The organism is Kushneria sp. Sum13 (assembly GCF_052692355.1).
This window is the reverse complement of sequence record NZ_CP199847.1, coordinates 3153668-3267493: the sequence shown is the minus strand read 5'-3', so window position 1 is coordinate 3267493 and position 113826 is coordinate 3153668. Positions and strand designations below refer to the sequence as shown.

The 113826-nt window shown below is 61.2% G+C and carries 103 protein-coding genes (2 of these 103 only partly in view); 52 read left to right on the top strand and 51 right to left on the bottom strand.

All coding sequences use genetic code 11. The features are described 5' to 3' along the window. The 12 genes from ACUN8C_RS15120 to nuoN form a co-directional block, all read left to right on the top strand. Positions 1–529, top strand: partial view of a NuoB/complex I 20 kDa subunit family protein gene (locus tag ACUN8C_RS15120; RefSeq protein ID WP_108841551.1) — the 3' portion only. It extends 149 nt beyond the left edge of the window; 529 of the gene's 678 nt are visible here — the last part of the coding sequence; its start codon lies beyond the left edge, outside the window; its stop codon occupies positions 527–529. Between the two features lie 63 nt (positions 530–592). After that, positions 593–2362, top strand: coding sequence for an NADH-quinone oxidoreductase subunit C/D (gene nuoC / locus ACUN8C_RS15115; protein WP_445619987.1), 1770 nt, complete (start codon positions 593–595; stop codon positions 2360–2362). A gap of 2 nt (positions 2363–2364) precedes the next feature. Continuing rightward, positions 2365–2922 carry an NADH-quinone oxidoreductase subunit NuoE gene (gene nuoE, locus ACUN8C_RS15110; RefSeq protein WP_108841553.1) on the top strand — a complete coding sequence of 186 codons (558 nt, stop codon included), beginning with the start codon at positions 2365–2367 and terminating at the stop codon, positions 2920–2922. Then, the gene (gene nuoF / locus ACUN8C_RS15105) at positions 2919–4256 is read left to right on the top strand and encodes an NADH-quinone oxidoreductase subunit NuoF (protein ID WP_445619986.1); all 1338 of its coding nucleotides are present in this window, start codon (positions 2919–2921) and stop codon (positions 4254–4256) included. Before nuoE ends, nuoF begins: the two co-directional genes overlap by 4 nt. 82 nt (positions 4257–4338) lie before the next feature. Further along, on the top strand, positions 4339–7080 hold the full coding sequence (nuoG, locus tag ACUN8C_RS15100; RefSeq protein ID WP_445619985.1) for an NADH-quinone oxidoreductase subunit NuoG: 2742 nt from the start codon (positions 4339–4341) through the stop codon (positions 7078–7080). Next, positions 7077–8054, top strand: coding sequence for an NADH-quinone oxidoreductase subunit NuoH (nuoH, locus tag ACUN8C_RS15095; protein WP_445619984.1), 978 nt, complete (start codon positions 7077–7079; stop codon positions 8052–8054). The genes nuoG and nuoH overlap by 4 nt, the downstream gene beginning before the upstream one ends. Before the next feature lie 34 nt (positions 8055–8088). Beyond that, positions 8089–8637: an NADH-quinone oxidoreductase subunit NuoI gene (nuoI, locus tag ACUN8C_RS15090; RefSeq protein WP_086621482.1), complete on the top strand. Its 549-nt coding sequence runs from the start codon at positions 8089–8091 to the stop codon at positions 8635–8637. 27 nt (positions 8638–8664) lie between these two features. Beyond that, the gene (nuoJ, locus tag ACUN8C_RS15085) at positions 8665–9231 is read left to right on the top strand and encodes an NADH-quinone oxidoreductase subunit J (RefSeq protein WP_445619983.1); all 567 of its coding nucleotides are present in this window, start codon (positions 8665–8667) and stop codon (positions 9229–9231) included. Then, complete coding sequence (nuoK, locus tag ACUN8C_RS15080) at positions 9228–9536, top strand: NADH-quinone oxidoreductase subunit NuoK (RefSeq protein ID WP_108841558.1); 309 nt, start codon at positions 9228–9230, stop codon at positions 9534–9536. The genes nuoJ and nuoK overlap by 4 nt, the downstream gene beginning before the upstream one ends. Then, positions 9533–11386, top strand: a complete 1854-nt coding sequence (gene nuoL / locus ACUN8C_RS15075) for an NADH-quinone oxidoreductase subunit L (RefSeq protein WP_445619982.1) — start codon at positions 9533–9535, stop codon at positions 11384–11386. The genes nuoK and nuoL overlap by 4 nt, the downstream gene beginning before the upstream one ends. A 121-nt stretch (positions 11387–11507) precedes the next feature. Further along, a complete protein-coding gene (nuoM, locus tag ACUN8C_RS15070) occupies positions 11508–13031 on the top strand; it encodes an NADH-quinone oxidoreductase subunit M (protein WP_445619981.1) in 1524 nt (507 codons plus the stop codon). A 6-nt stretch (positions 13032–13037) separates the two neighbouring features. Further along, the gene (nuoN, locus tag ACUN8C_RS15065; protein ID WP_445619980.1) at positions 13038–14486 is read left to right on the top strand and encodes an NADH-quinone oxidoreductase subunit NuoN; all 1449 of its coding nucleotides are present in this window, start codon (positions 13038–13040) and stop codon (positions 14484–14486) included. A gap of 102 nt (positions 14487–14588) precedes the next feature. On the opposite strand, the gene ACUN8C_RS15060 is transcribed toward nuoN, so the two are convergent. Together ACUN8C_RS15060 and ACUN8C_RS15055 are read right to left on the bottom strand one after the other, a co-directional pair. Beyond that, positions 14589–15413 (bottom strand): endonuclease/exonuclease/phosphatase family protein, encoded by an 825-nt coding sequence (locus tag ACUN8C_RS15060; protein ID WP_445619979.1) that lies wholly within the window; start codon positions 15411–15413, stop codon positions 14589–14591. A 77-nt stretch (positions 15414–15490) separates the two neighbouring features. Then, positions 15491–16123: a thiol:disulfide interchange protein DsbA/DsbL gene (locus ACUN8C_RS15055; RefSeq protein WP_445621872.1), complete on the bottom strand. Its 633-nt coding sequence runs from the start codon at positions 16121–16123 to the stop codon at positions 15491–15493. A 251-nt stretch (positions 16124–16374) separates the two neighbouring features. On the opposite strand from ACUN8C_RS15055, the gene yihA reads away from it, so the two are divergent. Further along, positions 16375–17016 carry a ribosome biogenesis GTP-binding protein YihA/YsxC gene (yihA, locus tag ACUN8C_RS15050; protein WP_445619978.1) on the top strand — a complete coding sequence of 214 codons (642 nt, stop codon included), beginning with the start codon at positions 16375–16377 and terminating at the stop codon, positions 17014–17016. A 59-nt stretch (positions 17017–17075) separates the two neighbouring features. On the opposite strand, the gene ACUN8C_RS15045 is transcribed toward yihA, so the two are convergent. From ACUN8C_RS15045 to argH, 8 genes are all read right to left on the bottom strand, one after another. Continuing rightward, entirely contained in the window at positions 17076–17411 is a 336-nt protein-coding gene (locus ACUN8C_RS15045) for a hypothetical protein (protein ID WP_445619977.1), read from the bottom strand. Between the two features lie 202 nt (positions 17412–17613). After that, positions 17614–18315 (bottom strand): HAD family hydrolase, encoded by a 702-nt coding sequence (locus ACUN8C_RS15040; RefSeq protein WP_445619976.1) that lies wholly within the window; start codon positions 18313–18315, stop codon positions 17614–17616. Next, positions 18308–19273 (bottom strand): tyrosine recombinase XerC, encoded by a 966-nt coding sequence (locus tag ACUN8C_RS15035; RefSeq protein ID WP_445619975.1) that lies wholly within the window; start codon positions 19271–19273, stop codon positions 18308–18310. The genes ACUN8C_RS15040 and ACUN8C_RS15035 overlap by 8 nt, the downstream gene beginning before the upstream one ends. Next, a complete protein-coding gene (locus tag ACUN8C_RS15030) occupies positions 19270–19971 on the bottom strand; it encodes a DUF484 family protein (RefSeq protein WP_445619974.1) in 702 nt (233 codons plus the stop codon). Before ACUN8C_RS15030 ends, ACUN8C_RS15035 begins: the two co-directional genes overlap by 4 nt. Before the next feature lie 21 nt (positions 19972–19992). Next, positions 19993–20823, bottom strand: coding sequence for a diaminopimelate epimerase (gene dapF, locus ACUN8C_RS15025; RefSeq protein WP_445619973.1), 831 nt, complete (start codon positions 20821–20823; stop codon positions 19993–19995). Then, on the bottom strand, positions 20820–22106 hold the full coding sequence (lysA, locus tag ACUN8C_RS15020; RefSeq protein ID WP_445619972.1) for a diaminopimelate decarboxylase: 1287 nt from the start codon (positions 22104–22106) through the stop codon (positions 20820–20822). The genes dapF and lysA overlap by 4 nt, the downstream gene beginning before the upstream one ends. Beyond that, positions 22103–22435 carry an LPS translocon maturation chaperone LptM gene (lptM, locus tag ACUN8C_RS15015; protein ID WP_445619971.1) on the bottom strand — a complete coding sequence of 111 codons (333 nt, stop codon included), beginning with the start codon at positions 22433–22435 and terminating at the stop codon, positions 22103–22105. Before lptM ends, lysA begins: the two co-directional genes overlap by 4 nt. Then, a complete protein-coding gene (gene argH / locus ACUN8C_RS15010) occupies positions 22432–23859 on the bottom strand; it encodes an argininosuccinate lyase (protein ID WP_445619970.1) in 1428 nt (475 codons plus the stop codon). Before argH ends, lptM begins: the two co-directional genes overlap by 4 nt. Before the next feature lie 195 nt (positions 23860–24054). Here argH and hemC point away from each other — a divergent pair, with 195 nt between their 5' ends. The 5 genes from hemC to ACUN8C_RS14985 all read left to right on the top strand — a co-directional run bounded on the left by hemC (position 24055) and on the right by ACUN8C_RS14985 (position 31161). Continuing rightward, positions 24055–25008 (top strand): hydroxymethylbilane synthase, encoded by a 954-nt coding sequence (gene hemC, locus ACUN8C_RS15005; RefSeq protein ID WP_445619969.1) that lies wholly within the window; start codon positions 24055–24057, stop codon positions 25006–25008. A 60-nt stretch (positions 25009–25068) separates the two neighbouring features. Further along, a complete protein-coding gene (locus ACUN8C_RS15000) occupies positions 25069–25818 on the top strand; it encodes a uroporphyrinogen-III synthase (protein WP_445619968.1) in 750 nt (249 codons plus the stop codon). A 17-nt stretch (positions 25819–25835) separates the two neighbouring features. Continuing rightward, positions 25836–27089, top strand: coding sequence for a uroporphyrinogen-III C-methyltransferase (locus tag ACUN8C_RS14995; protein WP_445619967.1), 1254 nt, complete (start codon positions 25836–25838; stop codon positions 27087–27089). Further along, positions 27086–28306, top strand: a complete 1221-nt coding sequence (locus ACUN8C_RS14990) for a heme biosynthesis protein HemY (RefSeq protein ID WP_445619966.1) — start codon at positions 27086–27088, stop codon at positions 28304–28306. The genes ACUN8C_RS14995 and ACUN8C_RS14990 overlap by 4 nt, the downstream gene beginning before the upstream one ends. Before the next feature lie 143 nt (positions 28307–28449). After that, a complete protein-coding gene (locus ACUN8C_RS14985) occupies positions 28450–31161 on the top strand; it encodes a M16 family metallopeptidase (protein WP_445619965.1) in 2712 nt (903 codons plus the stop codon). Between the two features lie 66 nt (positions 31162–31227). On the opposite strand, the gene ACUN8C_RS14980 is transcribed toward ACUN8C_RS14985, so the two are convergent. Genes ACUN8C_RS14980 through ACUN8C_RS14970 form a run of 3 tightly spaced genes read right to left on the bottom strand, consistent with a single transcriptional unit; the run spans position 31228 to position 35941 of the window. Next, positions 31228–32145: a histone deacetylase family protein gene (locus ACUN8C_RS14980; RefSeq protein ID WP_445619964.1), complete on the bottom strand. Its 918-nt coding sequence runs from the start codon at positions 32143–32145 to the stop codon at positions 31228–31230. Position 32146: 1 nt separating this feature from the next. Beyond that, complete coding sequence (locus ACUN8C_RS14975; protein ID WP_445619963.1) at positions 32147–34144, bottom strand: RecQ family ATP-dependent DNA helicase; 1998 nt, start codon at positions 34142–34144, stop codon at positions 32147–32149. 36 nt (positions 34145–34180) lie between these two features. After that, positions 34181–35941, bottom strand: a complete 1761-nt coding sequence (locus ACUN8C_RS14970; protein WP_445619962.1) for an MFS transporter — start codon at positions 35939–35941, stop codon at positions 34181–34183. Between the two features lie 226 nt (positions 35942–36167). On the opposite strand from ACUN8C_RS14970, the gene ACUN8C_RS14965 reads away from it, so the two are divergent. Next, positions 36168–37178, top strand: a complete 1011-nt coding sequence (locus ACUN8C_RS14965; RefSeq protein ID WP_445619961.1) for a 2-hydroxyacid dehydrogenase — start codon at positions 36168–36170, stop codon at positions 37176–37178. A gap of 26 nt (positions 37179–37204) precedes the next feature. Continuing rightward, entirely contained in the window at positions 37205–38824 is a 1620-nt protein-coding gene (locus ACUN8C_RS14960) for an L-lactate permease (protein ID WP_445619960.1), read from the top strand. Between the two features lie 10 nt (positions 38825–38834). On the opposite strand, the gene ACUN8C_RS14955 is transcribed toward ACUN8C_RS14960, so the two are convergent. From ACUN8C_RS14955 to ACUN8C_RS14935, 5 genes are all read right to left on the bottom strand, one after another. Further along, complete coding sequence (locus ACUN8C_RS14955; RefSeq protein WP_445619959.1) at positions 38835–40037, bottom strand: MFS transporter; 1203 nt, start codon at positions 40035–40037, stop codon at positions 38835–38837. 96 nt (positions 40038–40133) lie between these two features. Continuing rightward, a complete protein-coding gene (locus tag ACUN8C_RS14950) occupies positions 40134–40310 on the bottom strand; it encodes a hypothetical protein (RefSeq protein WP_165814140.1) in 177 nt (58 codons plus the stop codon). Between the two features lie 77 nt (positions 40311–40387). Then, positions 40388–41791, bottom strand: a complete 1404-nt coding sequence (locus ACUN8C_RS14945; RefSeq protein ID WP_445619958.1) for a sodium:solute symporter family protein — start codon at positions 41789–41791, stop codon at positions 40388–40390. Positions 41792–41883: 92 nt separating this feature from the next. Beyond that, complete coding sequence (locus ACUN8C_RS14940; protein ID WP_445619957.1) at positions 41884–43128, bottom strand: amidohydrolase family protein; 1245 nt, start codon at positions 43126–43128, stop codon at positions 41884–41886. A 97-nt stretch (positions 43129–43225) separates the two neighbouring features. After that, the gene (locus ACUN8C_RS14935) at positions 43226–44170 is read right to left on the bottom strand and encodes a LysR substrate-binding domain-containing protein (protein WP_445619956.1); all 945 of its coding nucleotides are present in this window, start codon (positions 44168–44170) and stop codon (positions 43226–43228) included. Between the two features lie 171 nt (positions 44171–44341). On the opposite strand from ACUN8C_RS14935, the gene ACUN8C_RS14930 reads away from it, so the two are divergent. Continuing rightward, positions 44342–44998 (top strand): DUF2780 domain-containing protein, encoded by a 657-nt coding sequence (locus ACUN8C_RS14930; RefSeq protein WP_445619955.1) that lies wholly within the window; start codon positions 44342–44344, stop codon positions 44996–44998. A gap of 90 nt (positions 44999–45088) precedes the next feature. Here the strand turns inward: ACUN8C_RS14930 and ACUN8C_RS14925 are convergent, their stop codons facing one another. Beyond that, entirely contained in the window at positions 45089–45943 is an 855-nt protein-coding gene (locus ACUN8C_RS14925; RefSeq protein ID WP_445619954.1) for a ParA family protein, read from the bottom strand. A 48-nt stretch (positions 45944–45991) separates the two neighbouring features. Between ACUN8C_RS14925 and ACUN8C_RS14920 the strand changes: the two genes are divergently transcribed. Next, positions 45992–46885 carry an alpha/beta fold hydrolase gene (locus tag ACUN8C_RS14920; RefSeq protein ID WP_445619953.1) on the top strand — a complete coding sequence of 298 codons (894 nt, stop codon included), beginning with the start codon at positions 45992–45994 and terminating at the stop codon, positions 46883–46885. A 188-nt stretch (positions 46886–47073) separates the two neighbouring features. Further along, a complete protein-coding gene (locus tag ACUN8C_RS14915; protein WP_445619952.1) occupies positions 47074–47559 on the top strand; it encodes a DUF488 domain-containing protein in 486 nt (161 codons plus the stop codon). A gap of 85 nt (positions 47560–47644) precedes the next feature. On the opposite strand, the gene fnr is transcribed toward ACUN8C_RS14915, so the two are convergent. The 5 genes from fnr to ACUN8C_RS14890 form a co-directional block, all read right to left on the bottom strand. Further along, on the bottom strand, positions 47645–48388 hold the full coding sequence (fnr, locus tag ACUN8C_RS14910; protein ID WP_445619951.1) for a fumarate/nitrate reduction transcriptional regulator Fnr: 744 nt from the start codon (positions 48386–48388) through the stop codon (positions 47645–47647). A 116-nt stretch (positions 48389–48504) separates the two neighbouring features. Then, on the bottom strand, positions 48505–49917 hold the full coding sequence (gene hemN, locus ACUN8C_RS14905; RefSeq protein ID WP_445619950.1) for an oxygen-independent coproporphyrinogen III oxidase: 1413 nt from the start codon (positions 49915–49917) through the stop codon (positions 48505–48507). Positions 49918–50022: 105 nt separating this feature from the next. Next, positions 50023–50451: a carboxymuconolactone decarboxylase family protein gene (locus ACUN8C_RS14900; protein ID WP_108841596.1), complete on the bottom strand. Its 429-nt coding sequence runs from the start codon at positions 50449–50451 to the stop codon at positions 50023–50025. A gap of 176 nt (positions 50452–50627) precedes the next feature. Beyond that, positions 50628–53234 carry a TRAP transporter permease gene (locus tag ACUN8C_RS14895; protein ID WP_445619949.1) on the bottom strand — a complete coding sequence of 869 codons (2607 nt, stop codon included), beginning with the start codon at positions 53232–53234 and terminating at the stop codon, positions 50628–50630. Positions 53235–53370: 136 nt separating this feature from the next. After that, positions 53371–54357 carry a TAXI family TRAP transporter solute-binding subunit gene (locus tag ACUN8C_RS14890; protein ID WP_445619948.1) on the bottom strand — a complete coding sequence of 329 codons (987 nt, stop codon included), beginning with the start codon at positions 54355–54357 and terminating at the stop codon, positions 53371–53373. A gap of 256 nt (positions 54358–54613) precedes the next feature. On the opposite strand from ACUN8C_RS14890, the gene ACUN8C_RS14885 reads away from it, so the two are divergent. The 5 genes from ACUN8C_RS14885 to ACUN8C_RS14865 all read left to right on the top strand — a co-directional run bounded on the left by ACUN8C_RS14885 (position 54614) and on the right by ACUN8C_RS14865 (position 60464). Next, positions 54614–55879 (top strand): pyridoxal-phosphate-dependent aminotransferase family protein, encoded by a 1266-nt coding sequence (locus ACUN8C_RS14885; protein WP_445619947.1) that lies wholly within the window; start codon positions 54614–54616, stop codon positions 55877–55879. After that, the gene (locus ACUN8C_RS14880; protein ID WP_445619946.1) at positions 55872–57101 is read left to right on the top strand and encodes an allantoate amidohydrolase; all 1230 of its coding nucleotides are present in this window, start codon (positions 55872–55874) and stop codon (positions 57099–57101) included. Before ACUN8C_RS14885 ends, ACUN8C_RS14880 begins: the two co-directional genes overlap by 8 nt. Before the next feature lie 110 nt (positions 57102–57211). After that, positions 57212–58051 (top strand): MurR/RpiR family transcriptional regulator, encoded by an 840-nt coding sequence (locus ACUN8C_RS14875; protein ID WP_445619945.1) that lies wholly within the window; start codon positions 57212–57214, stop codon positions 58049–58051. Between the two features lie 235 nt (positions 58052–58286). Then, entirely contained in the window at positions 58287–59471 is a 1185-nt protein-coding gene (locus ACUN8C_RS14870; RefSeq protein ID WP_445619944.1) for an amidase, read from the top strand. 90 nt (positions 59472–59561) lie between these two features. After that, positions 59562–60464 (top strand): AEC family transporter, encoded by a 903-nt coding sequence (locus ACUN8C_RS14865; RefSeq protein ID WP_445619943.1) that lies wholly within the window; start codon positions 59562–59564, stop codon positions 60462–60464. A 38-nt stretch (positions 60465–60502) separates the two neighbouring features. On the opposite strand, the gene puuE is transcribed toward ACUN8C_RS14865, so the two are convergent. Genes puuE through ACUN8C_RS14850 form a run of 3 tightly spaced genes read right to left on the bottom strand, consistent with a single transcriptional unit; the run spans position 60503 to position 62915 of the window. Continuing rightward, complete coding sequence (gene puuE / locus ACUN8C_RS14860; protein ID WP_445619942.1) at positions 60503–61444, bottom strand: allantoinase PuuE; 942 nt, start codon at positions 61442–61444, stop codon at positions 60503–60505. Continuing rightward, a complete protein-coding gene (locus ACUN8C_RS14855) occupies positions 61441–62196 on the bottom strand; it encodes an aspartate/glutamate racemase family protein (protein WP_445619941.1) in 756 nt (251 codons plus the stop codon). The genes puuE and ACUN8C_RS14855 overlap by 4 nt, the downstream gene beginning before the upstream one ends. Next, positions 62193–62915 (bottom strand): GntR family transcriptional regulator, encoded by a 723-nt coding sequence (locus ACUN8C_RS14850; protein ID WP_445619940.1) that lies wholly within the window; start codon positions 62913–62915, stop codon positions 62193–62195. The genes ACUN8C_RS14855 and ACUN8C_RS14850 overlap by 4 nt, the downstream gene beginning before the upstream one ends. Positions 62916–63359: 444 nt before the next feature. Between ACUN8C_RS14850 and ACUN8C_RS14845 the strand changes: the two genes are divergently transcribed. Then, positions 63360–64820, top strand: coding sequence for an NCS1 family nucleobase:cation symporter-1 (locus ACUN8C_RS14845; RefSeq protein WP_445619939.1), 1461 nt, complete (start codon positions 63360–63362; stop codon positions 64818–64820). Between the two features lie 134 nt (positions 64821–64954). Here the strand turns inward: ACUN8C_RS14845 and ACUN8C_RS14840 are convergent, their stop codons facing one another. The 6 genes from ACUN8C_RS14840 to ACUN8C_RS14815 form a co-directional block, all read right to left on the bottom strand. Then, positions 64955–66262, bottom strand: coding sequence for a TRAP transporter large permease (locus ACUN8C_RS14840; RefSeq protein WP_445619938.1), 1308 nt, complete (start codon positions 66260–66262; stop codon positions 64955–64957). After that, entirely contained in the window at positions 66259–66852 is a 594-nt protein-coding gene (locus tag ACUN8C_RS14835) for a TRAP transporter small permease (protein ID WP_445619937.1), read from the bottom strand. Before ACUN8C_RS14835 ends, ACUN8C_RS14840 begins: the two co-directional genes overlap by 4 nt. Before the next feature lie 11 nt (positions 66853–66863). Beyond that, positions 66864–67865, bottom strand: a complete 1002-nt coding sequence (locus tag ACUN8C_RS14830) for a TRAP transporter substrate-binding protein (protein WP_445619936.1) — start codon at positions 67863–67865, stop codon at positions 66864–66866. Beyond that, positions 67862–68905: a LacI family DNA-binding transcriptional regulator gene (locus tag ACUN8C_RS14825; protein ID WP_445619935.1), complete on the bottom strand. Its 1044-nt coding sequence runs from the start codon at positions 68903–68905 to the stop codon at positions 67862–67864. The genes ACUN8C_RS14830 and ACUN8C_RS14825 overlap by 4 nt, the downstream gene beginning before the upstream one ends. Before the next feature lie 98 nt (positions 68906–69003). Next, positions 69004–70443, bottom strand: coding sequence for a sensor histidine kinase (locus ACUN8C_RS14820; RefSeq protein WP_445619934.1), 1440 nt, complete (start codon positions 70441–70443; stop codon positions 69004–69006). Continuing rightward, positions 70440–71132 carry a response regulator gene (locus ACUN8C_RS14815; protein WP_445619933.1) on the bottom strand — a complete coding sequence of 231 codons (693 nt, stop codon included), beginning with the start codon at positions 71130–71132 and terminating at the stop codon, positions 70440–70442. Before ACUN8C_RS14815 ends, ACUN8C_RS14820 begins: the two co-directional genes overlap by 4 nt. Positions 71133–71358: 226 nt before the next feature. Here ACUN8C_RS14815 and ACUN8C_RS14810 point away from each other — a divergent pair, with 226 nt between their 5' ends. The 3 genes from ACUN8C_RS14810 (at position 71359) to ACUN8C_RS14800 (ending at position 74412) form a co-directional block, all read left to right on the top strand. Beyond that, positions 71359–72369 (top strand): Bug family tripartite tricarboxylate transporter substrate binding protein, encoded by a 1011-nt coding sequence (locus ACUN8C_RS14810; RefSeq protein ID WP_445619932.1) that lies wholly within the window; start codon positions 71359–71361, stop codon positions 72367–72369. Between the two features lie 72 nt (positions 72370–72441). Beyond that, on the top strand, positions 72442–72900 hold the full coding sequence (locus ACUN8C_RS14805; protein WP_445619931.1) for a tripartite tricarboxylate transporter TctB family protein: 459 nt from the start codon (positions 72442–72444) through the stop codon (positions 72898–72900). A 3-nt stretch (positions 72901–72903) separates the two neighbouring features. Continuing rightward, a complete protein-coding gene (locus ACUN8C_RS14800; RefSeq protein ID WP_445619930.1) occupies positions 72904–74412 on the top strand; it encodes a tripartite tricarboxylate transporter permease in 1509 nt (502 codons plus the stop codon). A gap of 77 nt (positions 74413–74489) precedes the next feature. Here ACUN8C_RS14800 and ACUN8C_RS14795 read toward each other — a convergent pair whose 3' ends face one another. Beyond that, positions 74490–75776: an exopolysaccharide biosynthesis polyprenyl glycosylphosphotransferase gene (locus ACUN8C_RS14795; RefSeq protein ID WP_445619929.1), complete on the bottom strand. Its 1287-nt coding sequence runs from the start codon at positions 75774–75776 to the stop codon at positions 74490–74492. 648 nt (positions 75777–76424) lie between these two features. Here ACUN8C_RS14795 and ACUN8C_RS14790 point away from each other — a divergent pair. Continuing rightward, complete coding sequence (locus ACUN8C_RS14790; RefSeq protein WP_445619928.1) at positions 76425–76580, top strand: hypothetical protein; 156 nt, start codon at positions 76425–76427, stop codon at positions 76578–76580. 67 nt (positions 76581–76647) lie between these two features. On the opposite strand, the gene ACUN8C_RS14785 is transcribed toward ACUN8C_RS14790, so the two are convergent. Beyond that, positions 76648–77394 carry an alpha/beta hydrolase gene (locus ACUN8C_RS14785; RefSeq protein WP_445619927.1) on the bottom strand — a complete coding sequence of 249 codons (747 nt, stop codon included), beginning with the start codon at positions 77392–77394 and terminating at the stop codon, positions 76648–76650. Positions 77395–77572: 178 nt separating this feature from the next. Between ACUN8C_RS14785 and ACUN8C_RS14780 the strand changes: the two genes are divergently transcribed. Then, positions 77573–78595, top strand: coding sequence for a LacI family DNA-binding transcriptional regulator (locus tag ACUN8C_RS14780; protein WP_445619926.1), 1023 nt, complete (start codon positions 77573–77575; stop codon positions 78593–78595). 92 nt (positions 78596–78687) lie between these two features. Here the strand turns inward: ACUN8C_RS14780 and ACUN8C_RS14775 are convergent, their stop codons facing one another. Further along, complete coding sequence (locus tag ACUN8C_RS14775) at positions 78688–80103, bottom strand: hypothetical protein (protein WP_445619925.1); 1416 nt, start codon at positions 80101–80103, stop codon at positions 78688–78690. A 452-nt stretch (positions 80104–80555) separates the two neighbouring features. Here ACUN8C_RS14775 and hemB point away from each other — a divergent pair, with 452 nt between their 5' ends. The 7 genes from hemB (at position 80556) to ACUN8C_RS14740 (ending at position 87992) form a co-directional block, all read left to right on the top strand. Next, positions 80556–81530, top strand: a complete 975-nt coding sequence (gene hemB, locus ACUN8C_RS14770; RefSeq protein ID WP_445619924.1) for a porphobilinogen synthase — start codon at positions 80556–80558, stop codon at positions 81528–81530. 112 nt (positions 81531–81642) lie between these two features. Then, the gene (locus tag ACUN8C_RS14765; protein WP_445619923.1) at positions 81643–82299 is read left to right on the top strand and encodes a DsbA family oxidoreductase; all 657 of its coding nucleotides are present in this window, start codon (positions 81643–81645) and stop codon (positions 82297–82299) included. Next, a complete protein-coding gene (locus ACUN8C_RS14760; protein ID WP_445619922.1) occupies positions 82244–82507 on the top strand; it encodes a hypothetical protein in 264 nt (87 codons plus the stop codon). Before ACUN8C_RS14765 ends, ACUN8C_RS14760 begins: the two co-directional genes overlap by 56 nt. 145 nt (positions 82508–82652) lie before the next feature. Beyond that, positions 82653–83156, top strand: coding sequence for a hypothetical protein (locus ACUN8C_RS14755; RefSeq protein ID WP_445619921.1), 504 nt, complete (start codon positions 82653–82655; stop codon positions 83154–83156). Positions 83157–83509: 353 nt separating this feature from the next. Further along, positions 83510–83944, top strand: a complete 435-nt coding sequence (locus ACUN8C_RS14750) for a hypothetical protein (RefSeq protein WP_445619920.1) — start codon at positions 83510–83512, stop codon at positions 83942–83944. Positions 83945–84063: 119 nt separating this feature from the next. After that, complete coding sequence (locus tag ACUN8C_RS14745; RefSeq protein ID WP_445619919.1) at positions 84064–86265, top strand: OsmC domain/YcaO domain-containing protein; 2202 nt, start codon at positions 84064–84066, stop codon at positions 86263–86265. 173 nt (positions 86266–86438) lie between these two features. After that, entirely contained in the window at positions 86439–87992 is a 1554-nt protein-coding gene (locus ACUN8C_RS14740; protein ID WP_445619918.1) for an alkaline phosphatase D family protein, read from the top strand. On the opposite strand, the gene ACUN8C_RS14735 is transcribed toward ACUN8C_RS14740, so the two are convergent. Both ACUN8C_RS14735 and ACUN8C_RS14730 read right to left on the bottom strand, forming a co-directional pair. Beyond that, the gene (locus tag ACUN8C_RS14735; protein ID WP_445619917.1) at positions 87970–88389 is read right to left on the bottom strand and encodes a helix-turn-helix domain-containing protein; all 420 of its coding nucleotides are present in this window, start codon (positions 88387–88389) and stop codon (positions 87970–87972) included. The two genes, ACUN8C_RS14740 and ACUN8C_RS14735, sit on opposite strands and share 23 nt — an antisense overlap. Then, positions 88386–88856, bottom strand: coding sequence for a DUF6932 family protein (locus ACUN8C_RS14730; RefSeq protein ID WP_445619916.1), 471 nt, complete (start codon positions 88854–88856; stop codon positions 88386–88388). The genes ACUN8C_RS14735 and ACUN8C_RS14730 overlap by 4 nt, the downstream gene beginning before the upstream one ends. A 166-nt stretch (positions 88857–89022) precedes the next feature. On the opposite strand from ACUN8C_RS14730, the gene ACUN8C_RS14725 reads away from it, so the two are divergent. Then, complete coding sequence (locus tag ACUN8C_RS14725; protein ID WP_445619915.1) at positions 89023–89424, top strand: hypothetical protein; 402 nt, start codon at positions 89023–89025, stop codon at positions 89422–89424. Positions 89425–89758: 334 nt separating this feature from the next. Here ACUN8C_RS14725 and ACUN8C_RS14720 read toward each other — a convergent pair whose 3' ends face one another. From ACUN8C_RS14720 to ACUN8C_RS14700, 5 genes are all read right to left on the bottom strand, one after another. Next, the gene (locus ACUN8C_RS14720) at positions 89759–90511 is read right to left on the bottom strand and encodes an SDR family oxidoreductase (protein WP_445619914.1); all 753 of its coding nucleotides are present in this window, start codon (positions 90509–90511) and stop codon (positions 89759–89761) included. A gap of 11 nt (positions 90512–90522) precedes the next feature. Beyond that, positions 90523–91611 (bottom strand): zinc-binding dehydrogenase, encoded by a 1089-nt coding sequence (locus ACUN8C_RS14715; protein ID WP_445619913.1) that lies wholly within the window; start codon positions 91609–91611, stop codon positions 90523–90525. A 31-nt stretch (positions 91612–91642) separates the two neighbouring features. Beyond that, entirely contained in the window at positions 91643–92632 is a 990-nt protein-coding gene (locus ACUN8C_RS14710) for an ABC transporter permease (protein ID WP_445619912.1), read from the bottom strand. Then, on the bottom strand, positions 92629–94179 hold the full coding sequence (locus tag ACUN8C_RS14705) for a sugar ABC transporter ATP-binding protein (protein ID WP_445619911.1): 1551 nt from the start codon (positions 94177–94179) through the stop codon (positions 92629–92631). Before ACUN8C_RS14705 ends, ACUN8C_RS14710 begins: the two co-directional genes overlap by 4 nt. Before the next feature lie 77 nt (positions 94180–94256). After that, positions 94257–95216, bottom strand: coding sequence for an ABC transporter substrate-binding protein (locus tag ACUN8C_RS14700; RefSeq protein WP_445619910.1), 960 nt, complete (start codon positions 95214–95216; stop codon positions 94257–94259). A gap of 240 nt (positions 95217–95456) precedes the next feature. On the opposite strand from ACUN8C_RS14700, the gene ACUN8C_RS14695 reads away from it, so the two are divergent. After that, entirely contained in the window at positions 95457–97094 is a 1638-nt protein-coding gene (locus ACUN8C_RS14695) for an FGGY-family carbohydrate kinase (RefSeq protein WP_445619909.1), read from the top strand. Positions 97095–97113: 19 nt separating this feature from the next. On the opposite strand, the gene ACUN8C_RS14690 is transcribed toward ACUN8C_RS14695, so the two are convergent. The 5 genes from ACUN8C_RS14690 to ACUN8C_RS14670 form a co-directional block, all read right to left on the bottom strand. Next, the gene (locus ACUN8C_RS14690) at positions 97114–97869 is read right to left on the bottom strand and encodes an amino acid ABC transporter ATP-binding protein (protein WP_445619908.1); all 756 of its coding nucleotides are present in this window, start codon (positions 97867–97869) and stop codon (positions 97114–97116) included. Continuing rightward, positions 97866–98540, bottom strand: coding sequence for an amino acid ABC transporter permease (locus ACUN8C_RS14685; protein WP_445619907.1), 675 nt, complete (start codon positions 98538–98540; stop codon positions 97866–97868). The genes ACUN8C_RS14690 and ACUN8C_RS14685 overlap by 4 nt, the downstream gene beginning before the upstream one ends. A 111-nt stretch (positions 98541–98651) precedes the next feature. Beyond that, positions 98652–99464: an amino acid ABC transporter substrate-binding protein gene (locus tag ACUN8C_RS14680; protein WP_445619906.1), complete on the bottom strand. Its 813-nt coding sequence runs from the start codon at positions 99462–99464 to the stop codon at positions 98652–98654. Between the two features lie 186 nt (positions 99465–99650). Further along, a complete protein-coding gene (locus ACUN8C_RS14675) occupies positions 99651–100175 on the bottom strand; it encodes a hypothetical protein (RefSeq protein ID WP_445619905.1) in 525 nt (174 codons plus the stop codon). Positions 100176–100520: 345 nt separating this feature from the next. After that, positions 100521–101306 carry a FadR/GntR family transcriptional regulator gene (locus tag ACUN8C_RS14670; RefSeq protein ID WP_445619904.1) on the bottom strand — a complete coding sequence of 262 codons (786 nt, stop codon included), beginning with the start codon at positions 101304–101306 and terminating at the stop codon, positions 100521–100523. Between the two features lie 159 nt (positions 101307–101465). Here ACUN8C_RS14670 and ACUN8C_RS14665 point away from each other — a divergent pair, with 159 nt between their 5' ends. The 8 genes from ACUN8C_RS14665 (at position 101466) to ACUN8C_RS14630 (ending at position 110086) form a co-directional block, all read left to right on the top strand. After that, positions 101466–102233 (top strand): SDR family oxidoreductase, encoded by a 768-nt coding sequence (locus ACUN8C_RS14665; protein ID WP_445619903.1) that lies wholly within the window; start codon positions 101466–101468, stop codon positions 102231–102233. A gap of 44 nt (positions 102234–102277) precedes the next feature. Beyond that, positions 102278–103120: a fumarylacetoacetate hydrolase family protein gene (locus ACUN8C_RS14660; RefSeq protein WP_445619902.1), complete on the top strand. Its 843-nt coding sequence runs from the start codon at positions 102278–102280 to the stop codon at positions 103118–103120. A gap of 258 nt (positions 103121–103378) precedes the next feature. Then, on the top strand, positions 103379–104443 hold the full coding sequence (locus ACUN8C_RS14655) for a zinc-binding alcohol dehydrogenase family protein (protein WP_445619901.1): 1065 nt from the start codon (positions 103379–103381) through the stop codon (positions 104441–104443). Further along, positions 104436–106079: a UxaA family hydrolase gene (locus ACUN8C_RS14650; protein WP_445619900.1), complete on the top strand. Its 1644-nt coding sequence runs from the start codon at positions 104436–104438 to the stop codon at positions 106077–106079. The genes ACUN8C_RS14655 and ACUN8C_RS14650 overlap by 8 nt, the downstream gene beginning before the upstream one ends. Further along, the gene (locus tag ACUN8C_RS14645; protein ID WP_445619899.1) at positions 106076–107212 is read left to right on the top strand and encodes a mannitol dehydrogenase; all 1137 of its coding nucleotides are present in this window, start codon (positions 106076–106078) and stop codon (positions 107210–107212) included. Before ACUN8C_RS14650 ends, ACUN8C_RS14645 begins: the two co-directional genes overlap by 4 nt. A gap of 34 nt (positions 107213–107246) precedes the next feature. Further along, the gene (locus ACUN8C_RS14640; protein WP_445619898.1) at positions 107247–108221 is read left to right on the top strand and encodes a C4-dicarboxylate TRAP transporter substrate-binding protein; all 975 of its coding nucleotides are present in this window, start codon (positions 107247–107249) and stop codon (positions 108219–108221) included. A gap of 100 nt (positions 108222–108321) precedes the next feature. Beyond that, positions 108322–108789, top strand: coding sequence for a TRAP transporter small permease (locus ACUN8C_RS14635; protein WP_445619897.1), 468 nt, complete (start codon positions 108322–108324; stop codon positions 108787–108789). A gap of 13 nt (positions 108790–108802) precedes the next feature. Further along, positions 108803–110086, top strand: coding sequence for a TRAP transporter large permease (locus ACUN8C_RS14630; RefSeq protein WP_445619896.1), 1284 nt, complete (start codon positions 108803–108805; stop codon positions 110084–110086). Between the two features lie 83 nt (positions 110087–110169). On the opposite strand, the gene ACUN8C_RS14625 is transcribed toward ACUN8C_RS14630, so the two are convergent. Further along, positions 110170–111045 carry a transporter substrate-binding domain-containing protein gene (locus ACUN8C_RS14625; RefSeq protein WP_445619895.1) on the bottom strand — a complete coding sequence of 292 codons (876 nt, stop codon included), beginning with the start codon at positions 111043–111045 and terminating at the stop codon, positions 110170–110172. A gap of 295 nt (positions 111046–111340) precedes the next feature. On the opposite strand from ACUN8C_RS14625, the gene ACUN8C_RS14620 reads away from it, so the two are divergent. Next, the gene (locus ACUN8C_RS14620) at positions 111341–112519 is read left to right on the top strand and encodes a fumarylacetoacetate hydrolase family protein (protein WP_445621871.1); all 1179 of its coding nucleotides are present in this window, start codon (positions 111341–111343) and stop codon (positions 112517–112519) included. Between the two features lie 96 nt (positions 112520–112615). Here ACUN8C_RS14620 and ACUN8C_RS14615 read toward each other — a convergent pair whose 3' ends face one another. Both ACUN8C_RS14615 and ACUN8C_RS14610 read right to left on the bottom strand, forming a co-directional pair. Then, positions 112616–113452 carry a hypothetical protein gene (locus tag ACUN8C_RS14615; RefSeq protein WP_445619894.1) on the bottom strand — a complete coding sequence of 279 codons (837 nt, stop codon included), beginning with the start codon at positions 113450–113452 and terminating at the stop codon, positions 112616–112618. Beyond that, positions 113449–113826, bottom strand: partial view of a hypothetical protein gene (locus tag ACUN8C_RS14610; protein ID WP_445619893.1) — the 3' portion only. The gene runs 1200 nt beyond the window's last position; 378 of the gene's 1578 nt are visible here — the last part of the coding sequence; its start codon lies off the right edge, out of view — the gene reads right to left on this strand; its stop codon occupies positions 113449–113451. Before ACUN8C_RS14610 ends, ACUN8C_RS14615 begins: the two co-directional genes overlap by 4 nt.

Genomic DNA, 113826 nt, shown 5'->3' with positions numbered 1-113826 from the left:
CGTCAACTGGGGACGCAAGAACTCCCTGTGGCCCTATAACTTCGGGCTGTCCTGCTGCTACGTCGAAATGACCACGGCCTTTACCGCGCCACACGACATTGCACGCTTTGGCTCCGAGGTGCTGCGTGCCTCGCCCCGTCAGGCCGACGTGATGGTGATTTCAGGCACCTGCTTCGTCAAGATGGCGCCCATCATCCAGCAGCTCTACGACCAGATGCTGGAACCCAAATGGGTCATCTCGATGGGCTCGTGTGCCAACTCCGGCGGCATGTATGACATCTATTCGGTGGTCCAGGGTGTCGACAAGTTCCTGCCCATCGACGTTTATATCCCGGGTTGCCCGCCGCGACCTGAAGCCTTCCTTCAGGGGCTGCAGCTATTGCAGGACTCTATCCAGCAGGAGCGTCGTCCGTTGACCTGGGTAGTCGGGGATCAGGGCGTTTACAAGGCGGAAATGCCCTCCCAGCGTGAAAAAAGACGCGATGAGCGTATTGCGGTTACCGAACTGCGTTCACCTGATGAAGTGTAATTACCGGCACGTGGGTCACCGCAAGGCGAGCGGGTCCGGTTCACTGGCGATGGAAAATAACGGATGACGACCGAGATTTCACAGGCAGACGCTACAACCTTCGCCATTGTCGATGAGCTGAAGGCCCGCTTTGGCGAGGCGAACCTGGTGGTGCAGCCCACGCTGACCGGCATGCCGGTGGTATGGGTAGCGCGTGAGCAGCTCATCGAGGTCATGCGCTTCGTGCAGCAGGTCAACAAGCCCTTTGTCATGCTCTATGACCTGCACGGCGTGGATGAGCGTCTGCGCATGCACCGTCGGGGCCTGCCACCGGCGGACTTCACGGTGTTTTATCAGCTGATGTCGCTTGAGCGTAACAGTGAGCTGATGATCAAGGTGGCGCTGCATGAAGATGATCTGCGCGTCCCGACCCTGTGTAACGTCTATCTCAATGCCAACTGGTATGAGCGTGAAGTCTTTGACATGTTCGGCATTGATTTCGCAGGGCATCCGCACCTGAGCCGCATGCTGATGCCGCCGACCTGGCATGGGCATCCGCTGCGCAAGGACTATCCGGCGCGTGCGACCGAATTTGATCCCTATACGCTGACGATGGAAGGCCAGGACCGCGAGCAGGAAGCCCTGCGCTTCGATCCTGAAGACTGGGGCATGAAGCGCCAGAGTGGTGATACCGACTACATGTTCCTGAACCTGGGCCCCAATCACCCCTCGGTGCACGGCGTGTTTCGTATTGCCCTGCAGCTGGACGGCGAAGAAGTGGTCGACTGCGTCCCGGACATCGGCTACCACCATCGCGGCGCCGAGAAGATGGCCGAGCGTCAGTCCTGGCACAGCTATATCCCCTACACCGACCGGATCGATTACACCGGCGGGGTCATGAACAACCTGCCCTATATCCTGGCGGTCGAAAAACTGGCCGGGATTACCGTCACGTCGCGCGCTGAAACCATCCGCGTGATGATGGCCGAGATGTTTCGCATCAACTCTCACCTGCTGTTTCTGGGCACCTTCCTGCAGGATCTGGGGGCGATGTCGCCGGTCTTTTATACCTTCAGCGACCGTCAGCGCGCCTATCGTGTGATCGAGGCCATTACCGGATTTCGCATGCACCCGGCGTGGTTTCGTATTGGCGGCGTGGCGCATGATCTGCCGCGCGGTTGGGACCGGCTGGTGCGCGAGTTTCTGGACTGGATGCCGCCACGGCTGGACGAATACGAGCGCGCCATGATGGACAATTCGATCGTGCGCGAGCGTACGGTCGGCATTGCCACGCATACCACCGCCGAGGCGCTGACCTGGGGGGTAACCGGCCCCAACCTTCGCGCCACCGGCCTGAAATATGACCTGCGCAAGGCCAAGCCCTATTCAGGCTATGAGCGTTTTGATTTCGATATCCCGGTGGGCACCAACGGCGATGTTTTTGATCGCGGCATGATGCGCATCGAGGAGATGCGCCAGAGTCTTCGCATCATCGAGCAGTGTCTGAAAAACATGCCCGAGGGCGACTACAAGGCCGATCACCCGCTGACCACACCGCCGCCCCGCGACAAGATGCTTCAGCATATCGAAACGCTGATCACGCACTTTTTGCAGGTCTCCTGGGGGCCGGTACTCAAGGCCAACGAGTCGTTTCAGATGATCGAGGCGACCAAGGGGCTTAACAGCTACTACCTGACCAGCGATGGCAACACCATGAGCTATCGCACCCGAATTCGTACGCCCAGCTTTGCCCATCTGCAGCACATTCCGGCCGTCATCAACGGCGGGTTCGTGCCCGATTTGATCGCGCATCTGGGCAGCATCGACTTTGTAATGGCCGACGTGGATCGATAACCATGACCATGGATACTCCCGCAACCGGCAATACCCGCGCCAGCAAGGCCAGTCAGGGCAACCTGATTGCCAGTGTCGGGCGCACCGACGACTTCGAGCTCACCGATGAAGAGCGTCATGAGATCGAGCACGAGATGGGGCACTACGAAAACCCGCGTGCTGCGTCCATTGGCGCGCTCAAGATCGTGCAGAAACGTCGTGGCTGGGTCTCGGATGGCGCCGTGATCGCCATCAGCGACGTGCTGGGCATTCCCTCCAGTGACATTGAGGGGGTGGCCACCTTTTATAGCCTGATCTTTCGTCAGCCGGTCGGGCGCCACGTCATCCTGGTCTGTGACAGCAGCTCCTGCTTTCTGACCGGTCATGATGAACTTCGCGATGCCATTTCCAGCGAGCTGGGCATCGGGCTGGGCCAGACCACCGGTGATGACCGCTTCACGATGCTGCCGGTGTGCTGTCTGGGGGCCTGTGATCGTGGTCCGGCGCTGATGATCAATGAGGACCTGCATGGCCCGGTGGACCCCGGCGACGTGTCGGCACTTCTGGAGCGCTATTCATGACCAGTCATCTCTTTTCTACCAGCACCAACGGCGAAACCCATCCGCTGACCTATCGTCTGCGCGAGGATCGCGGCTACGTGGATCTGGCCGAATTTCAGCAAAAGGACGGTTACGAGGCGCTGCGCACCACGCTGCGTGATCTGTCGCCGGATGATCTGATCGAAAACATGAAGACTGCCAATCTGCGCGGTCGTGGCGGCGGCGGTTTCTCGGCCGGGGTCAAGTGGAGCCTGACGGCGCGTGGCGATGACCATCCGCGCGGCTATATCGTCTGTAACGCCGACGAGATGGAGCCGGGCACCTTCAAGGACCGCATGTTGATGGAGGAGATTCCCCATCTGTTGATCGAGGGGATGATCCTGGCCGGCTATGCCAACAACGCGCGCATGGGATACATCTTTCTGCGCGGCGAGTATGTGCTGGCCGCCGAGCGCATCGAGCAGGCGCTGAGCGAGGCCCGTGACGCCGGCATCCTGGGGCCAAAGGTGTGCGACAGCGATTTCGACTTCGATATCTTTTTGCACACCGGGGCCGGGCGTTACATCTGCGGTGAAGAAACCGCGCTGATCAATTCGCTTGAAGGCCGACGTGCCAACCCGCGCTCCAAGCCGCCCTTTCCAGGGCAGAGTGGCGCCTGGGGCAAGCCCACCGTGGTCAACAACGTCGAGACGCTGTGCAACGTGCCGTCCATCGCCCTGCACGGTGGCGAGTGGTATCAGAAGCTTTCCGGGGGGCGCAGCGAGGATGGTGGCACCAAGATCTTCGGCGTGTCCGGCCGCGTGAAAAGGCCCGGGCTGGTGGAGCTGCCGATGGGCGTGACCGGCGCCGAGCTTCTTGATATGGCCGGTGGCATGCGCGACGGGCTGGAGCTCAAGACCTGGCTGCCGGGCGGCGGCAGTACCGGCTTTTTGCTGCCAGAGCATCTCGAGCTGCCGCTGGAATTTGATGCCATCGGCAAGGCCGGCAGCCGTCTGGGTACCGGGCTGATGACCGTGGTGGCACACAATCAGAGCGTGGTATCGCTGACCCGCAACCTCGAGGAGTTTTTCGCTCGTGAGTCCTGCGGCTGGTGCACGCCGTGTCGTGACGGGCTGCCCTGGAGCGTAAAGCTGCTGCGCGCCATCGAACGCGGCGAAGGCGAAGAAGGCGATATCGACATGCTGGTCTCGCTGGCCCATGACATCGGCCCCGGCAAAACGTTTTGTGCGCATGCCCCGGGTGCGGCAATGCCGCTGGAAACCGCCATCAAGCATTTCAGACACGAGTTCGAAGCCGGCATTCGCCACCCGACGCGCGAGGCACATGCCGAGCCGATACCGGTGGGTTCGATATAGACGTCGGATGCGGCACAACGCGTGAGACAACGATCAAGGTGCCCGGTGACCGCCGGGCCGTGACAGGCAAAAGGCAAGCTTCATGGCAACCATTCATGTAGACGGAAAGGACTACGAGGTCGACGGCAGTGATAATCTGCTGCACGCCTGCCTGTCGCTGGGCCTCGACATTCCCTATTTCTGCTGGCACCCGGCGCTGGGCAGCGTTGGCGCCTGCCGCCAGTGCGCGGTCAAGCAGTACAAGGACGCCGACGACGAGCGTGGCATGCTGGTCATGTCCTGCATGGCGCCGATCAAGGATGACTCGTACATCTCGATCGATGACGAGGAAGCAAAGGCCTTCCGCGCCAGCGTCGTCGAGTGGCTGATGACCAACCACCCGCACGACTGCCCGGTCTGTGAAGAGGGTGGCCACTGCCACCTGCAGGACATGACGGTCATGACCGGTCACGACCGTCGTCGCTATCGATTCAAGAAGCGCACGCACAAGAATCAGTATCTCGGTCCCTTCATCGGCCACGAGATGAACCGCTGCATTACCTGCTATCGCTGCGTGCGTTTTTACAAGGACTACGCCGGCGGTGAAGACCTCGGCGCGTTCGGTGCCCACGAGAACATCTATTTCGGTCGCACGGTCGACGGTACGCTGGAAAACGAATTCTCCGGCAACCTGACCGAAGTCTGCCCGACCGGCGTCTTTACCGACCGCACCCACTCCGAGCACTACACGCGCAAGTGGGATATGCAGTTTGCGCCCAGCATCTGCCATCAGTGCTCCAGCGGCTGCAACACCAGCCCGGGTGAGCGCTATGGTGAGGTGCGCCGGATCGAGAATCGCTACAACGGCGATGTGAACCACTATTTCCTGTGTGACCGCGGCCGCTTCGGCTATGGCTACGTCAACCGCACTGATCGGCCGCAGCAGCCAGGTCTGCGCGTTGATGATCGCGAGCCCGAGCTTTTGACTGTCGATGGCGCGCTGGACCGCGCGGCCGAGCGCCTGAAAGGCAGTGCCCGGGTCATTGGCATCGGCTCGCCGCGCGCCAGTCTTGAAAGCAACCATCTGCTGCGTGAAATGGTGGGCGCTGACAACTTCTCGACCGGTATTCCCGGCCGTGAGCTTGAGTGCCTTGAACTGATCCAGACCCTTCAGCGCGAAGGACACTGGCACATTCCGTCCATGCGTGAGATCGAAGAACACGACGCCGTTGTCGTGCTGGGCGAGGATCTGATTCAGAGCGCGGCACGCGTGGCACTGGCCGTGCGCCAAGCCGCCAATGCTCGCGGTGAAGACATGGCCGAAGCCAACGGTATTCCGGCCTGGAATGCCAACGCGGTGAACACCCTGCGTCAGGGGCGCACCCGTCCGGTCTTCATTGCCTCCCTGACCGAGACGCGGCTGGACGACATCGCTCGCGACACCTGGCACGGCGCCCCGGAAGAGATTGCCCAACTGGGCATGGCGCTGGCGCATGCACTTGATGCTTCGGCGCCGGCGATCGAAGGGCTGAATGACACTACGCGGGCCCTGGTCGATACCATGGCCGAGGCGCTCAAGGGGGCCGAGCGGCCACTGATTATTTCCGGTACCAGCCTTGGCAGCACCGGCGTCCTCAAGGCCGCGGCCAATCTAGCCCGCGCGCTGAGCGCGACCGGCAAGACACCGTCCGTGTCGCTGATCAGCGGTGAGGCCAACAGTACCGGTTTGACCATGCTGGGCGGCCATTCGCTGGAATGGGCGCTGGAGGCCATGCAGGGCGGTGACACGCCCGCCGATGCCGCCGTCATTCTGGAAAACGATCTTTATCAGCGACTGGCCAGCAGCACGGTCGATCAGGCGCTGACCTCGCTTGAGACGCTGGTTGTGCTTGATCATCAGCGTACGCCCACGCTTGAGCGGGCTCATCTGTCCCTGCCGGCGGCGACCTTTGCCGAAGGTGACGGCACGCTGGTCAGCCATGAAGGGCGCGCCCAGCGCTTTTTCCAGGTCTACGACCCGAGCTACTACCGGCCCAACGACCTCACCCATGAAAGCTGGCGCTGGCTGCATGCGCTGCACACCACCATGGAAGGCCGCGGCGTTGACTGGACCCAGATTGATGAGGTCACCGCCGACTGCGCGCGCGTGCATCCGGAGCTTTCCGGCATTCGTGACGCCGCACCCAGCGCCTCGTTTCGTATTCGCGGCCAGAAGCTGGCTCGCTCGCCGCATCGCTCAAGCGGGCGCACGGCCATGCGCGCCAACCTGAGCGTGCACGAACCGCGTGCGCCGCAGGATGCCGACTCTGCCTTTGCCTTCTCGATGGAAGGCTACAGTGGCTATAGTGAGCCCCGGTCGCAGGTGGCCTTTGCCTGGGCGCCGGGCTGGAACTCGCCGCAGGCCTGGAACAAGTTTCAGGATGAGGTTGGTGGCCACCTCAGCGCCGGTGATCCGGGCGTTCGACTCTTTGATCAGCAGCGCAGTGACGCGCGCTCAAGCGACTGGTTTACCGACATTCCTCAGGAGTTTCAGCCGCGTGACGACTGCTGGTACGTAGTGAGTCTGCCGCAGCTTTTCGGTGGCGAGGAGATGTCGGCGCGCGCCGAGCCGATTCAGGAGCGCATGAGCGAGACCTTTGTGGTGCTGGGTCAGGAGGATGCCGACCGCCTGGGCGTCATGCCGGGCGAGACGGTTTATCTACAGACCTACGGGCATCAGCTGCATCTGCCGGTACGCATCAGCCGCGAGATGCGCCCGGGCCTGATCGGTCTGCCGCATCTGCCCGGCATTCCCCGAGGGCTTGCCGGTGAATGTGCCACCGTCACTCTGGAGGTCAGCGCATGAACTGGATGAGTACCGATGTGCTGCTTGCCATCGTGGCGGGCGTTTTGAAAGCGATCGTGATCCTGCTGGCCGCCGTACTGTCCGGTGCCTTTCTGACCGTCGTCGAGCGCCGGCTGCTGGGGCTGTGGCAGGACCGCTACGGTCCCAACCGGGTTGGTGTTTTCGGGTCGGCGCAGCTGATTGCGGACATGATCAAGATCTTTTTCAAGGAAGACTGGATCCCGCCCTTTGCCGACCGAAAGCTGTTTGTACTGGCGCCGGCGATCGCCTTTGCCTCGCTTTTGCTGTCGTTTCTGATCATCCCCATCACCCCGACATGGGGGGTGGCGGATCTCAATATCGGTATTTTGTTCTTTTTTGCCATGGCGGGGATCAACGTTTATGCGGTGCTCTTTGGCGGCTATGCCAGTGCCAACAAGTACGCGTTAATCGGCGCCATGCGTGCCTCTGCCCAGACGCTGTCCTATGAAGTCTTCATGGGACTTTCATTGATGGGCATCGTGGTCATGACGGGCTCGTTCAACATGCGCGATATCGTCAACGGTCAGGAAGGGCTCTGGTATATCGTGCCGCAGTTTTTCGGCTTTCTGACCTTTTTGATTGCAGGCGTTGCCGTCACGCACCGTGCGCCCTTTGACCAGCCCGAGGCGGAACAGGAAATTGCCGATGGGTATCACGTCGAATATTCGAGCATGAAGTTCGGCATGTTCTTTATCGGCGAGTATGTGGGGATCGTTCTGGTGTCGGCCCTTTTGACCACCCTGTTTTTGGGGGGCTGGCATGGGCCGCTGTTGCCACCGATTGTCTGGTTCCTGCTCAAGACCTCCTTTTTCGTCATGCTTTTCATCCTGACACGCGCCGCATTGCCCCGTCCGCGCTATGACCGGGTGATGCAGTTCGGCTGGAAGTTCTGTCTGCCGCTGACGCTTATCAATCTTCTGGTGACCGGAGTGGTCGTCCTGTTGACGGCCTGATCCCTGTCACCGAACAACGAACGAGGCAGAAAGCATGCTGCATTCGATCATCAAGGTAGTGACCGGCACCGGGACGCAGCTGCGTACCGGCTGGATGGTATTCAAGCATGCCTTCCACAAGCGCGAGACGCTCAACTACCCGGAAGAACAACCCTATCTGCCGCCGCGCTATCGTGGGCGCATTGTGCTGACACGCGACCCCGACGGGGAAGAGCGCTGCGTGGCCTGCAACCTGTGTGCGGTGGCCTGTCCGGTCGGCTGTATCTCGCTGCAGAAAGGGGAGAAGGAGGACGGGCGCTGGTATCCCGAATTCTTTCGCATCAATTTTTCCCGCTGCATCTTCTGCGGTCTGTGCGAAGAGGCCTGTCCGACGTCGGCCATTCAGCTGACGCCCGATTTCGAGCTTGGCGAATACAACCGTCAGGAGCTGGTCTTTGAAAAGCGGGACCTGTTGATTTCGGGTCCGGGCAAGGACCACAACTACAATTTCTATCGTGTCGCGGGACTGTCGGTGGCCGGCAAGCCCAAGGGCGCGGCGCAAAACGAGGCCGAGCCGGTCGACGTCAAAACGCTTCTGCCCTAGGGCGCAGGCAGCATCGGGGAGTTTGCCGTGGAAATTGCTTTTTATCTGGCCGCACTGGTCGCCATCATTGCCACCTTTCGCGTCATCACGCATACCAACGCCGTGCATGCGCTGCTGTATCTGATCATCTCGCTGATGGCGGTAGCAGTGGTGTTTTACAGCCTCGGGGCACCCTTTGCCGCCGCGCTGGAGGTGATCGTCTATGCCGGGGCCATCATGGTGCTGTTCGTCTTTGTGGTCATGATGCTCAACCTGGGCAGCCAGACGGCCCATCAGGAGCGCAGCTGGCTGGTACCGCGCATCTGGATCGGCCCGTCGATCATGGCGGCAATACTTCTGGCGGTGCTGGTGTTTTCCTTCTGGCATGGCGGCGGACTCGGCACGATCTCGGGCGAAGAGCTCAGCGCCAAAGAGGTCGGCACGCAGATGTTTGGCCCTTATCTTCTGGCAGTGGAACTTGCCGCGATGCTGCTTCTGGCGGCGCTGATTGCGGCGTCGCACATCGGGCGCAACGACGAGCCGCAGCTTGAGCGTGACATGAACGAAGCCGTGCAGCGTGCACCGGCAGGCAACGATGAAGGGGGGCAGGCATGAGTGGCATACCACTGGAGCATGGCATGGCGCTGGCCGCCATCCTGTTTGTACTGGGACTGGCGGGCCTTCTGGTCCGGCGCAATCTGCTGTTCATCCTGATGAGCCTTGAGATCATGATGAACTCGGCAGGGCTTGCCTTTGTTGTCGCCGGCATGCACTGGGGCCAGCCGGATGGGCAGGTCATGTTCATTGCGATCATTACGCTGGCAGCGGCCGAGGCCAGCATCGGACTGGGCTTTTTGATCCAGCTGCAGCGCCGGTTCAAAACGCTTGATATTGATGCCGCCAGCGAGATGAAAGGATGAATATACTTTTCCTGACACCCTTGTTTCCGCTGCTGGGCGCCATTGTCCTGGCCTTCAATCCGCGTCTGCCCACCCGGCTGGCCGGTCTGGTCGGCGTGGGCTCGGTCGGTCTGTCGGCGCTGGTCATGGTCTGGCTCAACGTGGCCTTCTACAGCGGCGCCGATGAAGGCGTCACCCAGACGCTCTGGCAGTGGGTCGCCGTGGAAGACTTCCGGATGGGCTTTTCGCTTTATCTGGACGGTCTGTCGCTGACCATGATCAGCATCATCACCGGCGTCGGTTTCCTGATCCATCTGTTCGCGGCCTGGTATATGCGCGAGGATCTCGAAGGCGGGCCGGGGTTTGCGCGCTTTTTTGCCTACATGAACCTTTTTGTGTTCAGCATGCTGCTGCTGGTGCTGGGCGATAACCTCTTTTTGCTCTACATGGGCTGGGAAGGCGTCGGGCTCTGCAGCTATCTGTTGATCGGCTACTACTTCGAGAGCGAACATAACGCCTGGTGTGCCTTCAAGGCCTTTATCGTTACCCGTATCGGGGACGTGTTTCTGGCCATCGGCATGTTTTTGCTGTTTGCCCAGTTCGGCACGCTCAACATCCAGGAGCTTTTGCGTCTGGCGCCCGAGGCGTGGGGGCGAGGCGATCTGATGGCAGAAGTGGCGGCGCTGATGCTGCTGGGTGGGGCCGTCGGCAAGTCGGCGCAGCTGCCGCTGCAGACATGGCTTGCCGATGCGATGGCCGGCCCCACGCCGGTATCGGCGCTGATTCACGCGGCCACCATGGTGACCGCGGGCGTGTATCTGATCGCCCGTACTCACGTCATCTTCGAACTGGCGCCCATGACGCTTGAGCTGGTTGGTCTGATCGGCATGGTGACGCTGTTGATTGCCGGGTTTGCGGCGCTGGCACAAACCGATATCAAGCGCGTGCTGGCCTATTCCACCATGAGTCAGATCGGCTACATGTTTCTGGCGCTTGGCGTTCAGGCCTGGGATGTGGCGATCTTCCATCTGATGACACATGCCTTTTTCAAGGCGCTGCTCTTTCTCACCTCGGGCTCGGTCATCATTGCGTGCCACCACGAGCAGAACATCTTCAAAATGGGGGGCCTGCGCAAGACGCTCAAGCTGCCCTACGCCTGCTTTTTGATCGGCGGTGCGGCGCTGTCGGCCCTGCCGCTGATTTCGGCCGGCTTCTACTCCAAGGACGAGATCCTGTGGCTGGCCTTTGATCACGGCCATACCTGGCTGTGGCTCGGGGCGCTGTTTGGGGCCTTCCTGACCTCGGTCTATACCTTCCGCATGATCTTTATCGTGTTCCACGGGCGCGAGCAGATCCATCCGCATGCCGGTCGTGGACTGGCGCACCATGTGCCGCTGATCGTGCTGGCGGTGCTGTCCACCTTTGTCGGGGCGATGATTCATCCGCCGCTGGAAAATGTCCTGCCGGCAGGCCCGGATGGGCAGTACGGTCACAACGTGCAGCTGATGCTCGAAGTGCTGGCCGCGATTGTGGCCGTCGTGGGCGTTGGCATCGCTGCCGGGCTTTTCCTTGGCCGTCGCCGTCTGGTGAGCTCGCTGACAAAAACGAAAGAGGGCGATCGTCTGTGGCGCTTTTTCAGCAGCGCCTTTGCCTTTGACTGGTTCTACGACAAGGTGGTGGTCAAGCCGTTTCTGTTCATCGCACGGCTGCATCGACGTGACTGGGTCAATAGCCTGATGAACCTCTGGCCAGGGCTGGCCATGATGTTCAACGGGATCCTGTCCGATACCCAGAACGGGCGGCTTCGCTGGTATGCCGCGGTCATGACCGGTGGCGTGATCGCCGTGCTGGTGCTTCTGCTACTGCTATGAAGGGAGGTGACATGACCGAGCCGTTTCAATGCAGGACAGTCGACCTGATGCGATCTGTGACAGATCACCGGGCTGACCAGCCGCTTGTGCCCACAATAACGATCAAGGATGCGATCACGCCATGATGCTGCCCTGGCTATTACTCATACCCTTTATCGGGGGGCTGCTGTGCTGGCAGTTCGAGCTGATCAGACCCAACACGGCCATGCCGCGCTGGATTGCGCTGATTTCCATGGTGGCGCTGCTGGTGATGGCGCTGGTCATGTGGGTAAGCGGCGATTACAGCCTGTCGCAGGTGGTCGGCAATACGCCCGAATGGCAAAGCGAGTTCCGGCTGCCCTGGATCGATGCCTTCGGCATTACCTTCCATCTGGCACTCGATGGCCTGTCACTGATCATGATCACCCTGACCGGCATTCTGGGGATCATGGCCGTGGTCTGTTCCTGGAAGGAGATCAATCGGCGTGTCGGCTTTTTCCACCTCAACCTGATGTGGGTCATCGGCGGTGTGGTCGGGGTTTTTCTGGCCATCGATCTTTTCCTGTTCTTTTTCTTCTGGGAAATGATGCTGGTGCCGATGTACTTCCTGATTGCCCTTTGGGGGCATGAGTCGGAAGGCAAGTCGCCGGTGTCGGCCGCCATCAAGTTCTTTATCTATACCCAGGCGTCCGGTCTTTTGATGCTGGTCTCCATTTTGGGCCTGGTGTTCATGCACTATACCCAGACCGGTGTGTTCTCCTTTGACTACAGCATCCTGCGTGAGACACCCATTACCGGCGTCATGTCATGGGTATTGATGCTCGGTTTCTTTATTGCCTTTGCCGTCAAGCTGCCGGTAGTGCCACTGCATGGCTGGCTGCCCGATGCGCATGCTCAGGCGCCGACGGCGGGCAGTGTGGATCTGGCCGGCATCCTGCTCAAGACGGCGGCCTATGGCCTTTTGCGCTTTGCGCTGCCGCTGTTTCCTGAAACCTCACAGGCCTTTGCGCCCATCGCGATGACGCTGGGGCTGGTCGGTATTTTCTACGGCGGCGTGCTGGCGTTTTCCCAGACTGACATCAAGCGGCTGATTGCCTGTTCCAGTATTTCCCACATGGGCTTTGTGCTGATCGGTATCTACTCCGGCACGCTGCTGGCGCTGCAGGGCGTCATTTTGCAGATGGTGGCGCACGCCTTCTCGGCGGCGGGGCTTTTCATGATCAGCGGCCAGCTCTACGAGCGTCTGCATACGCGTGACATGCGTCAGATGGGCGGGTTGTTCGGCCGTCTGGGGGCGCTGCCGGGATTTGCCCTGGTCTTTGTCATGGCGTCTCTTGGCATGCCGGGCACCGGTAACTTCATTGGCGAGTTTCTGATCCTGTTCGGGGCCTTTGATGTGGTGCCCTGGGTGGTGGTGATCGCCAGTGGTGGTCTTGTGCTGTCCGCGGTCTACTCGCTGATTCTGATGCATCGGGTCTACTGGGGCCCGCCGCGGGAGAAAAGCACCATTGCCCGTCTGGATGGCCGCGAGTATGCCATGCTGCTGAGCACGCTGGTGCTGACCATTGCGCTGGGCCTGTACCCTCAGGTGGTGCTCGATATTTCGCAGGGCGCGATGCATGAAGTGCGTCACTGGTTTGCTGTTTCACCTTCGTTTGCGGGCTGAGCCGACATGAATCTGACCCTGTCACATCTGATCGCCCTGTTACCGCTTCTGATCGTCTGCGCCACGGTCATCGTGGTGATGCTGGGCATTGCCTGGCGGCGCCACCATGTGGCGACCGCTACCCTGACCACAATCGGCCTCAACGCGGCGCTGTTCTCGCTGCTGGCGGTGCTGACGGTCACGCCGATTCGCGTGTCGCCGCTGCTTTTGATCGACAACTATGCCGTGCTCTACATGGCACTGATCCTGATTGCGGGACTGGCCTCCACGACGCTGGCGCATGCCTATCTGGAGGGCTTTAACGATCAGAAGGAAGAGTTCTACATGCTGCTGGGCTGCTCGGTACTGGGCGGTCTGACCATGGTGGCCAGCGACCATCTGCTGTCGCTGTTTTTCGGACTCGAGCTTTTGAGCGTGCCGCTCTACGGCATGGCGGCCTATGCCTTTCGCACTCGGCTGTCGCTGGAGTCAGGCATCAAGTACATGGTGCTGTCTGCAGCGGCCTCGGCCTTTTTGCTCTTTGGCATGGCGCTGTTGTATGCCGAGTCCGGTTCGCTGGCCTTCGCCGATCTGGGCGCGCGTCTGACCGAAGGCGGCGGCCATGCCAGCTGGCTGTTGATGGGCATTGGCATGACGGTGATCGCGATGGCCTTCAAGCTGTCGCTGGTGCCGTTTCATCTCTGGACGGCCGACGTCTATGAAGGTGCCCCGGCCCCTGTGACTGCCTTTCTGGCCACGGTCAGCAAGATTGCCGTCTTTGCGCTTTTGATGCGTCTATTCATGAGCGCGCCGGTCACCGACATGGCCAGTCTGCACACGACGGTGGCTTTCATCGCATTCCTGTCGATGGTGGTCGGCAATCTCATGGCGCTGCGTCAGGACAATATCAAACGTCTGATGGGGTATTCTTCCATCGGCCACATGGGCTATCTGTTGACCGTGGTGGTGGCCAGCGACGACATGGCGCTGTTGACCACCGGCATCTATCTGATCACCTATGTGGCCACGACGCTGGCGACCTTCGGGGTGATTGCGCTGGTATCGAGCCCCTGGCAGGGCAGCGATGTCGCCTCATTGAAGTTCTATCGTGGCCTGTTCTGGCGGCGCCCCTACCTGGCGGCTGTCATGACGGTGATGATGCTGTCGCTGGCCGGCATTCCGATGACGGCTGGTTTCATCGGCAAGTTCTACGTGCTGGCCACCGGCGTTGAAGCACAGCTCTGGTGGCTGGTGGCCGGTGTGATTCTCGGTAGCGCCATCAGCCTTTACTACTATCTGCGCGTCATGGTCATGCTCTATCTTCAACCCACCGAGACGGAAGAGTACGACGCTTCCAGCGACTGGGGGCAGCGTGCCGGCGGCATCATGGTGATCCTGCTGGCGCTGGCGGTACTGATTCTGGGGGTTTATCCGCAGCCGATGATCATACTGGTCAGTGGCGCTACGCTGGGCTAGGCGTCCAGGGGTTTGGTGGCCATGCGAAAGCGCCCCATCCGAAAGGATGGGGCGCTTTTTCGTGCTGTGCCTGGCTGTGCCTGAAAAGAGGGCCTGCAATCGTCAGCGCACGCTCTGCGGGGTCGTGCCCCCGAGCCCTGCAATGGAAATGCTGCGCGCACACGCCAGCGGCAGGGTGACCTCCACGGCCAGCGGCAGGTGATCGGAATAAAGCGGTGGCAGGGCACGCAGATGGTTCATCCGCAGTGAAGGAGACACCACGATGTGATCCAGTGCGCGGGTAGGCTGCCAGGCCGGATGGCTGGGGATGCCGTGACCCTGCTCAAGGGACAGCACGCGGGCAAAGCGCGCATGCGACTTGAGTTTGTCATGGGTGCAGTTCAGATCGCCCATGATGATCACATTTTTGAGCGGGGCCACCAGTTCGCTGATGTAGTCCAGCTGAAGATTCTGGGTGCGCGTGCCCAGCGCCAGGTGCAGCACAAAAAGATGCAGGGCTTCGGGACCTTCCCCGAAACGGATGTGCATGGCGCCGCGTCCCTTGGGGCCGGGCAGGCGATGATTGTTGGTGTGGCTGATCGCCAGACGGCTGAGCAGGCCGTTGCTGTGTTTGGCGAAGCGGCCGAAATCCCGGTTGAGCTGCTGCGAGGCGTAGGGAAAGCCGGCCTGCGCGGCCAGATATTCAACGTGATTGATATTGCTTGAGCGAAAGCTGCCGCCATCCACTTCCTGCAGCCCGACGAGGTCGAACTGCCGGAAGGTGTCACACATCACATCGAGGCGGCTGGCGCGGCCGCGATGGGGCAGGAAGTGCTGCCAGCTTCGTGTCACATAGTGATGGTAGGCATGTGTGTGAATGCCGACCTGCATGTTGAAGGTGAGCAGCTTCAGAGACGTGATGCGTTCGCTTTGACTGTCGTCCTGCATTCAATATCCCGGTTGGCAAGGCAGGAAGGCCCGATACGCGTGATATCGGGCCGCCGGCATGATGCATCAATTATGAATCAATTGGTGCCCTGTGCCTCTTTTTCCTGACGGGTCTTCTCGATCAGGGCTTCAGCGATTTTCGGCATGTTGTCCAGACCGTTGGCCGAGCGCGGCGTGATGACATACTGGCCGTTGACGACCAGTGCCGGTACGCCCATCAGCTTGTAGGCCTTCATGCGGGCATTGGCCTGGTTGAGCTGGCTCTTGACGCCAAAGGACTTGAGCGCCTTGAGGGCCTCATCCTTGCTGACGCCATAGTGGGTGAAGAACTCGGCGATGTCGTTGTCATCGGTCAGGCGCTGACCATCCTTCTGGATGGCGTCAAAAAATTCACGGTGAAATTTGGTGTCGAAAATATTCAGCTCACGGGCGGCGTAATAGGCTGTGGCATGGCGCATCCAGACCTTGCCCATGGTGGCCGGCAGACGGTCAAATGTGACGTCATCAGGCAAAGTGTCGACCCAGGTTTCAAGTGGTTCTTCCAGTGCGTAGCAGTGTGGGCAGCCGTACCAGAACACCTCGGTGACGCCGATCTTGCCATCCGGCAGTCCGCTGGAAACCGGTTCATCGAGAACCTCGTAATCCTGCCCGGCAACCGGCTCGGCTGCCATGGCCATGCTGGATAGACCACAAACGGCAATGGCGGCCATCAGCCAGCGGGCGCCTGGAAAATGCTTTGGCTTCACAATGTTACTCCCTGAATAGGAAATGATTTCAATATTACCTGAGCGCTGTTGTTATCAGCATGTTATGCATCGTTACTTTGAACCCCCGGCGCCCGAAGGGTTCCCTGCTATCCTGGCAGACACGAACACGACTGACGAGCGAGGCGTCAACCCGGGGTGTTACACTCACTTCATTATCTCATCTTTGCTCATTGTCTCATCGTTGGAAATACCTCATGTCGGATGTCATGTCTCATCATTTTCCGTCGGCCACGTTTTTGACCAGTGCTCCGAAACTGGCCGATTGTCCGGCAGATACCGGGCTGGAAGTCGCCTTTGCCGGGCGCTCCAATGCCGGCAAGTCCAGCGCCATCAATACGCTGACCCGGCAAAAGGCGCTGGCGCGCACGTCGAGAACGCCCGGGCGTACCCAGCTGATCAATTTTTTTACCGTGGGTGACCCACAGTATCGGCTGGTGGATCTTCCCGGTTATGGCTTTGCCAAGGTGCCGGAGGCCGTACGCCGTGAATGGCAAAAGCATCTGGCGCAGTATCTGCGCGAGCGTCGTTCTCTGCAGGGGACGGTGCTGGTCATGGATGTCCGCCATCCGCTGACCGAATTCGACCAGATGATGATGGGCTGGGCGGATGAAAATGACATGCCTTTGCATATCCTTTTGACCAAGGCCGACAAGCTCAAGCGCGGGGCGGCCATGGGCGTGCTGTCAAAGGTGCGTCATCAGCTCAAGGAGTGGGAGGATCTGGTCAGCGTGCAGCTGTTTTCCTCGCATGATCGTCAGGGGGTGGATGCGCTCAATGAACGTCTTTGTCAGTGGCTTACGCCTGGTCATGCGCCGTCTTCGAAAGATCAACCCTGATTTGAAACGCCTGACGACCTGGTGGCTGAAAGGAGGGCAGCCCCTGACGGCGCTATGGACTAGAAGCTATAGATCTGGCGGCCGGACGGGTAGCGCATGCTCATCGAAGGGGCAGGCGTTTGCGGGCCGAACAGTGTGCCGGTGGTCGGCATATTCTGCGCACCGCGCGTTGGCCGGTCCGGGTCAAACAGCATCGGCTGTGACTGACCCTGCTGGCCATCGAACTGCAACAGGGCCGTGGCCTCTCTCTGCTGGCCCGGATAGTGCAGGGTGGTGCCCTGCGTCAGGCTGGCCTCGCTCGACAACGTTGCCTCGTTGTCTGACATGGGCAGGGCAATCACCAGTGCCAAGGCACAAAGCACCAGCGTAATGCTGAGTATATCGAGAGGACGCATGATCCGAAGAGCCTATCAGGGTCGATGAAAAAGGATGAACACCCACGTCAGGCAGTCATTATTATCAAGCGGGGCATACCATGATGCCCCGTGAAGCGCTGAAAAAAGTGTGCTTATTATTTCATGTCCTAATAATAGGCGAGTGTTTTAAAAGGTAACTGAATTTTTCAGTCCTTCTACGGTCATCCTTCCCTCTTGCCCGTTACTCAAGCCCTGCCAGCATCGCTTCAAGCTCACGAATGTGAGTCAGACGATGAATGCCGGCCGGCGCCTGTTCAGGCAGCCCCGTGTTTTTGGCATCGATCCAGGCCACGTGCATGCCAAGACGCTGTGCCGGCAGGGCATCCTCGGCCCAGGAATCTCCCACATGGACCGCCTCGCGCGGGGACTGTGCGCCCAGACGCGCCATGGCCGACAGAAAACAGCGGGCATCGGGCTTGGGGGCCAGCGCCACACCGGCCTTGATGATGACATCAAAGTGCTCGGCGATGACCAGGCGCTCCAGGTCCACGTTGCCGTTGGTGATGGCGCCCAGACGAATGCCCCGCGCGCGCAGTCTTTCCAGCATGGCCGGCACCTCTTCAAAGATGGCGACATCGTGGCGCAGCGTCAGCATGTGCTCGATGGTGTCATCGGCCCAGCGTCGCGCTTCGTCCTCTGCCAGGCCGAACTCGACCAGCATCCCGGCCAGGGTCTGGTGACGCAGCCAGGTGAAATCCCCCCGACGCAGCGGATGCTGCTGCGCCAGTGCCATGCGTCGGCGCTGATACTCCTCCAGCGGGAAATGCGCCGCATGGCCGATCTGCTCATCAAGCCATTGATAGTGGCCGGGCTCGGTGGCGGCCATTACCGGGCCGTTGTCCCAGAAGGTGTCGTCGAGATCGAAAGTGATGGCCTTAATCATGGGGCGTGTCCTGATGGTCTGAAGTCCTGAAGGAAGAGGCTTCGCGGGAAGATGAGTAACGGTCGGCGTCAGGCTTTCGATGCGCGCGCGGATGGGCGCGGTCAAAGGTGTCAGCCAGATGCTGCCAGTCCAGTCGAGTGTAGACCTGGGTGGTGGAGAGATGGGCATGGCCCAGCAGTTCCTGCACCGCGCGCAGATCCTGGCTCGATTCCAGCAGATGGCTGGCAAAGCTGTGGCGCAGGCGATGCGGATGCAGATGTTCGGGCAGCCCGCGCTCACGGCCCAACTGCGCCATACGCAGTTGAATGGCGCGGTGGCCCAGACGCTGCCCTCGCGTGCCGACAAACAGCGCCGGCTCGTGAGGGCCTGCCAGCAGGCCACGCACCTTGAGCCACTCGGCCAGGGCGGCGGCGGCCCGGCGCCCGATCGGCACCTGGCGCGGCTTGTCTCCCTTGCCGCGCACCCGGGCGCGCTGGGTATCTATATCGCTCAGATCAATGCCGGCAAGCTCTGCCAGACGCAGTCCGCTGGAGTAGCAAAGCTCGAGCATGGCCTGATCACGCAGTGACAGTGGCGAACCATCGTGCGGCATATCCAGAAACTGGCCCAGCACATCGACATCGACCGGTCGCGGTAGATGGCGCGGCATTTTGGGCGTATCCAGCAGGCGAGCCGGGTTGTGGCCCAAAAGTCCCTGTTCAATCAGCAGGTCGCAGAAGCGCCGGATGGCCGCCTGCCGTCGCGCCAGACTGCGCGCCGCCAGCCCACGGGTGCGCTCACGGCCCAGAAAGCGGCGCAGACGGTGAATATCAAGCGCGTCCCATGAGGTGATCGCCTCGCGGTCCATAAATGCCATCAGCGCTGTCAGATCGCGACGATAGGCATCGACCGTGGCCGGACTATGCCGGTGGCGCAGGCGTTCAACAAAGGTGTCGACCAGCGGCTGCAGGGTACTCATGACGAGGTTCGCAGCAAAAGACGCGACATGACCTCGCCCAGCCAGGTCATGTTGTCCGGCGCCATCACCCATGGCAGCGCCGCTTTGTCAGGATGGGCCAGGACCAGATAGCCGTGACGATCCCCCAGCGCCAGTCGGATCACGGCGCAGCGGCCGTCGCTCAGGGACGCGCCCGGCAACAGACGCTCAGACGTCGCGCTGTCCAGCGTCAGCGTGTCATTGGCACAGCAGAGTGTCGAGGCGAGCCACTGATCAGTGTCATCATCAAGTTCATGGGTCGGCGGCTGTGGCCATTCGCCGTTTGAGAGCTGTCGCCACACGGTCAGATGCTGCACGCCAAAGCGCTCACCAAGCTCTGCCGTCAGCGTCTGTGCCAGAGCATCGGGGCTTTCAGCCTGCAGCAGTGACAGGACCAGCGCCCGCATGGCACTGGCCTGCTGATCATGATGTCGCGCCGCGTTCAGCAACGCCTGGTGCTGCCCTTCGGCCAGCTCGGTACGTGCGCGCAGGGTTGCAATCAGACGTTCGACCAGCGATACGGCACCGCCGGTCTGAGGGTGAGAGATCTGCATCGAGGCCAGCAGCGCCTCGCGTCCCTCGAAGAAGTCGGGGTGGCATGAAAGCCAGTCGCTGACCTGATCGGCCTTGAGCGCCTCAGGGCGCTGGCGATCGGGCGCACTACTGTCATCATCGGTCATGTCATCCCCCGGGGAGCAGTTCTATACAATGATACGGCCATCAAAGACACGCTCGGCCGGGCCGATCATGATGACCGAGTGCCCGGGTCCTGCCCATTCGATGCTCAGGTTCCCGCCGGGCAGGGTCACCTCTACGTGCTGATCCAGCAGGCCGCGACGAATGCCGCTGACCACGGCGGCGCAGGCGCCAGTACCGCAGGCCAGGGTTTCGCCCACGCCGCGCTCGAACACGCGCAGCCGCACGCGCTGACGTGACACGATCTCCAGAAAGCCCACGTTGACCCGCCTGGGAAAGCGCGGATGTGCCTCGATGCGCGGCCCCAGCGTGGTCACGGGCGCATGCTCGACGCTTTCAACGTCGATCACCGCATGCGGGTTGCCCATCGACAGGGCATCCAGCGAGATGGTCTCGCCATCGATGTCCAGCGCGTAATCGTGGCTTTCGGTCTCGGCGGTCAGCGGAATATCGCTGGGCGCGAAACGGGGGGCGCCCATGTCGACGCGTACCCGGCCGTCATCGGCCACCTTCAACAGCAGATTGCCGCCAGCGGTCTGGACTGCAATCTCGCGGCGGGCGGTGAGCTTCTGATCCAGCACAAAGCGGGCAAAGCAGCGGGCACCGTTGCCGCAGTTTTCCACTTCACTGCCATCGGCATTGAAGATGCGGTAGCGAAAGTCCATGTCCGGGCGCGATGGTGGCTCGACCAGCAACAGCTGGTCAAAGCCGATACCAAAGCGACGGTCGGCCAGGGCACGGATACGCTCGCTGTCCAGCCGCGCGCGCTGGGTGACCAGATCGACCACCATGAAGTCATTGCCCAGCCCGTGCATCTTGGTGAAGTGCAGCATCATGACGCGTGATGTCCCTGCGGCGTAAGGGCCGCCTCCGGTAGCAGTGCTTCGCCGGCCCAGAGGCTGGCCAGCGGTTCGCGCTCGCGCACCAGATGCATCTGATCACCGACCACCATGACCTCCGGCGGCCGCGAACGGGTGTTGTAGTTCGACGCCATTACGAAACCGTAGGCACCGGCGGAGTGCACGGCCAGCAGGTCTCCCTGCGCAATGGCCAGCTCGCGGTCCTTGCCCAGATAGTCGCCGGATTCGCAGACCGGCCCGACGATGTCCCAGTGCTTCGTGTCATGCGTCCCGCGCTGGTCCACCCGGGTGATGTTCTGCCAGGCCTGATAAAGCGTGGGCCGGATCAGGTCATTCATGGCGGCATCGACGATGGCAAAGTTTTTCGCCTCGCCGGGTTTGAGATATTCGATCCGGGTGAGCAAAACGCCGGCGTTGGCGGCAATCGAACGGCCGGGTTCGAAGATGAGCTCGACGTCTCGGTCCCCGATGCGCTGGCGCAGGGCGGCGATATAGTCCGCCACCGCCGGCGGCGTCTCGCCGGTGTAGTTCACGCCCAGACCGCCGCCCAGATCCAGATGCTCAATGTGGATGCCATGCTCTGCCAGCTGGTCATACAGGGTGAGCAGGCGATCCAGCGCATCCAGAAAGGGCGAGAGTTCGGTGAGCTGTGAGCCGATATGGCAGTCGATGCCGACCGGATTGACGTGCTCAAGCGCAAACGCGCGCTGATAGACGCGCTCGGCATCGGCAATGGCGATGCCGAACTTGTTGTCCTTGAGCCCGGTAGAAATGTAGGGATGGGTGCGGGCATCGACATCCGGGTTGACCCGGATGGAGATGGCCGCCACCTGCCCGAGCCGGCCGGCGACCTCATTGAGGCGCTCAAGCTCTGCCTTGGATTCCACGTTGAAACACTTGATGCCCACTTCCAGCGCCCGGGCCATCTCGTCCTCGCGCTTGCCGACGCCGGAAAAGACCACCCGGCCCGGGTCGCCGCCGGCGGCCAGTACGCGCTCGAGCTCGCCGAGCGAGACGATATCAAAGCCTGCGCCCAGGCGGGCCAGCAGGTTGAGAATGGCCAGGTTCGAGTTGGTCTTGAGGGCATAGCAGATCAGATGACGCGTGCCCTCGAGCGGCCGGGCGTAATCCAGAAAGTGCTGGCGAAAGGCCGCACTTGAATAGACATAGCAGGGCGTGCCAAAGCGCTCGGCCACGCTTGAAAGCGGCAGCTGCTCGACGTGAAGCTGCTCATCGTGCCAGACAAAATGGGTGCTCATGTGCCCCCCTGACCGACGGCAGCCGGTGCAGCAGGCGCGCCGGAGGAGGCGGCGCCGCCTACCGTGCCGGCCGTGGTGGTGGCAGGGCTGCTGTCGCCTTCGGGCACGCTGACGGCGCTCTGGCGCTCGGCATCGTCACCCTGTTGTGCATCATTCTGACCGGCGCTGTCCTGCTGCGCACTGTCTGCTTGGGCGTCGCCTGATTGATAATCGCCCTGCGGGTCGTAGCGGTCACGGGCCTGCTGGTTGTCAGGCATATAGAGCGGGCCGGTCTGGCCGCAGCCGGCCAGCACCAGAGTGGTCATCATGGCCAGTATCAGGCGGTTCATTGCGCACCATCCTTCTGATCAAGGGCATGGGCCGGAAGTTTGGCCAGCGCTTCACGAGCGCGCTGTGCGGCGGCGCGCACCTGGTCGGGGGCCGTGCCGCCAATATGGTTGCGCGCGGCGACCGAGCCTTCCAGCGTCAGATAGTCAAAGATGTCGTCGTTGATGCGGGTGGAGAAGCGCTTGAGCTCTTCAAGCGTCATTTCGGAAAGGTCACGACCTTCTTCGATACCGAAGGCGACCGCCTTGCCAACGATCTCGTGGGCATCGCGGAAGGCCACCCCCTGACGCACCAGGTAGTCGGCGAGATCCGTGGCCGTGGCAAAACCGCGTTTGGCAGCGGCATACATGTTGTCGCTTTTGGCCCGCACCGCCGGGATCATGTCGCCGAAGGCGCGCAGGGAGCCGAGCACGGTGTCGAGGGTGTCAAACAGCGGTTCCTTGTCTTCCTGATTGTCCTTGTTGTAGGCCAGCGGCTGGGATTTCATCAGGGTCAGCAGGCTCATCATGTGACCATAGACACGCCCGGTCTTGCCGCGCACCAGCTCGGGCACATCCGGGTTTTTCTTCTGGGGCATGATCGAGGAGCCGGTGCAGAAACGATCCGGCAGATCGATGAAGTCAAACTGGGCGCTGGTCCAGAGCACCAGCTCTTCACTCATGCGCGACAGGTGCATCATCAGCACACTGGCAAACGCCGTGAACTCGATGGCGAAGTCGCGATCGCTGACCGCATCCAGCGAGTTTTCCGCCGGGCGGTCAAAGCCCAGCAGCCCGGCGGTGACGTGACGATCGATCGGATAGGTCGTCCCGGCCAGCGCCGCGGCGCCCAGCGGCATGATGTTGACGCGCTTGCGCGCATCCAGCAGGCGCTCCTGGTCGCGGGCGATCATCTCCTGCCAGGCCAGCAGATGATGGCCAAAGGTGACCGGCTGGGCGCTTTGCAGATGGGTAAAGCCCGGCATGATGGTATCGGCCTCGGCTTCTGCCAGCTCGATCAGGCCCTGGCGCAGGCGGGCGAGCTCGCTGGCGACGGCATCGATGCCATCGCGCAGATAAAGGCGAATGTCTGTGGCGATCTGGTCGTTGCGTGAACGTCCGGTGTGCAGTTTCTTGCCGACAATCCCGATGCGGTCGGTCAGACGCGCCTCGATGTTCATGTGAATGTCTTCAAGGGCCACGGACCATTCGATCTCGCCGCGCTCGATCTCGGCCTCGATCTCCTTGAGACCATTCACGATGGCGTCGCGCTCGGCGTCGGTCAGAACGCCCACGTGCGCCAGCATGGTGGCATGGGCAATCGAGCCGCGAATGTCATGATGATAAAGGCGCTGGTCGAAACCGATGGAGGCGGTAAAGGCCGCCACGAAGGCGTCGGTGGGCTCGCTGAAGCGACCGCCCCAGGATTGATTGGTGGTTTGCGTCATCTGCTGGCGATCCTGCATCGAAAGGGTCGGGACCGGGAGGCCGGCCGGTTGCCGCCTCCATGGGCGGGTCAGTGTAACAAGAAGTCGATGCCCTGTCGGCACGCCACACGCGCCCTGACGCCTGCAATGACTGTTTTTTGCCGGGCGCCACTGCTTTATCATGGACGTCTCGTTTTGACCTCTACAGGAGCGCTCGTGTCCGACAGAGCCACGATCAGAATCGCCACCCGCAAAAGTCAGCTCGCCCTGTGGCAGGCGGAACACGTCAAGTCTCGTCTTGAGGCCCTGCATCCGGGCCTTGAGGTGGAACTTGTGGGTATGTCCACGCGCGGTGATCGCATCCTGGATACGCCGCTGGCCAAGATTGGCGGCAAGGGGCTGTTCGTCAAGGAACTCGAGGAGGCCATGCTGGCAGGCCTTGCCGACATCGCCGTGCACTCCATGAAGGATGTGCCGATGAGCTTCCCCGACGGTCTCGGCCTGCACGCCATTCTGGACCGAGGCGCGCCCACGGACGCCTTTGTCTCCAACGACTACCCCAATTTTGATGCCCTGCCGCAGGGCGCGAAAGTAGGCACCTCGAGCCTGCGTCGTGCCCTGCAGATTCGTGCGGCTCGCCCGGATCTGGTGGTGCTCAGCCTGCGCGGCAACGTGCAGACCCGGCTGGGCAAGCTCGATGCCGGCGAGTTCGACGCCATTGTGCTGGCCACCTCGGGGCTTGAACGCCTCGGGCTGGCGGCGCGTATTGCCGATCAGCTGGCGCCGGAAGCCATGCTGCCGGCCTGCGGTCAGGGCGCGCTCGGCATCGAGTGTCGCAGCGATGATGACACCCTGCGCGCGCTGATTGCGCCTCTGATCGATCATCCCTCCAGCCTGCGGGTACTGGCCGAGCGGGCCATGAACACCCGTCTTGAAGGCGGCTGTCAGGTGCCGATCGGTGGCTACGCGGTGCTGGAAGACAATGATCAGACGCTGTGGCTGCGTGCTCTGGTCGGTGCGCCCGATGGTTCTCAGGTCATTCATGCCGAGGCACGCGGGCCGGCCAACGATCCGGAAGCGCTGGGGGTTCAGGTGGCAGAAGAACTGCTCGCGCGCGGTGCCGGCGCCATTCTTGATGCCGTTTATGCCGATGAGCGCCCGCCGCGCTGAGGATCCGGGATGTCTTCTTCGTGTTCGAGCCATGGCTCGCATCATACAGCGACCGCTCTGATGGCCCGCCCGGGAGCCCGGGCACGGGCGCTTGAACAGGCGCTTGAGCGAGTCGGGCTGACGCCCCGCTCGCTGGATATCATGACTTTGGTCGCACGCGTGCCGACGCCTTTCGAGCACACGCTCCTGTATGATCTGGATAACTTTCGCCATGTGATCTGTACCAGTCCGTTTGCCGCGACCTGCCTGATCGAGGCCATTGAGGCGCGCTGGCCCCAGTTACCCATCGGCATCGACTTTCATGCTACCGGCGTCAGTACGGCCGAAGTATTGAGCACAGGCCTGGGCGTTGAGGTCAGTGCGCCAGGACCCGGCAGCGGCAGCGCCAGCGAGGCGCTGCTCGACATGCCGGGGCTACAGGCCGTCAGGGGCGCGCGCGTGGCGCTGGTCTCCGGGGAAGGCGGGCGTGAACTGATCGAGCAGACACTTTTGGCGCGTGGCGCCGAGGTGTCACGGCTGTCACTCTATGAGCGACGGCTGCAGCCACCCAGTGCGCCAATGCGTGAGCTTCTGGCACAGGGCGACTTTGCGATATTGATCGTGACCAGTCAGGAGCAGCTCGAGTACCTTGATCAATGGTGTACGCCGGCCACTCGCAAGCGTCCACTGGTCGTTTCCAGCCAGCGATTGGCTACAATGGCAGGCAGGGATCACTTCGAATGTGTTTTCATTGCCGGCGATGCCACGCCGCAGACATTGGCAGAGACCTCGGCAATGGCCTGGCACCAGGCGCCGGGCATACCCGATTAAAAAAAGGGCAGCGATAAATGAGCAAGCAGGAAAACGATAACGACGATCGCAGCAACGCTTCTTCCGGCAGCGCGTCCTCCGACAATGCGTCCACCAGCGTTCCGGCAGGGAGCAACGCCGGCACGACCGGTGCCGCTGAAAATGCCGCGGTGACCGGTGAAAGCACGCGCACCGGTCACATGAGCGGGCCTGATGCTTCGCAGCCGGGCGTCAGCAGCAGCGGTCGGGCGTTCGAGCCCGGTGACATGCGCCCGGAACATCGGCCGCGTCAGAAGGGCGGACGTCGTTCGGTTTTGCTGCCCATTCTGCTTGTCCTGTTGTTGCTGTCGCTGGCGGCCATTGGCTTTGGTGCCTGGTTGTTCGAGCAGCAGCGCAACGAGATGGATCAGCTGCGCCAGGACGTCAATCAGGTTCAGCAGAGCACCCGTCAGTCTACTGGTGAGGTCTCGGGCGCGCTTGAATCAAGTGATCAGCGTCTTGGCCAGCTGCAGTCAAGGCTGGAAGAAAACGATCAGGCGCTGTCGCGCGTGATGGAAGAGCTTACGCGCAGCCAGCAGACCGACGAGCGCCAGTGGCAAAATGCCGAGATCGAGTACCTGCTGCGCATGGCCAACCAGCGCCTGCAGCTCGAGCGTGACATCAGCGGCGCCCAGTCCCTGCTTGAGACCGCCGACCAGCGTCTGCGCCAGATTGATAATCCGGCCCAGCTGCCGGTGCGCCGCGCGATTGCCTCCGAGCTGTCACAGCTCAAAAGCCTGCCCGACGTCGATCAAAATGGCCTGTTTCTGACGCTGTCGGCCATGGCCGGCCAGGTGGATGACCTGCCGCTGTCTCAGGAAAGCGAAGCTCTGGCGGCGCAAAAGGATGACGGTTCGCTCTTTACCGGCGGCTGGCGCGAGCAGCTCTCGCGCATGGGCACTCAGCTCAAGGATCTGGTTACGGTCCGTCGTCACGATGAGCCGCTGGAGGCGCTGATCACGCCCACGCAGGAAGGCTATCTGCGCCAGAACGTGCGTCTGCTGCTCGAACAGGCCCAGCTGGGTGTCATGCGCAGCAATGGGGAGATCTATCGTGAAAGCCTTGAGCGCGCCGGCACGCTGATCACGACCTATTTCCGCACCGATGACAGCAATGTCCAGCGCCTGCAAAAGCAGCTCGAGTCGCTTTCACAGCGCAACATCAGCCCCGAGTTGCCTGACATCAGCGGTTCGGTTGATGCCATCAACAAGCTGCAAAACGCCCGTCGCAACGGTGAGGGGGCGTCCTCATGAGAAAGCTGATCCTGTTCATTGTCGTCGGGCTGGCCGCCGGGGCGCTGATCGGCCAGCTGATGATGTCCACGCCGGGCTATATTCTGATCCGGGTCGGTGACATCTCGCTGCAGACCTCGTTCTGGTTCGGCATGCTGCTGCTGTTTGCGCTCTTTCTGGTGCTGCACTTTGTCCTGCGCCTGCTCTGGCGTCTGCGTCGTCCGGTCAGCCGGATGAAGCTGTGGAACGCCCGTACCCGCAACCGTCAGGCCATGCATCGCACCGTCAAGGGGCTGGTGGCGCTGGCGGAAGGGCGCTGGAAGCGTGCCGAGCAGTCGCTGACCCGCTCGGCCGAGGACTCCTCCACGCCGTTGGTCAACTACCTCTCCGCGGCGCTGGCAGCCCACTACCAGGGGCGCCATGAGCAGGCCGACGAGCTTCTGAAAAAGGCACATCACAGCACCGAGGGCGCTGACAGTGCCGTCGGGCTGGTTCAGGCACAGCTGATGTTGGATCGTCAGCAGTCCGAACAGGCACTGGCGATTTTGACCCGGCTTCAGACGCAGATGCCGGAGCATCCGCAGGTGCTCAAGCTGCTCAAGCAGGCCTATCTCAACGTGGAAGACTGGGAAGGCATGCGCCAGTTGCTGCCGAAACTCGAGCGCCACGATCTGATCAGTGAAGAAGAGCGCAAAACGCTTGAGCGGCGCACGTACCAGGCGCTTCTGACCCAGGCCGATCAGCAAAAGGATTACGAGCGCGCCCGTACGCTCTGGGCCGGAATGCCGGAAACGCTCAAGGGTGACGTGGATCTGGTGTTGCTGCAGGCGGCCATTCTGGAACGGGGCAATGACGCCGGCGAAGCCGAAAGCATGATTCGCCAGTCGCTGCGCAACCGCTGGGATAGCCGGTTGGTGGCGCACTATGGCCTGCTGTCGGTCGAGCCCGAGCGTCAGCTGGTCACGGCCGAGAAGTGGCTGCAGGAGCGTCCCAATGACCCCGAGCTGTTGATGACGCTGGGCCGACTCTCGCTGCGCAATGCCTACTGGGGCAAGGCGCAGGAGTACTTCGAGGCCAGCCATCGCCAGCGCCCCAGCGGCGTGGCCTGTGCCGAGCTTGCCAGGCTCTATGCAAGCCTTGGCCAGCACAGCAAGAGTCAGCACTACTATCGCAAGAGCGTGGAGCTGCTGGACCGCTCGCTGCCGGCACTGCCGCAGCCCAGCGAACACACCAGCTAGTCTCGACACCTCACTGAAAGAGCGCCTGCGGGCGCTCTTTTTCATGGCACCATCATGACTTTTTGAGTTAACCCGTGCGGCTTGGAAAGTGGCTGCGCAGAGAATTAACGTCTCGAAGCGTAATGTTTTGGAGAGTAACGGGCATGCAGTCAACAGGCATCATGGGTAATGTCAGCCCCTTGTGGCGGACCAGGCTGTCACGGTCATGGCGTTGTTTTGCAGGGCTGTGTCTGGTCGTGGCCAGTATCGGGGGCGCTCAGGCCCAGGATCAGCAGGACGACGTGCTGCGCACTACGCTCGATAACGGTCTTGAGGTCGTGATCGTGCACAGTGACCTGGCGCCGGTGGTCACCACCCAGGTCAATTACCATGTGGGCTCCAGTGAAGCCTCCAGCGAATTCCCCGGCACCGCGCACGCCGTTGAGCACATGATGTTTCGCGGCGGCCCGGGACTTTCAAAGGATCAGCTTTCGGTCATCTCGGCCAACATGGGCGGCAACATGAACGCCTTCACCGAAAATGACCGCACCCAGTATCACTTCACCGTCCCGGCCGAGGATCTGGACGTGGCGCTTCATATCGAGGCCTCGCGCATGAAGGCCATCGACATGAGCAAGTCCGACTGGGCGCAGGAGCGGGGCGCCATCGAGCAGGAAGTGTCGGGCAATCTCTCCAATCCGGCCTTTCGCTTTTATACCCAGCTGGTTGAAGAGCTCTACCATGGCACGCCCTATGCCTGGACCCCGCTGGGCACGCGCGACTCCTTTGACACCACCACTGCGGCGCATCTCAAGGCCTTTCACGATCAGTGGTATGTCCCCAATAACGCCACGCTGGTGATTGCCGGCGATGTGGACCCACAGCAGGCCCTGTCCCGGGTGCAGACGCTTTTCGGTGACATTCCCGAAAAGGATTTGCCCAAACGCCCCGAATTTGATTTCAAACCGGTCACGGCGCGCACCATCGAGCTGCCCACCAACAGCCCCTATGGCTCGATCTATATGGGCTGGCGCACGCCCGGCCTGCAGGACGACGACTTCGCCACCACCCAGGTGCTGCTGGACGTACTGGGCTCCGAGCGCGGCGAGCTGGCCGCCATGGGCTATGACGGCACGGCACTGGCCGGCGGCATGGGCGGGCAGCTGCAGCCACACGCGGGTCTTGCCATGGCGGTAGGGGTCTTTCCCCAGGGCGGTGATCCCGCACCGATCAAGGCACGCATGACCCATATCATTGAAGGCGTGGTTCAAAACGGCGTGGACCCGTCGCTGGTCGCGGCGGCGAAGCGTCGGATCATTGCGGAAGTGGATGCCTCGCGCGAGTCGGTCTCGGGGCTGGCCAGCGCCTGGTCCGATGCGCTGATCAAGCGCGGTCTCGACTCCCCTCAGGACATGAAGGCGCAGTACGAGGCGGTTACCGTGGACCAGGTCAACGCACTCGCCAAAAGGCTTCTGAAACCCGAACACGCCATTACCGCCGTGCTGACGCCGGAGGCGTCCGGTGCGCCAACCAGCAGCGAGGGTTACGGCAAGCCGGAGGATCTGACCACCACGCCCAGCGGCCCGGTAGCGCTGCCGTCCTGGGCCGAGCATGCCTTTGACAACCTCGATATCCCGGTCTCGACGCTTGCGCCAAAGGACTATCAACTGGCCAACGGCCTGCGCCTGATCGTGCAGCCGGAAACCGCCAGCGATCGCATCATGGTGAGCGGGGCCATCCAGACCAATGACGATCTGCAAACGCCCCCGGGCAAGGAGGGCGTCGGTGACATTCTGGAGGGCATGTACGGCTACGGCAGCCAGTCGCTGGATCGCCAAGCGCTGCGCGCCAGGGTAGACGAGCTGGGCGCCGAAGAGAGTGCCGGCACCAGCTTCGGACTGGTGGTGCCAAAGGCCAATCTTGATGATGGACTGGCGCTGCTGGCCGAGCATCAGCTCAATCCGAACTTCTCGGAAGACGCCTTTGATACCCTCAAACAGCAGAGTGCCCAGGCGCTGCCCGGTCGTTTAAAAAGCCCGGGCTTTCAGAACGCCTATGCCATGCTTGGGGCGCTGCTGCCCGAGAATGATCCCATGCAGCGCCACATGACGCCCGAGTCGCTCAAGAGCCTCACGCTTGAAGACGTGAAGCAGTACTTTGCGCGAGTGTCACGTCCGGACATGACCACCATGGTGGTGGTGGGTGACGTCGACCCCGAGCAGGTGCGCGATCAGGTCGAGCGCTACTTCGGCGGCTGGCAGGCACAGGGTCCGAAGCCGGACGTGGACTATCCGGCGGTGGCGCTGAACAAGGCCGGTGCCTATCACACGCCTGACAGCGCGGCGAGCCAGTCGCAGGTGTCCATGTCACAGATGATCGATATCGACCGTGACAGTGATGATCGCTTTGCGCTGTTTCTGGGTAATCAGGTCCTCAGCGGCGACTTTGCCTCGCGGCTGCATCAGGCGCTACGTGAGCAGCGCGGGCTGGTCTACGGCGTGAGCTCGAACCTGAGCCTTGAGGCCCATCGCGGGCGCTTCAACGTCAGTTTCGGCAGCGACCCTGACAACGTGCAAAAGGCGCGCGAGCTGATCATCCATAACCTTGAGCGGATGCAAAACGAGCCGGTCAGCGACAGCGATCTGCATCGGGCCAAGAGCATTCTGCTACGGGCGATGCCGATGCAGGCCGCAAGCTACGGCGCCATCAGCGGATCGCTTTTGAGTCTGGCGCTCTCCGACAAGCCGCTGGATGCCACCACGAAGGCGGCGCAGCAGTTCATGGCCCTGACTCCGGAAGAAGTGCAAAAAGCCTTCAAGGCGCATATTCGCCCGGAGGGTTTTGTCACCGGCATTCGCGGGCCTGCGGCGCAGTAGGCCGTATTCGGCGTCGTGGGGATAACGCACGATGAAAAAGCGCCGGGGCCATGCCTTGGCGCTTTTTCATGTCTGACGTATAAGCGTTCGCGCCGCCAGAAACAGCTGTGCGTGGCGCTCGGCCAGTGCGGTGAGATCACGGTCGTAGCCGCCACCGATCACTGCAGCCACCGCAATATCACGCCGTCCGCACTGCTCAAGTACAAAAAAATCGCGTCGGTAGAGGCCCTCAAGGGTCAGTTCGAAGTGCCCCAGCCGGTCGCCGGCGTGGACGTCGGCGCCAGCGTCATACAACACCAGCTCCGGGCGCACCTGATCCAGCAGTGCCGGAATTTCCCTTTCGAGTACGTCCTGATAGGCCTTGTCATCGGTGCCGCGGGGCAGGGCGATGTCCCGGTCGCTGTGCCGCTTGGTAAAGGGAAAGTTATCCACACCGTGTATTGAGCAGGTGAACACGCGTGGATCGTTTTGAAAGGCGTAGGCCGTGCCATCGCCCTGATGCACGTCGCAATCGATGACCAGAATGTGTTTGATACCGTAAACGGCCATCGCCTCATGGGCGGCTACGACCAGGTCGTTGAGCAGGCAATAGCCGCTGGCGGCGTTCGGGTAGGCGTGGTGGGTGCCGCCGGCGGTATTGCAGGCCAGGCCCGTTTCAAGCGCTGAGCGCAGCGTGGACAGCGTCCCGCCCACCTCCAGCAGCGTGCGCTCGACCAGTTGAGGCGACCACGGAAAACCGCTGCGTTTTCTGGCCTTTGGGTCGCTGTCACCCAGATAAAAGGCCTGTAGCCAGCCTTCCGTATGGGCACGCAACAGCTGAGTGCTGGAAGGCGTCGTCGGCGTGATCCAGTCGATCAGCGGATCATCGTCAAAGCCCAGCGTTGATAGCTGCTGGCGCAGGGCGCGAAACTTGGCCATCGGGAAGGGGTGGCGCTCGGGCCAGTCAAACGTATAGCCCGGGTGATGAATGAGCGGCAGGCGCATGTCAGTTGTGGGCGCTCAGGTGCTGATCGACCCAGGCCCGCACCTGCGGATACGGATAGCCCTCCAGTGCGCCAAATGTCTTGAGCCCGCGGGCCTTGAGGGGCGTGAATACCGGCATGGCCAGCGCGCAGAGAAAATGCGTGACCCGCTCGGGCGTCGGGGCGTGCTGAAAGTGCGCCTGATGGCGCGCCATTAATGGCCCGGCCAGCTCGTCAAAGTCGAGTGCCTCAAGGGAGGTTGAGGCTGGCGGGGCAGGCAGCCGGGCCACATGGCCGTCGCACACCGAGCAGTGGCCGCAGTGCTCCGGCACGCGTGTATCGCCAAAGTGCAGCGCCAGACGTCGCGACAGGCAGGTCTCGGTTTCAAACAGCGCCAGCATCTGCGCCAGCCGTTCGATATCGGCCTGCTCGCGGCTGCAAAAGCCTTCGTGCAGCTCGCACGCCAGACTTATCGGATCGATCTCGGGGGTGCAGACCTCAAAGACATCCGTCATGCGCTTGCCCTCCAGCACCACCCAGCCCTTGTCCTGGAAGTACTCAAGCGCGGTGATCACGCGCGAGCGCGTGGCATCGATGCCGGCTTCCAGCCCGGCCTGGTGCAGGCGCTCGAAATCCACCGTGCCCCAGGTGCGGGCGATGGGGATATTGTCGATCACCAGCCGGATGAAATCGGCGCGCTCGCCCTCAAACCTTGCAGCCAGTTCAGAAGGCGCCATCTCGTAGCGCAGGCGATATTCGGCCAGGTAGGTAAAGCGCGGCGCGATCACGCCCTGCATTTCCAGGCGCACCAAAAGTGTTTTCAGCGGCAGTGCGCGGATGTTGCTGTCCCGCGAGAGCGTGTTCATCACCACCGGCCACTGGCGCTCCGGGGTCTGACCTGCGGCCTGAATCTCTTCCAGTACCCGCTGAATGCCTTCGCGCTCCGGCGTATCGCCGTGGGTGAAGTTCTCAAGCACGCCCAGCCCGTCTCGTCCGGCCAGCATCAGACAGGTCGAGGGTGCGCCGTCACGGCCGGCGCGGCCGATCTCCTGGCTGTAGTTCTCGATCGACTTGGGCAGGTCAAAATGCACCACGTTGCGAATGTCACGCTTGTCGATGCCCATGCCAAAGGCAATGGTGGCCACGATCACCGGCACCTCACCTTGCATGAACTGCTGCTGGATCTCGTCTCGCACTTCGGCCGCCAATCCTGCGTGATAGGCGCGCGCGCGAATGCCTTGTGCCGACAGCGCTTTGGCCAGCGTCTCGGCGCCCTGCTGCAGGGTGACGTAGATGATGGTCGGCGCTTCCTGGCCTGCCACCTGCTGCGGGGCCAGCCATGTGATCAGCGCCTCAACGCGCCGGGCCTGGGCCACCGGGCGTACCTGCAGGTTCAGATTGCGGCGATAAAAGCCGGTGGTGATCACATCGTCAGGGGCGATGGCAAAGCTTCGCTGCATGTCCTGAATGACGCCGGGCGTGGCCGTGGCGGTCAACAGCAGGACCTGGGGGATATTGAACTCACGCTGGTACTCGGGCAGGCGCAGATAGTCGGGGCGAAAGTTGTGACCCCACTCGGAGATACAGTGGGCCTCGTCGATCACCATCAGCGAGATCGGCACCTGGTGGAGAAAGTGTCGAAAGCGCTCGTTGCGCAGCCGCTCGACCGACACCATCAAAATCTTCAGCTCCCCCTGGCGCGCGCGCGTCATGACCTCGCGCACCGCGTCGCGGTCCATGGTCGAGTCGATGCTTTCAGCGGCGATGCCGCGCGATTTCAAAAAGGCGAGCTGATCCTGCATCAGGGCCAGCAGCGGCGAAATGACCAGCGTCAGGTTGGGCAGATGCAGTGCCGGCAGCTGATAGCACAGCGACTTGCCGGCGCCGGTGGCGAAAATGGCCGCCGTGGATTGACCCGCCAGCACCCGCTCGATGACCGGGCCCTGGCCGGCGCGAAAGTGTTCAAGGCCGAAGACCGTCTCAAGGGTATGGCGCGCAGCGTCGGTCGCGTCAGTGGGCATGCAGGGCTCCGGTCATCACAGAAAAGGGGCGACAGCCTAACGCCCGGGGCGCGGGCTGTCAGGGTTTGCGTGAGGATCCTCGCCGGCCCAGGGGGCCTGATCATCACGGGCCGTGGTCTGCACGGGTCTCAGGGTCGCGCCTTCCCCTTCATATCGGGCCGTGCGGTAGCTGACGCCGTGGCGAGTGCGCGGCGGCTCGGTGCCGATGTGCATGGCGGCCACCCGTTCGATGATCGCCCGGTCGGCCAGTGTCTGGCGGTCCTGCATGCGCAGGTGCTGCAGCCAGTTGGGTACCAGAAAGACTTCCTGCCACAGGTCACGCGTTTCGATGTCGCGATACAGCGACCAGCGTTTGGCCCCGTTGCGCAGTCGAAGTCGACGCAGCGGACGCACGGCGCGGGCGAAGTCGCGGACCTGGTCGGCATCAATGCGATATTCGATGGTCACCATGACCGAGCCGCGGGCCGGGTCAAAGTCAAAATCCGGTGCCTCGGTATGGGTCTCCGGGGCGCCCATGAGGCTGTCACTGTCCAGTTCCGGCAGGCGTGAGGGCAGCAGCACCAGCGATGAGACCAGCAGCAGGCTCCCGGCCATCAACAGTGCCGTCTGCGTGCCCAGGCTTTCTGCCATATGGCCCCACAGGAACGAGCCCATCGTGAGCCCGGCATAAAGTGCCGTCTGATAGAGTGCCAGGGCGCGGGCCTTGACCCAGTCCGGCACCAGAATCTGCACGGAGGAGTTATAGGAGGCCACCGCCGCAATCCAGCAGCTGCCGCCGATGATCAGGGCAGGAAACATGGCCCAGAGGGTGTTAGCGCCCCCCAGTACCAGCATCACGCCGCCCAGCGTCATGGCCGCGACGCTGATCAGCCGGCTGCTGCCCAGTCGCCGGCGGGCTCGGTTGACCAGCGTGCTGGCGGCAATCGCCCCGACGCCCAGCCCGCCCAGCATGTAGCCATAAAGCGAGGCGTTGCCGCCGGGATGGTCATGGGCCAGCAGGGGGAGCAGCGCCCAGATGGCACTGGCCGAGATGCCAAAGATGAACGAGCGCAGCATGATCAGCCGCGTCACGCTGGAATACTGGGTGAAGTGAATGGCGGCCTTGATGCCTTCCCACAGCCGCTCGGGCGGCAGGTGCTTTTCGGGCACCGCACGCCGCCAGCGCCACAGCGCCCAGATCAGGGTGCAAAAGCACAGGACATTGAGCAGAAATATCCACGCAGGCCCGAGCGCTGCCAGCAGCATGCCGCCGATCGCCGGGCCGATGGCGCGGGCAGCGTTGTAGTTGACGCTGTTGAGCAGCACGGCGCTGCTGACCAGATTGCGCGGCACCTGTTCGTTGACGGCCGCCTGCCAGGCCGGGGTGGTAATGGCACCACCCACGGACACACATAAAATCGAGGCAATCAGAAGGGTGGGTGTCAGCAGTCCCATGAAGGCGATGACGGTGATGAAGACCCCACCCAGCACCTCAATAAAAAGCCCGAACAGCATCACCCTGCGCCGATCATAGTTGTCGGCAATCACCCCGGTCACGATCGACATCAATACCAGTGGTGCCGCGGCGGCCACCTGAATCATGGCCACCATGACAGGGCTTGCCTGCGCCGAGGTCACCACCCAGGCGGCGGCCACTGACTGCGCCCAGACCCCAAGATTGGCAAAGAGGTTGGCCATCCAGATGATGCGAAAGGCAGGAATCGACAGCGGCGCCCAGGTGCTGACGTTGTCCGGGCGCGGCGGGACGGCGGTTTTCTCGAGCGTCAGATCACTCTGGCGGGATACGGGTTGCAGCATGAGGCACTCTTCAGGTCAGTAGCATCCGATCAAATCGATAGCGTCTAAAAGCGGGCCGTGCAGGGCTCCATGTTACGCCGTTTCATGGTCTCCGGCAGGCCGGGTCATGGCTTTTTTCGGCAATTTGCCCTGCATCAAAACCGCCAGCGCGCCCCCTGCTAAAGTCGCAGGCAATCGATCGTCAACGGCGGCTGCCCGTGAGCGCCACCCTCCTGCGGAGTGTTTCATGAAAGTCACCCTCTATAGTGCCCAGCCCTATGATGAACGTTTCTTTGAAGAGACCCGGCTTGAGGGCTTTGCCCATGCCTCGTTCGATCTGGTGTATCAAAAGGCCACGCTGACCCATCAGACCACGGCGCTGGCCGAGGGCAGTGACGCCGTGTGTGTGTTCGTCAATGACGTGCTGGACAAGACCGTGCTCGAGGCGCTGGCCGACATGGGCGTCAGGGCGATCGTGCTGCGCTGTGCCGGGTTCAACAACATCGATCTGGACGCCGCCGAGCGGCTGGGGTTTTTCGTCGCCCGGGTACCGGCCTATTCGCCCGAGGCCGTCGCCGAGCATGCGCTGGCACTGGTCATGACGCTCAATCGCCATACCCATCGCGCCTTCAACCGCGTGCGCGAGGGCAACTTCGCCCTCGATGGCCTGCTGGGCGTAACGATGCACGGCAAAACCGTCGGCATTGTCGGCACCGGACGTATCGGTCTGGCCACAGCGCGCATCTTCAAGGGGCTGGGGTGCCGGGTGCTGGGCAGTGATCCGTTTCCCGCGCCGGCCTTTGCCGACATCGGCGAGATCGTGGATGTGGACACGCTGCTGGCCCGCGCCGATATCGTGTCACTGCACTGCCCGCTGACGGATGCCACCCATCACCTGATCAATGAGGCGTCCCTTGCGCGCATGAAACCCGGCGCCATGCTGATCAACACCTCCCGCGGGGCGCTGATCGATACCTGCGCCGTGATCGAGGCGCTCAAGTCGCGCCAGCTCGGGGCGCTGGCCATCGATGTCTACGAGCAGGAGAGCGGACTGTTCTTTCAGGACCGATCTTCCGAAATCATTGACGACGATGTGTTCTCGCGGCTCATGACCTTTCCCAACGTGCTGGTGACCGGCCACCAGGGCTTTTTCACGGTCGAGGCCCTGCGCGAGATCGCTCAGGTCACCTTCCAGAACCTGCTCTGTCTGAAACGTGGCGGCCACTGTGACAATGCCCTGATGCAGGCCTCGTACTGATTACTGATCCCCGGGAGGGTCTGCTCATGTGGCAACAGCTCTACGATCCGCTCAACCAGCCGATATGGTCGGCACTGGCCGCGGCCATCCCCATGGTGTTCTTTTTGCTGGCGCTGACCGTGCTCCGGCTCAAGGCTTTGACGGCGGCGGCCATCACCCTGGGCCTGTCGCTGGTCATGGCGCTGTGGTTATTTCACATGCCCCTGTCAAAGGCGGTGATGGCGGCCCTTTATGGGGTGGCCAACGGGCTCTGGCCGATCGGCTATATCGTGTTGATGGCCGTGTGGCTGTACCGGGTGGCCGTCAAAAGCGGCAAGTTCGAGATCATCCGCGGCAGCATCGCGACTGTCTCTGAGGATCAGCGCATTCAGGTTCTGCTGATCGCCTTCTGCTTTGGGGCCTTTCTTGAAGGGGTGGCGGGCTTTGGCGTGCCGATCGCCATTTGTGCCGCGCTGCTGGTGGAGCTGGGGTTCAAGCCGATTCGGGCGGCCATGCTGTGTCTGGTCGCCAATGCTGCGGCCGGTGCCTACGGAGCAATCGGGATTCCCATCATTGTTGGCGCGCAGCAGGGCGGCGTGACCACAAGCGCGCTGGCGCCGATGCTGATGGCCATTTTGCAGCTTTCCACGCTGTTCATTCCGGCCCTTCTGGTGATGATCCTGGACGGCTGGCGCGGTTTGAGACAGACCTGGCCTGTGGTCGTGCTGATCGGCGTGCTGTTTTCGGGCAGTCAGGCGCTGGTGCTGTGGCTGCTGGGCCCTGAGCTGGTCGATGTCGTACCGCCGCTGCTTTCCATGGGCGCACTGGCGCTGTTCATGCGCTTGTGGCGGCCAGAGCATGTGTATCGGGAGCCCGATGCGCCGGCGGTCAGCGCCAAACGCTGGCCACTGAAGGCCGTACTGCTGGCCTGGTCGCCGTTTTACATTCTTACCGTGATCATCATGGTCTGGAGTCTGCCGGCCTTTCGGGCCCTGTTGGCGACCGACGGGCCCCTTGCGGCCACCGTACTGCAACTGCCGATTCCGGGACTTCACCTGCAGGTGCAGGAGCTGCCGCCCATTGCCATGGCCCCTCATGCCTTGCCGGCGCTGTGGAAGATAGAGCTGGTGGGGGCGGCAGGCACGGCCATTTTACTGTCTGTCATCGTGACCACGCTCACCTCGAAAACCCTGTCACTGCGACAGGGTGCCGGCCAGCTGGTGGTGGCGATGCGTGATCTGTGGCGGCCGCTGGCCACGATATGCCTGGTGATGGCGGTGGCTTATGTGGCCAACTTCTCGGGCACATCTTCAACGCTTGGGCTGGCGCTGGCCGAGGCCGGCCGGGCCTTTCCGCTGATCTCTCCGGTCATCGGCTGGCTGGGCGTGTTCATTACCGGCTCGGTCGTCAATAATAACGTCCTGTTTGCTCATCTGCAGGCCGTCACGGCCGGTCAGATCGGCACCAGTCAGCCCCTTCTGGTCGCGGCCAATACCATTGGCGGCGTCATGGCCAAGGTGATGTCACCCCAGTCGATTGCCATCGCGGCCGGTGCAGTGGGGCTGGTCGGTCAGGAGTCTGCCATCATGCGCGCGACACTGCGCTTTAGCCTGGCGCTGCTGGTTTATGCCTGCCTCTGGACCTTTGGGCTCTCCCTGCTGGTGTAGCACTGCTTACTCAGTTTTCGCGGCGCTGACGCCGGATCAAAAGCCCCATGGCGATCAGCGCCAGTGCCGCGACAATCACGGAAAAGGCGATGCCGGCAGCCACCAGGCTGGTCAATGCTGCCGTGACGCCCAGCCCGACGACGGGCAGAGAGATCGCCACGTAGATCACCACAAAGTAGGTCGAGGTCACCTCGCTCTTGCGATCCTTGGGCGAGGCACCGACCACCTCACCCAGTCCCGAGCGCAGGGTGATGCCCTGACCGGCGCCTGATATGGCCGCCCCGGCGAGCATCAGCCACAGTGAGGCCACGCCGATCGCGCCGCCCACCACCAGTACGCCCACCGCCAGAATCAGACACCCGACGATCAGGCGCTTGCGCTCGGGAATAAAGCGCATGCCCGCCTGCCCCAGTGCAGAGGCGATGAAAAGGGTGATGACCACCACGCCAATCATGGCCAGGTTGTCGATGCCGAGTGTTTTTTGCACAAAGGAGGGCGCCGCCGCGGTGAAAAGCCCCAATACGGCAGTGCCGGCAAAGCCTGCAATGCCGGCAGGGACGAAAACGCCGCGCACTTCATCCGGGATGCCCAGCCGCTGAATTCGAAGGCGTACGCGCTCGGGTCGCTCGACCGTCTCCGGTGCCCACCAGACGCCCATCATGGCCAGCGCACACAGCACGATGTGCAGGGCGTAGGGCAGATGCAAAGGCCAGGCCACGTACTGTGCCAGCACGCCCGCGACCAGTGGCCCAAGGCCCAGCCCCATGACATTGGTGGCCGTCGCCGTCAGCGTTGCACCCTTTTGCCACTCGGGCGGCGCCTGTTCGATCACGGCGACCGTCGCCGTGCCGGTAAAGATTCCGGCGGACATGCCTGACAGCAGTCGCCCGATCAGGAGTGGCACCAGCTCGGGGCTTGAAAGAAAGACCACGTCACTGATCACCGCCAGCACCAGGCCTGCGATTAACAGCCGTCGTCGTCCCAGCTGATCCGACCAGCTGCCAAAGCCGATCAGGGCGGTAATCACCCCTACGGCGTAGGCCGCAAAGATGACCGTGATGATGATCTGGGAATAGTCCATCCGTTGCTGATAGATCGGATAAAGCGGGGTAGGCAAGGTGGTGCCCAGCATGGCCATCAAAAAGGCGAAGGTGACCAGCAGAAATGAAACGCGCCCCGGTGAGCGCTGTGTCGATGTGGCAGATCTGGACATGAAGGGACTCCCTGTTGTGCTGGAAGCCTGGTACAGATCGGGGAGAAGATCGCCTTCAGGTCAGGATAAAAAAACGACGCCCGAAGGCGCCGTGTGTCAGCAGTTTCCCTTTTTGGCCTGACCGGGCGGGCAGAAGTTGCCATTGCCGTGGCCATGATGACCATCACCGATGATCACGGCCGGCTCCGGGTTGATGCGCGCCGGTTGATAGCTGCAGGCCGCCAGAGTGACCATCAAAAGTGCCGTGCAAAGCGTACGAAACAGAGAAGGCATGTCGATATTTCCTGACCGATGACGGCTGACATGATGACCTGACGTCATGGGTTTCAAACGCATGAACAGTTTGAGCATTACCCGTTATTTCCGGTCGTTGTAGCGCCTGCCAGATGAGCCGGGTGCTTCATGAGACTGATGAAAATCATTGTCAGCGTTGCGAGTGGCATGGCCACCAGCACACTGTTCCAGCCCATTGGTTTACCCAGAACAATTTCCCAGACAAGCGTGACAAGTCCGCCAACGACCATGGCTGCGACGGCACCTGCTGGTGTGGCGCGGGGCCAGAGCAGTGCAGCCAGAAAAACCGGTGTGATGGCGGCGCCATACATGCCGTAGGAGTACATTTGCATGGCCAGTACGCTGGGAAAGAAAGCCCCCAGCACCCAGGCCAGTATGCCCAGGCCAACCACTGTCAGGCGATTGGCCAGCAATGCCCGATGCGGTGCAATACGTATCTTGAAAAGCCCGCCCAGGATGTCCTGAGTGAGACTCGCCGAGGCCGATAACAGATAGGAGTTACCAGTGGTCAGTAGCAACGCCACGATCGAGGCCAGCAAAAAGCCGCCAACGACGGTGGGCAGACCCTGCTGTGCCAGCGTCATCATGGACGTGGACGGCGTTATATCGGGATAGAGCACACGAGTGGCGCACACCAGCAGTACGATCAGGGAGGTGCAGGCAATGGAGGCGATCACCAGTCCCATGGCAGCCTTGCGCGCTGTGGCAGGGTCACGTGCAGCAGCAAAACGCTGAAAAAGATTCTGATCGCCCAGAATCAGCAAGAACAGCGGCAGGAAATAGCCCATCGCCTGCCAGGGAGATAGACCGCCCAGCAATGACTGTTGTACTTCTGGCAGAGCGTTATAAAGCCCATCGAGCCCGCCCAGCGGTGTGAGCACAAGCGGTACGGCCATTAACATGCTGACGAGTATGATCACCGCACTCAGATAGTCGGTATAGGCGACCGACACCAGACCGCCCATGGTGGCAAGACCGATCATGACGGCTGCCGAAATCAGCACACCCTGCCAGACCGGCAGGCCGAAGGCGAGATTGAGTGCCTGGCCTGCGCCGGTGAACTGATAGGACACGATGCCCACATAGGCGAGCAGGATGATCAATGAGGCCAGCGTTCGCGCCGTTGGCCCAAATCGTGCCTCGATCAGCCCGGGGATGGTAGTGGCTTCGCTACGTCGCATTTTTGAAGCCAGCAGAAAGTAGATCACCAGTGCTGCGACCGGAATACCGGCAAAAAAGAAAATGGCGGCGCCCGGCCCATACTGGAAGACAAAGCTGGCACCGCCCACGATCGAGCCAGAGCCAACAAAGGTGGCCAGAAGTGTTGCCGTGAGTACCATGGTAGACAGCGAGCGACCAGCGACGATGAAGTCGCTGTCATCATGTACCTTGCGTCGCGAAAAATAGAGGCCGATGAGGAGCATCAGCACGATATAGCCCATGACGTACAGTGCGTGCATGGCCTGTTCTCCCTTTGTGGTTGTTATCAGGCGGTCATGTCGTTGTTGGCGGGGACGCCAGAGCCTCCGGGGTAATACCGGAGGCTTCAGACTTATTGAAGCTGGTGTTTGATGAGTCGCCCTGCCTGCATGATCAGCGGTATGTGGGCGCCCTGGCCGGTCAGAAGGCTCATGTCTTCCAGCGGATTGCCATCGACCACGATCAGGTCGGCGCGGGCGCCTGCCGCGATGCAGCCAATGTCACCTTCGCGGCACAGCAGGCGAGCAGCATCCAGGGTGGCACTGCGAATGACTTCGTGTGGGGGCAACACGCGTGTGCGTATAACAAATTCTTCGGACTGATGGCGGTGCATTTCACCGAGCAGGTCGCTTCCATAGGCCATGGTCAGACCGGCCTCACGCATGATTTTCAGGCTTTCAAGGCCTGCCAGGCGAACGTCATCAACCTTGGCAACAGAGTCGGGCTTGAGTCCGTACTGTGCACCTTCCTGTTTGAGCATTTCGTAGGTGACCAGTGTCGGGCAGGCCATGGCGCCCTTCTCGGCTGCCAGGCGTGCTGTCTCCAGGGTGATCAGGTTGCAGTGCTCCAGCGATCGGATGCCGGCCAGCACTGCACGACGGATGGCCTCGTCGGTATAGAGGTGAGCGCTGACGTAGGTTTGCGCGTTGCTGGCTTCCTCCACGATTGCCTCCAGTTCGCCCACCGAATAGCTCAAAAAGTCGATCGGATCACTGGGGGAGGAGACGCCGCCATTGGCCATGACCTTGATGAACTGGGCTCCCGACTTGATTTCTTCACGGGTGGCTCGGCGCACGGTATCTACCCCGTCACAGATGCGGCCCAGAGAGCCCAGCCGACGAGTCTGATACTGATCATCGCGTTCATCGTAGAAACCACGATAGTCGGTATGCCCGCCGGTCTGTGACAGTGCCTTGCCGCAAATGACAACCTCAGGGCCCTCAAAATAACCTTCGGCGACGGCTTGCTGTAGACCACGATCCGCGCCGCCCACATCGCGCACGGTTGTAAAGCCACGCATCAGCATGTCGCGCATGATGCGGGTTGAGCGTGCGGTGATCAGTGAATCAGGGAGCTGGGCGTTGGCGCCCAGATCCGCCGTGGTGGCAACCACATGCACGTGACAGTCGATCAATCCAGGCATCAGCGTGCGCCCTGCCAGATCCAGTCGGGTGGCATTGGGCGCCTCGATGGCGGATTCGGAAACCTGGGTGATGCGATCGTTTTCGATCAGAACGCTGACGTTTTCCCGTGGCGTTGGGGAGGTGCCATCGACCAAACGGGCGTTGCATAGCAGAAACGAGGTGACATCTGACATGGTGGCTCTCTTGTGATTATTGAATTTTGGCAATTGAGATGTGCCTTGAGGCTAATCAGCGCGAGTGCCGAGTGAAAAGCGACAAAAATGCATGGGGTCATGCATCGTGCGCATTCATTGTGAGAGACGTCCTCTCTGTGAGCCACCGCTTGAAAAGCCTGGTGGCGTGGTTTTCGCGACGTGACTGCGGCGTCAGGAGCACATGGCCGCCGCCCTGACTGGCCGAGTGCGGGGATGCCTGGAGTAGCCGCCCCTGATCGATCAGACTGTCGATGACGTGGCGCCATCCCAGCAGTACGCCCTGACCCAGAATGGCCATCTCGACCAGCGCCGGATAGTGGTTGAAAACGATATTGCGAGAGAGTCGAGCGGTCACTCCGTGATGGCGAAACCAGTCCGGCCAGGCAATCCAGAGGCTCTGGGCATCCTCAAGCACCAGCAGGGTTTCGCAGGCCAGCATGGCGGGTGTCAGGTCTTCATCGGCTGCCAGACCGTGTCGGGCACGGCACGCCACGAGGTAGTCCGGTGAGCAGACCGGAAAAACCTCTTCCGACATCAGAGGCATTGTGTCAAAACCCTCCATGACCCCCGATTTTAGATAATAGAGTCCGAGGTCGAATTCGAACGGCGAGAGTGTGGAAATGTCGTCTCGTACGATCAGGCGTAGCTTGATGTGAGAGTGCTCACGTCGAAACTGGCTCAATCGTGGCGTCAGCCAGTACATGGCAGTACCCGCTGTGCAGGCGATCGTCAGCTCGTTCTCGCCGGCACTTTTCATGACCTCGGCTGTGGCGTGGACGCACTCATCGAGAATGGCATGTACGTGTCGAGCGTAGCTTTCTCCGGCCTGTGTCAGTACCAGTTGTCGTGGCTTTCGAACAAACAGGGCGCGGCCCAGAAACTGCTCAAGATGAACAATCTGTCGGCTCACGGCGCTCTGTGAGAGGTTCAATTCACTGGCGGCGCGGGTGAAACTCATGTGTCGAACTGCAGCCTCAAAGGCCACCAAAGCATTCAGCGGTGGCAGGGGAGACATGCGCATGGGACAGCTCCAGCAAAAGTGGGAGGCGATGAGCGTATGTTATCTGCGGCAAAAGTGTGGCGGCTGTGCCAGGGTTGGCCGAACCTCGGTGTCACGTATCTGTCCAAGGATATCGAGATGATCATTTTCGGGCGCGCCGGTTTCTGGCGTGACCACTGCAGGAGAGCATCGTTGAAAAAGACAATCGCGGTACTGGCAAGCGTGGGTATGGTCGGCATGTCGACCTCGGCACTGGCGTTCAATCTGGGCGACGTCAATCGGGCCATGGAGGCAATGAACAACCAGAACACGCAGGGTCAGCAGACGCAGCCTGCACCGCAGCAGAATTCGCAGGGGCTCTCGTCACAGGTCGGGAAGTTTTTGAACCTCGATAACGCGCCGCGTCAGCAGCAGGCCGCTGCCGTGGGAACCACTGACAGCAATCTGGGTCAGGCCTCACAGCTCATCGAGCAGCTGACCGGACAGCTGGGGGTCAGCAAGACCCAGGCCATTGGCGGGTCGGCAGCGCTGCTGGCAGCGGCCAAAAGTCAGCTGGGCAGCGGTCAGTTCAACCAGCTCTCCAACCAGGCGCCAGGCGTGGATGGTCTGCTCTCCAGTGCTCAGGCGCTGTCCGGCGGTCAGTCGATGCTGTCGAAACTCTCGGGCATGGGCGGCAACGGCAATAGCGGTAATACGTCGTCGCTGACCTCGAGTGCCTTCAGCATGCTGGGCATGGATGCCGGCATGGTCAGCCAGTTTGCGCCGGTCATGCTGAGTTATCTCGGTGGTCAGGGCGTATCAAACAGCCTTCTGAGCTCGCTGGGCAGCATCTGGGGTGCCGGTCGCTAGCCTCGCACGCTTCGTAGTACCTTCAGGGCCGGTAACTCAAGCCGGTCCTGTGGTCCTTCAGCCGTTTCTGTTTTCCTTCCAGACGCCCATCTACAGGCGTTTTGAAATCTCTTCCCATAGATTGCGATAGGCCACGGCGGCGGCCGTACGCGGGGCAAACTGCGTCAGCGGCGCCTGATGGCTGCCCATCTGCTCGACCACGCTGGCATAGGGGATACTGGCCGAAAGATGCGTCGGCCACTGCTCCCGAAAGCCTGTCATGCTCTCCTGATGCAGCTTGCGCCGACGGTCCACCAGCGTCAGAAAGGGCCACACTGGAGTGGCGATGTGCGCATCGTCCAGATACTGCTGCAGCTGGGTCAGGGTTCTCATCGACAGTATTGTCGGGACGACCGGCACCAGCAGGGCATCGACACTGGAAAAGACCTGCTTTGACAGGGTGGTAAGGCCTGGCGGGCAATCCAGAATGATCAGGTCATAGTCCTCGCTGACCGTTTTAAGTACCTTGCGCAGGCGGCTCGCCTTGTGTCCTTCCAGCAGCATGTCCATCTCGCGGGATTCAGGGCTGGCCGGCAGCAGATCAAGATTGGCCATGTCGGTGTCACGAATGGTCTTCTCAAGCGAGGCCTTGCCCTGGATCAGCTTCTCCACGCCACCGCCGCGAATTCTGGGCTTGTTGCGCAGGTAAAAGGTGGTGGCCGCCTGCGGGTCGAGATCCCAGATCAGCACCCGCTGTTCGGCAAGGCTTGCCTGCGCGGCCAGATTGATGGCGGATGCCGTCTTGCCCACCCCTCCCTTGATACTGTAAATCGCCAGCATCTGCATATCCGCGTTCCTGTCGATGAGCCACAAATCATGGCGCTCAAGCTTGTGTCGGTGTGATGACAATTTGATGACATCGGTCGGCATCGGTATGCCGGTATGGGCGGTGATGATCCATGTCATGATAGGCGCATGATGGCGGAAGGCAGTCAGATAATCAGAGGTAATGACATGGATAGTGATGTGACAGAAGAGACGCTTCACTGGGAGTGGGGTGGCATGCCCATCGAGGTCGGCGTAACCCGTCGCGGGCAGGGACCTGAAGTGCTGATGCTGCCGGCGCTGTCGAGCATTTCGACGCGCCACGAAATGGACGCCCTGCAGGCCATGCTTGCCGAGCGCTTTACCACCGTGTCGGTGGACTGGCCGGGGTTTGGCGACCGCCCGCGCCCCTTCATGGAGGCCGAACCGGGTATGCTGACGGCCTTTATCGATCACCTGCTCGATGAGGTCGTCTTTCTGCCCGAGATGATCGTTGCCGCCGGCCACGGTGCGGGCATGGTCATCCGACATCTTGAGGAGCATCCCGACGCCGCCGACCGGCTGGTGTTGATGGCGCCGACCTGGCGTGGGCCGCTGCCGACCATGGCCGGTGAGCACAAGCCCTGGTTTGGCCATCTGCGTGCCTGGTTTGATCGCCCGGTCATCGGTGCGGGCATCTATCGTCTCAACGTCAGCAACTGGTTTATACGGCGCATGGCCGGCGAGCACGTGTATGAAGCATCGAACTGGCTATCGGGTGAGCGTCTGGCGGCCAAGCGTCGCGTGGCCCGTACGCCCGGAGCCCGCCATGGCTCAATTCGCTTTGTGACCGGGGCCGTGGACCCCTTCAATAGTCGTGAGGCCTGTGTGGCGGCGCTCGGGGGCGCCAGTGCTCGCACGCTCCTGATCATGAGCGAGAAGATGCCACCGCGCTCTCGCGCTGAAATGCAGGCCATGGGCGCGCTGCCCCGGGTCGATACCGTGTCCCTGTCTCATGGGCGACTGTCGGTGCATGAAGAGTTCCCTGATGAGGTGGCCAGGGCCATCCTTGCGTGGCTGGATAGCCCACAACAGTACGACTGATTTTGGCAGGCGGTCGGGGCAGGGGGTCACCCATGCGATGATGGGGCATGAGAAATCATGATCAGCGCTGACTGTGCCGAGCCGTCCCTGGCGAGTGAAACGACCTGGCACCCGGTGTATTCTTGGCAGGCTGACACCTCAAAAGAAGAAGAGCTTTCAGCTCTGGGAACATGATTTCAGGGGGTAATATGCTTATTGGCGATGTCCGCCTCAAGCGCGTCTATCAGCACTCGACCCAGCAGGATGGCGCGCGCTGGCTGGTGGATCAGGTTTGGCCGCGTGGCAAGCGCGAAGAGGAGCTTTCGGTCGAGCAGTGGTATCGCGCCGTGGCACCTTCCCGTCGCCTGCGCCATGCCTGGGAAAGCGGGCGAATCGATCGCACGACCTTTGAGCGCCGCTATCGTCTGGAGCTTAATCCGGGCGACCTTGAGCCGCTGCTGGATCAGGCACGTCAGCGCCGGCTGACGCTGGTCAGTGCCGTACGCGATCTGGAAAGCTCACATCTGCCCATTCTGCGCGAGGTCATTCTCGAGGCACTGCGTGGTGAGGGTGTGATCGGTGAGACTGAATCGGTTGGGGTTGAACCCGAGCCGATGGTCACCGAGCCTGACTCGGTGATCGCCGAGCCTGACTCGGTTGTTAGTGAACCTGAATCGGTGGCCGGCACGCATTGAGTCGAGGGCCACAGGAACAGCAAAACGCTCCGACATGATCGGGGCGTTTTTTTATTGCCTGCAGGACGGGCAGGGGACAAAGGCGTCAGGCCCGCTGCTGCTGGCTGCAACAGGGGGCGACGATACCGGCGCGCTCGCCCAGTGCTGCCATGTCCAGAATCTCCACGTGGCGACCCTGGATATTGAGCAGCCCCTGCTGCTGGAATCGGCCCAGCACGCGGCTGATGGTTTCAATCGCAAGCCCCAGGTAGGTGCCGATATCGCTGCGTGACATCGGCAGGCGAAAGCGCTCGGCGCTGTGGCCACAACGATCAAAGCGCACCGAGAGATTGCGAAAGAAGCTGGCCAGACGCTCATCGGCCGTTTTGCTGGATAACAGGCGCATCAGGCGGCGATCATCGACGATTTCGCGGCTCATGCAGCGATAGAGCTGATGGCGAAGCTCCGGCAGATGCTCCGAGAGGCTTTCCAGACGCTTGAAGGGGATTTCGCAGACCGTGGTGCGCTCCAGCGCGGTCAGAAAGCCCGGATGGACGGCGCTGTCGATGCTGTCCAGACCGACCAGCTCGCCGGGCAGATAAAAACTGGTGATCTGTTCCTCGCCGTCGGCCTCGATGATGGTCTGCTTGAGGCTGCCACTGCGTACGGCGTAGACATTTTCAAACGCCTCGCCCTGCATGTAGAGCGTCTCGCCGCGCGTCAGCGGCGCGCGTCGTCGCACAATCGTGTCGAACTGCTCAACATCGTCAAGAGACAGGGAAAGCGGCAGGCACAGGGAGCTCAATGAGCAGGTCTGACAGCGCGTCTGGTGAAGATGAGAGGTGTTCATTGGCCTGGCATGTTCCTGTGCGTGTGAGTGGTGTGCCGGGCGCTGTCGTGATGAACCATGCCCGTGTCCCGGGGCTCAACGAGGGCGTTATGCCCTCGTTGAGCCCTCCCGGTCTTCTAAAGAAGCCGAGAGAACTGCTGACGATGTTCGGCCGAAAGATGCGTATCGAAGCTCATGGCCAGCTGGCGAATCAACAGTCTTCCCATGGGGGTCACCATAAGCGAGTGCTTATCATATTCGATGAGGCCGTCTCGCCGAAAGGTGGCAAGCCTTTCAAACACATTGGCGAAATAGTATGACGCCCTGATGCCAAAGTCGGCTTCGATGGCCTCAAAATCCAGACGCATGTCACACATCAAACGATGAATCACATGGCGGCGCAGCCGGTCATCCCCGCTCAGACGTACGCCGCGGCAGGTCGCCAGCTGCCCGTTATCGATGGCCGCCTGCCAGGTCTCCAGCTGTGCGGCGTTCTGTGCGTAGACATCATCGACCTGGCTGATGGCCGACACGCCCAGGCCCACCAGGTCACACCGGGCATGAGTGGTGTAGCCCTGGAAGTTGCGCTGTAGCTGTCCTTCACGCTGTGCCACGCTCAGACTGTCATCCGGTCGGGCAAAGTGATCCATGCCGATATGGACATAGCCCGCCTGCGTCAGCTTCTCCACCGTCATGCACTGGATGGCCAGGCGAGTGGCCGTGTCCGGAAGATCGGCACTGTTGATGCGCCGCTGGGGCAGAAAGCGCTCGGGCAGGTGGGCATAGTTGAAAATGGACAGCCGTGCCGGCGCCATGTCGATCACCTGATCCAGCGTGTCGGCAAAACTTGCCACGCTCTGATGCGGCAAGCCGTAGATCAGGTCCAGATTCAGCGAGCGAAACCCCAGCCGATGCGCCTCATCGATCAGATTTTCACTCAGCTCGCGTGGCTGGACTCGGTTGATCGCCTTTTGCACGCGCACGTCCAGATCCTGTACGCCAAGACTCAGTCGGTTAAAGCCCAGTGACTGCAGATGCCGCAGGGTATAAACGTCGGCCTCGCGAGGGTCGATCTCGATGGCAAAATCGCGGTCGGGATGGGTGGAAAGATTGAAATGTGCGCCCAGCTGGTCCATCAGCCGGCTCATCTGGTCCAGATCGAGAAAGGTCGGAGTGCCGCCGCCCCAGTGAAGCTGTTCGACCACACGCTCGCCATCGAGATGGCGACGCATCAGCATCATTTCCCGGGTCAGTCTGGCCAGATAGGGCTCGGCCATGCTGGTCTGGCGGGTCGCGATGCGATTGCAGCCGCAGTAAAAGCAGATGCGTCGGCAAAAGGGGATATGCACATAAAGCGACAGCGCCCGCGCGGTCGCGTTGCTGCGCGCCAGCGCCTGCGTCAGTTGCTCCGGACCGAAATGATCGGTGAAGGCCGTGGCAGGAGGATAGGACGTATAGCGCGGGCCGTTGCCGTCATGACGCTTTAGAAGCTCAAGGTCCGGCGAGAAAAGCGCATCGGAAAAGGCGGGTCGGGGAGCAGGTGACAACATGGAAGATGCTCGTGGCAGGCAGTGATCATGCCATGCTACGAGCATCGTATTTTTGAGGTCTGACCTGGATCAAATCATGCCGGCGTCTCGTGCCGGACACATCAATCAACCGAAGCGGACGTCGTTGTCCATGTGGCGTGCCACGCGTGACATGGTGCTGGTCAGCTCGATGGCCAGCGTCAGGTCGGCGAGTTCACGCGGAGAAAAGGTATTGATGGCCATCATGCGGGTGCTGGCATCGACCGGACGAAAATGGGTAAAGGATTCACACCAGGCAAGGGCTGCACGTTCGCGGGCGGTAAAGCGGTCGGAATCGGCCCAGCGTGCCAGCTCGCGCAGCTTGTCGGCATCAATGCCCAGCGCTTCGGCTTCGCTGACCCGCAGGTTTTCACAGTTGTCGCAGCCGCCGTTGATCTGCGAGGTACGAAGCTCTGCCAGACAGCGAATGGAAGGGTCGAGACTGCAATGTCGTACCGCACGGGTCGTGTGGTAGATATCGGTCGCATCGATCCGCTTGGGTCGTTCACTGGTCATGAGGGCACCTCAATCAAAAGGGTATGAATCTGGTCCTATTTAACGCGCTTGGCAAAATTTAATCCACAGCCTGCCTTTACAAAGTTGAGCTCGGTTTAAAATCTTTTTATATCGACAAACCGCTGCTGTGCCGGGCCTTTTGCGCCGCCCGGGTCGATTCCGGGCGGCGCAGTGGGTCAGAACGCCGCCTGTGGCGTGGCTGATTCAGTGTGATTTGTTCGGCGCCTGCGCTGGCAATAGACGATCAGCGCCAGTATCAACAGCGCCGGTATCCACAGCCACTCCTTGGCAAAACGCTCACGAGTCAGCTCGACGCTGACGATGGTCTGATCCATGTCCAGCCCCAGCTCACTGGCCTGGCTGCCCCAGCCGACCGTATCGACCAGTGTGGTATCACCATCTTCGCGAAGCGACAGCCCCAGATTCTCCAGTCGGGCCTGGCCATTGTCACCTTCCACGACGGGCACCTCGATGACAAGGCGCATGGGCGCGCCGTACTCATCGACGCCCTCGACCGTTACCCGCATCGACTGCCCCTCCTCGAGCTCGCCATAGGCCTGGGCAATCTGCGCCGGCGGCATCTCCTCAAAGGGTGGCACGATCATGTCCTGCCAGAAGCCGGGGCGGAAAAGAGTAAAAGCGACCAGCAGCAACAATATGGTCTCATGCCAGCGGTTGCGCACGATAAACCAGCCCTGAGTGGCAGCGGCAAAAACCAGCATCGCCACGGTCGCCACCACAAAGACCACGATGCCGTGCCAGAGATCGACATTGATCAGCAAAAGGTCGGTATTGAAGATGAACAGAAACGGCAGCGCGGCCGTGCGCAGGCTGTACCAGAAGGCCTGAAAGCCGGTACGTATCGGGTCGGCACCTGAAATGGCGGCGGCTGCAAAGGAAGCCAGCCCCACCGGCGGGGTGACATCGGCCATGATCCCGAAATAAAACACGAACAGATGCACCGCGATCAACGGCACAATCAGCCCCTGCTGCTGACCGAGCTGCACGATGACCGGCGCCAGCAGCGCCGAGACCACGATGTAGTTGGCCGTGGTCGGCAGGCCCATGCCCAGAATCAGGCTCAATACAGCGGTGAGCAGCAGCATCAAAAAGAGGCTGCCCATGGAGAGATGCTCGACCAGGTCGGCCAGCACCAGACCCACGCCGGTCTGCGAGACCGCCCCGACGATGATGCCGGCCGTGGCGGTAGCAATGCCGATGCCGATCATGTTGCGGGCACCGTCCACCAGGCCGCTCCACAGATCATGAACGCCCTCGCGCAGGTTCTCGCCCAGTGCCAGCCGGCCGCGAAAGAGCGCGCTCAGCGGGCGCTGCGTCACCATGATGACCATCATCAAAACGGTCGCCCAGAAGGCAGAGAGCCCGGGGGAGAGCCGCTCGACCATCAGACACCAGACCAGTACCACGACCGGCAGCAGATAGTGCAGCCCGACCATGACCGTGGGGCGGGTCTGCGGCAGGGTCGTGATGTTGGACTCGGGCGTGTCGACTTCAAGTTCCGGATAGCGCGCGCCCAGCTTCAAAAGCCCGACGTAGATGAGCACCAGAGCGATCGAGACCACCCAGGGGGTGGATTCGCCCAGCATCGGCTTGATCCACCCGAGCCCGTAATAGACCGCGGCGCTCAGCGCCATCAGGCCCACCAGACCGGTTGCAAATCCCAGCAGCTTGTAAAGCCACGGCTTCGGCGGATTGGCACTCTTGAGCCCCTGCATGCCGGCCTTCATCGCCTCAAGATGCACGATATAGAACAGCGCAATATAGGAAATCATCGCCGGCAAGAAGGCGTGCTTGATGACCTCGACATAGGGAATGCCGACGTATTCGACCATCAAAAAGGCGGCCGCGCCCATGACCGGCGGCATGATCTGACCGTTGACCGAGGAGGCGACTTCAACGGCGCCGGCCTTGGTCGAGGAAAAGCCGACCCGCTTCATCATCGGAATGGTGAACGTGCCGGTGGTCACCGTATTGGCAATCGAGGAGCCCGAGATCAGCCCGGTCAGCCCGGAGGCCACCACGGCCGCCTTGGCCGGCCCGCCCCGGTAATGGCCCAGCATCGAAAAGGCCACCTTGATGAAATAATTGCCGGCGCCGGCCTTGTCGAGCAGGGCGCCAAAGAGCACGAACAAAAAGACGAAGCTGGTGGACACGCCCAGTGCGATGCCGAAAACGCCCTGGGTGGTCAGCCACTGATGGTTGATCAGTGCCTCAAAGCTGACACCTCGATGGGCCAGCATGCCCGGCATGTACGGTCCGGCCAGCGAATAACCCAGAAAGACCAGGGCCACGATCATCAGCGGCGGCCCCAGCGCCCGGCGGGTACCTTCCAGCAGCAGGATCAGCCCCATGACGCCCACGATGACATCCTGGGTGATCGGATTGCCGGGGCGATTGGAAAGCTGGGCATAGAACAGATAGATATAGAGCGCGCAGAAGGCCGCTACCGCCGCCATGACCCAGTCCGTGACCGGTACGCGATCCGTCGGTGAGCGCTTGAGTGCCGGCCAGGAAAGAAAGGCCAGAAAGAGGGCAAAGGCGAGGTGAATCGAGCGTGCCTCGGTGGCACTGAAAACTCCGAAGCCTAGCGTGTAGGGCAACGGCGAGGTAATCCAGAGCTGAAACAGGGACCAGGTCACGGCCACGATCAGCAACAGACGTCCGGTGACGCCCTGTAACTTGCGTCCACCGGTGTCTGCCACGGCGGCCAGTTCCCTGGCGTCCACGTCCGGGCGCTCGGTCGAAGGGGGAGTTGTGTTCATGTCCGCATCCTCTGGCGGCAGGACCTTTCCGGGACGAGTGCCCGGATCGGAAATGACACAACGCCCCCGGCTGGAGGCGTTGCATCGTCAACACTGACGTCCGGACCGTGATCCCGCAGGCCCGGGTCAGCCAGACTTACTCGCTGAGCCAGCCCTTTTCCTGATAGTAGCGCTTGGCACCTTCATGCAGCGGTGCTGACAGGCCTTCAGTGACCATGGTTTTCGGGTCGAGCGTTGCAAAGGCGGGGTGAAGCTTCTTGAATCGATCGAAGTTGTCGAACACGGATTTGACCGCGGCATAGACCAGATCATCGTCGACCTTCTCAGAGCTGACAATGGTGGCACCAACACCGAAGGTCTTCACGTTGTCCGGGTTGCCCTTGTACATGCCGCCGGGAATCTCATAAAAGCTGTAGTAGGGGTGTTCCTCGACCAGCTTCTGGATCACGTCGCCATCGAGCGGGATGATGCGGGCATCGACCGTGGTGGTCGCTTCCTGGATCGAACCGTTCGGGTGACCGGCGACAAAGACCATGGCGTCGATGTTGTTATCCGCCAGTGCCGAGGCCTGTTCGGCACTATCAAGCTCCGAGGTCAGGGCGAAATCGCTGGTGGTCCAGCCCTTGGCGGCCATCACGACTTCCATGGTGGCGCGGTTGCCCGAGCCCGGGTTGCCGATATTGACCCGCTTGCCCTTGAGATCGTCCAGCGTCTTGATGCCGGAATCGGCACGGGCCACCAGGGTCAGCGGTTCGCCGTGCATGGCAAAGACCGAGCGCAGATCCTCATGGGCCTTGCCTTCGAACTGGCCTTCGCCGTGATAGGCGTTGTACTGCACGTCGGACTGGGCAACCCCCATGTCCAGATCGCCGTTTTCGATGCCGTTGACGTTGGCCACCGACGCACCGGTCGACGGCGCGTTGCAGCGATAGCCGCTGTCACCCTGATTGACGAAGCGACAGATGGACTGACCGACCACGTAATAGACACCGGTCTGACCGCCGGTGCCGATGGTCATGAATTTCTGTTCACCGGCCTGAACGCTGGTTGCGGACATAGCGAGTGCCCCAAGCGTCATGACGGTCGCCGACAGCATCGCAGTAAGGGTCTGGCGTTTGATCATGGGAAGGTTCCTTTTTTATGACTTGTTATTCCTTGTGACCGGTGTCGCCGGTCAGGTGACACCAAGTTACTGCGGCATCGGCTGGACTGCAAAACGACCATCTTACTAGCTTAAGTTTCGTTAAAGACTGGGTGGCGGCTTTTACCGGGGAGCGGTGCCTGTCGTGATGATAAAAATCAATCGCTCCAGGGGGTCGCTTTGCAACCATGGTTTCCTATAGCATCACGATGAAACGATCGTAACGAGGTGGTCTGCCATGTCCTTTGAGTCCTTCAATCCTCCGACGCGCCTTTTGATGGGCCCGGGTCCAATCAATGCCGACCCGCGCGTGCTGCGTGCCATGTCCGCCCCGCTGATCGGCCAGTATGACCCGGCCATGACCGCCTGCATGAACGACACCCAGGCGCTCTATCGCGACGTCTTTCGTACCCAAAATGACGCCACGCTGTTGATCGATGGCACCTCGCGTGCCGGCATCGAGGCCGTACTGGTGTCGCTGATCGAGCCGGGGGACCGGGTGCTGGTACCGGTGTTCGGCCGCTTTGGTCATCTGCTGCGCGAGATCGCCGAGCGTGCAGGCGCCGAGGTGCACATCATCGAGGTGGCGTGGGGCGAGGTCTTCACGCCCGAGCAGGTCGAGACCGCCATTCGCGAAGTGAACCCGAAGGTGCTCGCCATGGTGCAGGGCGATACCTCCACCACCATGTGCCAGCCGCTTGAGGAGATCGGCAGCATCTGCCGCGCGCATGACGTGCTCTTTTACACCGATGCGACTGCCTCGCTGGCCGGCAACGTGCTGGACACTGACGCCTGGCAGCTTGATGCGGTCACGGCCGGGCTGCAGAAGTGTCTGGCCGGCCCCTCCGGCAGCGCGCCGACCACGCTGTCGCCGCGCGCCGTCGAGTGCATTCGCGGCCGTGCCCACATTGAGGCCGGTCTGGTCGGCGATGGCCATGACACCGGACGCGGCGTGCGTATCCGCTCGAACTATTTCGATCTGTCGATGATTCTCGATTACTGGGGGGAATCGCGCCTCAACCACCATACCGAAGCCACCAGCATGCTGTACGGCGCGCGTGAATGTGCCCGTCTGCTGGTCAATGAAGGCATGGACCAGGCCGTGGCCCGTCACGCCCTGCACGGCAGTGCGTTAACCAGTGGGCTGTCGGCGATGGGCCTTGAGCTCTTTGGTGATCAGAGCCACCGCATGAACAACGTAGTCGGTATCTACATTCCTGACGGCGTCGAAGGCGAAGTCCTGCGTCGTACGCTGCTGGAAGACTATGCCATCGAGATCGGCACTTCCTTCGGTCCGCTGCACGGGCGCATCTGGCGTATCGGCACCATGGGCTACAACGCCCGCCGCGATACCGTCATGACCACCCTGGCCGCGCTTGAGGAAGTGCTGCGCCAAGCCGGCGTTCGCATCACGGCCGGCAGCGGAGCCGGTGCGGCGCGTGAGTACTATCAACAAAGCCCACAACAGAACCCACAAAAAGCCCCGGGGAGCGCCCATGCATAATGGTGACGCCATCGTTGCCGCCTGCGACCAGCTGGCGGCCATTTCGGCCGATGAAGGTCAGCTCACGCGCTGCTACCTGACGCCGGAACATGCGCGCGCCAACGCGCAGCTGGCCCACTGGATGCAGGGTGCCGGCATGCAGACCTGGCAGGATGGCGCCGGTAATCAGTGGGGGCGGCTTGAAGGCAGCGACCCGTCCCTGCCGGCGCTGGTGCTGGGCTCTCACTCGGATAGCGTGATCAATGCCGGACGCTTTGACGGCCCGCTCGGCGTGCTGCTGGCCATTGGCGTGGTCGCCCGGCTCAACGCCGCCCATCAGCGCCCGGCTCGAACGGTCGAGGTCGTGGCCTTTGCCGATGAAGAGGGCACGCGCTTCGGTACCGCACTTCTGGGCAGCCGCGCGGTGGCCGGGACATGGGACAGCGCCTGGTGGGACATCGTCGGGCGCGATGGCGTGACCCTGCGTCAGGCGTTTGTCGATTTCGGACTTGATCCCGAGCGCGTGGAAGAGGCGGCGCGTACCCCCGAGAGCATCGCCGGCTATCTGGAGGCCCATATCGAGCAGGGGCCGGTGCTGGAAGCCGAACGTCGCTCGCTGGGCGTGGTGAGCGCGATTGCCGGCGCGCGTCGCTTTGTCATCACGATCAGGGGCGAGGCCGGCCACGCCGGCACCACGCCGCTGGCGCTGCGTCGCGATGCGCTGTGCGGCGCCGCCGAGGCGATCGTGGCTATTGAGACGCTGGCGCGCGCGGCAGGGATTGTCGCCACGGTCGGCTCGCTGGAAACCTTCCCCGGGGCGGTCAACGTGATTCCTGGTGAGGTGCGCATGACGCTCGACATTCGTGCCGAGCGCGATGAAGATCGTGACCGCGTTCTTGATGCCATCCGCGAGAGCTGCGATCGCGTAGGGGAGGGCCGAGGGCTTGCCTGGCACTGGCAGGAGACCCATTCGGCGCCGGCCGTGGCCTGCTCGCCGCGACTTGTCGAGGCGCTGACCCGGGCCATCGACACGACCCTTGGTACCGACAGCGGTGCGGTCATGCGCCTTGCCAGCGGCGCTGGACACGACGGCATGGCCATGGCCGACATCTGTGACATCGGTATGCTGTTTGTGCGCTGTGATCGCGGCATCAGCCACCATCCGGATGAGTCCGTTCAGGCGCGCGACGTGGATGACGCCCTCAATGCCATGAGTCGCGCCGTCTCGGCGCTGGTGGCCTGACAGTTTTCATCACTGACAGGTTAGTCATCAAAAGCGCCCCGGGCGGCATGCTGTCCGGGTCGTGACGCCGCATCCTCTTTTTTGAAACACCGTGCATCTTCGGGAATACCATGGATCAGCATCTGGGCCAGCGACTGCGTCAGCAGTTTGATCAGCTCACGCCCAACGAGCAAAAAGTGGCGGGGTTCATCCTCGATCACTTCGATGATATTGCCGTCTACAGCGGCGCCGATCTGGCCAGACTCTCCGGGGTCTCCAAGGCCACGGTCAGCCGGCTCTTTCGGCGGCTGGGTTTTGCAAGTTTCAGCGAGGTGCGCCAGCACGCCCGTGAACTGCGCTACCACGGCGTGCCACTGGTCACCGACTCAAAAGCGCTGGGCAGCGGGCTGGAGCGCTTTCAGCGCCACTTCGAGCGTGAGCGCGACAATCTCCATCAGATGCTGGCCGCCATCGACGCCGAGACCTTCGATGCCCTGATCGAGGCGCTGGACCGCGCCCCTGAGGTGCTCATCATTGGCTATCGCAATGGCTACCCGCCGGCTTTGCATTTGCGTCAGCAGCTGATGCAGGTGCGCCCCGGTGTCCGACTGGCGCCGCTGCCCGGTCAGTCGCTGGGTGAGGAGCTGACCGGCGTGGCGAAGGGCACGCTGGCCATCGTCATGGGATTTCGCCGCCGGGCACACGGTTTCTCGCAGCTGCTCGAGCAGCTGCGCGTCAGCGGTCTGGACACGCTTTTGATCGGTGATCCGACCCTGGCGGCGACCGGGACTTCGCCCACCTGGCAGCTGGAGTGCCCGCTGGACAGTGTCTCCGCCTTTGACAGCTACACCTCGGTGATGAGCCTGATCAACCTGCTGGCCAACGCGCTGTTGCACAAGCGCCTGGGCGAGGGGCGGGCGCGCATCGATGCCATCAGCGACGCCTATTCGGGACTGGATGAGCTGGCTTGAACACCCCGAGATGTTTATCAAAGGCGGCCCTCGGGCCGCCTTTTTTGCGTTCCACCGGTGCGTACAGGGCGCCGGATGCACCCGGGGCGTGCAGTTTGTCAGCGTGTATGGCCTGACACAGGGGTCGCGATGAGGCGCTGACGTCCCTTGCAGGCAGGGTCTGTGTCGAGCTGGCACGAAGGTTGCAATGACCTCATGGATATCTCAACCGCGCCGGCCGGGCGAAGGAGTGCACATGAGTGACGTCATCGAGCGTGTGGATCGCAGTGTCTGGGTCAAGGGCCGCCCCGAAAAAGGCACCACGATCATGGGGAGTGGCCCGCTGGCCGGCCAGCGTATGGCGGTGAAGGATCTTTTTGATATCAAAGGCGAGGTGACCGGGGCGGGCAATCCCGACTGGGCCGCCACTCAGTGTCCGGCTCGCCACACCGCACCGAGCGTGCAGACCCTTTTAAACGCCGGGGCGGCACTGGTCGGCAAGACCCAGACCGATGAGTTCGCCTACAGCCTCAACGGTGTCAACGTGCACTACGGCACGCCGGTCAATCCGAAGGCGCCCGATCGTTTGCCGGGCGGCTCAAGCTCCGGCTCAGCGATCGCCGTGGCGCGCGGCGAGGCCGACATCGGGCTGGGCACCGACACCGGCGGCTCGATTCGCATTCCGGCCAGCTATAACGGCCTGTGGGGACTGCGCCCCACGCACGGCGTAATCAGCAGCGACGGGCTCGTCCCGCTGGCGCCATGTTTTGATACGGTGGGCTGGCTGTGCCGCGATCATGACACGCTCGCAAAGGTCGCCAGAGCGATGCTGCCCGAGCGCCGTGATCCTGCTCCCGACCGTGTGATGACGTTGCTGGTACCCGAGGCGCTGGCCGGCGAGGTGTCACGTTTTCGCCAGGCACTCGGGGCGCGCCAGGACCTGCTGGTTCAGTCGCTGTCCGATCAGTGGCTGGCGCATCTGGGGCGCACCTTTCGGGTGCTGCAGGGGCGTGACATCTGGCGGGTTCACGGAGCGTGGCTGACGCGCGAACAGCCGCGTCTGGCGCCGGATATCGAGGCGCGCTTTCAGTGGTGTGCCACGCTCTCCGACGCTGATGAGCAGGCCGCCCGTCGGGCGCGTGAAGAGATCGTCGATGCGCTGCGCACGTTCAGCGATGACGGCGCGCAGCTGCTGGCCCTGCCGACCGCACCGGGCGCCTCGCCGCTGCTGAGCCTGACCGGCCGTCGGCTTGAGACCTATCGTGAACACCTGATGGGCATGACGGCGCTGGCCGGGCTCTGGGGGGCGCCGCAGCTGTCGATGCCGCTGTTGAGCGATAACCGGGCCGGCGGCGGCCACGCCCCCTGGGGGCTGTCACTTTTGGGCGCGCCTGGTCAGGATCGCCACCTGGTGACGCGGGCCCGCACGACTCGTGCATAGGCACGCTGTCGCCCGGCCGTTATGATGCCCTCCTGCCCGGGCGCATCGAATCACAAGGTCGCCATGGGACCATGACCACCAGGAGCGCCCATGGCTGCCATACTCGCGATTTTGCCCATCTTTACGCTGATTGTGCTCGGCTATGTACTGGGCTGGCGCCAGTGGCTGACGCCGTCCAGCGCCGGTGGGCTTTCGTGGGTCACCTTTCGCCTGTTTCTGCCCTGCCTGCTGCTGACCGGTATTGCGCGCGCCCCGCTGGGTGATGCGCTCTCGCCACTGCTGCTGGTGGTTTATTTTGTTCCGGCGCTGCTGCTGTTTGCCGGCTTCAATCTCTATATTCGCCGGCGTACGGGGCAGGCCTCGGCCATTGGGCTGTCAGCAAGCTACTCCAACAACGTTTTAATCGGCATTCCACTGGTCACGGCGCTATTCGGCCAGGAGGGGCTGGTCTATCTCTTTGCCCTGCTGGCGGTGCACAGCCTGATCCTCTTTTCGACCCAGTCATTGTATGCCGCCCTCGGCCAGGGCCGCGAGCAGCGTCCCAGCGCGTTGAGCCTTCTGAAAACGCTGGCCAACCCGCTGGTGGTGGGGCTGTTGCTGGGTGTGCTGATCAATGTCGCGGGGATTACACTGCCAGCGCCGTTGTGGCAGGTGCTGGACTGGCTGGCGCGCGCGGCACTGCCGTGTGCGCTGATCGTGGTCGGCGTGGGGCTGACCCGCTATCAGTTGCGCACCTCGCCGACCATCTGGGCGGTCTGTCTTGGCAAGCTCATGATCTTTCCGCTGATGGTGCTGGCACTCGGCAGTCTCATGCCGGGGCTGTCACCACTGGCATTGCATGTGTTGGTGCTGGCGGCCGCCGGGCCGATCGGGGTGAACGTGCTGGCCTTTGCCCAACCCGGTGAGGAGCAGCACACCGTAGGCGCGAGCATTTTCCTGTCAACGCTGCTGGCCGCGGGCACGCTGCCGCTGTGGATGCTGTTGATGGGGTAGCCAGCCGCAAAAACGGCGGGCCAGAGGGAAGGCGAAGCCTAGCGCCCGGTCGGCGCGTGATGCTCGTGCCAGTGGCGTGCGATATCCACGCGCCGGGTGACCCATACCCGGTCATGGGCCTCGATGTGATCGAGAAAGCGCTGCAGGGCGCGAAAGCGACCCGGGCGACCGATCAGGCGGCAGTGCAGGCCGATCGACAGCATCTTCGGTGCCTCGGCGCCTTCCTCGTAGAGCACGTCAAAGGCGTCACGCAGGTAGTTGAAAAACGGGTCGCCGTAGTTGAACCCGCCCGGTGAGGCGAAGCGCATGTCGTTGGTATCCAGCGTATAGGGCACGATCAGATGGTCACGCGTTTCGCCCTCGGCATTGTCGACCGGCGTCCAGAAGGGCAGGTCATCCCCGTAGTAATCCGAGTCATACAGGAAGTGTTCTTGCTCGCCGACCAGCGTGCGGGTATTGGGGCTGTCACGCCCGGTATACCAGCCCAGCGGCATCTCGCCGGTCAGTTCGCGATGCAGCTCAAGCGCCTGCACCATCATGGTGCGCTCCTGCTCGAGACTCATGTCCTGATAGTGAATCCAGCGCAGGCCGTGACAGGCGATCTCGTGGCCGGCTTCCTTGAAGGCGCTGACCACTTCCGGGTGGCGCGCCATCGCCATGGTGACGCCAAAGACGGTCAGCGGCAGGCCGCGACGTTCAAATTCGCGCAGGATGCGCCAGACGCCGGCCCTTGAGCCGTACTCATACAGCGACTCCAGACTCATGTGGCGATCGGGATAGGGCGCCGCGCCAATGATGTCGGAGAGAAACGTCTCGCTGTGGGCATCGCCGTGCAGCACGCTGTTTTCGCCGCCCTCTTCGTAATTGAGCACGAACTGCACCGCGACCCGGGCACGCCCCGGCCATTTCGGGTCCGGCGGGTTGGCGCCGTAGCCGCGCAGATCGCGAGGGTAGTTGTTCAGGCGAAGATCGTGATTCATGAGGTGCTCCGGCTCAGGTGCTCAAAGGCGCCGCGAATGGGCTTGGCGATCGGGAAGGCGCGGTCATTGTGCTTTGAGACCGGGTAGCCGGTCGCGCTAACCGCCTCCAGCAGAGCGACTCCAGCGGTGACGCCGTCGATGACCGGCACGCCGAGGGCGTCGCCCAGGCGCTCGGCCAGTTCGCTCATGCCGGCGCAGCCCAGCAGGATGGCGTCGCTGTCATCGGCACTGAGCGCGTCGCGACAGGCCGCCAGCAGGGTCTCATAGACGCTGTCATCCTCGGATTCAAACGCCGACACCGGCAGCTCGCAGGCGTGCAGACCGGCGCACTGTTCGCGCTTGCCGTATTCGTGCAGCAGCCGTTCGGCGATCGGCAGCGTGCGTCCCAGCGTTGTGACCACCGAGAAACGACGCGCCACCATGGCGGCCATCTGCATGCCGGCTTCGGCTACGCCCATTACCGGCACCGAGGCCACTTCGCGCGCCGCGGCCAGCCCCGGGTCGCCAAAACAGGCGATCAGATAGCCATCGACGCGGGTGTCACCGTTTTCGGTCTCGATAATGCGTTCCAGCAGCCCGGGCACGGCCATGGCCTCGTCAAAGTGGCCCTCCAGGCTTGCCGGCCCGTGGCGCGAGGTGTGCATGAGGATCTCGCCACGCGAGACGCGCCGGGCGCTGGTGGAAATGCCCTCGCTCATGGCGGTGCTGGTGTTGGGGTTGATGACGCAGATGGTCGGGGTATGAGAGGTCATGACGCGTTTTGCTCGCGGTGGTGGCCAAAAAGATGTTCGAAATCGGGCAGGGCGTCGCCACTGGCGGTGAAATCAAGGCTCGCCTCGATGCCCGTCAAATGCTGGTGCATCCATGTCTGAATGGGCGCCAGTTCTCCCGCCTCCAGCAGGGCAATCAGGTCCGGGTGTTCACAGGGGCAGCCGGCCCGATGGCGGCCGTAAACGGCAATGATCAGCGAAGTGCGCGAGATCAGCTGCGAGAGCGCCTCCGACAGCGAGGCGTTACCGGCAACCGCCATCAGCCGCGCGTGGAAACGCGCCGACAGGCGAATGGCCTGTTCGCGGGTGGCGTGGTGCTCCTGCTCGGCGATTTGCGCCAGGGCCTGCAGATCTTCCGACGTGATGCGGTCCACGACCTCGGTCAGCAGAGCGCCTTCAAGCAGCCGCCGCGCTCTGAAGACGTCGCGCGCCTCACCGGGTGTGGGGCTGGTGATCTGGGCGCCGCGATAGGTGCGAAGCGTGACCAGCTGCTCCAGCGCCAGACGCTGCAGTACGCGGCGGATCATGGTGCGACTCACCCCGAAGGCCCCGGCCAGCGCATCTTCCGGCAGCCGAGCGCCGGGGGAGAGTCGGTGCTCCACGATGGCTTCCCACAGCGACTGATAGATGGCGTCATCACTGCGGGTGTCGCGCTCGGTCATGATGCCGGCCAGCAGATGGAACTGACGAGTATCGTTCATGGGGCTCCTGTCATGCTGTTGCTGTAAAGCGACGGCCTTGAAGATTGTATACAAGCATTTTTCATGCCACGGCCCATAAAGACCTTTGGCAAGGCGGCTTTTGCACAGTAAGGCGCCATCAGGGGCAAGCATAAAAGGCCTGATGTATACGAAAAAGCCCTTTTTTGGTGCAAATAAATGCTTTTTGGCACCCTGATGGTGCATGAAAATGACTGATGGCCGAGCCTGATGGCGAGGTGCCACGGTGCTCGCTTCAGACAGGTTGGCATTAATGATTAAAAACCGACGCTACAACAGTTGCTTGCGACCAGAATGCGATTTTTTATCGCTGTCGGTCTCAATCTGGCATAAGGATTGTATACGAAAGAAGTGACAGGCGATGTCAGCCATCCGGCCATCGCAGGGCTGCCAGCGGCAGCGTAACGATCCTTCATGGAGTCGCTCATGAACCGTATCAAGACCGAAGGGCAACAGCCCGCTGCGCCCGATCCGCATCTTTATAACGAGGATCTGGCGCCGGCCAGACAGGACTGGAACGCCTATAACATTTTCGCCTTCTGGATGGCCGATATTCACAGTGTCGGAGGCTATGTACTGGCAGCCAGCCTGTTCGGTCTTGGGCTGATGGGGTGGCAGGTACTGATTTCATTGCTGGTCGGCATTCTGGTGGTGCAGATTTTTGCCAACGCCGTGGCGCGGCCCAGCCAGCGCACGGGCGTGCCCTTTCCAGTCATCTGTCGCATGGCCTTTGGGACGAAAGGTGCCAACGTGCCGGCGGTCATTCGCGGTTTGATCGCCGTGGTGTGGTACGGCATCCAGACCTGGCTTGCCTCCAACGCGCTGCTGCTGGTGCTGCTGCGCTGGTTCCCGGGGCTCGAATCCTGGACCCAGGTGAGCTTTGTGGGGCTTTCGGCGCTGGGCTGGCTGTGCTTTGCGCTGATGTGGGTGCTTCAGGCACTGGTCTTCTGGCGCGGCATGGATACCATCCGCCGCTTCAACGACTGGGCCGGGCCGCTGGTCTATGCCGTCATGTTTGCGCTGGCCGGCTGGATCGTCTGGCAGGCCGGCCCTGAAAACATCAGCCTGTCGCTGTCCAATCAGACCCTGAGCGGCGGGGAGGCACTGTGGCAGATGGTGATCGCCGCCGTGCTGGTCGCCAGTTACTTCGCCGGCCCCACGCTGAATTTTGGTGACTTCTCACGCTACTGCGCCACCGAGAAGGCCGTGCGTCGCGGCAATTTCTGGGGGCTGCCGGTCAACTTCCTGGTGTTTTCTCTCATTACCGTGGTGGTGGTGTCCGGCACGCCGCAGATTTTTGGTGAAATGCTGACTGACCCAATCGAAACCGTCGCCCGTATCGACAGTGCCACGGCTGCCGTACTGGGGGTATTTGCGTTTGTTGCTGCCACCATCGGCATCAACATCGTGGCCAACTTCGTGGCGCCGGCGTTTGATTTCTCCCACGTCGCGCCCGAGAAGATCAGCTGGCGCATGGGCGGCATGATCGCCGCGGTCGGCTCGATCTTTCTCACGCCGTGGAATCTGTTCAACAACCCCGAACTGATCCACTACACGGTGGGCGTACTGGCCGGTCTGATCGGGCCGCTCTACGGCATCATCCTGGTGGACTTTTACAGGGTGCGCCGTCAGAAGATCGATCTCGAAGCCCTGTTTTCCTCAGCTGAAGGCAGCACCTACCACTACAAGAACGGCGTCAACCCGATTGCGCTGAGATCCCTGATCCTGGGCGGGCTGGTGAGCGTGCCGATCAGCCTGGCGCCGCTGGGCGACATCAGCAGCTTTGCCGTCTTCTTCGGCGGTGGCGTGGCCGCGCTGGCCCACGGCTGGCAGTCCGGCCTCTGGCGTCGCGGCGCAGCCGGCAAGCCGGTCACGTCACGGCCCTGAAGTCGGCCTGATCGATCAGGGGCCCTGAGTGTTCTGCAACACTCAGGGCCCCTTTTTTATGCGCCGAACGCAAGAGGGGCGGCGTGATGGTGCTGATCGCCGCCCGGTCGCCATGGCCCTGGCCGGTAATGGCCTCAGCCGCTGTCCGGTCCGAAGGTGTTCGGCAGATAGAGGATCAGTTCGGGGAAGAAGATCAGCAGCACGATCACGCCCAGCATGACCAGCAGATAAAGCATGGTCGTGCCGAGGGCCTGCAGCAGCGGGATACCGCCGATGCGCGCCGAAATCATCAGGCACAGACCGTAGGGTGGGGTGATCAGACCAAGGCCCAGCGCCATGACGCTGATGACGCCGAACTGCAGCGGATCGATCCCCGCCTGAGCGGCCAGCGGTTGAAAGATGGGCGCCAGAATGGCCATCGCCGGCAGCGAGTCCATGAAGGTGCCGACCAGCAGCATCACCACCGTGATCACGATCAGCAGGACGGTCGGGTCGGTAATCTCCACCCCGGCCATCAGATGCGGGGGAATGCGGTAAAAACTGATCAGATAACCGAAGATGGCCGCGCCCACCAGACTGAACAGCGACAGCGAGCAGAGCCTGACGGTATCGGTCGAGGCATCCAGCACGCTTTTGAAGGTCAGCTCGCGATAGACCAGAAAACCCAGTACCAGCGCATAGAGCACGGCCATGACCGCCGCCTCGGTGGGCGTGACGATCCCGAGCGTGATCCCGCCGATGATCAGCACCGGGATGCCGGCGGCCAGCAGGCCGTCCTTGCCGGAATGCAGGATCTCTCTGAGCGTGGCGCGCTTGCGGGTGGGGACGTCATAGCGACGTACGTAGCCCATGTTCATCAGAAGCTGCGTGATGGCGATCATGATCCCCGGGATGATGCCCCCTAAAAAGAGTCCGGCAATCGAGGTGCTGGTCAGTGCGCCCCAGACGATCATGTTGATCGAGGGCGGAATGATGATGCCCATGACCGAGGAGGCTGCGGTCACCGCCACACTGAAGTGCGCCGGATAGCCTTCCTTTTTCATCGCCGGGATCAGCACCGTGCCGATGCCGGCGCTGTCGGCGGTCGAGGAGCCCGATACGCCGGCAAACAGCATGCTCACCAGCACGTTGACATGGGCCAGTGCGCCTTTTACATGACCGACCAGGTTGAGGCACAGCGTGATCAGGCGGTCGGTAATGCGCGCGGCGTTCATCAAATTGCCGGCCAGCAGAAACAGCGGCACTGCCAGCAGCACGAACGAGTCCATGCCGTAGTACATGCGCTGAAACATGACCCAGGGCGCCAGCCGCGGGTCGAGCACGATGATGCCAAACGAGGTCAGCACCAGTGCCATCGCAATGGGCACGCCCAGTATGATCAGCACGCCCAGCAGGACAAACAGGAGCCATGGCAGCACAAAAAGCCAGTCGGCCGTCATCATGAGCGTGTCTCCTGTTGGGACTGGTTCGTTGAAGGGGTATCGATCCTGTTGGTGGGTGGCGCTGTATCCTCGATATCGGAGGAGGTATCGAGTTCGCGTTCCATGGCATCAAACCCCTGAGTGGCGCCCAGCAGCAGGCGCTGCAGACTGAACAGCACGATCAAAACGCCGCAGACCAGAAACGCCGAGTAGGTCACCACCATCGGCAACTGCGAGGCGCTGGCGATGCGGTTGAAGCCGGAGACGGCGAACGTCTGGCCGAAAACGATGAAGATGACGCCGACGCTCAGGCAGGCCAGATCGCGCAGCACCCGGGTGAATCGGCCCATGGCGCTCTTGCGGGAAAAGGCCTCGAGCACGAAGTGATCGGCGTGCAGTACGCCCAGTGCCGTCCCCAGCATGATCATCCACTGAAAGGCAAAGCGGCTGAGTTCCTCGGTGGCGTAGGCCGCCGGCAGCATGGGCAGGTTGCGACTGGCGATCTGATAGATGATCAGCAGGATAAAGGCGGCCAGCAGCATCAGCAGCACGGCATTAAGCACTCGTTCCAGAGCGCGGTTGAATCGGCCCAGGGCCGTAATGATTCCCATGGCGCGGCTCCTCAGTCGGTGTTGACGATCAGGTCATAAAGATCGCGCAGGCCCATCTCATCGATTACCCGGCCCAGCGGTTCAGCGACCATGGCCTGCATCCGCTTGCGATCCATCGGGTAGAAGGTCGCGCCTTCCTCCTTGAGCTTTTCCCGTGACTCCCGGTCCAGACGAATCTGCAGGTCGCGGGCGAACTGCTCGCTTTCATCGGCGGCGGCCTGCACTTCACGCTGCTCCTCGGGGGACAGCGACTGCCAGGTCTGGGACGAGACGGTTAAAAGCCGCACGGTAATGTCATGCTCGGAGAGGCCGATATGGGGCGCGACTTCATGAAAGCGCATGCGATAGATCCACTCCGCCTCGTTGAGTAGCCCGTCAATGGCGCCCAGCTGCAGGCCGGTATAGATCTCGCGATAAGCCATGACCGTGGGGCGGGTGCCCAGTGCCGACCAGGCCGTGATGACAGGCCGGGTCGGATTGGTCCGAAGCTTCATGCCCTTTAAATCCTCCAGGCTTTCCAGCGGCCGCGTGCTGACGATCTGGCGGGTACTGCCGCCGTAGTAGGCCAGCACCTTCACGCCGGTTTCGTCTTCGATGCGCTCGGCGATCTCGCGGCCGGCCTTGCCATCCAGCACGTGTTTCCAGTGATCGATATCGCGATAGAGAAACGGGATCGAAAAGATGCTGGCGGTATGGGAAAACTCCGAGATCAGCCCTGGATTGACGATCGAGAAATCCAGCGCGCCGGCGGTTTGCTGCTCGAACATCTCGGTTTCGTGGCCCAGTACCGAATTGCTATAGAGGCTGACGGTCAGCGCGCCGTGGCTCTTTTCCTTCAACAGTTCGCCAAATCGCTCGGCGCTGGCGTGATAGGCCGTCTCTTCGGTGGCGCCGTGACCAAAGATCAGTTCGCGGGCGCTGACTCTGGAAGGTGACAGCACCGACAGGCCCAGAAGCACGATCGCCAGCAACAGAGGGAGGCTGCGGCGCAGGACAGGTAGACAAGACGTCATGACGACTCCCGTGAACGGTGAAGGGTGTGGTCGGCGCTGGCGCGAATTCTGAGAGACGTTTCCAGCACGATGCGCCGTGGGTCGCTGTCGGGCGCAGCAATACAGGCCAGGGCCAGATCGGCGGCGGCCTGTCCGATGGCGTGGGGGTGCGTGGCAAGGCTGCACAGTGCCGGCTCGCTCAGCGCCGCTTCATCGCTGTCATCAATGCCGATGACCGCGCAATCAACACCCGGCGTGATGTTCAACCGGGCCAGCGCCAGCAGGGCACCCAGTGCCATCAGGTCGTTGTGACAGATCAGGGCCGTGGGCGGGGAGGGCTCGCGCATGATCTCGAGCGTGCGCTCAAGTCCCGCGCGACGGGTGAGCTCATTGCGTCCGGTGCGAATGTCGGGAGCAAGACCGGCCTCATGCATGGCGTGTTGATAGCCTGCGATGCGCTCACGATCCGCCGAACTGTGCCCGGAGCCGGTCAGCAGCGCGATGCGATGATGGCCCTGGCCGACCAGGTGGGCCACGGCGTGGCCAAGGCCGGTGCGGATGTCGGCGCCCACGTAGTGACCGCGAGGCATTTCACCAGCGTGACGCATCACTTCGATGCAGGGCAGCCCCCAGGTGTTGATGGTGTCGATCAGAGTGTCCGGCGTATTTTCTGCCGGGCAGAGCAGCAGGGCATCAATGCGCTGCTCGCGCAGACGGGTAACCAGGCGCTCCTGACGCGCCGGGCTGTCCCCGGTGCTGGCCAGAAGGGAGACGTAGTCGGCGTTTTGGAGGGTTTCATCGATCCCGGCCACCATGGTGCCGAAAAAGGGGTTGGCAATATCGTGCACCACCACGCCGATGGTCGCAGTTCGAGCGCTGCGCAGGGTGGCCGCGCCGCGGTTGTAGACGTAGCCCAGCGCCCTGGCGGCGGCCATGACACGCTCGCGGGTATGTCTGGCGACCAGCGGACTCTCCTGCAGGACCAGCGAGACGGTCGAGCGCGAGACGCCGGCATGCGCGGCCAGATCCTTGAGGGTGACGTGTTTTCCTGACTGAGGCATGCCGATGACCTGTCACTTGAGTGTTTTGGATCGATCCAAATACGTTTGACAGGCTAGCGCTGCATCAGCATCGCGCCTATTGCGCTTTAGTGCTACGGCTAACGTCCAGGACCTGACGGCACGGCGCCGGCTATAAACGCTACGCGGGCCAGCGTGCCACCGCCTGAGGCTTCATGCAGTGAGATGTCGGCGCCCAGTGCCGTACATATCTGACGGGCGATCGCCAGACCCAGGCCGGTACCGCTGATGGCGCGCTCGACATCTTCGGTGCGGGTTGACGTCTGCCGGGCCCGATAGAAGCGCTCGAAGACCCGCTCGCGTTCGCTTTCCGGAATGCCCGGTCCGTCGTCCTCGACTTCGATGACGGCGTCCGGCAGCACACGTACGGTGATGTGGCCGCCGGGGGGGGTATAGGCCTGAGCGTTGCCAATCAAGATCGCCAGCAGTTCGTTGATCAGGGCGCTGTCCGCCTGCACCCGGACCGAGTGCTCTGCTTCAAGCGCCAGCGTCAGCCCGCGCTGCCAGGCCAGCGACACCATGCTCATGCAGAAGTCGCGCGCCGTCCCGGTCAGATCCAGCGGGCCAAACTCGCGGCGGCGAATATCGTTTTCCACTCGGGCCAGCGACAGCAGCCGATTGGCCAGCAGCGTCAACGCTTCAAGGTCGCGCTGGGCGCTTTCAAGCGTGGTTCTCAGCGCCCCGGACTCCTGTGCCTGCATGCCCAGCTCCAGCCGGGCACGCAGGGCAAACAGTGGGGTGCGAATCTCGTGGGCGGCGTCGGCCACAAAGGCGCGCTGGGCACGCAGGGTGTCATCAAGGCGCGCGGTCAGGTGGTTGATGGCCTCGATCAGCCCGCGCACCTCGCGCTGCACGTTCTCGGTCGGCAGCGGCTCGAGATTGTCCGGTGAGCGGCTGGCGACCATATCGGTAATACGCCTGAGCGGACGCAAGGCCGCATCAATGGCCAGCAGAAAAAGAATAAAGGCGCCGATGGCAAACAGCGTCAGACGCATCAGTGAATCTCCCAGCAGGTCATGCATCAGCTGGTTGTGAATGTCGCGGTGCTCGGCGACCCGGATCTCGACCATGCCCTGATAGCTCGGCTGGCTGATCGGCACCAGAAGCGACACTACGCGCACGTCGCGCCCGCCGTAGGTGGCGTCATAAAAGCGGGCCAGCGATGGGTAGCGGGCAGTCATGGCGACAGAGGAGGGGGGCGCAGGCAGATCCTCAAAGCCCGCGATCGAACCCTGCTCGGTCGTGATGACCTGATAAAAGGCGCTGCCGCCGCTGTCGAGAGAAAATGGATCAAGCACGGCGCGCGAAATGCGCACCTGTACCCGGCCTTCCTGAACGGTGAGTGAGTCGCCCAGCACGCGGGCGGCGATCAACAGCGGCCGATCATAGGCACTGCTGGCGACCCGCCAGGCATCCAGCCAGGCTCCCAACACTCCCACGGCAATCAACAGCACCAGTGCAGCACCGATGCGCCGGGTCAGGCGACCGCGCAGGCTGCGCGGTGACAGGCTGGCCTTCATGACAGCTCGGCGGGGGTGTCCCCGGGGATGGATTCAAGCTGATAGCCCAGACCGCGAAACGTCACGATGCGCACGTCGCTGCCTTCCAGCTTGCGGCGCAGCCGCGAGATATAGACCTCGATGGCTTCAAACGAGCTGTCCTCTTCCATGGAGAACATCTGGGCGGCCAGATGCTCCTTGCTGACCGTACGTCCGACGCGAGCCATCAGTGCTTCCAGCAGGGCCAGCTCGCGTGGCGGCAGCGTGAGCGGCTGTTCCAGCAGGGTGAAGCTGCGCGCGCTGATATCGAAGGCCAGCGCGCCGCAGCGATGGATCTGCTGGCCGTCGTGGCGAGTGCGGCGGATCAGAGCGTTGATGCGCGCCTGGAGTTCAAACAGCGAGAAGGGCTTGATCAGGTAGTCATCCGCGCCCAGGTTGAGCCCCCGGACACGGTCATTGATGCTGCCACGGGCGGTCAGAAGCATCACCGGCAGGCGCGTGTCGCGCTTTCGAAGCCAGCTCAGAAGGGCAAAGCCGTCCATCTCCGGCAGACCGATATCCAAAAGCAGCAGGGCGTAGCTTTCGGTTTCAAGGGCCGTGCGCGCCGAGACACCATCATGCATGACGTCCACACGCCAGCCGGCCTCTTCCAGCGAGCAGCGGATACTGTCTGCAAGCGAAGGGTGATCTTCGACCAATAGCGTACGCATTGCCGCTCCCGTGAAAGGTTGTTGAAAGCCTGCCGGGCTATCGTGCCTGCAAGCGAAGTCCGGGCCGAATGTTGTATCCCCAGGGCGAACAGTATGCACGCCTGCCGGTCGACGACCAACGCACCGGCGATGCCGCGCGTTTGGATCTGCCGGCATCCGGTGACTTCGCAGACGACACAACAATAGCTCCGGCCAGGCTTCCGGGCAGACGTGAGGAACAGTCAACATGACAATGACGCGACGTACTTTCGGCAAGGGGCGCATGGCCGTGCTGGCCGTGATGGGGGCGCTCAGTTTGGGCACAAGCCTTCAGTCCATGGCCGCAGAAGAACCCAAACGGCCCGAGTGTATCGCCCCGGCGGCGCCTGGCGGTGGCTTCGACCTGACCTGCAAGCTGGCCCAGAGTGCGCTGGTGCAGGAAAAAATCCTCTCCTCGCCGATGCGTGTGACCTATATGCCCGGTGGTGTCGGGGCCGTGGCCTACAACACGGTCGTGGCTCAGCGTCCCGATGATCCCAATGCCATTGTGGCCTGGTCGAGCGGTTCGCTTTTGAACCTGGCCCAGGGCAAGTTCGGCCGCTTTGATGAAAGCGCCGTGCGCTGGCTGGCTGGCGTGGGCACCAGCTATGGCGCTGTCGCCGTGCGGGACGACTCTCCTTACAAGACGCTGGATGATCTGGTCAAGGCGCTGAAAAAGGATCCCAGCAAGGTGGTGATCGGGGCGGGTGGTTCGGTCGGCGGTCAGGACTGGATGCAGACGGCGATGCTTGCCAAGGCCGCCGGGGTAGATCCGCAAAAGATGCGCTATGTGGCGATGGAAGGGGGCGGTGAGCTGGCAACAGCCCTGCTGGGGGGGCATATTCAGGTCGCCAGTACCGATATCGCTGACTCCGTACCGCACGTTGAAAGTGGCGACATGCGCATTCTGGCCGTGTTCTCGGAAGAGCGTCTGCCAGGTGACGTGACCGGTGACATTCCGACCGCCATCGAGCAGGGCTATGACGTGGAGTGGCCGGTAGTGCGTGGCTTCTATGTCGGGCCTGAAGTCAGCGATGAAGCCTACAACTGGTGGAAGGATGCCTTCGACAAAATGCTGGCTTCCGATGATTTCGCCAAACTGCGTGAAAACCGCGAGCTCTATCCCTTCTCAATGACCGGCGATGAGCTTGACGAGTACGTGCACAAGCGTGTGGCCCATTATCGTGAGCTGGCCGATCAGTACGGTCTGATCAAGTAACAATCCATCAAGTCCTGCGCAGGCCTCCGTTCAGGAGGCCTCGCTTCGTGACGGTTGGTCTGGAGCATGTCCATGCTGTATCAACGCCTCTTTCTGATGATGTTGCTTGTCGTGTACGCGGTGCTGGCCGTAGCCACGATGGGTTATGAAGCGGCCTTTTCCTACGAGCCGGTCGGGCCGCGCGCCTTTCCGCTGCTGCTGCTGATCCTGCTGGCCGCCGGGACGGTGTATCTGATCATTCGTCCCGGCCACATGGCCGAGGAAAATGCCGATACGCCGCTGACCAAACATGTTCTGGGCAAGCTGGTGCTGTGTGTACTGGCGCTGTCGTTGTTTGCCTTCTTTTTCGAAAAGCTGGGCTTTGTCGTCTCGTCGTTTTTGTTCGCCATTGCCATGTGCCGTCTCTACAACGGCGGCTGGGTCACCAGCATTATCACTGGCGCCGTGATGTCAGTGGCCTTTTATGTTTTGTTTGATCGTCTGCTGGACGTGCCGCTGCCGCTGGGCGTGCTGTCAGAACTGGGGAGCTGAACCATGGAAACACTGGGCTATCTGGGCCAGGGATTTGGTGTGGCCACCACACCGCTGAATCTGTTGACGGCCTTGTGCGGCACGCTGATTGGTACCGTGGTCGGGCTTTTGCCAGGGCTTGGGCCGATCAACGGGGTCGCGCTTTTGATTCCCATCGCCTTTGCGCTGGGGCTGCCGCCTGAAACCTCGCTGATTCTGCTGGCAGCGGTGTATCTGGGCTGCGAATACGGCGGACGTATTTCGTCGATTCTTTTGAACATCCCTGGTGAAGCGTCTGCTGTCATGACAGCGCTTGACGGTCATCCGCTGGCCCGTCAGGGCAAGGCAGGCATTGCCCTGTCGATTTCGGCGGCCGGCTCCTTTACCGGTGGCCTGATTGCTACCATCGGGGTCACCATCTTTGCGCCGCTGCTGGCCACCTGGGCGGTAGCGTTCGGGCCGGCGGAATATTTTGTGATGATGGTGTTCGCCATTACCTGTCTGGCGGGCATGGCCGGCAACAAACCGATGAAAACGGCCGTGGCGTCGCTGATTGGTCTGATGCTGGCCTGTGTGGGCATCGACTCCAACAGCGGTGTGTATCGCTTCACCTTCGGCAGTCTGGGGCTTTCCGACGGCATCCAGTTCGTGGTGCTGGTACTGGGGCTTTTCAGCATCAGCGAGATTCTGGTGCTGCTGGAACGTACCTACTACGGTCAGACGGCGCTGAAAACCAGCGGACGCATGATGTTCAACATGAAAGAAGCCATGTTCATCAAATGGACAACCCTGCGTAGCGGCGTGGTGGGCTTTTTCATGGGGATTCTGCCGGGGGCCGGTGCGACCATGGCCAGTGCCGTGGCCTACATGAGCGAAAAGCGCATGGCCACGAAGGACAACCGCTTTGGCGATGGCGATCTGCGAGGCCTGGCGGCGCCGGAAACCGCCAACAGTGCGGCGGCCTGTGGCTCCATGGTGCCGATGCTCACGCTGGGCGTGCCAGGCTCGGGCACCACAGCGGTCATGCTGGGCGCGCTGACACTTTACAACATCACGCCCGGCCCCATGCTCTTTCAGAACCAGCCGGAAATTGTCTGGGGTCTGATTGCCTCGCTCTTTATCGCCAACATCATGCTGGTGATCATGAATATCCCGCTGATTCGGGTGTTCACCAAGATCCTGGCCGTGCCTTATTGGGCGCTGGTGCCGGGCATCGCGATCGTCACCGCCATTGGGGTCTACGGCGTACACGCGACCACTTTCGATCTCTTTTTGATGATCGTGATTGGTGTGGTGGGCTACATCCTGCGCAAGTTCGATTTCCCGCTCTCTGCGGTGCTGCTGGGTTTCATTCTGGGCGGCATCATGGAACAGAACCTGCGTCGGGCGCTGTCGATTTCCAACGGTGATCTGTCCATTCTGTGGGCGAGCCCGATCACCTGGGGCGGCTGGGCGCTGGTCGTGCTGATGATCGTGCTGCCGATGTATCGCGGCTGGCGTCAGCGCCGCGCTCGGGTGCCTGCCAATCCCTGAACCTGCCCTGTGACCATGCAAAAGGCCCGCCATTGGCGGGCCTTTTTTAATGCCGAACTACCTGCTTTGATCTTTGATCAGCGCGCGCCGGAGCCGGTAAAGATGGTGCGAATGGTACGAATCACGACCAGCAGGTCCATCCAGAACGAGAAGTTGCGGATGTAATAGAAGTCGTATTCGAGCTTGATCCGCGAGCCCTCGACTTCCGAGGCGTAGCCCTGCTCGACCTGAGCCCAGCCCGAAATGCCGGGTCTGACTACGTGGCGGTAGCGGAAAAACGGGATGTCACGCTCATAGGCCTCGGTCAGTGCCGGGGTCTCGGGGCGTGGGCCGATCAGGCTCATCTCGCCCTTGAGCACGTTAAAAAGCTGCGGCAGTTCATCAATGCGGTACTTGCGCAGATACCGGCCGACCTTCGTGATGCGCGGGTCATCACCTTCCTGGGTAGGCCGAACATCGTCGGGATTCACATACATGCTGCGCATCTTGTAGACGTCGAACTCTTCTCCCTGAAATCCGGAACGGCGCTGGCGAAACAGGATCGGACCCGGATCATCGCGTTTGATCATCATCGCGGCCACGGCCATGATCGGCAGGGCAGCCGGCAGCATCAGGAGTGCTGCAAGAATGTCCGCCAGTCGCTTGAACAGCTCATAGCTGGTTCGGGGCATCAGCGAGCCGTAGCGATTGGCATGGATCTGGTCGAGCCCGATACGGCCGGTACTGGCCTCGCCGAAGCGGCGTGCGTCATGGACCGGGATCCGTTTGATGGTGCAGTCGGCCAGAAAGCGCTGCCACTCATCGCTCAGGTCACAGGACAGGTCGATGATGACGCCATCCACCCGCAGGCTCTCCAGGTCCGGCCCTGACAGCCAGCGCTGATCGATGTCCTGATGGCCGAACCACTCCCTGATGTTGCCCAGCGGGACCAGCGCCATCTTGAGTCGACGATAGCGACGAGTGACCCGATAGCCCGTCCAGCCAAACAGCAGGGCAAGCCCGCCCGACATCAGCAGTTGCATCAGGTCAAAGGGAATGGCCATCAACTCCAGAACGGCCAGTATCAGCAGATAAACGGCCGTAACGACCGGTGCGACATACGTGCAGGGGTCAGCACCCGGATGGCGGGAAAGCTGCTGCACAATGCGAAAGGCCACCATCCAGGCAACGGCGCTGGCCAGCATGGCGGTACTGGTGCCCATGCCTTCCACAGAGGCGCCGTGCCACTCACGACTCCACAGTGCCGGCAGTAATGAGGTCAGCGTCACCCCAAGAAGATAGTGAACCCGAAAGCTCAAGAGAATGCGCTCATACCACAGCGAGTGCCGGTGATTGCCACGTATCGGTCGCGTCGACATTTCCATGACCTGTTCCTGAAGATGTGTCTTTTGTTAATTAACAGCGTTTTTTAAAAAACATCAGGCGGCTGCATGCCGTCAGGTGTGCCGGCGCAGGTCGCGATATCTTATTCGGGTGTGAAAAGTAATATCGTTTTATTTGGCAGGATTATCTATGCAATATTGTGCATTGATAAAAAGGATGAAATATAGGTTTACCAAGCCCATAAAGTTGTCTTCGCTTGGCGGATTTGGCGCCTGAAAGCCTTTATTTTCACGATTCTTAATCAGTTTTTACTGATTTTTAGACGGACGTCTCATCGACCTTCTGCTTGTCCAAGGCACGCTCAAGGCCCATAAAATGGGCGTCATGGCTGATTTTTTGAGCTTTTTTGCATAATTACATTTCATTACGTCAGGTAGACCATCGGATAATCCCATCGACGGATAATGTCAGGCATGATGATTGTGTCGGTTGTATGACGAACACTGAATTTCGGGCAGCGTTTTATTGATTTCAATAAGTATCGGTGACTGACTTAGTGCGTTTTATCGTGAATCTTGAATATAAAAATAATGAGTTATTACTCGGTCCATAAGTAATAAGAACTAACAAACGAATAATGGATTGATCATCATCAGGAATCGTGATTATCGCTACCAGGGAGTAATACAATGGGAATTCTGATTGTTTATTTTGTTGTGACTGCGCTGGCTGTGCTTGCCATCTTCGCCTCCATGGGGGTTTCGGCAAAAAGCGGTCACTTCATGGAAGCTGTCGAAGAGGCCCGCGCGGGCAAGGGCGAGACGCCCTACCATGGTTACCAATAGACGCATGCTGCCCTGAAAACGACGACACCCGGCCACGAGCCGGGTGTCGCGTTATTGAGGGTGCTTTTCAGATGCCGGATGCCGTGATCGGCAGCCATTTGAGCACACGTTGAATCTGGCGATCCCAATAGCGCCACTGATGATCTCCTGGGCTTTCATGCCAGTCCAGCGCAAGCGCCGTTTCTCGCGCGGCTTCCTGAAAGCGTACATTGGCCGGGTAAAGTGCATCGTCTCGTCCGCACCATTGAAACAGCGCCGGCTGACAGGGTTGGGGTGTGCGATAACGCTTTAGCAGCGCAAAAAGATCATCGTCACTGCCGGCAGGGGACTGATCAAAGATCAGCGGATATTCCGGGGGCGGTGTTTCGCGCTGGCCCACGGCCACAATATCCAACGAGCCTGAAAGGCTGGCCGCCGCCGCAAAGCGCTCAGGCTGACGTAGTGCCCACTTGAACGCGCCGTAACCGCCCATGGAAAGTCCCGCCACGAACGTATCCTCTCGACGCGTCGAGATGGGGAAAAGCCGTTCGCTGATGATCGGCAGCTCCTCACTCAAAAAACGATACCAGTCCGGACCAAAGGCCATGTCGGTGTAATAGCTTCGCCCGACCTGTGGCATGACCACGGCAATACCGTAATTTTCCGCATAGCGTTCAATGGCACTAAAGCGCTGCCAGGCGCTATCATCGTCGGACAGCCCATGCAGTAGATACAGCACCGGTGATGGTGCACTGGCATGCTCGGGAACGATCGCAGTGAGCGAAAGGGTCACCTCGAGAATCTGCGAGGCGAAGCGGCAGGTCAGCTGTGCCATGATGGTCTCCGACAGTCAGGTGAAAAGGGCAGGCAGCGCCCGGGCCTGCGACGCGGCAAAGTCATCAGCGCAGGGTCATCAGCGTGCGACATTCGCCAGCTACTGTCACGCCTGGGCACCTCCCAAAAAAGGGAGACGGCCTCCCGGTGAAATGCCTTCCAGTGAGATCACACGCCTCATGCCCGCCAGCAGGAAAGTTACCATTGCCGATATCGCCCGCCATGTCGGGATGACCAACATCACGGTCTCGCGTGCGCTCAACAAGCCCGAGATGGTCAGACCGGCCACGCGCGAGCGTATTGAGCAGGCCGCTCTCGAGCTCGGGTATGTGCCCAATGCCTTTGCCCGCGGCCTCAAGCGCAGCGACAGTCGCCTGATCGGCGTGGTGACGGCAAGTCTGGATAACCCTTTCTACGCCGAGATGATCAAGGCCATTTCTCGCCACGCCAAGCAGCATGACTACGCCATCATGCTGTTTGATACCGATGGTGATCCGCGTCTTGAAGCCATGGCCATTGAAACGCTTTTAAGCTATCAGGCCGCCGGGCTGATTCTCTCTCCGGTGTCCGATGAGCCGGACTACCGGCCGGACTACCTGACCCGATTGCAGGCCAGTGATATTGCCGTGGTTCAGCTGGATCGTACCCTGCATGACAGCGGCTTCAGCGCGGTGGTGCTGGACAATCGCTGGGCCGGTGAGCGCGTCGCGCACTATCTGCTCACCCATGCCTTTACGCCTGAGCGGCGCACTCGCCATGACCGCCTGCTGGTAGTAGCCGGCCCCGAGCACTCACGCATCTCGCGTGAGCGACTGCAGGGCGTGCAGCAAACGCTGAAAGACCAGGCACCTGATATTGCCATCGACGTGCTGTGGGGCGACTACACCCTGGCGCCGGCCGTGGCACAGGTGCGTGACGATCTCGATCAGTCTGGGATGCCGCGGGCGATTTTCGGGCTCAATCAGCTGATTACCCTGGGCGCGCTCAAGGCGCTGCGCGAGGCCGGCATCGATCGCGATCAGTTGAGCGTGGTCGGCATTGACCGGCTGCCCTATCTGGATATTTTCGACATTACCGTGCCGTGCGTGGTGCATGACGGCTACCGCGCCGGGGCGCAGGCACTCGAACAGCTGCTGGTACAGATGCGCGACCCGCAGGCCGCGCCGCGGACGCTTACCGTGCGCGGGGAGCTGGTGACGTAGGAAAACACCTGCATTTTGCTGAGACAGGCCTCAGGGCGTGGCGTACGTCTAAACGCCAGCCACGCTGAAGGGTATGACTTTCCTGCGTGCGTTTATTCCTGCCCGGGGCGGTCGCGCTCGGTCATGTCGGCGGGCTGGCCCCCACGGGTGTTCGAGCGTTTGGGCTGATGTGGCCGTTTTTGATGATCGCGCGTCTCATGTCGATCATTGGTTTTTTCGCCATCGACCCTGTCGCCGTCGTCCTTTTCACCTTCGTTTTCTTTACCGCCATCCTGTTCGGGATCTTCGGGATCTTCGGGATCTTCGGGATCTTCGTCGCCATTATTGCTGTCGCGCTGTTCCTGTAGCCGTTTCTGGCGAAGCTGCTGTCGATAGCCGTAGGTGGCATTTCGCACGGTATCGTCGCTTTCAAGCCCGGACCCCAGCGCACCGCCGACGGTGGCCAGCGAGGCGGCGAGCCAGCCGAGCGCGGCAAACTCGAGCGCGCCGACCTCATGGCCCAGCGTTTGTGACATGACCGCCGAGGGCACAAAAAGAAAGGCCGTGGCAAAAAACAGCAGCGTCAGCAGGAGGTAGTAAAACAGCACCCCGATACTCAGCGTGCTGACCGTGGCGATGTTGTAAAGATTGGCGTTGGAAAACGCATTCTTGTGGCGCACCGGCTCCCACAGGCCGTGATCGATCATGATCCACACCACCATCGCCAGCATGGAAAGCATCATCAGGGTCACAAAACGCCACGGCTCATAGCTGTCGGCCAGCCGCCACATCGAGTTGAAAATCATCCCGTAGGCGCCGGTCGCGAACGCGGCAGCACCAATGCGCCGAAAGGCCGGAAAGATCGACCAGGGGCGATTGGCCCGCACCATGCCGCCGATCAGCTTGACATAACCGGGCAGTTTGAAGCGGGCCATGAAGCGCACGTCGAGATCGCTGTCTTCCTCACAAATGTCACGTCTGACAAAGGGCGCCACCCATTCGGACAGCCGCCGTCTGACCAGCCGTTGAGCTTCCCGGCGCTGTCCCCGGCGCGTTCGGTTGTGATACTGACACCAGGCGTCGCGTCCTTCCCGTGAGCTACCAAAATGCAGCTCGCTGACCAGCTGAATCATCGCCTCTTCCACGCGTCGGGCGATCGGGGAGGCGCCCAGCGCCGGCTGGGAAAGGATCGCCACGCCCCGGTTCCCGCTGGCGGTGGCCGCCAGTGGCTTGCCCTCATGAAACAACGGCAGATCCGTTAGACACACCACGTAGGTCCAGCCCTGCTCACGCTTGAAGCGTTCGGCTTCATTCATGATGTCATCGGCATCTTCATCGGTGCCGACCATGGGGTCGGTGATGGTCTCGATACACCAGTCACTGTCGCTGGCGACCTGGCGTGAAAGCTGCTCGGTCAGGCGCTCCCGGATCTTGTCGACGATAAGTGTGGGCAGTTCCGGGGCGGGTAAAATGCCCAGCACCCAGCAGGAACGCTCATGCTGTGGGGTGGGCTCATGGCTGGAGGTCATGGGTAAAGTGGCATTCGCTGATGATGGCAAGGGGGATGGAGATCGCTGGACAAAAGAGTGTAGCCGCCTGCGCCTCAACGTGTTGAGGCGCGCGTCATGAACGCGCTCGCCTGACGCTTATTGGATATGGGCGATGCATGGACCATCATCGACAGGCACGCCCCGCAAGAGCGCAGCAGCGCGGCAGAGCGAACGAACTCGACGTCGGCGGGCAAGCGGCCGGAAGCGGTGCCCATCGTAGACAATCGTGATGGCCGGCAACATCACCTGAGTCAACATGCATACCCGATCGGCGTTTTAATCGTCACTTTTGCGGGTTCAGGGCTCAAAAGGCGCGAGCAGGGTGCAGCCCACTGATAGTGCTGCCCTATGCCGCCGTTACCCTGACCTCATCTGCTCGCAGCGCTATACTTCAGGCCTGAATCGTCTTTTCATCATCTCAAGGAGAGCTCATGTCAGCCCAGTTTCCGCAGGCCCGTCTTCGTCGCCTGCGCTCGAGCAGCGCCCTTCGCGATATCGTGCGGGAAACCTCGCTCAAGGCAGAGCACCTGGTCTATCCGATTTTCGTTGAGGAAGAGACCGATGAATACACGCCCATCGAAGGCATGCCGGGGCAGTCTCGCATCCCGGAAAGCAGGCTCGGTGAGGAAGCCAGACGCCTGAGCGCGCTGGGGCTGAAAAGCATCATGCCGTTCGGGATTTCCCATCACAAGGACGAGACCGGCAGCGACGCCCTTAAAGAGAACGGCATGGTGGCGCGCATGGTGCGCATCATCAAGGAAGCCGCCCCGGAGCTGGTGGTCATCCCGGACATCTGCTTTTGTGAGTACACCAGCCACGGTCACTGCGGCATTTTGAAGGGCAACACCGTCGACAATGACCTGACCATCAAAAACCTTGGCATTCAGGCCGTGCAGGCCGCCAAAGCCGGTGCCGACATCATCGCGCCCTCATCCGCGCAGGATGGCCAGGTTGCGGCGATCCGCGAAGCGCTGGATGAGGCGGGCTTTGAAGACATCCCCATCATGGCGTATTCCACCAAGCTTGCTTCCGCGCTCTACGGCCCGTTTCGTGAGGCCGCCGGCACCGAGTTGAAAGGCGATCGCAAGACCTATCAGATGGACCCGATGAACCGCCGCGAAGCGCTCAGGGAATCACTCGCCGATGAAGCCGAAGGCGCGGATTTTCTGATGGTCAAACCGGCGCTGGCCTATCTGGACATCATGGCCGACATCCGCCGCAACAGCCTGCTGCCGCTGGTGGCGTATCAGGTCAGCGGCGAGTACGCGATGATCAAGTTTGCCGCCCAACAGGGCGTGATCGACGAATCCGCCGTGGTGCGCGAAACGCTGGGTTCCATGCGTCGCGCCGGTGCCGATCTGATCATGACCTACTTCGCCCCGCAGCTGCTGGAAGAGGGGCTGTAATCATCAGCCGCTGAATGACGCTGGAACAAGAACCGCGCCTCGGCGCGGTTTTTGGTGGCGTTTTTTTCTGGTAGCGCTGAGCCTTTCCCGGACATTAACGAAAGGATCCATCATGGAAAAAGTGAGAATCGACCTGGTATCCGATGTCGCCTGCCCGTGGTGCGCGATCGGCTATCGTCGTCTGGCCCAGGCACTGGAAACGCTTGATGGCGAGATCGACGTGGAGCTCGTCTGGCAGCCCTTTGAGCTCAACCGGGATATGCCGCCCGAGGGCGAGCCGATTCTGGAACACCTGTGTCGCAAGTACGGTAAGGATGCGGCCACCATGGAGCAGTCCCAGCGTGAGATCATGGCGGTGGCAGAAGAACTTGGATTGAATTTTCGTGGCGCCGTCGAACGTCGAGCGAACAATACGTTTGATGCCCATCGCGTGCTGGCGTGGGCCGCAACCCAGAACCGAGAGACACCCTTGCAGCTGGCACTGTTTGAGGCCTACTTCGGTGAGGCGAAAAACCCGTCAGACCCGGAGGTGCTACGCGAAAAGGCGATTTCAGTTGGACTTGACGGTGACACCGCTGAGGCCATCGCACGCTCTGATCAGTACGCGGACGAGGTTCGAACGGCGCAGCAGCAATTCATGGAGGCAGGCGTGAGCGCCGTGCCGGGCTTCATCCTTGATGGCCGCTACCTGATTTCCGGCGCCCAGCCCGCCGATGTGCTGGTCGATGCGCTTCGGCAGGTGGCGGAAGAAAACGCTAACCGCCAATGATCCAGAAGCGCTGGCTCTGCGAGGCCTCGCGATAGACAACAGCGCCACCTGTTGGCTATCCCCTGACATCGAATCCAGGTTCGCCGCCCAACAGGGCGTAATCGACGAATCCGCGGTGGTGCGCGAAATGCCGGGTTCCATGCGGCGTGCCGGTGCGGATCTGATCATGACCTACTTCGCCCCGCAGCTGATGGAAGAGGGGTTGTAAGCGCTGCCCGCTGCCAGAGTTTGAAATGACAACCGCGCTTCGGCGCGGTTTTTATGGAGTAGGTGTATGCGACTTCTAGAGCTTTGACTGCCCTTTGCGGATTTAACCGGTAAGTTTTCGTGACTGAATATATTGGAGTTGTCGCATGCACCAATTTGATGAGCTCTCCTATTTATGCACGCAATTTACTCTAAATTCGTTGAGAGAGATAAACGAAATAACGATCTCAAGGTTGGAAAAAAGCGCTGGGACTGTAGATGTCAAAGTTCTCCAAATGATAAGAATGCAAAAGGTTGTACTTGCGGTTGGCGTTTTTTCAATGTTTGAAGCAAGCGTGCAAGAAAGTTTTGATTGCAAAAACGGTTTTTCTTATGTCAGGTCTACTTTAGAAGAAAAGGGGAGTTTCGATTTAAAAGAAAAGTTTGAGTATTTCTCCTTGGCTGTAAACGCTCTCAAGCATGGTGAGGGAAAAAGTTATGAAAGCCTTGTCAAAAAGAAAGATAAGTTACCGTTTTTGATAAAGGCGTCGGATGAGTATTTCTTTAATGAGGGAGATGTATCGGAAATAAATATTCTGATTGATGTGGATGATCAGTTTGTTATTGATTGCTGCGATTTGATTAGAGATATATCTCGAGTCTTGTATTGATAAGGATGATTTTATAAATCAAATTTTGTGGGTTTCTCTCACCCAAGACGCACCCCGCCCGAATCCGGATAATGGCGGGAAATTCGCCTCGCGCGACACCCGTCACCAATCCGGTTCTGCCTCATAGAAATTAAGGTCAATTATCTCGACAACCTTCGTCAGAAGGCGAAGTCCGACTACTTTCTGGCCTCCAAGGTGCTGTGCGCGGCCTATTTCATACGCGTGTAGAATCAGATGGGCCCAATGAACCGTTGCGAGGCGCGGCGGGGATCGCTCGCCGATGAGGCCGAAGGCGCGAATTTTTGATGGTCAAACCAGCACTGGCCTAGCTGGTTAACTTTTGTGAGGGTGAAATGAGCAATCGGTGGGGATTTGCTACTCATGTCGGGGCGGCTTTGATTGCAGCAGTTGTAAGCGCTTATGCAACATACAAAACAACCGAGAATAATGTTGAGCTAGAAAATTTAAAAATAGAGTCTGAAAGACTTCAAGAGGAGAGGGATAGTTTTAGGGAGCGCTGCGAAGAGTTGAAAGCTTTGCATCAAGATATAAGTTTAGGCCTGCAAGCTATTTATCTAGACGATGCTGGAGAGGACAGTCTAGCAATGAAACTGGCACGGCTCCGAAGTCAGGCTGTTTATGCTCAAAGTTTTTTTGGTGAAAAAGCTCGAGATATAAAAAAAAGAGCTGAGATTGAGGTTAAGGAAAAGAAAGAGGGCAACCCAGTACATGATCTTGCACCTTACGTTATGGGCTTAGGAGAAGAGCTAAAATCGTGTAATCAGTAAGTTATATAAGCGGCATGAATTGATATCAGTTTTCTGCCCCAAGACACACCCTCCCCAAATCCGGATAATGGCGGGCAATTCGCCTTGCGCGTCACCCGTCACCAATCCGGTTCTGCCTCATGGAAATCAAGGTCAACTATCTCGACAACCTCCGTCAGGAGGCGAAGTTCGATGACTTCACCGTCATCACCGACCAGCCGATTCGCTACAAGGGCGATGGCTCCGCGCCCGGTCCGTTCGATTACTTTCTGGCTTCCACCGTGCTGTGCGCGGCCTATTTCGTGCGCGTGTACTGTAACGCCCGTGAGATCCCGACCGAGAACATCCGGCTCTCCCAGAACAACATTGTCGATCCGGACAACCGCTATAACCAGATTTTCCGCATTCAGGTCGAGCTGCCGGACGACATCTCCGACAAGGACCGCACCGGCATTCTGCGCTCAATCGAGCGCTGCTCGGTCAAGCGGGTGATCCAGAACAATCCCGAGTTCCAGATCGAGGTGGTCGATAACATCGACGAGGACGCTCAGGCGCTGTTGATCGGCGGCACAGCCGGAAAGGACGGCGCCGAAGGGCAGAGCACCTGGATCGAGGGCAAGGACCTGCCGCTGGAGCAGACCATTGCCAACATGACCGGCATTCTCGAGCGCCTGGGGATGAAGATCGAGATCGCCTCCTGGCGTAACATCGTGCCCAACGTCTGGTCGCTGCACATCCGCGATGCGGCGTCCCCCATGTGCTTTACCAACGGCAAAGGCTCGACCAAGGAAGCCGCGCTGTGCTCGGCGCTGGGGGAGTTCATCGAGCGCCTGTCGTGTAACTTCTTTTACAACGATCAGTTCTTCGGCCCCGAGATCGCCGGCAGCGATTTCGTGCACTATCCCAGCGAGCGCTGGTTCCAGCCGGGTCCGGAGGATGCCCTGCCGGAAGGGCTGCTGGATGAGCACTGCCTCGAGATTTTCAATCCGGACGGCGAGCTGCGTGCTTCGCACCTGATCGACACCAACTCTGGCCGGGCCGATCGCGGCATTGTTGCGCTGCCGTTCACGCGTCACTCGGATGGCGAGACGGTCTGGTTCCCGTCGAACCTGATCGAGAACCTGTTTCTCAGCAACGGCATGAGCGCGGGCAATACGCTGGCGGAAGCGCAGGTGCAGTGCCTGTCGGAAATCTTTGAGCGGGCGGTGAAGCGCCAGATCATCGAGCAGGAGATCGCCCTGCCGGACGTGCCGGAAGAGGTGCTGGCGCGCTACCTCGGCATCAAGGCAGGCATCGACGCGCTTGAAGCTCAGGGCTTCCCGGTGCTGGTGAAGGACGCCTCCCTCGGCGGGCGCTACCCGGTGGCCTGCGTGACGCTGATGAACCCGCGCACCGGTGGCGTCTTCGCCTCATTTGGGGCGCATCCGAGCCTGCAGGTCGCGATCGAGCGCAGCCTGACGGAGCTTTTGCAGGGCCGCAGCTTCGAGGGCATGGACGATCTGCCCCAGCCGACCTTTAACTCTCAGGCGGTGGCGGAGCCGAACAACTTCGTCGAGCACTTCATCGACTCCTCCGGCGTGGTCTCCTGGCGCTTTTTCAGCGCCCGCGCGGACGTCGAATTCTGCGATTGGGACTTCTCCGGCGCGACGAGCGAGGAAGCCGAGCAGCTGTTTGCCATTCTGGCCGAAGACGGCCACGAGGCGTATGTGACCCACCATGAGGATTTGGGCGCGCCGGTGTGCCGCATTCTGGTGCCGGGCTATTCCGAGGTGTACCCGGTGGACGATCTGGTGTGGGACAACACCAACATGGCGCTGAATTACCGCGAAGACATCCTGAATCTTCACGCGCTGGAAGATGAGCAGCTGGCCAACCTGCTCGAGCGGCTGGAGGAGAGCGAGCTCGACGAGCAGATGAAAATCGTCACGCTGATCGGCGTCGAGTTTGACGACAACACCGTCTGGTCAGAGCTTACGATCGCCGAGTTGAAGCTGCTGATCAGCCTTGCGCTGGGGCAGTATGAGGAAGCGCTGGACCGCACGCAGATGTTCTTGCAGTTCAACGACAACACCCGCGACCGCGGCCTCTTTTATCAGGCGCTCACCGCGGTGCTCGAGATCGCACTGGATGACGAGCTCGAGTTCGAGGATTACCACAAAAACCTCTCGCGCATGTTCGGCGAGGAGAAGATTCTCGCCGCGGTAGGCTCGGTCAACGGCGACGTGCGCTTTTACGGTCTCACCGAAACCAATATGAACCTGGAAGGCATCGACCGGCACCAGCGCCTGATTACCAGCTATCAGAAGCTTCACGCCTGGCGGGCGGCCAACGCCAAACGCTGATGACAGGTCATCATGTTGTGCATGGCGCCCACTTTCGAGTGGGCGTTGTTGTTTTGGGTGTCTGCCGACACTTGATGCCCGTTTCTCTCTCGAGCCTTCATGTGGCTGTCATTTAACGCCTTTAGGCTGCTCTTCCCGAGGCCGATCCCCCATAACGCGAGAGGACACCACGCATGACGAAGCCTTCCCGAATCCTGACGCGACGCGACTTTCTGATCACCAGCGGCCAGATGAGTGTGGGGCTGGCGGGGATGGGGCTGCTCGGCGCACCGGCGATCGTGCTCGCCGAAGGCAGGCGTCCAACGGTGCAGGGCAGCGTCATGAGCGGCGACATGCTGTTTGATCGCGCCATGCTGTGGGGGCGAGCCAGTATGCCGTCACGCATGTGGGTCGATGTTGCTGACAACCCCGAGTTTCGCGGTGCACGCCAGCTTGCGCCCGTTGATGTTCTGCCCGGCAGCGATCTGATCGGCAAGATCGACGCCACCGGCCTGAACGGCATGGATCAGGTGCACTATCGCGTGCGCTTCGCCGCGCTCGGCGATAAACACGCGATGGGTGAGCCGGTGGTGGGGCAGCTGCGCCTGCCGCCGACCACACCCCGCAACCTGCGCTTTGTCTGGTCCGGTGATGTGGTGGGGCAGGGTTGGGGCATCGATGAGTCGCGCGGTGGCATGCGCACCTGGGAGGCGATGCGCAGGGTTCAGCCGGACTTTTTCATCCACTCCGGCGACAGCGTCTATGCCGATGGGCCTCTGGAGGCAGAGGTGGCGCTGGATGACGGCAGTACCTGGCGCAATCTGGTGACGCCGGCCAAGCAGAAGGTGGCCGAAACGCTTGCAGAGTATCGCGGTCAGCACGCCTACAATCATCTCGACGTCAATTTCCGCCGCTTCGCCGCGGAGGTGCCGATGCTGGCCCAGTGGGATGACCACGAAACGGTCAATAACTGGTATCCGCAGGAAATTCTTGATGATGAGCGCTACAGCGAGAAAAACGTGGCCCTGCTCTCGGCCCGCGCCCGGCAGGCGTTCGTCGAGTACATGCCGATCCGTATGACCACCGAGGCCCCGCAGCGCATCTACCGGCGTTTCTCCTACGGCCCGGGCATGGAAGTCTTCATGCTCGACATGCGCAGCTATCGCGGCCCCAACAGCACCAATCTGCAATCAAACGCATCAAGCGCGACCGCGTTTCTCGGCGAGAACCAGTTTCGCTGGCTGCGTCAGTCGCTTAATGACTCCACCGCGACCTGGAAGATTATCGCCGCCGACATGCCCATCGGCATGGTGGTGCCGGATGGTGACCATTTTGAGGCGATTGCCAACAATGATCCCGGCCAGCCGCTGGGCCGCGAGCTGGAGATCGCCCGGCTGCTGCAGGCGATCCGCGACGACGATATCCGCAACGTGGTCTGGTTCACTGCTGACGTGCACTACACCGCCGCGCACCACTACGCGCCGGAGCGCGCCGCGTTCAAGCAGTTCAAACCGTTCTGGGAGTTCGTCAGCGGCCCGCTCCACGCCGGCACCTTCGGCCCCAGCGAGATGGATGCCACCTTTGGCCCCGAGGTCGTCTTCCACAAGGCGCCCCCCGAGGGTCAGAAGAACCTGCCCCCCTCGGCGGGCTATCAGTTCTTTGGCCAGGTGGATCTCGACGGCGAAAGCGAGTCGCTGACAGTCCGGCTCAAGGACAGTGACGGTACTACCCTGCACACGCAGGTGTGATTTTTAAATCTAAAGCTTCAACGATAGAAACTAAAGTTTTAAAGCTGGCAGAGCTGTACTCAGTGTTTTCATATCTTTGAATTTGCTGTTCTTTCATGCCGAGCCGGTCTGCAAGGTCCTTTTGTGTAAGCCCCATAGATATTCTGGACATAATAAGTGACCGTGGAAGATCAGAAATGCTATTTACGTCGAAAACAGCTAAGTCGCCCGATAAAAGCAATTCGTAATCTTCTACTTGACCAATGAGCTCATTCCTTTGGCAAGCCAGAGCGTCAATTTGCGCTTTAGCAAGCAAAGGGGAGAGTGTAGGCTCTTCTGACTGCAGCTTACGGATAGTGTCAGAAAATTCCTCAATTCTTTTCTTGGTTAGAGATAATTGCTTGCTGTTCTTTATCATGATGCGGCTCCTAATTCGATCGCCACGATACCTTTTTTCTCACCGGTGTTTTTATCTACTTGAAAAAAATCAACGAACAACTTACCGGAGTCACCTTCTGGTAATTCGGCAGGAAAAATGTCTCCCCGATACTTTTCTTGCATTCTCTCTCTACCCATTTGGGTAAAATCAAGGAGTGCTTTGTCAATATTTTTTTCTACCACTCCATTGAGGCTCCAGCACAAATCATAGTCACCTGGTATCTCTTTAGATGTGACGAAACTTCCGTCTATATAAATTAAAGAACAATTTGCATGTTCAAGCGATGCAATTAAAAGCTTAAGTCCGTCGATCAACCAGGCTCGTTTAGGATTGTAACCAAAGCGTTCAATCAGTTGATCCATTGTGGAAAAATGAATCCCTTCAGGTAGGTTGCCATTATTATCAAAATCCGGGATCATGTTTTCCCCAACAAAATTGTTGTGCATTGCCTTCTTTTAACATTTTTTGATGATTTTTGCAATCGATGCAAAGCAACGCACAGCAGTACTTGATTGATGGCTGCCGGCTGCCATTTTCATGGCCTCCCCTTGGCCATTCCAATGGCACCACTGTGTTCAATATTAGATAACTTATCGATAGCAAGGAGTTAGAATGACATTCAGCAAAGACCAGATAGTTGAATACGTTTACAACTCGAAGCCTGTGATGGAATTTTACGGGTTTGCAATGGCAACAGGTTTTTGGCCTGATTTTCCGGATTATCAGCTAGAAATCATTGTTTGGTATTTAGATGCTGCTGAAATAAGTGATATCGAAAAAATTGACGAAATTTTAGTTAAGCATGAAGGGGTTCTGAAAGAATTTGTCGCGCATATTTATGCAAATCGGAAAACTTTTTGGAGAGTGACGCCGGTATTTCTATGTGTTCTGGCAATTATTCTACGGTTTCCAAAGCCGTTCACGGTGGAGAAGCTAGTTCAGAACGGTTGGGATAAAGATCTTGCTACTATTGTTTCTACGGCAGCTAATAAGTTTAATGAAAGGCTTATCTAAAAAGCATATTAACTATGCATCAATAAAATCTATGATCATAACAACCAAAACGCCGAGCCAGACTGCTGGCTCGGCGTTTTTTATTTTTTGTGGTGTACTTGCTTCACCGCCAGCGCCACGCCTGCCTTCGACCGACTCGGTTAGCCAATCCTTCTCTTTATCCACACTTGGTTTGTCGCCATCTTATTCAGATTTACGCGGCTTACGGCACCCAAGCCGTTGAGCCGATAGATCTCATTCTCCATCGCGACATTGGCAGTAGCGCCAAGCTGCCGGCGGCGGTCTGCACTCCAAAACCCTGCCTCTACCCTAAGGTGACAGAGCGCAGCAGACCCTACCTCGCCGTATACCCCCCATCGATTGGCAGACACACGCCGCTGATCATGGCGGCACCGTCGCTGAGCAGAAAGAGGATCGGTTCGACCACATCTTCCAGTTCCGCAAAACGATGCAGCGGGATGGTCGCCAGCATCGGGTCGCGCTTTTCCGGTGCGGACCACACCTTCTGCGCCATGGGCGTGAGCGTGACGGTGGGGTTGACGCTGTTGACCCGGATGTCGTGCGCGCCCCATTCCAGACACAGCGACCGGGTGATGGCGTCCATCGCCGCCTTGGAGGCGCTGTAGGCCAGGTGATCATCCAGCCCCACCAGCGATGCCTGACTCGAGACGTTGACGATGCTGCCGCCTTTATTGGCGTCGATCATGCCGCGCGCCACGCAGCGGGCGGCGATGGCGGCGGCGCGGGCGTTGGTGTGAAACACCTGATCGATCGCTTCCGCCGGCAGGGTCAGGGCCGGTTCCACATGGGTGATACCGGCGCTGTTGACCAGTCCGTCAAACGGGCCGTGCTCTTCGATGGTGCGCTCAAGGGTTCGGGTGTCGGTCAGCTCCAGCGCGCAGGTGGTGCAGCCGGCGTCTTCAAGTGCCGCCAGCGCCTCAGGGTTGCGCCCGAGGGCAATCACTTCGGCATGCTGTTCGCGCAGGGCCAGCGCCACGGCCTGGCCAATGCCGCTGGTCGCGCCGGTGACCAGATAGCGCCGGCCCCTGAGGCCGGCGTATTGCGTGGTAGTCAGAGTCTCGCTCATGGTGGCCTCGCTCACGGTACCAGCAGCACCTTGATGGATTCAGCGGCGGTCGCCATGCGGAAACCTTCCTCGAACTCGGCCAGCGGCAGCTCGTGGGTAACGATGCCGTCGGTGGTCACCAGCCCGCGCGCCATCAGGTCGATCGCCACCGGGAAGGTGTGCGGGGAGAGGTGCGCGCCGCGCACGTCGAGCTCCTTGCGATCGCCGATGATCGACCAGTCCACCGTGGTCTCCTTGCCGAACACGCTGAACTCCACAAAGCGGCCCAGCTTGCGGATGATCTCGAGCCCCTGACGCACGCCGCTGGGCGCGCCGGTTGCTTCGATATAGACATCGCAGCCGTAGCCGCCGGTCAGCTCCTTCACGCGGGCGTTGACGTCATCCTTTGACGGGTTGAGCACCACATCCGCCCCATAGCGTTTGGCCAGTGCCAGGCGCTCATCGATCATGTCGACCACGATCAGCTGTTTGGGTGTCTTGAGCAGTGCGACCTGCACCATGGCCAGACCGATCGGGCCGGCACCGGCGATCACCACGGTGTCATCCAGCTGGATGTCGCCGCGATTGACGGCGTGAATGCCACAGGCCAGCGGTTCGATAAAGGCGGACTGCGCCAGGTTCAGGCTTTCCGGAATGCGGTGCAGGCGCGCCCTGGCGGGGATGCGCATGTACTCGGCCATGCCGCCTTCGGCGACCTCGTGCTGAAAGCCGAGGATGTTATGCACCTCGCACATCCAGTAGTGGCCGCTGTCGCAGTAACGGCACTTGCCGCACGGCACGATCTGCTCGGCAATCGCCTGATCGCCCACACGCACGTCAAAGTGCTCCTCCGCGCCCGGGCCCATCTCGATCACTTCACCGAAAAACTCGTGACCGGCGACGACCGGTGCCTTCACCCAGGCGGGCTGACCGTTGCCGCCCCAGAACATTTCGGCGCCGCCGCGACATTTCACGTCGCTGGCGCAGATGCCGCAGGCGCCGATTTTCAGAATCACTTCCCCCGGCCCGGCGGTCGGGCGGGCCACCAATTCCAGTCGGTAGTCGTTGGGGGCGTGGCAGACCACGGCCTGCATGGTGGCGTTGGCGGTTGCATCGGTCATGTTCTAACTCCTGTCATAAAAGAGGTGAGGGTCAGGCGTTGCGACCGCGCCCGATATAAATGGCGAGCAAAATGATGCCGCCCTTGACCACGTCCTGAAGGTAGGGCGACACGCCCATCAGGTTGAGGCCGTTGTTCAAAATCGCCAGCAGCATGGCGCCGACCAGGGTGCCGATAATCGCGCCGCGCCCACCGGCAATCGCCGCGCCGCCCAGCACCACGGCGGCAATGGCATCCAGCTCGAAGCCGGTGCCGGCGTTGGGCTGGCCGCTCATCAGGCGGGAGGTGATGACCAGCCCCGCGATCGCCGCAGTCAGGCCGCTGATGGTGTAGACCATCAGCTTGTAGCGCGGCACGCGAATGCCGGTCAGGCGAGTGGCTTCCTCGTTGCCGCCGATGGCGTAGACGTAGCGGCCAAAGGAGGTGTGGTGCAGCACCACGTAGGCCACCAGGTAGACCAGCAGCATGATCACGATGGGTGCCTGAATGCCCAGCACCTCACCGCGACCGAAGAAGGCAAAGCCGGCCGGCAGGCCCGAGATCGGGTAGCCGCCGGTGTAGATCAGCCCCAGCCCGCGGGCGATGCCCATGGTGGCCAGCGTCACGATGATCGGTGGCATGCGGGCAAAGGCCACGCAGGCGCCGTTGAAGGCGCCAAAGACCATGCCCAGCAAAATCCCGGCAATGACCGCCACGGTGGGCGGCCAGCCGGCGGCCATCAGCCCCGCCATGATGGTGCCGGACAGCGCCATCACCGGCCCGACCGAGAGATCAATCCCGCCGGTGAAGATCGCAAAGCTCATGCCCACGGCGATGATGCCAATGATCGCGCCCTGGCGGGCCACGTTGGAGAGGTTGTTGGCCAGCAGGAAGTTGTCATTGACCAGTGCCATGACGATGAACACGGCGATAAACCCGATCAGCGGGAAAAAGACCGGCGAATGCAGCAGTCGCGAGGCGCGCGAACGTCGCTGGCGTCGGGGTTTGGGATTAACCGATGAGGTTGAGGTTGGTGTGGTCATGAGGCGCGCTCCATGGCGGCGGCCGGTTCGCTGGCGGCCCCGGTCGGGTTATCCAGGGAAATCTGGCGTGTAGCGTGGGTTATGATGGTGCCGGCCTCGATCTCACGGCCGGCCAGCTCGGCCACCACGTGGCCGTGGTTGAACACCAGTACGCGGTCGCACAGGCCGGTGATTTCGGGCAGCTCCGAGGAGATCATGACAATCGAGATGCCCTGGGCGGTGAGCGTTTTCATCAGCGCGTAGATCTCGGACTTGGCGCCCACATCAATGCCGCGGGTCGGCTCGTCAAAGATCAGTACCCGGCAGCCGCGCTCCAGCCAGCGGGCGATGACCACCTTTTGCTGGTTGCCGCCGGAGAGCGTGCCGACCACGGTGTCACTGCCCGGGGCCTTGACCCGCACCCGGTCCATCAGCGTCTCGGCCGCCTCACGCTCGCGTCGCCGGCTGATCAGCCCGGCGGCGGTGTGAAAGCGCTCGAGATGGTTGATCGAAATGTTGTCCGCGCAGGTAAAGGGCAGGATCAGCCCCTGCTGCTTGCGGTTTTCCGGCAGCAGGCCGATGCCGCGTTTGAGTGCGTCAGCGGGAGACCTGAGCGTCACCGTCTGGCCCTCAAGCTGCATGTGCCGTTCGGCCACCGGATGGGCGCCGATCATGGCCAGCGCCATCTCGCTGCGCCCGGAACCGACCAGCCCGGCAAATCCTAAAATCTCGCCGCGGGCCAGCCGGATGTGGTCGGTATGCTTACGACCAACCATGCGAATGCGGGCATCGAGCACGACGTCGTCCGTGGTTGGTGGGGTCTGGCGCTCGGGAAAGATGTTGTCGACCCGTCGACCAACCATCTGCTCAACCAGCGCACCGGCATCGGTCTCGGTCACGTTGAACGTGGTGACGTATTCACCGTCGCGCAGCACGGTCACCCGATCGCAAATCTCGAAAATCTCTTCCATGTGGTGAGAGATGAACACCATCGCCACGCCCTGTTCGCGCAGCTGGCGCATGATGGCAAAGAGCCGCTCGACTTCGTTTGGGGTGAGCGGGGCGGTGGGTTCATCCAGCACGAGCACGCGGGCATTGAGCGACAGCGCCTTGGCGATCTCGACAAACTGCTGGTCGGCCACGCTCAGGTGATGGACGCGAATCAGCGGATCGATGTCGATGCCCAGCCGCTCGAACAGGGCCTGGGCCTGGGCCACCATCTCGCCATGACGGATCAACCCGAATCGATTGCGGGGTTCGCGCCCCAGAAAGATGTTATCCACTACGGAAAGGCCGGGAATCAGGCTGAATTCCTGAAAGACGATCCCCACGCCGGCGGCGCAGGCGCGGCGATAGCTCGAAAAGTGCTGGACCTTGCCGTCGATCAGGATATCGCCGCTGTCGGGCTGGTAAATGCCGCAGAGGATCTTCATCAGCGTTGACTTGCCGGCGCCGTTTTCGCCCAGCAGGGCGTGGATCTCGCCGGCTTCGACCTTGAGGCTGACGTCATGCAGCGCACGCACGCCAGGAAACGCTTTGCTGACCTTTTCCAGGGCAAGCAGGGCCATGTGAACCTCCAGGTCGCGCCGAAGCGCGACCGGTCAGTGATATCAGGGTTACCCGTGCCGGTTTAACAGTGGCCGTGTTACCAATGAAAGTCGGCCGCGTTGTCGGCAGTCACCAGCGTGACGTCGATCGGCACCTCGCTGGGGGATTCTTCACCGCGGTACTTCTTCACGGCCAGTTCCAGAGCCTGAGTCACCATGGTGGCGGGGTGCTGGGCGGCGATTGCGATCAGTGGCGAGTTGGGCTGTTGCATGGCCTTGACCGCTTCCGGGTTGCCGTCAACGCTGGCCAGTTTCACGTCATTGCCGGAGGACTGAATGGCGACCAGCGCGCCGAGCGAGCCCACGTCGTTGACGCTGAAGATGCCGGCCAGATCCGGATGGGCCTGCAGCATGTTCTCGGTGACGTTCATGGCAGTGGAGCGCTCCTGATGGCCGTTTTGCTTGTCGACCACCTCGATGCCGTCAAACTCGCCGAGTGCCTTCTCGCAGCCTTCAACGCGCTGAAGAATCGGCACCACCGGAATGCCGTCAAGAATGGCGACCTTGCCCTTGCCATCGAGCTTCTCGCCCATGTAGTGGCAGGCCTTGTAGCCGGCATCGAAGTTCTTCGAGCCCACGAAGCCATCGATCGGGCCTTCGGCCTGGGCATCCACCGCCACGACCGGCACGCCGGCGTCATGAGCCGACAGCACCGCCGACTGAATGCCGACCGAGTCGGTCGGGTTGAGCAGCAGAATATCGATCCCGCGCTGGAGCATGTCCTCGACATCGTTGATCTGTTTGGAGATGTCGTGGCGGGCGTCGGTGAAGACGAGCTTCGCGCCCATGTCGTTGGCGGCTTCCTGCAGCGCGCGCTGCATGGTCACGAAGTAGACGTTGTTGAGTTCCTGAAAGGACATGCCGATGACGAGCTCGTCGTCGGGCTTGTCATGGGCCTTGTCGCCGGCACTGGCCAGCGCAATTGTGGGCGAGGCCAGCAGTGTCGTGACAAGGGCGGCGCCCAGAAGGCCTTTGGCGCTTGGAATCGTGATGGGCATGGTGTTTTCCCGGCTGATCATGAAGGCATGGCACGCGCCATGGGCGATCAACAACGCTGGCAGCGTCCCTTCATGTCACCGCTCCACCGGCTGGACGCATCAATGTTAACGTTGTCATTTGGTATTTAGCGTCGTTTTACACGCACTTGCAATTCGCCTTTGGGTGATTGGACCAAGGTCGGCAGGGCAGGTGCTGTGGCAATGTGTCAGGGTAGCGCCACGCCATTATCAGGAGCCGTCATGAGCGCCTATTACCTGGGAATCGATGTGGGGTCGGCCAGCGTCAGGGCCGGCGTGTTCGATGCGCGCGGATGCTGTCTGGCGCAGGCTGCGCAGGCCATCGAGCAGTACCGGCCGCGGGCCGGGTTTGTCGAGCAGTCCAGCGACAACATCTGGTCGCAGTGCGTCGCGGCCGTGCGCGAGGCCGTGAAAAAGGCCGGCATTGATGGTGAGGCGGTGCGAGCCATCGGCTTCGATGCCACCTGTTCGCTGGTGGCGCTGGATGAAAAGGGCGCGCCGGTATCGGTGTCGCCGGACAACGATGACGCCCATAACATCGTCATGTGGATGGACCATCGCGCCATTGAGGAAGCGCGCGAGATTGCGGATACCGGCCACCCTTCGCTTAAGTACATCGGCGGGCAGGTCAGCCCGGAGCTGGAGCTGCCCAAGCTTTTGTGGCTCAACCGCCAGCGGCCGGATCAGTTCGAGCGTGCTGCGCTCTTTCTCGATCTGGCCGATTTTATGGTCGCGCGCGCGGTAGGTGATCTGGACAGCCGTGATCTGGACGGCACCCACGAGCCGGAGCGCAGCGTCTGCACTCAGGTCTGCAAGTGGCTTTATCTCGCGCATGAAGGCCGCTGGCCCGAGGACCTGCTCGAACGGCTCGGGCTCGATGAGCTGATGTCGCGCCCGGCCATGCAGGGCGAGATTCGCGCGCCCGGCTCCCTGGCCGGTACGCTTTCCCCTGAAGCCGCCGAGGCGATGGGGCTGTCTTCTGACACGGTTGTGGCCACCGGGCTGATTGACGCCCACGCCGGGGCACTCGGCATGCTGGGCGATGACCCGGAGGGCAGTCTGGCCGTGATCGCCGGGACGTCGGCCTGTCATATCGCCTTTTCACATGATTCCTGCTTCGTGCCCGGGGTATGGGGGCCGTACTGGGGGGCGGTGCTGCCGGACGGCTGGATCAACGAGGGCGGTCAGAGTGCAGTGGGGGCGCTGATCGATCACGTGATTGCCGACAGTGGGGCGGTTGAACCCCTGATGGCCGCGGCAGAGGCCGCCGAGGTCACCCATTTCGAACTGCTCAATCGCCGGCTGGATGCACTGGAGGAGGAGGGTCGCGACGAGCTGACCCGGCATCTGCACGTGCTGGACTATCACCACGGCAATCGCTCGCCGCTGGCGGATGCCTCACTGACCGGCATGATCAGCGGTGTGACGCTTGATCGTGATATTGACGCGCTGGCGGTGCGCTATCTGGCCACGCTGCAGGCCGTCTGCCTGGGCACGCGACATATTGTCGAGACGCTCAACGAGCACGGCCATGCCATCAAGCGGCTGCGCCTGTGTGGCGGGGCGCTCAAGAACGCGCGCTGGTTGAAGGAGTTAAGCGATGCCACGGGGCTTGCGATCGAGCTGCCCGAGGAGCGCGAGACGGTATTGCTGGGCAGCGCCATGCTGGCGGCCACCGCCTGTGGTGATCACCCCGGGCTTCGCCAGGCGGCCGCGGCGATGAGCGCGACGGCCCGTACCATCCTGCCGGACGTGACCCGGCGGGACTTTTTCGATGCCAAGTACCGGGTCTATCGCCAGATGCACGCCGATCAGCTGCGCTATCGCGAGCTCATGGAGACGCGCCGATCAGAAGGCTGATAAGGGCAGCGGCGCACCGTCAGGCGTCTGACGGCGCGTTGTCGGCAAGCACCTTGCGCAGGAAGCTGCGGGTGCGCTCATCACGCGGGTTGGTGAAAAGCTCCGATGGCGGCGCCTGTTCGACGATGCGACCGCCCTCCATGAACACGACCTGATCGGCCACTTCGCGGGCAAACTGCATCTCATGGGTGACCACGATCATGGTCTGCTGCTCGGCGGCGAGCTGTTTCATCAGCGCCAGGACTTCCTCGACCCACTCCGGGTCCAGCGCCGAGGTCGGCTCGTCAAATAAAATGACCTCGGCCTTCGCCGCCATGGCGCGGCCGATGCCGATGCGCTGCTGCTGTCCGCCGGAGAGCGCCGCCGGATAAGCGTCGGCCTTGTCGGCCATGCCAATACGCTCGAGGATCTCGCGGGCGCGGGCATGCGCCTCACGCTTTGAGAGCCCTTCGACCACGATCATGCGCTCGGCTATGTTCTCCAGCGCCGTCTTGTGGGCAAACAGCGCATAGTTTTGAAACACAAAGGCTGTGCGCCGGCGCAGACCGAGGATGTCGTCGCTGGTGGCGCGGGCGGCGTCCACGCTCAGATCCCCGACGGTCAGCTGCCCGGCGTCGGGGCGCTCGAGAAAGTTGACGCAGCGCAGCAGGGTCGACTTGCCGGTGCCGGACGGGCCGATGACCACGATAATTTCGCCGCGCGCAAGCGACAGGTCGATCCCGTCAAGCACGGTATGCTCGCCAAAGTGTTTGGTAATGCCCTTGAGTGCAATCATCGCAGGTAGGCCCGGTTAAGACGTTTTTCCAGCCGCTTCTGACACCAGGACAGCGCCTCGACAATGATCCAGTAGATCAACGCCACGACCAGAAAGGCCTCGAAGTAGAGAAAGCTGCTGGCGGCTTCCTTTTGCGTCGCGCCCATCAGCTCGGTCACGCCCAGCGTAAAGGCCAGCGACGTCGACTTGATCATGTCGATGAAGTAGTTCATCAGTGTGGGTGTGGCCACGCGCGTGGCCTGAGGCAGGATGATGCGACGCATCGTCTGACTCTGGGTCATGCCGATCGACTGGGCCGCCTCGGTCTGGCTGCGATCAATGCCGGTGATGGCGGCACGGATCGATTCGGCCATGTAGGCCGAAAAGTGTAGGGTCAGGCCCATGATGGTCGCGGTTACGCCATTGATGGAGACCAGAAAGGAGAGAAACTGCGGCAGCCCGTAATAAAACAAAAAGAGCTGTACCAGAAGCGGGGTGCCGCGGAAAAACGAGATGAAAAGCTGTGCGGCCTGATTGAGCACCGGCAGGCGCGAGACGCGAATGACGGCCAGTCCACATGACAGTATCAGGGCACAGACCATGCCCGCGGCGGCCATGCCCAGCGTCAGTGGGAGATAGCCCAGCAGGACGGGCACCAGCCCGACCATGTAATCAAGGTTGAGTGCTTGCATGGCGATGCGCTTTAAAACGAGCGGCCCGCGCCAACAGTGGGCGAGTCACCTGAGGGTGAAAAACAAAACGCCCCGGACATGCCGGGGCCATTGGGCAGAGCATAGCGCTGATCAGGCGTCGCTGCTGGTCTTTTCCGACTCCGGGGCTTCCGGGGCGCTGGTAATATCATCGCCAAACCACTTTTCGGAAATCGCCTTGAGCTCGCCATTTTGACGCAGGGTTTCAAGCGCCTTGTTCACGCGATCACGCTGGGCGTGGCCGGCATCATTATTGCGAAACGGCAGGGCGTTTTCGATCTTCGAGAAGGGCTGTCCGGCCAGCTGCAGCGGCAGTGGCTTGTCCTTGATCACCTGGGTGGCGCTGGTGCGGTCCATTACGAAGGCATCGGCGCGGCCCAGCGCCACATCCTGCTCGATGTTGGACTCATAGGTCTTGATGTCGATCTCATCGGCGTAGGGCAGCGCCTTGAGCAGGGTCTCGTAGTTCGAGCCCAGGTTCATGATCACTGTCTTGCCCTTGAGATCCTCGACGCCGTGAATGTCGTCGTTGCCCTTTTTGACCACCACCTGCGCACCGTCATAGACGTAGGGCTCGGAGAAGGCGTACTTGGCCTGACGCTCCGGTGTGATGGTGATCTGATTGGCGATGGTATCGATACGACCGGAGTCCAGCATGCCGGCCAGACCCGAGAAGCTGGCGGTGACGAACTTAATGTCATCACCGGTCTGCTTGCCGATGGCGTTGAGCACGTCCACTTCAAAGCCCTGAAGCTTGTCGTGATCCACGAAGGTAAAGGGATAATACCCGCCGGACATGCCCACACGCAGGGTGTCGGCCTGAGCGGCTGCCGCGGCGCCCAGCAGGGTTGTCAGCCCCAGTGAGGTGATGGCAAGCGTTCTGGCCAGTGTTTTAAACGCTGTCATGTGATGCTCCTTTAAAAGCGAATGCGCCTTCGGGCGCCGAATACGCGTAGCGTACCGCAACCTTCCTTAAAGGAATAAGAAAAAGTTTTTATATGCGAAGGGGTTTTTAACTATGGTGCAGGCGCCTGCCGCGCTCGGGCGGCAGCGTCCGGACAGGGCCGGTAGCGGTAAAGGAACGCTTGCGCCTTAAAACGAGGCCAGGCTGGGGTCGGCTTCGTTGTCGAGCTGGTTGGCAAGCACCATCTCGATGAAGTCCGCGATGATGTCCTGCACCTTGTCCTGGGTGAGATCGCCACACGAAATCCAGGATTCCCCCTGCTCTTCATGGCGGTGATGTCTCATGAAGCTTCGATCAATGCGCAGGCCGTCATGATCGGCGTCATGGCTGATGCGCAGATGATTGAAGTTGGTAAAGCCCCGTTTCATGGTGACGTGCTGAACCGGCAGCAGATGAAACTCGACGGCCTCGATCTCGCGGTGGCTCGATTCATTCTCGCAGTGCACGTGAATTTCGCTGGCGTAGTGATTACCAGCCGCGATATCGCGCGCCCACTCCATGGAAGGAATCAGAATGCGCTGGGCAATCTCATCAAAGCCTGCCGGCTCATCAGGGTCGGCATCATCGCTCTGTTCCTGGACGGAGTGAGGGCGCAGGGGGCTCCTGCCGACCTGCTGCTGATAGTGTTTGAATACACGGTTCAGGTCTTTCATGTTCCTCTGCCTTCAGTAGTGCGCCGCGCGAGCGGTTCGAATGTCGGGTAAAGAAGTGAGGGGGAGATGCCGGGGTACAACGATTCAAGACATATGGAAAGGGCGCTGGAAACCCTTTTCATGGCGCAGAGGGCCATGGCACAGGGAGACGTTCTGGCATTGATATCACGCTTTGAAGTGAGAGGCTACCTTCTATAGGGTCGGCATTCCTTAACACAGGTTATCAACCTGTGTCGGTTTTAAAAGCCATAAAGCGTTGTGAACCAGAGACATGGCCGATCCCGGCGGCCTGCGCCGCTCAGGGAATGTGGTGTCATGAAAAGAGACTATGCAACCGTTTTTTTTTCAGCTATCGAAAAAGATGGTGATGACGTCATCAAGATGCATCGCCATGGCGCGTCGGGCGCGTTCTGAATCCTGCTGGCGCAGGGCATTGAGGATGCGAAGATGCTGCTCGCGGGAGCGCCTTTTCATGTCGGTCGTGAGGTAAAGGTCCTGCAGACGACGAAACATGACGCCGTATTGATGCCCGAGAATATGGCGAATGAGCAGGGCGTAGGCCGGGTTGCCGCTGGCCTGGGCGATGCGGACATGAAACAGGCGATCCCCGGTATGGTTGGCCGTGTAGGGAATGCCCTGATGGCGCTCGTCCACTTCTTCGTCGTTATCCGCCACGTGGCGTTCGTAGGCCTCTTCTATCCCTGACAACATCTCCGGGGTCATGTTGGAGGCCGCAAGCGCCGCGGCTTCGGGCTCGACCAGTCGCCGCGCTTCCAGCAGGGCAAAGGGAGGAATCTCCTCATCGCCCTGAGAGGCAAACTCCTGCTCGAGCTCTGGGTCCAGCGACCAGGGATGCTGCCTTGCTGCCGTGTGCAGGATGGATTGACCGCCACGCGGCACCAGTGGTCCCACCAGCACGCCATGGCCGACCCTAACCTCGACCTGTCCGATGACTTCCAGTGCAATCAGGGCCTCACGAACCGAGGCACGACTGACCCCTAGCGTCTGGGCCAGTTCACGTTCCGGCGGCAGCAGGCTGCCCGGCGGAAATTCACCTTCCTCGATCAGATCATGCAACTGATCGGCAATCTGTCGGTAAAGGCGCGCATTGCGAATGGTCTTGAGTGGCATCGAGAAACGTTCATCCAGCGGCTGAAGGGCATGGGGACATCATTATCGTACATGGCGCTGCGACCAATGTGTAAAGGTCAGTCCATTGGGCATTTTGCTTTAATCGACGGATCATGTCATCCGCGCCGTGGACGACAGATGGCTCAAGGATAAGGTGCCATGAACATCAGCAAGGTCTCGTTCCCACAACGTTTGCAGGGTAAAACGGCCCTGGTCACGGCGGCCGGTCAGGGCATCGGTCGTGCCGCGGCGCAGCGTCTGGCCCTCGAAGGCGCTCATGTCATCGCCACCGATCTCGATCCATCGCATCTCGTCGACCTTGAAGGCATGACGCCGCGAGGTCTGGATGTCCTCGATCGTGAGGCCATCCAGGCACTGGCCTCGGAGGTGGGGGCGGTCGACATCCTGTTCAATTGCGCCGGCATCGTGCACCACGGCAGCGTGCTGGAGTGTGACGACAGCGCCTGGCAGCTTGCCATGGCACTCAATGTCACGGCCATGTTTCATACCATTCAGTCGTTTTTGCCGGGCATGCTGGCCCAGGGCGGCGGCAGCATCATCAACATGGCGTCGCTGGCCTCCAGCATCAAGGGCGTCACCAGCCGGTGCGCCTATGGCACGACCAAGGCGGCGGTCATTGGACTGACCAAATCGGTGGCGGCCGATTACATGACTCACGGCATTCGCTGTAACGCCATCTGCCCGGGGACGGTGGACTCTCCCTCCCTGCATGAGCGCATCGAGACGCAGGCCGCGGTGCGAGGGCTTGCTGCCTCGGAGGTCATGGCCGAGTTCGTGGCGCGACAGCCCATGGGGCGGCTCGGGCGCGTCGAGGAAGTGGCGGCGCTGGTGGCCTGGCTGGCCTGCGATGAGGCTGCCTTTATTACCGGAACGACCCAGATGATCGACGGCGGCTGGTCCAACTGATCCGCGCCGTCTGTCTGGTTGATCACTATCTCATGGAGAATGGCATGAAACTGTTGCGCTTCGGGCCGAAGGGCTTTGAAAAACCGGGCATCGTGGCCCCTGACGGCAGCCTGCGGGACCTGTCCGGTCATGTGGAAGATATTGCCGGCAAGACGCTTTTGCCGGCGCAGCTTGAGGCGCTGGCCGGGCTTGATCTGGAGAGCCTGCCCACAATAGACAGTGGCGCTCGAATCGGTCCCTGCGTTGGCCGGGTCGGCAAGTTCATCTGTATCGGGCTGAATTACGCCGATCATGCTGCCGAAACCGGCGCCGAACTGCCAGCCGAGCCGGTGGTCTTCAACAAATGGACCAGTGCGATCTGCGGGCCCAACGATGACATCGAGATTCCCCGTGATTCCCGCAGCACCGACTGGGAGGTCGAGCTTGGCGTGGTGATCGGCACCCCCGGGCGCTATATCGATGAAGCCGATGCCATGAACCATGTGGCCGGCTACTGCGTCATCAACGACGTCTCCGAGCGGGAGTTTCAGCTCGAGCGCAGCGGCACGTGGGACAAGGGCAAGGGCTGCGATACCTTCGGGCCGCTCGGCCCTTGGCTGGTGACCGCTGATGAGATCAGCGATCCGGGTAATCTCGGCATGTGGCTCGAGGTGGACGACCACCGCTATCAGAACGGCTCGACCAGCACCATGGTCTTTGGCGTGGCGCATCTGCTGGCCTATCTCAGCCGCTTCATGAGCCTGCAGACCGGTGATGTCATCTCGACCGGTACGCCGCCGGGGGTGGGCATGGGACAGAATCCGAAAGTCTATCTGCGTCCCGGACAGACCATGCGTCTGGGTATCGAGGGTCTGGGCGAGCAGTGCCAGCGCACCGTGCAGGCCTGAGCCAGAGCTTAAAGGAGGCAGGACACAACGACGCGTCCAGGGTGGCGCTTCCTTTTCGGGAGCGCCTTTTTTATGCGCCGAAGGTGTTGCCAGAGCTTCCTTTTTGTCCTTTTCGAAGCGCTCGGCGGCTGTCGTTAGGCCTTCGTCTCATAACCTATCGATCAATTGAGTTCCGACCTTGCCGGTTTATGATCGGTTTAAAGGTCAGGCCATTAGCCATGTGATGGCTGACAACGTCTGGAACTACGGGAGAAGGACATGCAAGTACTGGTCTGTGCCGCACCAGGAGAGATGATGCTCGAGGAGACCGATACGCCGCAGTGCGGGCCGGGCCAGGCGCTGCTGCGTATCCGCTGCGTCGGCATCTGCGGCACCGACATCCATGCCTATGGCGGCCGACAGCCCTACTTCAGCTATCCGCGCGTGCTGGGCCATGAGCTGTCCGGCGAGGTCGTGGCCACCGGTGATGACGTTGATCATGCGCTTGTCGGCCAGCGGGCCTATGTCATTCCCTACCTGCACTGCGGTCAGTGCAACGCCTGTCAGCGCGGGCGCACCAACTGCTGCCAGAACCTTGAAGTCATTGGCGTGCATCGTGACGGTGGCATGGCTGAATATCTTGTGGTGCCGGTCAGCCATCTGGTGACCTCCCAAACGCTCTCCTTTGAGCAGCTGGCGCTGGTGGAATGCCTGGCCATTGGCGCTCACGCCGTACGGCGCAGTCAGCTGGGCGAGGGTGAGCTGGTGGTGGTGGCCGGTGCCGGCCCGATCGGTATGGGGGTGGCGCAGCTGGCGCAGGCTCAGGGCGCAAGGGTGATGATGCTGGATAACCATGAGGGTCGACTGGCCTTTTGTCGCGACACTCTGGGCGTTGACACCTTCAATGTGGCCGAGGGGGATAGCCTTGATGCCATTGCCTCACTGTCGCAGGGCGCCATGGCCGACGTGGTGTTTGACGCTACCGGCAATCCGCAGGCCATGAACCGCGGTTTCGATTTCGCCGGCCACGGTGGGCGCTATGTGCTGGTCAGCGTGGTGCGCGCCGATATCACCTTCAATGACCCGGACTTCCACAAGCGTGAGCTGACCCTGCTGGGCAGCCGCAATGCCACGCGTGAAGATTTCGACATGGTGACCCGTTTGATGGAGGCCGGAAAACTCCATGAACACGCCATGATCACCCACCGTGCCCCGCTGGCCGACATGCCCAGCATCATGGCGAAGTGGTGTGATCCGGCCACCGGTGTGATCAAGGGCATGGTGAATCTTGACGACAGCACGCAGACCGATCACTCAATGACGCCGGAGGCCCGTCATGAGTAATGTCATTGCCACTCAGAACCTTCGTCGCACACTCAGAATTCATCGTCTGGACAACGTCAGCGTCGCGCTTGTCGATCTGCCTACAGGGGCAGAAGTAGAGGCCGGCGAGGCGGTGATACATCTGGCAGAGCCCATCGCGCGCAAGCACAAGTTCACCCATCAGACGCTGGCCGTCGGTGATTTCGTGATCATGTATGGCGTGACGGTCGGGCGTGCGACCCAGTCGATCGCTGCCGGTGGGCGTATTGGCATCGACAACGTGGAACATGTGACCGACAGCGCCCAGAGCGGGACACGCCGTAGCGACTGGCAGGCGCCGGATATCTCCGCCTTTGAAGGGCGCACCTTTGACGGTTTTCACCGTGGTGATGGCAGCGTGGGCACGGCCAACTACTGGCTGGTGGTGCCGCTGGTCTTCTGCGAAAACCGCAACATTGAAGTGCTGCGCACCTGCATCAACGATGCGCTGGGCAATGACCCGCACCGTCGCTACAAGCGCATGGCGCGCGCGCTTCTCAACGGCGAGCCCCTGACCGAGGAGAACGTCAGCGAGGAGGTGATGGAGACGCCCTTCCCCAATGTCGACGGGGTGCGCTTTCTGACCCATTCGCTGGGCTGTGGTGGGACGCGCGAAGACGCCAGGGCGCTGTGCCAGCTGCTGGCTGGTTATATCTGTCACCCCAACGTGGCCGGCGCCACGGTGTTGAGTCTGGGCTGTCAGAACGCCGAAGCTTCCCTGCTGGAAGAGGCGATTGCAGCGCGCGACCCCAGGGGTACACGTACCGTTCATTTCTTCGAGCAGCAGGCGCTGGGCGATGAACAGACCCTGATACGTGAAGCGCTGAGCGCCATCTTTGACGGCCTGCGCCAGGCCAACGAGATCACCCGCCAGCCCGCGCCGCTTTCAAAGCTGGTGCTGGGCGTCGAATGTGGCGGTTCGGACGGCTTCTCCGGTATCTCGGCCAATCCGCTGGTCGGTGGTGTGGTTGACCGGTTGGTGGCGCTGGGCGGGTCGGGCATTCTCAGCGAGTTCCCTGAACTCTGCGGCGTGGAACATGAGCTGGCGGCGCGCTGCACCAGCGATGCGCTCGCCACGCGGTTTCGTGACCTGATGAGCGCCTATCAGCGCCATGCCGGTGCCGTCGGCGCGGATTTCTCCATGAACCCTTCGCCGGGCAATATCCGCGACGGCCTGATTACCGATGCGATGAAATCCGCCGGTGCCGCCAGAAAGGGCGGTGACAGTCCGATCGTGGATGTACTCGATTACACCGAGCCGGTCACCCGGCCTGGGCTGAGCCTTTTGTGTACGCCGGGCAACGATGTGGAGTCCACCACGGCGATGGCCGGCTCCGGCGCCAATCTGATGCTTTTCACCACGGGGCTGGGAACGCCCACCGGCAACCCGGTAACACCGGTGCTCAAGATCGCCAGCAACAGCGAACTGGCTCGGCGCATGTTCGATGCCATTGATTTCGATGCCGGTCCGATCGTGGAAGGCAGCTCTTCCATTGATGCGCTGGCTGATGCGCTGCTGGAGCGCTGCATCGACACCGCCTCGGGGCGCTATCGAAGCTGTGCCTCCCGGCTGGATCAGCAGGACTTCATCCCCTGGAAGCGAGGGGTGTCGCTATGACCCATGAGGTCCTTGAGGATGCGCATGCCGAGATTCTCCAGTTCGGGACCAGCCGCTTTCTGCTGGCCCATGTCGATGCTTTCGTCAGTGCCTCATTAGCCGCGGGCCAGTCACAAAAGCGTGTTGTGGTGGTGCAGTCCTCCCCGCGTCCGGCCGGACGTGACAAGGCGCGCGCCCTGATGCGCCAGAGCGTCTATCCGCTGCGGATTCGCGGCCGGCGTGACGGTCAGGATATTGACGAGACGCATCAGGTCGATGCGCTGGCTGGCTGTCTGATTGCCGATGAGCAGTGGGAAACCCTCGAGCGACTTTTTGTCGAGCGCATTACGCATGTGGTCTCCAACACCGCTGACCGCGGCTATGAGGTGGCCGAGGGCGACAGCCCGTGCGAGATGCTGCCACGCAGTTTTCCCTGTCGGCTCCTGAAGCTTTTGCGGGCGCGTTTTGAGGCCGGCCGGGCCGGCGTCACGCTGATGCCGTGCGAGCTGGTCAGTGACAACGGTCAGGTGCTGCGCCGGCTGATGCTGGAGCTGGCCGTTGAGCATTACGCCGATAACGGTTTTATCGCCTGGCTGGAGACACAGTGTTTGTGGGTAGACACCCTGGTGGACCGCATCGTCTCCGAAGCGCTTGAGCCGGTCGGCGCCGTGGCCGAACCCTACGCCCTCTGGGCGGTACGCCGCGTGCCGGGGCTGGAGATGCCCTGTTGCCATCCGGATGTCCAGGTGGTCGACGAGGTCGAGCCGTTTGAAAAGCAAAAGCTTCATATCCTCAATCTTTCCCACACCTTTCTGGTGCATCAGTGGCAGTCACTGTCACTGACCGGGGAGATCACGCTGGTCCGCGAGGCCATTGTTGATCCTCGCCTGCGGGCGCCGCTCGAAGCGCTGCTTGAAGAGGTCGTTGCGCTGTTGGGGCGTGCCTTTCCGACGCTGGACCCGGCGGCGTATCGCGCCACCACCCTGGAGCGTTTTGAAAACCCCTTTCTGGATCATCGGCTGGCAGATATCGCCGAGAACCACGAGGCCAAGTGCCAGCGCCGCGTTATGCCGCTGCTGGCGCTGGCCGAGCATCACGACATGAATATTCCGCTGGTGCGTGCCTGGGCAGCGGAGATTGACGGCCGCCGGTAAACGCCTGCGCCTTCACCAAAAAGGAGTCAGCATCATGCGTCATTTCATTCTGGGCTGTGTCGCCGCGGCAACACTGGGCATGAGTGCCACAACGCTGGCGGCCACGGAAATCAAGGTGGCCTACGGCAATCAGCCGGGCGAGCCGGTCGACGTGGCCGTGAAAAAGTGGGCCGAATGGGTCAAGGAGGAGAGCAACGGGGATCTGGTGCTACAGCCGTTCCCGGCCAGTCAGCTGGGCTCTGAAACCGAGGTCATGGAGCAGGCGCGCTTTGGCTCGGCGCTGATCGGCATCAACGCCTACAGCAACTTCATGGACGCCGTGCCGGATCTGAGCGTGCTGGATGCGCCCTATCTCTCCGAGACCTTCGAGGACAAGCTCAAGGTCTTTGATTCGCCATGGTTTGCCGAGCAGAACCAGAAGCTCAACGCCCAGGGCTATCGTATCGTGGTGCCCAACGTCGTCTACGGCGAGCGCCAGCTGCTGTCCAAAAATGCCGTGCAGACGCCTGATGATTTGAAGGGAGTGAAGGTGCGGGTGCAGAACTCGCCCATGTATGTCGCGGCCATTCGCGCGATGGGGGGGATTCCTACCCCGATGTCGCTGGGCGATGTCTATCCCGCGCTGGCCCAGGGCATGGTCTCCGGGGTCGAGAATCCCCCCTCGGTACTCTTTGGCGGCAAGTTTTATGAAGTGGTCAAGCAGCTCAACCTGACACGCCACATGCAGACCGTGACGCCGTTTGTGACCGGCGAGGCCTTCTGGCAGCAGCTGGATGATGAGCAGCGCCGCATTCTGACCGAGACCGGCCAGCGCTTTGCCGACTACGCAAGCGAGCTGGTGATGGCGCAAAACGACAAGGACATCGAGCGTTTGAAAGCGGCCGGTGTTCAGGTCAACGAGATCGACATTGCGCCTTTCCAGGCGCGTGCCCGCAAGGAAATCCCCGAGGCGTTTCCGCAGTGGTCACCAGGGCTTTACGAGCAGATCAGCGACATCATCAATGGCTGAGCTAGTACCGGGTGCCTGTCATTGCGGGCGCCCGGGTGCGTCTGATCACGACCATCGCATACAGGCTCCGGGTGCATGAGTGCCCCGGAGCGGGAGAGGGATGATGAAGACCGTCATGGCCGGACTGGATCGTCTGATGCATCTGGATGAGGTGATGGGCAGCCTTGCGCTTTTTGCCCTGTTTGTCATTGCACTGGCCAATGCCCTGATGCGCTATTTCCTCAATGCGCCGCTGGCCTGGGCGGAAGAAGTGCTGCAGCTGCTGCTGGTCTGGGCCACCTTTCTGGGCGCCAGTGCGCTGGTGCGCCGCAACGAGCATGTACTGATCGAGCTTTTCGGTGAGCGACTGCCCGCGCCGCTCGAGCGCTGGCGTGAGCGGATCTTTAACGTTGTCATGATCATGATTGCCGCCGGCGTCATGCTCTATTGGGGATTAAAGCTTCTGCCCTTTGCCGCCTTTCGCAGTACCCCCATGCTTCAGATCCCCTATTTCTGGGTGTATCTCGTCATTCCATTGAGTGCCGCCATGATGCTCTATCACGGTGCGCGTCGGCTGTTCACGCGATAGGAGCGAGACGCTTATGGCAGTCCTTGCTGCACTTGGCGCCCTGATGGTGCTGTTTTTCATGGGCACCCCGGTCGCCTTTGCCCTGTTTCTTTCAACGTTTTTATATTTTCTGATTGGCGCCGAACAGCCGCTGGTGCTGCTGATTCAGCGCCTGGCCGGTGGTCTTGAGTCGGTGTCACTGCTGGCCATTCCCTTTTTCATCATGGCCGGCGTGTTCATGAATTACTCGGGCATTACCACCCGGCTTTTGAACCTGGCCGAGCTTTGTACCCGCCGCTTTCATGGCGGACTGGCCCAGTCCAACGTCCTGCTGAGTACCTTCATGGGCGGGCTGTCCGGTTCCAATATTGCCGATGCCGCCATGAACGCCAAGCTGCTGGTGCCGCAGATGAACGCGCGCGGCTATCCCACCCCCTTTTCGGCGGCCATTACCGCGGCGTCCTCACTGATTACCTCGACCATTCCACCGGGGATTGCACTGATCATCTACGGCTATGTGAATAATGTTTCGATCGGGCGGCTGTTCATGGCGGGCGTGGTGCCCGGCATCGGCATGGCGCTGGCCATGATGGTGATGGTGTCGATCATATGTCGGCGTCACGGCTATCAGCCGCCGCGACGTGAACGGGTCTCGCGCCATGAATGGATCAGCGTGACCCGTGCCGGACTGATTGCGCTGGCGCTGCCGGTGCTGGTCATTGGCGGCATTCGTATCGGCGTCTTTACGCCCACCGAAGCCGGCGCCATGGCGGTGGCCTATGCGCTGATCGTGGGGGTGTTCGTCTATCGCGAGCTGCGTCCGACCACCATTGCACTGGCCACACGCGAGTCGCTGCTGTCAGCGGTGAACGTGCTGTTTATCATCTGCGTGGCGTCCGGCTTTGCCCGTTTCCTTACCTGGGAGCAGGTGCCGCAGACGATTACGACGTTCCTGTCAGCGGAGGTGGGCAGCGCCGTGGCCTTTTTGCTGCTGGCCAACGCCATCCTGCTGGTACTTGGGATGTTTCTGGAGGGCAATGCGATTCTGATCGTACTGTCGCCGCTGCTGGCCCCGGTGGCCGCACAGTTCGGTATTGATCCGGTGCACTTTGGCATCATTTTTATCTTCAATGCCGCCATAGGCACCATCACGCCACCGCTGGGCACGGTCATGTTCACCACCTGCAGCATTACGGGCGTGAAGTTGCCCGACTTCATTCGGGCGATGGTGCCTTTCTGGCTGTTGCTGGTGGCCATGCTATTGCTGGTGACGTTTATTCCGGCGCTGTCGCTGGCGCTGCCGGCCATGGTGTTCTGATTACATGGTGTTGTGATCACATGTTGCTCTGAGCCGTGTGCCCCGGCATCGCCGGGCGTGATGCCTGGGCACGCCGACACCGATCAGCTCGAATGTTGTGACCAGTCGTACTCAAGCCAGTGCTTGAGCTGTGCGTCAAACGCGCCGCTTTCCCTGAGCTGACGCAGCCACTGATCGACAAAGAGCTTGAGGTCCATGTCCCTGGGCAGCAGAACGGCCTTTTCGGAAAAGTTGAACGGCTGGTCGGGATGAATGGCGCACAGCTCGGGATGGAGATTGGCCTGCAGGCGCGTCTCGATGGCATCGGTCATCATCAGATCCGCCTTGCCCTGCACAATCTGGTCGAAGATGGTGATGTTGTCCGGATGGTCGACAATCGTTGCCTTGTTCAGGTGCTCGCGCGCAAACCGCTCGTTGGTGCCGCCGGGATTGACGATGACCCGCACGCCGGGCTGGTCGATCTGCTCAAGCGTCTGATAGTCGTTTTGATGCGCGCACAGGGCAATGGGGGTTTTGCCATCGCGCTGGTAGGGCGCCGAGAACCAGGCCGCCTTCTGGCGATCAAGATTGACCGAGATACCGCTCATGGCGATGTCAAAGCGATGGTTTTGATAGTCCTGCATCAGGGTGGGCCAGCTGGTCGGCACCAGCTTGAGCTTCACCCCCAGCGCTCGGGCCAGGTCGGCGGCCAGGTCCGGATCAAGGCCGATAAAGCGATTGTCACCGGTGCGATAGCTGAAGGGCTTGTAGTCACCGGTGGTACCGACCTTGAGCGTGCCGCGCTCGATGATCCGGTCCAGTGCGGAGGGCTCGGGCGCGCCGGCGGCTTCGGCGTGCGGGGCCAGGCAGACACCCAGCATCAGGGCCAGCGCCGCAATCCACAGGATGGTGGCCACCAGCGCCGAAGAAAGACGACGCGCCGGCAGGGTGCGGGCATGGGTACGCAACAGTCGAACCATGAGATGTTCCATTGCAGAGGACATCCGGCCACAAATACCGGACAGGCAGTGTGTTATCAGACACCAGAACGTGTGTCGCCGCGGGAGGGTACGCTGATTGTGCCCTGATGGCGACCCTGCCTGGGCCAAAGGCGAATGCCTCACTTATTGCCGTGTTCAAGCGATGTATTGACGTGTTCAGAGGAGGTGACGGGCGCGGGCGAGCGTCATGTCGCGCCGGTTTTACCCGGATTCCCCGGGCGGTGGCCTGTCCGTGTATCCACAGGCATCCATCTACTACAACAGGAGAGGCGCCATGCAGGAGGTTGATATCTCACAGTGTCTGCCGAAGGACCACGAAGAGGCTGCCCTGGTCGGGCGCCTCTGGCAGGGCGATGGCCCGCGGGTGGTGGCCCTGCGCGGCGGCGAGCTTTTCGATATCACAGCGCACGTGGGGACCATGAGTGCCCTGCTGGACCGCGAGGACCGATTGACGCTGGCGCGCCATGGCGAGGGCCCATCACTGGGGCCGGTGGCACCCTGGCTGTCGCAGTCGCTGGCCCATAGCGCAACGACGCCCGACGAACACGGTGATCGACTGCTGGCCCCCTGCGATCTTCAGGTGGTGAAGGCGTGTGGGGTAACCTTTGCCGTCAGCCTGCTGGAGCGGGTCATCGAGGAGCAGGCCGCAGGCGATGCCTCGAAGGCCGGTGACATTCGTGCCCGGCTGCGTGAGCTGATCGGTCAGGATCTCTCAAAAATCGTGCCGGGCTCAGCTGCGGCCATGGCCCTGCGCGAGGCGCTCATGGCCCGCGGGCAGTGGTCACCCTATCTGGAAGTGGGGATTGGGGTGGATGCCGAGGTGTTCAGCAAGGCAGCGCCCATGTCCTCGATAGGCTTTGGCGCCAATGTGGGCATTCACTCGGCTTCGAACTGGAACAACCCGGAGCCCGAAGTGGTGCTGGCCATGGATGGAAATGGCCAGCCGCGCGGCGCAACACTGGGCAATGACGTTAATCTGCGCGATGTCGAAGGGCGCAGTGCACTGCTGCTGGGCAAGGCCAAGGACAATAACGGCGCCTGTGCCATCGGCCCGTTCATCCGCCTGTTTGATGATCGCTTTACCCTGGACACGATTCGCCAGGCGCAGGTCACGATGCGCATTGAGGGCAGCGATGACGGCTTCGTACTGGAAGGGCGCAGCGACATGCGCGAGATCAGCCGCGACCCGCTGGACCTTGTCCGCCAGACCTGCGGCAGCCACCACCAGTACCCGGATGGCTTCATGCTGTTTCTGGGCACGATGTTTTCACCGGGCAAGGATCGCGATACCCCCGGACAGGGCTTTACCCATCATGTGGGGGACCGGGTCAGCATCCACACGCCGGCGCTGGGCACGCTGGTCAATCGGGTCGATCGCAGTGAGGCCATCGCCCCCTGGCAGTTCGGCATCGGCGCCCTGATGCGCTATCTGACCGGGCAGCCGTCACAGTAGCGCCGTGTGGCCGGGCTTCCGGTGCCTTATGGCGCCGAAAGCCCTCAAGTGGTACCGAAAAGCCGGGCGTTCGATCCGCTTCGAGCACGTGTCTGCCTAGTGCAGATCCTCAAGCAGCATGGGGCTTCCCCAGCCTTCAAGGTTTGCGTTGCCCCGGTCAAAATAGCCGGCCCAGAACGTTTTGAGACGATCCATGGTGCGCTCGCTGCGATAAGCCGCCTTGTTGTCCTTCGCAATCAGTCCGGCGCCGATGACATAGACGCGTGCGCCATCCCATTCGCTTTCCAGCCCTGCCTTGTCGAGCCTTGCAAGCTCCTGATCCGGGTCGATCGTTCGAACATTACCGCGCTGGTAAAAGCTGGTGATGTCTGAATTTTCCAGCATGTCGGAGAACAGCAGCACCACCTTCTGCTCTGCTTCACTGTTGCGTATCAGCGCACTGAGGCTGGAAAGATTGCCCACAAGCTCTGTTTTGGGAATCTCGGGGCTGTCACCAAAACTTTCCTGGATCGCGTCACCCAGCCGTCGCTTGACGTAAGTGGCCTGACGCTGAAAACAGCTGTCAAAGCCATTGAGGGCCCGCTTTGAAATCGAGTAGCGCTGGTCCTGCGTCAGCTGCTTGTCGATTTGCCCCTTGAGCATCAGGCGCGAGTAATGATCCCCGGTGAATGCGGCAAACCGGACGACCTCCAGCGCATCGCCCGGGCCAATAAAGCGCAGTGTTTTTTCGATCACGGAGTGTTGAATGCGCTCATCGGCGTCAACGGTTTCATCGATGAGTACAAACAGCTCGCGTGTCGGGGCGCCCTGCTGCGGGGCATCCTTGCCCAGCGCCTGATAGCAGCTGGGGAAGTCATCTCGCGTATCGGCATGGGCGAAAAGACTTGTGCTGACAAGCCAGGCGCCTGCCAGCGCGATCAGGGTGCGTTTCATGACGACGTGCCTCCGTCATCCAGCCCCATCTCGCGACGAAGGCGTGCTTCATAGGCCGCGTCTTCTTCTTCCTGCGCCTTGAGTTCCTTTTGACGGCGCTCTTCTTCAAGGCGCTGACGTATGGCTTCTCGCCGGTCCATTGGTGTGGCCTCATCAGAAGGCGTACTGCCCTGCATGGCAGTGGTCTCTGCGGGCTGATCAATCGGCGCCCGGGTGCCGGCTGCCGGCGTTGAGGTGACCGTACTGGCGGCCATATCGCTGGCGCGGGTCTGGTGTTGATGGGCCATATCGCGAGAATCGGATTCTCGCTGCTCGCGCTCGGAGGTCTCTGCATATCTCTGAAAACTGCGATCACCGGCGTGTTTTAAAAGCTT

Bases quoted from the DNA above. Each gene is read 5' to 3' on its own strand.
- nuoC (WP_445619987.1), top strand. From the start codon at position 593: ATGACGACCGAGATTTCACAGGCAGACGCTACAACCTTCGCCATTGTC.
- nuoE (WP_108841553.1), top strand. From the start codon at position 2,365: ATGACCATGGATACTCCCGCAACCGGCAATACCCGCGCCAGCAAGGCC.
- nuoF (WP_445619986.1), top strand. From the start codon at position 2,919: ATGACCAGTCATCTCTTTTCTACCAGCACCAACGGCGAAACCCATCCG.
- nuoG (WP_445619985.1), top strand. From the start codon at position 4,339: ATGGCAACCATTCATGTAGACGGAAAGGACTACGAGGTCGACGGCAGT.
- nuoH (WP_445619984.1), top strand. From the start codon at position 7,077: ATGAACTGGATGAGTACCGATGTGCTGCTTGCCATCGTGGCGGGCGTT.
- nuoI (WP_086621482.1), top strand. From the start codon at position 8,089: ATGCTGCATTCGATCATCAAGGTAGTGACCGGCACCGGGACGCAGCTG.
- nuoK (WP_108841558.1), top strand. From the start codon at position 9,228: ATGAGTGGCATACCACTGGAGCATGGCATGGCGCTGGCCGCCATCCTG.
- nuoL (WP_445619982.1), top strand. From the start codon at position 9,533: ATGAATATACTTTTCCTGACACCCTTGTTTCCGCTGCTGGGCGCCATT.
- nuoM (WP_445619981.1), top strand. From the start codon at position 11,508: ATGATGCTGCCCTGGCTATTACTCATACCCTTTATCGGGGGGCTGCTG.
- nuoN (WP_445619980.1), top strand. From the start codon at position 13,038: ATGAATCTGACCCTGTCACATCTGATCGCCCTGTTACCGCTTCTGATC.
- ACUN8C_RS15060 (WP_445619979.1), bottom strand. From the start codon at position 15,413: ATGCAGGACGACAGTCAAAGCGAACGCATCACGTCTCTGAAGCTGCTC.
- ACUN8C_RS15055 (WP_445621872.1), bottom strand. From the start codon at position 16,123: ATGGCCGCCATTGCCGTTTGTGGTCTATCCAGCATGGCCATGGCAGCC.
- yihA (WP_445619978.1), top strand. From the start codon at position 16,375: ATGTCGGATGTCATGTCTCATCATTTTCCGTCGGCCACGTTTTTGACC.
- ACUN8C_RS15045 (WP_445619977.1), bottom strand. From the start codon at position 17,411: ATGCGTCCTCTCGATATACTCAGCATTACGCTGGTGCTTTGTGCCTTG.
- ACUN8C_RS15040 (WP_445619976.1), bottom strand. From the start codon at position 18,315: ATGATTAAGGCCATCACTTTCGATCTCGACGACACCTTCTGGGACAAC.
- ACUN8C_RS15035 (WP_445619975.1), bottom strand. From the start codon at position 19,273: ATGAGTACCCTGCAGCCGCTGGTCGACACCTTTGTTGAACGCCTGCGC.
- ACUN8C_RS15030 (WP_445619974.1), bottom strand. From the start codon at position 19,971: ATGACCGATGATGACAGTAGTGCGCCCGATCGCCAGCGCCCTGAGGCG.
- dapF (WP_445619973.1), bottom strand. From the start codon at position 20,823: ATGATGCTGCACTTCACCAAGATGCACGGGCTGGGCAATGACTTCATG.
- lysA (WP_445619972.1), bottom strand. From the start codon at position 22,106: ATGAGCACCCATTTTGTCTGGCACGATGAGCAGCTTCACGTCGAGCAG.
- lptM (WP_445619971.1), bottom strand. From the start codon at position 22,435: ATGAACCGCCTGATACTGGCCATGATGACCACTCTGGTGCTGGCCGGC.
- argH (WP_445619970.1), bottom strand. From the start codon at position 23,859: ATGACGCAAACCACCAATCAATCCTGGGGCGGTCGCTTCAGCGAGCCC.
- ACUN8C_RS15000 (WP_445619968.1), top strand. From the start codon at position 25,069: ATGGCCCGCCCGGGAGCCCGGGCACGGGCGCTTGAACAGGCGCTTGAG.
- ACUN8C_RS14995 (WP_445619967.1), top strand. From the start codon at position 25,836: ATGAGCAAGCAGGAAAACGATAACGACGATCGCAGCAACGCTTCTTCC.
- ACUN8C_RS14990 (WP_445619966.1), top strand. From the start codon at position 27,086: ATGAGAAAGCTGATCCTGTTCATTGTCGTCGGGCTGGCCGCCGGGGCG.
- ACUN8C_RS14985 (WP_445619965.1), top strand. From the start codon at position 28,450: ATGCAGTCAACAGGCATCATGGGTAATGTCAGCCCCTTGTGGCGGACC.
- ACUN8C_RS14980 (WP_445619964.1), bottom strand. From the start codon at position 32,145: ATGCGCCTGCCGCTCATTCATCACCCGGGCTATACGTTTGACTGGCCC.
- ACUN8C_RS14975 (WP_445619963.1), bottom strand. From the start codon at position 34,144: ATGCCCACTGACGCGACCGACGCTGCGCGCCATACCCTTGAGACGGTC.
- ACUN8C_RS14970 (WP_445619962.1), bottom strand. From the start codon at position 35,941: ATGCTGCAACCCGTATCCCGCCAGAGTGATCTGACGCTCGAGAAAACC.
- ACUN8C_RS14965 (WP_445619961.1), top strand. From the start codon at position 36,168: ATGAAAGTCACCCTCTATAGTGCCCAGCCCTATGATGAACGTTTCTTT.
- ACUN8C_RS14960 (WP_445619960.1), top strand. From the start codon at position 37,205: ATGTGGCAACAGCTCTACGATCCGCTCAACCAGCCGATATGGTCGGCA.
- ACUN8C_RS14955 (WP_445619959.1), bottom strand. From the start codon at position 40,037: ATGTCCAGATCTGCCACATCGACACAGCGCTCACCGGGGCGCGTTTCA.
- ACUN8C_RS14950 (WP_165814140.1), bottom strand. From the start codon at position 40,310: ATGCCTTCTCTGTTTCGTACGCTTTGCACGGCACTTTTGATGGTCACT.
- ACUN8C_RS14945 (WP_445619958.1), bottom strand. From the start codon at position 41,791: ATGCACGCACTGTACGTCATGGGCTATATCGTGCTGATGCTCCTCATC.
- ACUN8C_RS14940 (WP_445619957.1), bottom strand. From the start codon at position 43,128: ATGTCAGATGTCACCTCGTTTCTGCTATGCAACGCCCGTTTGGTCGAT.
- ACUN8C_RS14935 (WP_445619956.1), bottom strand. From the start codon at position 44,170: ATGCGCATGTCTCCCCTGCCACCGCTGAATGCTTTGGTGGCCTTTGAG.
- ACUN8C_RS14925 (WP_445619954.1), bottom strand. From the start codon at position 45,943: ATGACATGGATCATCACCGCCCATACCGGCATACCGATGCCGACCGAT.
- ACUN8C_RS14920 (WP_445619953.1), top strand. From the start codon at position 45,992: ATGGATAGTGATGTGACAGAAGAGACGCTTCACTGGGAGTGGGGTGGC.
- ACUN8C_RS14915 (WP_445619952.1), top strand. From the start codon at position 47,074: ATGCTTATTGGCGATGTCCGCCTCAAGCGCGTCTATCAGCACTCGACC.
- fnr (WP_445619951.1), bottom strand. From the start codon at position 48,388: ATGAACACCTCTCATCTTCACCAGACGCGCTGTCAGACCTGCTCATTG.
- hemN (WP_445619950.1), bottom strand. From the start codon at position 49,917: ATGTTGTCACCTGCTCCCCGACCCGCCTTTTCCGATGCGCTTTTCTCG.
- ACUN8C_RS14900 (WP_108841596.1), bottom strand. From the start codon at position 50,451: ATGACCAGTGAACGACCCAAGCGGATCGATGCGACCGATATCTACCAC.
- ACUN8C_RS14895 (WP_445619949.1), bottom strand. From the start codon at position 53,234: ATGAACACAACTCCCCCTTCGACCGAGCGCCCGGACGTGGACGCCAGG.
- ACUN8C_RS14890 (WP_445619948.1), bottom strand. From the start codon at position 54,357: ATGATCAAACGCCAGACCCTTACTGCGATGCTGTCGGCGACCGTCATG.
- ACUN8C_RS14885 (WP_445619947.1), top strand. From the start codon at position 54,614: ATGTCCTTTGAGTCCTTCAATCCTCCGACGCGCCTTTTGATGGGCCCG.
- ACUN8C_RS14880 (WP_445619946.1), top strand. From the start codon at position 55,872: ATGCATAATGGTGACGCCATCGTTGCCGCCTGCGACCAGCTGGCGGCC.
- ACUN8C_RS14875 (WP_445619945.1), top strand. From the start codon at position 57,212: ATGGATCAGCATCTGGGCCAGCGACTGCGTCAGCAGTTTGATCAGCTC.
- ACUN8C_RS14870 (WP_445619944.1), top strand. From the start codon at position 58,287: ATGAGTGACGTCATCGAGCGTGTGGATCGCAGTGTCTGGGTCAAGGGC.
- ACUN8C_RS14865 (WP_445619943.1), top strand. From the start codon at position 59,562: ATGGCTGCCATACTCGCGATTTTGCCCATCTTTACGCTGATTGTGCTC.
- puuE (WP_445619942.1), bottom strand. From the start codon at position 61,444: ATGAATCACGATCTTCGCCTGAACAACTACCCTCGCGATCTGCGCGGC.
- ACUN8C_RS14855 (WP_445619941.1), bottom strand. From the start codon at position 62,196: ATGACCTCTCATACCCCGACCATCTGCGTCATCAACCCCAACACCAGC.
- ACUN8C_RS14850 (WP_445619940.1), bottom strand. From the start codon at position 62,915: ATGAACGATACTCGTCAGTTCCATCTGCTGGCCGGCATCATGACCGAG.
- ACUN8C_RS14845 (WP_445619939.1), top strand. From the start codon at position 63,360: ATGAACCGTATCAAGACCGAAGGGCAACAGCCCGCTGCGCCCGATCCG.
- ACUN8C_RS14840 (WP_445619938.1), bottom strand. From the start codon at position 66,262: ATGATGACGGCCGACTGGCTTTTTGTGCTGCCATGGCTCCTGTTTGTC.
- ACUN8C_RS14835 (WP_445619937.1), bottom strand. From the start codon at position 66,852: ATGGGAATCATTACGGCCCTGGGCCGATTCAACCGCGCTCTGGAACGA.
- ACUN8C_RS14830 (WP_445619936.1), bottom strand. From the start codon at position 67,865: ATGACGTCTTGTCTACCTGTCCTGCGCCGCAGCCTCCCTCTGTTGCTG.
- ACUN8C_RS14825 (WP_445619935.1), bottom strand. From the start codon at position 68,905: ATGCCTCAGTCAGGAAAACACGTCACCCTCAAGGATCTGGCCGCGCAT.
- ACUN8C_RS14820 (WP_445619934.1), bottom strand. From the start codon at position 70,443: ATGAAGGCCAGCCTGTCACCGCGCAGCCTGCGCGGTCGCCTGACCCGG.
- ACUN8C_RS14815 (WP_445619933.1), bottom strand. From the start codon at position 71,132: ATGCGTACGCTATTGGTCGAAGATCACCCTTCGCTTGCAGACAGTATC.
- ACUN8C_RS14810 (WP_445619932.1), top strand. From the start codon at position 71,359: ATGACAATGACGCGACGTACTTTCGGCAAGGGGCGCATGGCCGTGCTG.
- ACUN8C_RS14805 (WP_445619931.1), top strand. From the start codon at position 72,442: ATGCTGTATCAACGCCTCTTTCTGATGATGTTGCTTGTCGTGTACGCG.
- ACUN8C_RS14800 (WP_445619930.1), top strand. From the start codon at position 72,904: ATGGAAACACTGGGCTATCTGGGCCAGGGATTTGGTGTGGCCACCACA.
- ACUN8C_RS14795 (WP_445619929.1), bottom strand. From the start codon at position 75,776: ATGGAAATGTCGACGCGACCGATACGTGGCAATCACCGGCACTCGCTG.
- ACUN8C_RS14790 (WP_445619928.1), top strand. From the start codon at position 76,425: ATGGGAATTCTGATTGTTTATTTTGTTGTGACTGCGCTGGCTGTGCTT.
- ACUN8C_RS14785 (WP_445619927.1), bottom strand. From the start codon at position 77,394: ATGGCACAGCTGACCTGCCGCTTCGCCTCGCAGATTCTCGAGGTGACC.
- ACUN8C_RS14780 (WP_445619926.1), top strand. From the start codon at position 77,573: ATGCCCGCCAGCAGGAAAGTTACCATTGCCGATATCGCCCGCCATGTC.
- ACUN8C_RS14775 (WP_445619925.1), bottom strand. From the start codon at position 80,103: ATGACCTCCAGCCATGAGCCCACCCCACAGCATGAGCGTTCCTGCTGG.
- hemB (WP_445619924.1), top strand. From the start codon at position 80,556: ATGTCAGCCCAGTTTCCGCAGGCCCGTCTTCGTCGCCTGCGCTCGAGC.
- ACUN8C_RS14765 (WP_445619923.1), top strand. From the start codon at position 81,643: ATGGAAAAAGTGAGAATCGACCTGGTATCCGATGTCGCCTGCCCGTGG.
- ACUN8C_RS14760 (WP_445619922.1), top strand. From the start codon at position 82,244: ATGTGCTGGTCGATGCGCTTCGGCAGGTGGCGGAAGAAAACGCTAACC.
- ACUN8C_RS14755 (WP_445619921.1), top strand. From the start codon at position 82,653: ATGCACCAATTTGATGAGCTCTCCTATTTATGCACGCAATTTACTCTA.
- ACUN8C_RS14750 (WP_445619920.1), top strand. From the start codon at position 83,510: ATGAGCAATCGGTGGGGATTTGCTACTCATGTCGGGGCGGCTTTGATT.
- ACUN8C_RS14745 (WP_445619919.1), top strand. From the start codon at position 84,064: ATGGAAATCAAGGTCAACTATCTCGACAACCTCCGTCAGGAGGCGAAG.
- ACUN8C_RS14740 (WP_445619918.1), top strand. From the start codon at position 86,439: ATGACGAAGCCTTCCCGAATCCTGACGCGACGCGACTTTCTGATCACC.
- ACUN8C_RS14735 (WP_445619917.1), bottom strand. From the start codon at position 88,389: ATGATAAAGAACAGCAAGCAATTATCTCTAACCAAGAAAAGAATTGAG.
- ACUN8C_RS14730 (WP_445619916.1), bottom strand. From the start codon at position 88,856: ATGCACAACAATTTTGTTGGGGAAAACATGATCCCGGATTTTGATAAT.
- ACUN8C_RS14725 (WP_445619915.1), top strand. From the start codon at position 89,023: ATGACATTCAGCAAAGACCAGATAGTTGAATACGTTTACAACTCGAAG.
- ACUN8C_RS14720 (WP_445619914.1), bottom strand. From the start codon at position 90,511: ATGAGCGAGACTCTGACTACCACGCAATACGCCGGCCTCAGGGGCCGG.
- ACUN8C_RS14715 (WP_445619913.1), bottom strand. From the start codon at position 91,611: ATGACCGATGCAACCGCCAACGCCACCATGCAGGCCGTGGTCTGCCAC.
- ACUN8C_RS14710 (WP_445619912.1), bottom strand. From the start codon at position 92,632: ATGACCACACCAACCTCAACCTCATCGGTTAATCCCAAACCCCGACGC.
- ACUN8C_RS14705 (WP_445619911.1), bottom strand. From the start codon at position 94,179: ATGGCCCTGCTTGCCCTGGAAAAGGTCAGCAAAGCGTTTCCTGGCGTG.
- ACUN8C_RS14700 (WP_445619910.1), bottom strand. From the start codon at position 95,216: ATGCCCATCACGATTCCAAGCGCCAAAGGCCTTCTGGGCGCCGCCCTT.
- ACUN8C_RS14695 (WP_445619909.1), top strand. From the start codon at position 95,457: ATGAGCGCCTATTACCTGGGAATCGATGTGGGGTCGGCCAGCGTCAGG.
- ACUN8C_RS14690 (WP_445619908.1), bottom strand. From the start codon at position 97,869: ATGATTGCACTCAAGGGCATTACCAAACACTTTGGCGAGCATACCGTG.
- ACUN8C_RS14685 (WP_445619907.1), bottom strand. From the start codon at position 98,540: ATGCAAGCACTCAACCTTGATTACATGGTCGGGCTGGTGCCCGTCCTG.
- ACUN8C_RS14680 (WP_445619906.1), bottom strand. From the start codon at position 99,464: ATGACAGCGTTTAAAACACTGGCCAGAACGCTTGCCATCACCTCACTG.
- ACUN8C_RS14675 (WP_445619905.1), bottom strand. From the start codon at position 100,175: ATGAAAGACCTGAACCGTGTATTCAAACACTATCAGCAGCAGGTCGGC.
- ACUN8C_RS14670 (WP_445619904.1), bottom strand. From the start codon at position 101,306: ATGCCACTCAAGACCATTCGCAATGCGCGCCTTTACCGACAGATTGCC.
- ACUN8C_RS14665 (WP_445619903.1), top strand. From the start codon at position 101,466: ATGAACATCAGCAAGGTCTCGTTCCCACAACGTTTGCAGGGTAAAACG.
- ACUN8C_RS14660 (WP_445619902.1), top strand. From the start codon at position 102,278: ATGAAACTGTTGCGCTTCGGGCCGAAGGGCTTTGAAAAACCGGGCATC.
- ACUN8C_RS14655 (WP_445619901.1), top strand. From the start codon at position 103,379: ATGCAAGTACTGGTCTGTGCCGCACCAGGAGAGATGATGCTCGAGGAG.
- ACUN8C_RS14650 (WP_445619900.1), top strand. From the start codon at position 104,436: ATGAGTAATGTCATTGCCACTCAGAACCTTCGTCGCACACTCAGAATT.
- ACUN8C_RS14645 (WP_445619899.1), top strand. From the start codon at position 106,076: ATGACCCATGAGGTCCTTGAGGATGCGCATGCCGAGATTCTCCAGTTC.
- ACUN8C_RS14640 (WP_445619898.1), top strand. From the start codon at position 107,247: ATGCGTCATTTCATTCTGGGCTGTGTCGCCGCGGCAACACTGGGCATG.
- ACUN8C_RS14635 (WP_445619897.1), top strand. From the start codon at position 108,322: ATGATGAAGACCGTCATGGCCGGACTGGATCGTCTGATGCATCTGGAT.
- ACUN8C_RS14630 (WP_445619896.1), top strand. From the start codon at position 108,803: ATGGCAGTCCTTGCTGCACTTGGCGCCCTGATGGTGCTGTTTTTCATG.
- ACUN8C_RS14625 (WP_445619895.1), bottom strand. From the start codon at position 111,045: ATGGTTCGACTGTTGCGTACCCATGCCCGCACCCTGCCGGCGCGTCGT.
- ACUN8C_RS14620 (WP_445621871.1), top strand. From the start codon at position 111,341: ATGCAGGAGGTTGATATCTCACAGTGTCTGCCGAAGGACCACGAAGAG.
- ACUN8C_RS14615 (WP_445619894.1), bottom strand. From the start codon at position 113,452: ATGAAACGCACCCTGATCGCGCTGGCAGGCGCCTGGCTTGTCAGCACA.